The sequence below is a fragment of the Beijerinckiaceae bacterium genome, from assembly GCA_004564215.1.
Lineage (GTDB): Bacteria > Pseudomonadota > Alphaproteobacteria > Rhizobiales > Beijerinckiaceae > Methylocapsa.
In genome coordinates, this window is the sequence record CP024846.1 from 1604681 (window position 1) to 1718753 (window position 114073).

Here is a 114073-nt window from a genome sequence, read left to right on the forward strand (position 1 = left end):
GCCAACGCTGTACATCGCCAGAATATTGGAAAAGGGATTGCTCAGCCCCTCCGCCCGATATTCATCGTTGTGATAGATCGTATCATCGAGGCCTCCCCACCCAGCTCCAAAGATGACTCCCCGTTCGAACGGGTCGTAGAAATCATCGATGGCCGTATTGCCGAAGGCCATGCGGACAGCCTCGTCGGCTGCGGAAATACCGAGCTTGGTGAAGCGCGGGAGAGCCTTGAGCAAGCTCTTGGGGAAGCGCTTCATGTCGAGCTCATACGGAATAAACCCGAAGAATTTGGCAACGACAGCAGGATCTGGATGATCTTCCTTCGCATAGCCTCGTCGATGCTCGAGGATTCCTTCCCAGATCTCAGTCGAGTCGCGACCAAGGGCGCATATCGCACCGTAACCGGTGACGGCTACGCGCCGTTCACGCTGTGACGAGATCATTCCCATTATCTCCTTTTGTTTGCGACGGAGCCCCCCGCCCCTAAGCACCTCCGGAGCAAAAGCTGCTCGCGCGACCATGGTCGGGAAGCGTGCCGGTCGAAGATCGACCAGCCGAATGTCGCAATTTCGGTTAAGCGAAAATTTCTATTGCCGAAGGGTCGAAATATAGTTGGCGAAATCATTGATCGTAACGAGGTTCTGCTTCTCCAATTCGCCCAGATCGATCTGAATCCCGTATTTCCGCTTTACGGCAACTTGAATCGAGACGTAATCCAGACTGACAAGATTCATGTCCACCAGCTTGGAGTCCGGCGCGATCTCGCTAGGATCCACATCGCTGATCTCGACAATCGTTGATTTCAACAATTCAAACGTTTCCATTGTTCAATCCTTTGCAATAAATTCAGCGGAGGCCTCAAGCATTCTGCATGTATTAAGAGTCATTGTTGATGTGTAGTTACATTTATGTAAGGCAACAATATTGTATATAAATTGACTTATTATGACTTTGCTATTTAATACTTCGAACAAACTTAATGGCGCGTATCCTCAAATGAACTTTGCGGTTAGGCAGTCAGCCCTCCGTCGACCACAAAGGTCTGCCCGGTCACATAGTGCCCCCCTGGCCCCAGCAGAAACTCAACCATCCGCGCGACGTCCTCGACGTTGCCAAAGCGGCCTAACGCGATCTGACCAATGAGCCTCTTCGTTTGCGCGGGCGGTATTTGGCTCGTCATATCCGTGTCGATCAATCCCGGCGCGACGGCATTCACGCGGATATTGAAGCGCCCGACTTCGACGGCCAGTGATTTGGTCATGCCGATCATGGCCGCCTTGCTGGCCGCATAACTGCTTTGTCCGACGTTCCCCTTCAGTCCCGTCACCGAGCTGATGTGAATGATGCATCCATTGCCGCTTTGATACATTTCGGGCAGAAAGGCCCGATTGACGGCATAGGCTGATGTAAGATTGTTCTGCAGCACCGCGTTCCAGTCCTCGGGGCTGATATTCGAAAAAAGACCGTCCTTGGCAATGCCGGCATTGTTGATCAACGCATAGGGCGGACCATGTTCCTCGACGAGTTGCTTGGCCAGGCGGAAGACCGTCTCGGTGCAAGCGGAATCGCACGCATGTGCCTCACATATCCCGCCTGCCGCGCCGACCTTGGTAACAACCTGCTGAGCTTCGGCGACCGAATTCTTATAAGTGAAAACGACCGGATAGCCGCGTGCGGAAAGCGCGTGGACCAGGCCTCGGCCGATGCCGCGTGTACCTCCGGTCACAAAAACCCATTTCCCCGGATAGTCCATCAAGACGCACTCCTGGCAACCATATGGTTTTCAATCTCCCGTGCGTGTTGGTGCTCAAATGACGAGCGGTTGGACGTTGAGTGTGAGCCCAGGCTTCGGGGCCCCATGGATCGCCAATGCTCCGTATAAACGATGCGGGAGAGCCAAATCGACGAGGCTGAATTCGCGAAGCTTTCCGGCCTCCGCGATCAGAATAGATTTCCAGCACTTGTAGTCCGTGGCATGGCCCCCCACTGTCACGGCCTGAGGCGCGAAGGAAAGACCAAGCCCAAGAGCCTTGAGGACAGCCTCCTTGCGCACCCACAAGCGAAGACGATCACCGGCATCCGCTGTATCTCGATGTTCTGCGGCTGATGTGACGGCGTCGTAGACCTCACGGGACATCTTCCTCTCACGCAATTCGACGTCCACGCCAATGGCTTGTTGTGCGCTGACCGCGATCAAGGCCTGCGGACCGGCATGGGAGAGATTGAACGCCGGACCTTCCGGCATCTCAGGGCGTCCCCATGCGTTTCTGCGAAAAATGATTTCCGCCGGATGGCGTCCCAATACACGTCCCAGGACCAGGCGGAGCGCGGCATGAGCGGCGACAAAGCGGCGGCGCAAGATTTCACGTCCATAGGCCGCGCAACGAGTCCTTTCCTCTGAATCAAGCCAATCTCTCAGAGCGTCATGCGGCAAACGCGCGCTATCCAAATGACCGAGGTACACATTCACTTCCGACATTTCGTAATTCCAGCAAATCGGGCCGCTCGAAGCTTCAGAGAAGCAAGGCAGCAATGGCGGGTCGAAGCACATCAACCCGGATTCAAGACATCTAAGCAGCGATTCGATCGCGAAGAATCGGTTCCCATTCCCGGTCCCATTTCGCGACAAAATAGTCCTTGCGTTCTTTGCAGGCGCCGCGGCCCGGATGAAACCCGGGAGCGATCATCTCCGCCTGTATTTCTCTTTGCCGCTTCGCGAACGCATTGTTCTGCAACTCCGAAAGGCTCAATTCCTGGCCGGCGTGTTTGGCAACAAAAAAGGCGGCACTATTGATTTCATGATCGATCGATTGGGCCGGATTTCCGAACACCTGCGCAATGGATTGCTGAGACCACATCGGCTCATGAAAAATGCTGTCGTACACATCAAAAGCGGTGGTGCAATGTTCCAATTCTTCGGCCAGATGATATCCGAATAGATAAAGCACGGCGGGCGTTCGCGTGGCCGACAAGGTTTCGGTCAAGCGTCCCTCGTCGAACAGAAAATCGAAGTAGGTTAGTCCCGTGATGCAAGTCACGGTTTCAAAGGCAGCCCTGCGGAACATGGTCTCGTTGACCGCACCCATGAGCTCGCGCTCGTCCTGCGGTTCGAATAGCCGTTGCATCAAGGGTTCGCGAAAGGTTTTGTAATTGCTGTAGAAGAAATCATAGACGCGCGGATTATACTTTTCGGAGGTGGGCGGCGTCGGCGCCACCATCTCGTTCAAGATGCGATGATATTTCGCATGATTGGCTTCCTGGTGATTGAAGGTCGATTCCTGCTTTCGTAAACTGCCGTCGTTGATAAAATTTGGCAGGACCGTATCGGCAAGATTGATGAAGCGCTCCGAATATTCGAGCGCGAATGAATAGCCGATTGCCAGATAGGCTATTCCCTTGTCATCGAACCAATAGGGACCGAAGCGACCATTTCCGCGCAAGGCCGCATCGAGATCGAACGGGATCGTTCTGACGACCAAGCTTGAGCCAGGACTCGCAATTTGCTGGTTCATGAGCGCGCACTCTTTCAAAAACAGATTGGGGCGTCGAAATGCTTGGTTCACGATCCGCGGCATGCCATCGAGACAGGGCATCGCACGGTGGCGAGACGATCCGTCCGCTTTCCGCAAAGGATTGCGGCGGTCCCGCCTGCATGTCGTGGCTGAAAGGAGCGGCCTAGGGAGCTGCCAACAAGCTCCAGGGCCTACTCGCTGCAGTCGTTGCCAGGAAGCCTCAAACGGCTTCCTTTAGAAAATTGATGTTTCCTTCGGCGTCGGCAATGGCGCGAGTTTCGCCCATCGAGGACGCCAGGAATTCCAAATGGATCTTCTTGATCTCTTCCATGCTCATTGGGTTCTTGTCGCCGAAGAGTTCGCCCAGCAACCCATGTTTGATCTTGACGATGCGATCGATGGCGCCGGCCTTGCCGCCCTCTGCCGAGGAGAACAGCCGGAGCATTTTATTCTGACCTTCAAAATAGGTCTCATGCACCATCGCGTTGTGGAAGATCAGACCGCGGCTGAGAGACTTCAAAGCACGAGCCTCATGGCGGGGATCGGATTGAATGAGATTCCGGATCAGGTTCGCCCAAGCACGGGTATGGCGCGCCTCGTCGGTCATGACGTTGGTAATGATCTGCTTGAGTTCAGGATGGTGAACCTTGGCGCGGATGTCGCGATAAAGCTCAGTGTTCACGACCTCCCCAAACAAATGCGCTAAAATATAGCTGTAAATATCCCAGTAACGCCGCTCGTCATAGCACCAGACATACTTGCGTCCAAAATCGCGTACCGACATCTGCTTTATAAAGTCGGTCTTGCCGGTATTAATAAAGTAATTGGCGGTCCCTAGCGACAAACCATGCCGCATTTCTTCGTAAACGATGATATTTGCATAGGAATAAATTTCAGCCCAGTCGCACTGAAGCTCCTTGGGATAGCCGTTTTCAACCTCTCGGATCATCAGTTCGTAGAGCTGAGCCGAAGAGGCTTGCCCCGAAAATTCTCCGTCTGCCAAGCAGTCGAGAAGTTTAACGATCTGACGATCATGTTGATCCAATTCGGGTAACCAGGTGAAATCGTAACGATTGGCGTTCCAGCGCTGCTCGTCCGAAAGACAGCCAAATTCAACTATGCTCTCGAGTCCACTCATCGCTTGTTACCCCCAAAATAAACAAAAAAATACTGAGAGCGACTAAGAATGAAATAAATCGCTCTGGGTTTAACGCTGCATCACTTTCGGTGCAGCCGAGTTCGCATCTGCACAATTACCAAAGATTTTACTAACTTTCAATCTGCTAGTTAATGTCTGTTAAAAATTTTTAGCTTATGCGGCACTTTAGCGCAGGTCCCGAATTTTGCGTGCTTATCTACCGTGCTTCCGAGTTGGCTCCGCTCCACCCATCGCAGAAGTCGGGTCAGCGGTTGGGCTCGATCCGACGCAAAGCTGCGTTGGCTTGCGGCATTTCATTCGCCCGCATGGAGCCCACCGGTCGATCGACCTCGTCAGGAAGGACATCTGTCTTATGAGCGGCTCTTGAAGACGCTGGCTTGAGAAAGGCTTGTCCCTGCCCTTGGCCTTCGCTTCCGCAAAGGATCGCGAACAACAAATCCTGTGATGGAATCATTAAATAAGACAGCGAAGGGTCCGCAGTGATGTTTTCCCAAACGAACGGACAATGTCGGAATCGAATAGCTCGATTTCGTCAGTAACAGGCCAGCGCTGCGGCGCCAGACAAGGCTGTCGTGACACTTATGGGTGACACGCTTCCAGATTTTCGCCGCTGCGCTTGCATCACCCATCGGCTGCAACTAATAAGTTTGCTTTCAAGGCTGGACCCTAGTTCGCCGTAGGTTATCCCAGAACATCGACGATCCGCTCGGTAACGCGCGATCAAACGCGCGCGAGACGGAGAGACGACCATGCTGGCCGATTTTCAAACCACATCTTCTGAGTCGGATGCTCGGAGCTGGACGCGCAAGCTCAGTGCCTACCATCGGCCGAGTCTTCGGCGCGGCATCTATGAACTTGCGGTCACCGCCATTCCTTTCGCGCTGACCTGGATGTTGATGCTGATCGCGTTGCGCTTCGAACAAATCTGGCTTTATCTTCTTTTGATCCTTCCCGCATCCGGACTTCTGATCCGGCTGTTCATGATTCAGCATGATTGTGGGCACGGGTCGTTTTTTCGAAACGGACGAGGTAACGACTGGACGGGCCGGCTGATCGCCATAGTGACCCTGACCCCTTATGATTATTGGCGCCGCTGTCACGCCATCCATCACGCGACGTCCGGCAATTTGGATCGCCGCGGCGTCGGCGACATCGAAACCCTCACTGTCCGTGAATATGCCGCATGTTCCCCTTGGGGCCGGCTGCGCTATCGCTTATATCGCAATCCGATCGTGATGTTCGGGATCGGTCCCGCCTTCTATTTTATCTTCAAGAACCGTCTGCCTTTCGGCTTCATGCGCAAAGGCCGGACGCCCTGGATCAGCACCATGGCGACCAATTTGGCCATCGCCGTCGTCATCGCCTTCATGATGTGGCTGGTCGGCATCGGTTTGTTCCTAATTATTCAGCTTCCGATCGTGCTTTTGGGGACGGCGGGCGGCGTCTGGCTGTTTTATGTGCAGCACCAGTTCGAAGACACTCACTGGGCCGAGGACAAAGACTGGAACATGCATAAAGCTGCCCTGAACGGCAGTTCGCATTACGATCTTCACCCAATCTTGAGGTGGTTTACCGCCAACATCGGCGTTCACCACGTGCATCATCTATCGAGCAGGATACCTTATTATCGCTTGCAGGACGTGCTGCGCGACTACCCAGAGCTTCGCGACTCCGGTCGGCTGACTCTGCGGCAAAGCCTTGGGTGTGTGCGTCTCGTGCTTTGGGACGAAGAGCGGCGGCGCTTGATTTCCTTCAAAGAGATGCACCGCCTGCGCTATGCCGGCTGAAGGAAGCGATCCGGGGACGCGTCGATATTTTCGTTTTCAATTGAGGCGGCCCGCTTTAATCTGGGGCCAACGCCCATCGATAAAACGAATGCCGATGGTGGCATAAACTGGGCAGGAGGACGGAGGCGCATTCATGCCTCTTATCTACGAGCCGAGCCTGGTCCTGCTTTCCCTCCTCATCGCTATTCAGGGAAGTTATGTCGGTCTGCGCATAGCATTGCAGATCAAGGGATCGCATGGGTCCACGCGAAGGCTCCTGTTGGCGGGAGCCGCCTGTTCCCTCGCCGTTGGCATTTGGGGCATGCATTTTATCGGCATGCTCGCCGCGCGCCTGCCCGTGTCAGTCAACTATCTCGTGCTGCCCACGCTTCTCTCCTTCCTCGTTTGCGTGCTGGTCGTCGGCGTGGCCCTGGAGGCGGTCAGCCTGTGGCCACGCACCTATTTCACCCTGGCCGCAGCGCCGATCGTCATGGGCGGCGGCATCGTGACCATGCATTACACTGGCATGTGGGCGCTGCATGCGAGCGCGCATATGGTCCACGACTTCCGCCTGGTCGGAGCCAGCATCGTGATCAGCATCGCCGCCTCTGCGGCGGCGCTCTGGCTTACCTTCAACGAAAGACGACGGCCTTCCCTGTTCGTCTGCGCCCTGCTCCTCGGTCTAGCGATTTCCGGGATGCACTACACGGCGATGGCCGGCGCGGCCTTCTATCCACTGACGAATATGATACCGCCGAGCTCACCCGCGGTCTCCCCCGATCTACTCGCCATCGTCGTGGCTTTCGTCGCGTTCGCGCTGTCCGGAGTTTTTCTTTTGACCTTTGTACCGGAGCAATCGAGTCAAACGCCGGGACGGGCCGAAGCATTGCAGCCCCTGGAAGCAGTGAGCTTTGCGACTGAATGGGTTCAAGCCGGACAAGCAGGAGAGGCACCGAGAGCTGAACCGCCCGCCGTTTTCGCTGAGCCTCCGTCCACGCAAGTTCCGAAGATGCTTCCCATCGAACGCGAGGGAATCAAGCTTTCCATCAGCCCCGAGCATATTTTTGCGGTTCAAGCGGACGCGCACTACACCTCCGTGTTTGATGGCCTACAGAGTTTTTTCTGTCCGCTCGCCATCGGAGAAGTTGAAGAGCAATTGGCGGGCGGCCCTTTCCTGCGTGTCCATCGCAGTCATCTCATCAACCTGGATCGGGTCAAATGCGTTCGCCGGGCTGGGGACAACACCATCGCCGAATTAACTGGGCTTTTGCCTCGAACCGTTCCCGTCAGCCGGGCAAAGTTCAACGAGCTTCGAACCGTTTTGCAGAATCGAACGATGACCGGCGATTGAAAGCCTGCCGTGCTCGCGCCGGTTGTCGCTAGCTGCGACAGAGACTCAGCTGACCGCACGCGCTCCTCTTGTTTTGAATGGCGGCAATCACCGCATTTCGTGCAAACACGAAATGCGGGAGGTCCTTCCGCGGCCGAAGTGTGAAATCTTGAGAGAGTGACGCCTCTCGAAGGGAACTCCGTAACCCGGAATTCGTTAGAATTCTTTACGTTTCGTGCATCGCCAGTTGCCGCCTTCCCATGAAACCATGATCCTTTAGCGAGCACGGCGAAACAGTCGTGAGGGGAAGGCAAAGGGAGGGGCGCATGATCCCCGCAAGTTTCGAATATTATAAGCCGGCAACCCTGCAGGAAGCCGTCGCTCTTCTGGCCCAGCTGGGCGAGGAGGCACGTCCGCTCGCCGGCGGCCACAGCCTAATTCCCGTCATGAAAACCCGCTTGTCGGCCCCGGAACATCTGATCGACCTTGCCGGCATCAGCGGTCTCAAAGGCATCAGGCAAGAGAATGACGTCATCGTAATCGGCGCCATGACAACGCAGGCCGAAATGATCCGCTCGCAGCTTCTGGCGACAACGCTGCCGATCATCGGCGAAACGTCACTGCTGATCGCCGATCCGCAGATACGCTATTTTGGGACGCTGGGCGGCAATGTCGCCAATGGCGACCCAGGCAATGACATGCCCGCGCTCATGATGGGACTTGATGCCGAGTACCAGCTCGCAGGCCCGGACGGCACGCGCCGCGTGCGAGCACGAGACTTCTACCTCGGCGCTTATGACACCGCACGCCGAGACGATGAGATTCTGACCGAGGTCCGCATCCCCATCCCGCCCATGGGCCACGGCTATGCCTATGAGAAGCTGAAACGCAAGGTCGGAGATTATGCCGTCGCCGCGGCCGCCGTGATCCTCACCATGGCAAATGGCAAATGCGTGACGGCCTCCATTGGTTTGACCAATCTTGCCGACAGGCCCCTCCTGGCCGAGGCGGCGGCGCGGGCGCTGGTCGGGACCGGGCTCGACCGAGCCGCGATCGCAAATGCCGCGGCTGCGGCGGAAGCCATCACCAGTCCGGCCACGGACGGTCGAGGCCCGGCTGAATATCGCACGAAAATGGCCGGAGTGATGGTTCGCCGCGCAATCGAACGCGCGAAAGCACGCGCCCAAGGATGACAAACGTCAGTCGAGCGGAGCAACACATGTCGAAGGTCCAGGTCAAAATGACCATCAATGGGCGTGTCACGGAGGCTTTGGTCGAGCCTAGAACATTGCTCATTCATTTTCTGCGGGAACAAGTCGGCCTCACCGGCGCGCATATCGGCTGCGACACCGGTCATTGCGGCGCCTGCACGGTCGACCTCAATGAGATGTCGGTCAAATCCTGCACCTTGTTCGCGGTCCAGGCGAATGGGGCCAACATCGTGACCATCGAAGGCATGGCGGCGCCGGATGGCACGCTGCACGCGCTGCAAGAAGGCTTTCGCCAGATGCACGGGCTGCAATGCGGCTATTGCACGCCGGGCATGATCATGCGCGCGCACCGCCTCCTGCAGGAAAACCCGCACCCGACCGAAGATCAGATCCGCTCGGGTATCTCCGGCAATTTATGCCGCTGTACCGGCTATCAGAACATTATCAAGTCCATTCAATATGCCGCCGCAAAAATCAATGGCGTGCCTTACCAGGAGGCCGCGGAATGAACGACCTTACCCCCACCCAGGACCAGCGCGTCGAAAAGCTTCAGGGCATGGGCTGCAAGCGCAAGCGGGTCGAAGATATCCGCTTCACGCAGGGACGGGGCCAATATGTCGATGACGTCAAGCTTCCAGGCATGCTGTTTGGTGACTTCGTTCGGTCCTCCCACGCCCATGCGCGCATCAAGAGCATCGACACATCGAAAGCCTTGGCACTTCCCGGCGTGAAGGCGGTCTTGACCGCAGCCGATCTCAAGCCGCTCAATCTCCATTATATGCCGACCCTTGCCGGCGATGTCGCGGCCGTTCTGGCGGATGAAAAAGTTCTTTTTCAAAATCAGGAAATCGCCTTCGTCGTGGCGGAAGACCGCTACATCGCGTCCGACGCAACCGAGCTCGTGGAAGTGGAATATGAGGCGCTTCCGGTCCTGGTCGATCCCTTTTTGGCGATGGAACCGAATGCTCCGCTGCTGCGCGAGGATATCAAGGACAAGCTCGACGGCGTCCACGGCAAGCGCAAACACTACAACCATATTTTCAATTGGCAGATTGGCGATAAGCCCGCGACCGACGCGGTCTTCGAGACCGCCGAAGTCACGACCAAGGATCTATTCGTCTATCATCGCATCCATCCCTCGCCGCTCGAAACCTGTCAGTGCGTCGCCTCGATGGACAAGATCAAGGGCGAGTTGACGGTCTGGGGTACGTTCCAGGCCCCGCATGTGGTGCGCACGGTTGTATCGATCCTGTCGGGAATCGCCGAGCATAAAATTCACGTTATCGCTCCGGACATCGGCGGCGGCTTCGGCAACAAGGTCGGCGTTTATCCAGGCTATGTCTGCGCCATCGTGGCTTCGATCGTACTCGGCGTGCCGATCAAATGGGTCGAAGATCGGATGGAGAATCTTTCGACCACCTCATTCGCCCGCGACTATCACATGACCACCGAGCTCGCGGCGACAAAAGAAGGCAAGCTGCTGGCCATGCGCATTCATGTGTTGGCAGATCATGGCGCCTTCGACGCATGTGCGGATCCAACCAAATGGCCGGCCGGATTCATGAACATCTGCACCGGCTCCTATGACATTCCGGTGGCCCACCTCGACGTCGACGGCGTCTACACCAACAAGGCCTCCGGCGGTGTCGCCTACCGCTGCTCGTTCCGGGTGACGGAAGCCGTCTATGCCATTGAGCGGGCCATCGAAGTTCTGGCCCACAAACTCGGTATGGATTCCGCCACGTTGCGGATGAAGAATTTCATCATGCCCGAGCAATTCCCTTATCATTCCGCACTGGGTTGGGAGTATGACAGCGGCAACTATCCTGTGGCCATGCAAAAGGCGATGGATGCCGTGGGCTACCCTGCCCTGCGCGCAGAGCAGAAAGCCAAACGAGAGGCATTCCGCCGGGGCGAGACCCGCGAATTGATGGGAATCGGCGTTTCCTTCTTCACCGAAATCGTCGGTGCCGGTCCCTCCCGCAATTGCGACATTCTCGGCGTAGGAATGTTCGATTCGGCCGAAATACGCATTCATCCCACGGGTTCCATCGTCGCCCGCATGGGGACGAAGAGCCAGGGACAGGGCCATGAGACGACCTATGGTCAAATCATCGCCACCGAACTCGGCATCCCGGCCGAAGACATCACAGTCGAGGAAGGAAACACCGACACCGCGCCTTACGGTCTTGGCACCTATGGATCGCGTTCGACTCCGGTCGCCGGGGCCGCAACGGCCATGGCCGCGCGCAAGATCAGGGCCAAAGCCCAGATGATCGCGGCGCACCTGCTCGAAGTCTCCGAGTATGATGTTGAATGGGACATTGACCGCTTCCGGGTGAAGGGTTTGCCGGAAAAGTTCAAAACCATGAAGGAGATTGCCTGGGCGGCTTATAACAACCTGCCCCCTGGCCTGGAACCGGGTCTGGAGGCGGTCGATTATTACGATCCGCCGAACATGACCTATCCTTTCGGCGCCTATTTCTGCGTCATGGATATCGATGTGGATACCGGCGTCGCCAAAACGCGGCGCTTCTATGCGCTCGACGATTGCGGCACACGCATCAACCCGATGATCATAGAAGGGCAGGTTCATGGCGGCCTCACCGAAGCCTTCGCCGTCGCGATGGGCCAGGAGATCCGTTATGACGAACAGGGAAACGTCCTCGGTGCGTCCTTTATGGATTTCTTTCTCCCGACCGCGGTCGAAACCCCGAAGTGGGAAACAGATTTCACCGTAACGCCGTCACCGCACCATCCGATCGGCGCGAAAGGTGTCGGTGAAAGCCCGCATGTGGGCGGCGTTCCCTGTTTCTCCAATGCGGTCAACGACGCTTTCGCGTTCCTTGAAGCTGGACATATTCAAATGCCTCACGACGCATGGCGGCTCTGGACCGTGGCCGAACGGCTAGGGCTCCATGCATGATGTCCGATCGGGGTTTCGGTCCGGAAGGCGCTGATGCCAAGCATGTTCGAACGGGATCGGAAATCCGTCGGTGAATGGACATGACTGACGCCACACCCCGCGACTGGATCGCAAAGCGGCTTGCCGAGAGCGGCTACATCGCCGATCGCGATCTGACGACCGCGCTTTGGCTCATGGATATGCTGCATCGCCCGCTTTTATTGGAAGGGGAGGCAGGTGTCGGCAAGACCGAAGTTGCGCGGGCGCTGGCCAGCGTGCACGAGACCAGACTGATACGGCTTCAATGCTATGAGGGGCTCGATCAGAATGCCGCGCTTTTCGAATGGAACTACCAGCGTCAGCTGCTCGCCATCAAGGCACGCGAAGGAGACGATCCCGACCATATAGAAGAACACATTTTTTCCGAACGCTATTTGCTTGAACGCCCGCTCCTGGCGGCGATCCGGCAGCAGCGGCCTCCGGTGTTGCTGATCGATGAAATCGATCGTGCGGACGAAGAATTTGAAGCGTTTCTTTTTGAGCTTTTGTCGGACTTCCAGATTTCCATCCCTGAACTTGGAACGATGACCGCCGTTTCCATTCCACGTGTGGTGTTGACCTCGAACGGCACCCGGGAATTGTCGGATGCTTTGCGTCGCCGCTGTCTCTATCATTACGTCGATTTTCCCGACGTGGAGAGGGAAGCGCGCATCCTTTTGGCCCGGCTCCCGAATATTGACGCGGCGCTCGCGTTGCAGATCGCGACGATGGTCGAGTCGGTCCGCAAGGAAGATTTGCGTAAAACCCCCGGCGTCGCCGAAACGCTCGATTGGGCCGCTGCGCTCGTCGGCTTGGGCGTGCGCCGGCTGCAGGAGGACCCGGAAGCAATTTTCGAGACCCTCATGTGTTTGATCAAAACGGCCGAGGATAAAGCCCGGATGACGCGCGAGGTCAGCGACCGGCTTTTAGGCAAGGTGGCTTAAGCCATGGCTGCATTGGTGTCGCGGATGTCTGACGAAAGAGAGGCCGGCGAAGCCATGCGCAGGCGGCTCGTCGCATTCGTCCAGGTTCTGCGCAACAATGGATTTGCAACCGGGTTCGCCGAGACACGGGACGCGCTTGCGCTGCTTGCCGATCCAATCGCCCAGCGCAGCGGGCGGCTGCGCCCCGCATTCCGGGCGCTGTTCTGCAGTCGACGGTCCGACTGGGAAAAGTTCGACGAAATCTTTGCTGCCTTTTGGCTTGCCCGCGGTATCAAGTCGGCGTTGCGGACCAGTGGCGCATCGCCGCATCAACCGGCCGCGCGGAGCCAAACCCTCGCACCCGGCGATTCCCTTTCTGCCGGCGAGGCCGACCGCGTGGAGCGCGTGCGGAGCGGAGCAGCGGCCGACATTACCGAAGGGCAGAGCCGGCGCGAAGGCGCATCCAGCGCCGAGAGCCTTGCCAAGACCGACTTTCGTCACATGACCGATCCGGCCGAGGTCGAGGCGGCCTATGCCTTGGCGGGCCGGTTGGCGCGCTCGATGCGTGTCCGCTTGACCCGGCGGCACCGCGCCCATCGCACCCATGGGCGCCTCGATTTTCGCCGCACCATCCACCACAGCATTCCGCATGGTGGGACCCCGATTGAACTCTACCGCCGTCGCCGGAAGCACAAGCCGCTAAGGCTTGTGATCTTGCTCGACGCCTCAGGCTCCATGAGCCTCTACGCGCCGGTATTTTTGCGCTTCATGCACGGGGTTCTGGATACGTTTTTGGAAGCCGAGGCCTTTGTTTTTCATACCCGGCTCACGCATATCTCGCCGGCGTTGCGCGAAAAAAACGCGGCGCGCGCGGTGGAGCGCCTCTCGCTCATCGCGACTGGCATGGGTGGCGGGACGCGAATCGGGGACAGTCTTGCCACATTCAATCGTTGGCACGCGCGCCGGATGATTCATTCGCGCACCGCAGTTCTTATCGTCTCCGATGGCTACGACACCGGCGAACCGGCGCGGCTCGGCGCAGAAATGCGTCTCCTGCGCCGCCGCTGCCGCCGCATCGCCTGGCTGAACCCCATGCTCGGCTGGCAAGATTATGCGCCGGAGGCGCGCGGCATGAAGGCGGCCTTGCCCTACATCGATCTGTTCGCGCCCGCGCATAACCTCGAAAGTCTTGTCGCGCTCGAACCCTATCTTGCGAGGCTCTGACCATGGCGACGATGGACGTTCTGGAGCTTATCAAGGAAATGAAGGCGAAGGGCGAGCCTTTCGCGCTGGCCACCGTGGTGAGAACCATCTCCGTGACCGCGGCAAAAGCCGGCGCCAAGGCGATCATCCGTCCCGATGGCACGATCTCTGCCGGCTGGATTGGCGGGGGATGCGCAAGGGGCGCGGTCCTGCGCGCCGCCCACGACGCGATCGAGGATGGCGAGCCACGCCTCGTCAGCGTGCAGCCGAAGGATCTGCTGGACCAGCTTGGGATCAAGGCGGGTGAGGCCCGCGAGGGAATAGAATTCGCCAAAAACATGTGTCCGAGCCGCGGCACAATGGATATTTTCATCGAGCCGGTTTTGCCGAGGCCGCAATTTGTCATCTGCGGCAGCTCGCCCGTCGGCGTCGCCCTGGCCGATCTCGCCCGGCAATTCGGCTTTTACGTGATCGTCTGCACGGCGGCGAGCGATCATTCCGCTTTTGGCGAGGTCGACCTTCTCGTCGAAGGGTTCGAGCCGCCGGACCGGTATGGCGGCAACGGATTCATTGTCGTGGCAACGCAGGGCAAAGGGGACAGCGCAGCGTTGAAGGCGGCGCTCGCGGTGCCTTCCGCCTACATAGCTTTCGTCGGCTCGCGCAAAAAGGCAGAGGCCTTGCGCAAGGACTTGGCGGACGAAGGCGTCGACCCAGCAACGCTCAGTCGGTTCAAGGCTCCCGCCGGACTCGATATCGGCGCCATCACGCCGGATGAGATTGCGCTTTCTATTTTAGCGGAAGTCATCGCGGCAAGGCGGCAAGGACATCGATCTGAACCGCGACAGATCGTCGTCCAGAAATAGGAGCAGCCTCATGGATATGACAGGAACTCAGAAGATCGCCGCCTCGCGCGAAAAGGTCTATGCCGCGCTGAACGACATCGATGTGCTGAAGCAATGCATCCCGGGGTGCGAGACGATCGAAAAGCTTTCCGATACGCAGATGCGCGCGACGGTCACGTTGAAGATCGGACCGGTGAAGGCTTCCTTCAAAGGCATGATCACGCTTTCCGACATAGATGCGCCGAACGGCTACACAATTACCGGTGAAGGCTCCGGCGGCGGCGCCGGCTTCGCTAAGGGGGGCGCCCACGTCAGCCTCATTCCGGATGGCGATGCTACGCTTTTGCAATACACGGCAAAGGCCGACGTCGGCGGCAAGCTCGCCCAGCTGGGCGGGCGCTTGATCGACGGCACCGCACATAAGCTCGCGGGAGATTTTTTCGTGAAATTCGGCTCGGTCGTGGACGAACCTCAGGCCATTACCGAGGCGCGTCCAACCGAAGGCGCGGCGACAACAGCGGGCGGCCTCAGCAAACTCCTTGCCTCCCTCAATGCACTCTTTAAGAGCTGGTTCGGCAAAATCTTCGGATCGAGCGTGGCATCCTTGCTCGCGATCTGCCTCTCTGGGCAAATGAGCTGCCTCGGCGGTTTCCCGCACACGGCGAGCGCAATGGTGCGACCTTTTACGTGCGCGCAGTTCTTTTCGGCCGAGCACCCTATTTCCAACCGTGAGGCTTCATGCGAGAGCGTACTCATCCGCCTTTGATCGGATCCGGAATCGGAGGTCCCGCCATGCTGGAAACCGAAGGCGATATTCTTCGCAAGGCGCAAGAATGGATGGAGGCCGGCCGAGCTGTCGCGCTGGCGACCGTGGTCGAAACCTGGGGGTCGGCGCCGCGCCCTGTCGGCAGCCATCTGGTCATCGACTCACAAGAGAATTTTCTTGGGTCGGTCTCCGGCGGCTGCGTCGAAGGCGATGTCATCACCGAGGCGCTGGACGTGATCGCGCGGGGCGGACTCCGCATGCTTGAATTCGGTGTCGCGGATGAGACGGCCTGGCGGGTGGGGCTTTCCTGCGGGGGCCGGATCAAGGTCCTTGTTCAAAGCATTGAGGCGAACCGCGCCGATCTCCTTGCAGCTTTCAACGCCGAGCGGGCCCTGCGGCGCGCGTGCGTGCTCGCCACCGATATTGCTTCAGGCGACCAGCGCCTCATCCGCGGGGCGGATGCCGTCTCCGATCCCCTGGCCGCCATTCTGGAAGAACGGCTGCGGCGCGGCAAGAGCGGGATGGTGCAATGGGAGGGCAGAGAGCTGTTCGTGAGCGTCGAAGTGCCCCCGGTGCGATTGATCGTGATCGGAGCCGTCCATGTTTCGCAAATGCTTGCGCCGATCGCCTGCCTCGCCGGTTTCGACGTGATCATCGTCGATCCGCGCAATGCCTTTGCGACTCCGGAACGCTTCCCTTCGGTGCAGCTCATCGCCGAATGGCCTGACGTCGCGCTCCCGCCCTTGTATCTTGATCGCTATACCGCTGTCGTGCTGCTCACTCACGACCCGCGTATCGACGATCAGGGCTTGGCCGAAGCGTTGCGCGCGGATTGCTTCTATATCGGCGCGCTCGGGTCGCGTAAGACACATGCCAAGCGGCTGGAGCGCATGCGCGGCAAAGGCTTCAGCGACGCGGCACTCGAGCGCATCCATGCTCCGATCGGACTCGACATCGGGGCGGTCAGCCCGGCCGAAATCGCCGTCTCCATCCTGGGTGAAATCATTGCCGAATTGCGCCGCAAGCACTTGCGCGCCGAGACGGAGAAGGCCGCGTGAAATTTGGATCGCTCCCGGTTGCCGAAAGCAATGGCGTTCTGCTCGCTCATGCCATCAGAAGGCCTGGCTTGACCTTAAAGAAGGGCGAATGGATTGGCGCGGGCCAGATCGCGGCCCTCCAGGCGGCCGGCATTTCCGAAATCGTCGTCGCGCGCGCGGAGCTTGGCGAGGTGGGGGAGAACGAGGCCGCTGGTCGCCTCGCCGAAAGCCTTGCGGGCGCCCATGTGCATCGAGACAAGGCCTACACAGGCCGTTGCAACCTCATGGCCGGATGCAACGGCGTCCTCCTAGCCGATGCTCCCGTCATAGACCGTGTCAATCTGGTCGATGAATCCATCACGCTTGCGACTTTGTTGCCGTTTCGCCGCGTCGTCGAAGGCGAGATGATTGCCACAGCCAAAATTATTCCATTCGCAGTGGCTCGTGACACGCTCGACCGCGCCGTGGCGATCGCCAGCGAAGCTCCCTTGCGCATTGCGCCCTTTCGCCCCTTCCGCGTCGGGGTTGTCTCGACGCTTCTGCCAGGGTTGAAGCCATCGACCGTCACCAAGACGCTGCATGTGTTCGACGAGAGGCTCGCCCGTGCCGGAAGCCGGATTGCGGTCGAGGAGCGTGTGCCGCATGAGACCGCCCCGCTCGTTTCGGCGCTCCACCGAATCGAAAGCGAAAGCGACCTGATCGTCATTTTTGGCGCTTCTGCAATCACCGACCGGCGCGATATAGTGCCGTCAGCCATCGAGAAGGCAGGCGGCAGGATCGAGCATTTTGGCATGCCGGTCGATCCCGGAAATCTTTTGCTGCTGGGCTCCCTCCCTGGTGACGCTGCCGAAAAACCTGTCATCGGCGCACCGGGCTGCGCCCGCTCTCCCAAGGAGAATGGCTTCGATTTCGTTTTAAACCGGATTTTGGCAGGCATCCCGGTCCGCAGCGCCGATATTCGCCGTATGGGCGTCGGCGGTCTCCTCTTGGAAATCGTCACGCGCCCGGAGCCGAGCGCGATGCCCGATGGCTGAGGTCGCGGCGATCATCCTGGCCGCCGGCCAGTCGTCGCGATTTGAGCCTGGCCGGGAAGAAACAAAGCTCATCGCGCTTTTGCATGGGAAGCCGTTGGTCCGACATGTGGCGGAGGCGGCGATGGCGTCCCGCGCGCGCCCCATCATCGTTGTCACCGGCCATGCCGCCGGGAAAGTTGAAGCGGCGCTGGCGCCGCTTGACCTCACCTTCGTCTTCAATCCGGCTTACGCGACCGGCCTTGCAAGCTCGTTGCAAGCAGGGATCGCCGCTTTGCCTGAAACGGCGGCCGGAGCGGTCATCCTGCTCGCCGATATGCCAAGCATTTCGGCGGGCCTCATCGATCGCTTGATCCAAGCTTTTGGGGAATCGGCGCAGCCGCCGTCCGCGGTTGTCCCCGTGCGCGGGAAGCTGCGGGGCAATCCGGCGCTGATCGGCAGAAAATTGTTCGACGCCCTAAAGCGCTTCGATGGCGATCGAGGCGCCCGGGCGGTGATCGATGCCGCGGGCAAAGATGTGGTGGAATGCTTGGTGGATGATCCAGCGATCGAAATCGATATAGATACTCCGGAGGCGCTACGCCGGTTGAGCATGGTTCGGCAGCCTGGGCGATAGGCTCCAGGAAATGCCCGCGGCGTGGATAGAATTCGGATTTGAATGCACCGCTCACGGTTAGTCTTAGCTTCGGGCTGGCCTCAGCGTCATTGCGCCATAGATGTTTCATATCTGCAAGCCATTGTGAATATGGCAATGCAATGAGTCGGATGCGCCGCGCGGCGACCAAAAGACGGAGACGATTATGACCGTTAGAAAGCTCGAAAAAGCAGAGTGGCATCCATTTCTCGATCGCCTTTCCAAAATGCTCGACGGCTGCCAGGCGGAAATCGAAGTGGCGTCGCTTCGTCTCGGTGACCAAATACAAGCCACATGGTTGCCCCTGATTGGCCTAGTGTATGACCCGAAGGACGATTTAGTCGAAGTCGCGCTCCAGGGACTCGACCATATGATTCCCAAGCCTCGCGAGATCTATGTCGAGGATGGAACCGGCCTCCTGGCCAGCGTCGAAATCGTCGATGCGGACGGGGTGCATCAGATTGTGCGACTCAAAGAACCTTTGATGTTAGCGCCCCCGCATGCGTGAGTTCGCAGGCCAATCGCCTCCGCAGGAAAGCCCAACTGTTTTATCGGCTCCATGCCGGGCAGATTGGCTTGTCCCTTGCGGCCGCAATGAGGTAAATGTCGATCTTCCGCGCGAAACCAGCGACCAGCGGGATACCGGCAATGACGATGAAATTTGAACTTTTGCTTGTCGAAGAGCAGGTGGAGCACATCTATCCGGAGACGGTGGCCCACCGCTACAGCGTGACCCCGGCTTCCGTGGCTGACGTGGAAAAAAATGAAACGTTCCTGAAGGAAATCAAGAAAGAAGCGGAACTCAATAATTTATCAATCAAGAACAATGCCCAACGAGGCGAGTCCGAAACGTCCAAACAAGCCAATGAGGATTTTCGGAAAAGAATGCACAACCCCCGTGGTTATTCGGGTCCGCATTATTTCGGAGGCATGCCGGGACACGACTATATCAGCATGCAGACGATAACTTACGCCGCAGGGTCAATTGCCGCGTTCGCCATTTTCGCGCGAAATGTCATCGGCACTGCCAAAGATTGGCGCGATCTCCGCGCGAAACGGAAAATAAAAGTTCGCTTGGGCGATAAAGAAATCGAGGTTCAAGACGGAGACGACTTGCTGGCTTTGCTAAAGGAGCAAGCCACCGAAGCTGCTCTCCAGCCGCCTCAGCTACCGCGCGCGACGGAATGAGATCTGCTGAATCAGGATCACGCCGCCGAGGTGCGGCCAATGTTCCCGAATGTCCGGCCAAGGTCAACCTGACCTTCCGGCCTGTCGGAAGAGACGGTAAAGTGTGCCCCTCTTGACCAGCGCGGGTTGGCAGTCGCTGCCCGGCAGTTTACGGTATCGAACTAACCGGCGTTCGCCGCGCCTTTACAGCGACTTTCGGGACTCACATGGCGACTCTGCTCGCAAAGAACGCCGACGTGCTCGTGACGATGGATGGACAGCGGCGTGAACTGAGGGATGCCGGGCTCTTTGCACGAGACGGGGTGATCGAGCAGGTTGGCTCGAGCGCCGAATTGCCGGAGACGGCCGATGTCGTTCTCGACCTTCGCGGCCATATCCTGCTTCCCGGCCTGATCAACTGCCACCATCACCTCGACCAGATTCTCACGCGCAATCTGCCTACGGGGCAGAATACCAACCTCTTTCCCTGGCTCAAGGCGCATTACCGGATCTGGGGAAGCCGGACACCGGAAGATACGCGCACCGCGGTGCTGGTCGGCTGCGGAGAGCTAGCCCTCTCAGGCTGCACGACGGTGTTCGACCACGCCTATGTTTTTCAGAACGGCTGCAGGGTGGACGATCAGATCGCGGCGGCCGCTGAGCTTGGCATCCGGTTCGTCGTCTCGCGGGGAAGCATGTCGCTCGGCCAATCGAAAGGCGGCTTGCCGCCGGACGATTGTGTGGAATCCGAAGACGCTATCCTCAAGGACTGCATCCGGGTTATCGAGCGCTATCACGACCCTTCGCCCGGCTCGATGCTGCAGCTCGTGCTTGCGCCCTGCTCGCCCTTTTCCGTCACCGCCGAGCTGATGCGCGAGTCGGCCAAAATGGCGCGCCACTATGGCGTGCATCTCCACACCCATCTCTGCGAGACTTTGGACGAGGAGCGCTATACCCTCGAGCATAAGGGACTGCGGCCGGTCGCCTATATGGAATCCCTCGATTGGGTAGGAAACGATGTCTGGTACGCACACGCGGTCCATGTCAACGATGACGAGATCCGCCTGTTTGCGGCCAAGGGCGCCGGGGTCTGTCACTGCCCGTCGTCGAATATGCGGCTCGCTTCGGGCATTGCGCCGGTGAAGAAATATCGCGATGCAGGCGTCAAAACGGGGCTCGGGGTCGACGGCGCGGCAAGCAATGACGGCTCAAACCTCCTGATCGAGGTGCGCGAGACCATGCTGCTCGCGCGGCTAAAGATTGGCCTGCTGCCTCCCGAAGGACCGCAAACCGTGCTTTCCACCTCCGATCCACTGCGTGCCAACGAGTGGATGACGGCGCGCGATGCCCTCGAGATCGCCACGATCGGAGGAGCTTCCGTGCTCGGGCGAAACGACATCGGTTCGCTTGAGCCAGGAAAATACGCCGATTTCTTCACGCTCGACCTCAACGCAATCGCCTACGCCGGTGGTCTCAGCGATCCGGTCGCGGCCGTGGTCTTTTGCGCGCCGACCCGAGCCCGCCATACGGTGGTTGGCGGACGCTTGATCGTCGACAAGGGCGAGATCGTCACGCTCGACATGGATCCTGTCATCCGGGAGCACAATCGCAACGCCGCCCGCCTGGCCGCACTCCATGTTTAGGCCTCGGCCGGCAGCCCTGCCGTTCAAACCACCTCTCAGCTTCGCCAAGCTTCCAGCCTAATATCCAAGAGCGGGCTGGCCAGCGGGCCACAAACACCGCAAAGAACCCCAAATGTCCGATCGTCCCGAAAATCAAGACAACGGCCGAATGACCCAGCCAAACGTGCGATCGCCCGCGGCGCACGGCAAAGGTCACTCGCGACGGCGTTTTCTTATGACCTGTGCAGGCGGCGGGGCCGTTCTGGCGGCCCCCGGTTTCTTGAAAGACACCTTCGAGACCGCCCATGCCGGGGTGCCCGATGGTCGCATGGACATGAATATGTCCGAGCATGAGGCCGCAGATACGATCGGGGTGCGACCGGCACCGTTTACGGAGGGCTTGCCGCTGGTGGAGCCGGAACTACGCCGCTCGGTCGGCGGAGAACTTAAGACGACACTGCGTGTCAACTACGCCTACAAGGACTGCGGCGGCTACCGGCTCTATCTGAGGACCTATGAAGGCACCATCCCCGGGCCGACGCTACGCGTGCGCCGTGGAGATGTCCTGCGCATTCGGCTCATCAACGATCTTCCGCCGAACCGCGATCCGATGCCGGCGAATATCGACCAGCCGCATCATCTCAACACCACGAACTTTCATCTGCACGGCGCACATGTCAGCCCGAGCGGCATCGCCGACAATGTGATGCGGTCCATGGAGCCCGGACAGAGCTACGAGATCGAGATCGCGCTGCCCGCCGATCACACGGCGGGCACATATTGGTATCACCCACACCATCATGGCGGCGCCGATGTTCAAATGGCGAGCGGCATGGCCGGCGCCGTCATCGTCGAAGGGGACTTCGATGACGTTCCGGAAATCGCGGCCGCTCGGGAACGGCTTTTGGTCTTGGGCGAAGTCGTATTCGATGCGTTTGGGATGGTGGAGAATTTCGAGACGCTGTTTCCCGAGACGGCGACCCGTTTCCTCACCGTCAACGGCCAGCGAGCGCCAACGATTGCCATGCAGCCGGGCGAGGTACAGCGCTGGCGCCTGCTGCACGCCGGTTATCAGGACGATCTTTTTCTGGCCCTTCAGGGCCATAGGCTGCACCCCATCGCGCGCGATGGAATACCGCTCGCCCGAATCGACCAACCCGAGATCCGCACCGCGGACCATGCGAACGACGATCCAACGGCGATCCTGATTGCCCCCGGCCAACGGATCGATCTTTTGGTGAAGGCTGGCGTGCCAGGCACCTATGAGCTGCGGGCGCTGCCTTACGACCAGGGCTATCCGTCCCCCGCCGGGCTGATTGCGCGCGTCGTGATCGCCGGGGCGCCGCTTTCCATGAAGCTGCCAAGGAAGCTCCCACCCTCGCCGCTCGCGACCATCCGCGACGAGGAGATTACCGGCCGTCGGCAGCTCACCTTCTCGTCGAAGGCGCCGGAGGTTGAGGCGACCGAGCACTGGCGGGAGTTCAAGTTCTGGATCGACGGGCGCAGCTTCGACATGAACCGCATCGATCAGCGGGTTCGACTCGGGGCCGTGGAGGAATGGAAGATCGTCAATCTGCATAAACACGATCACATCTTCCACATCCACACCAATCCGTTTCAACTCATCAAGGTAAACGACGAGCCGCTGGCAGAGCCGGTGTGGCTCGACACAGTGGTGCTCCCGCGAAACGGTAGCCTGACCTTCCGCTCCCGTTTTCTCGATTTTACCGGTCGTTTCATGCTCCATTGCCACATGATGAATCATGAGGAGCTGGGCATGATGCAGGTGGTGAAAGTGTACAGCTAATCCTGAGGAACTTCGCCGAAGGCGAACACCTGCCGCAGCGCGGGATGAGGCGTTAATGCGCCAGGCGCTCCAACAGATCGCGCACATGGACCTGATCGGATTTATAATTGCCGGTGAGGGTATACATCACGAGATTGACCCCGCCCCGCAACGCCATTTCATGCTGTCTACGCCCCCCCGGCACAAGGGGAAAAAGGCTTTCGCCGTCCGGGTCGCTCGCCCAGCCGGCCGCGAGATCGTTCGATGTGATGATGATCGGCGAAACGCTGTCGCCCGCACGGGCCGGCCGCACGCCACCGTCGGCAGGGGCCGGAGGCAAGGCTTCGATCCATGTCGCTCCGGTCGAATAGCGGCCAACAAATCCATCGAGAAGATAAAATGTTTTCGTCACCACATGATCTGCAGGGATGGGCTCGAGTTCGGGCACATCGACCCCCTCAAGCAGTTGCCGCAGCCATTTGGCCTCCGGCGTGGGCGGGCCTCCCGGACGCGCCGTCAGCGCATCGCGGGTGTCGAAAATGATCGTGCCGCCTTGTTTCATATAGGCGGCAGCCTTGGCGATCGCCGACCGCGGGGGCTGCGGGTTCGTGGCAACGATCGGCCAATAGAGCAACGGGTAGAAGCTTAATTCGTCACGCGCGGGATCAAGTCCCACCGGATCGCCGGGAGTCAGGGATGTGCGCCTTGCGAGTACATGCGAAAGGCTCACGAGCCCCTGTCGGCTCACATCATCGACCCTCGCGTCACCGCTTGCCACATAGGCGAGCCTTGTCGTGAGCGCGGCTCCAAGATCGCGCGGCGAAACAGCGGACGGCGCGGGCGGCGCCGGCTCGGCGGCGGCAGGCCGGACCGGGGCTGCCAGGGCGGCGAAGATAACGAGCGAAAGACCCGCAACGGCCCGGCGCGAAGGCCGACGCAGACGCCCCGAGAGCCACAAAGAGGCCAAACAATCCGCCACAAACAAAATGAGCGCGGCGGCGATCAGCCAGGGCTTGAGATCGACAGGCTGCGACTCGCGCAATGATTCTTGGGTATAAGCCAAGCCCGAAAAGTCCGCCGGCACGACGGTTTCCCGCGGACCCAATGTATTGACCGCGACCAGCGCGTCGGTTGGTCCATAGAAGCCGGGGGGATGCTCGGGCCCGGCAACGTCGTCGAACCCAGCGGGAATGGGGGTGGCGGAAGGTGGCGGGGCGCCGAGGACGCCGAAACCATCGAGGGTCCGATTCGGGGCGATGCTGGCGGTTTGTTGCGCTTTCGCCTCGGCGCCCAAAGCCGCATCGACGCCCTTTACGCCCTCCCCCGACAGGTCGACGATCTTGCGAAGCATATCGACGAACAAGCCCGAGAGCGGCAGATTCGACCAGGTCGTGTCGGCGGTCACATGGAACAAAATGCTCAGACCCTTGCCGCGTCGCGCCGCAGTCACGAGGGGCGTCCCGTCCGAAAGCATCGCCCAGGTTTTGGAGGAGAGACCAGGATCCGGTTCGGCCAGAACCTGCCGCGCAACGGTCACCTCATCTGGAACCGGCAAGCCGTAGAATGGGCTTTGCCTGTCGAAAGGCGCCAGTTTTTTCGGCGTATCCCAAGACATCGAGCCGCCGAGCACGCGGCCGCCCCGGCGCAGTCGGACAGGAACCAAATCATCGGAAGCGGCTGCAAGGCGGGTTCCCGCAAAACGAACCAATATGCCGCCGTCTTCGGTGAAGCGGGTGAGATCGTCATGCGCCTGGCCCGGTACCATGCCAACATCGGCGAGGATTAGGATCGCTACCCGATCCTGCAGGACCGACCGAATGGGATCGAGCGTTCCCGGCTTTGCTTCACGCATGTCGGCAAAGGGACCAAGCGCCTTGACGAGATAATAATTTGGCGCGAGCAAAGGTTGTGCGAGATCCGCGGTTTCACCGCTGACAAGGCCGACACGGCGGCGGCGCCAGCGTTCGTCGAGAAGCGAAACGGCGGCGGCCGAATGCTCCCCGAGGATTTCGAGCCGGGCGATCTCATTGCGCAATTCGACCGGCATCTCAAAACGCGCCAGCGTCTCGTTCGCGACGCCAAAATCGAAGGGCGCCTCGCCGACGGAAAGCCCCTTCAGATCCAGCGCGCGCACAATGCCTCGCCCGTCCCCGCCCGGCGCCCCTCGTAGCACGCGTACTTCGAGGCTACCGGTCCTATTTTGCGGTCCGGCAAGTCCTCGCACGGTCTCGCGATCTGTCAAAATAGTAAGCTCGCCCAGATTTCCGGCAATTTTTTCGGCAAATTCCCGCGCATGGCCGCGTTCGACCGCGTCGGCAATCCAAACGATCGACGGCTTGCGATGTGTGCCTGCATATCTTTCAATTGCGGCAAGAACGGGCAGCCGGTCTGGAACAAACGGCACAGGCTTGAGTGCGCGCAGGCGATCAAGCGCTTGTCCGGCATCCAGGGGGGTGATTTCGCGACCGCCTTCCGAGGTCGCAACGATGATTGCGAGTTGCGATTTTCGCGCCGCCGCTTCGATTCGCCGTGCCGCGGCGGCAATTCTGCGATCCCAGCTCGGAGCCGCCGGCCAGCCGTCATCGAGGACGATCAGCAAAGGCCCGTCGCCAGCTTCGGCTCCCGGAAGCGGGTTCAAGACCGGGCCCGCCATCGCGAAAACGAGGCAAGCCGCAATCGCGAGGCGCAGCAGCAGGATCCACCAAGGCGTGCGAGCCGCCGTCTCGTCCTTGGGGCTGAGACCGAGAATGAGCCGCAGCGGTGGGAACGGGACAACCGCCGGGCGCGGCGGCGTAATGCGTAGCAAAAAATACAACAGCGGCAAGACCGCCAGCGCGCCCAGGACCAAAGGAAAGCTGAAAGCGAGCGGAAAGCCGAACATTACCGGGCGCTCCAGCGATCGAGGCCGCGATCAAGGTCAGCATCAAGCTCCATCCGCAAGGCGAGCAACGCCTCGGTCGCCGGACGGTCGGTCCGGTGAAGCAAAAACGTCCAACCGCGCCCGCGCGCCGCAGTGCCAATTGCGTCCCGGTGGACGCCAAGCCGGCGGACATATTCGGCGCGAAAGCTTTCCGCTTGGCCAACCCGCAGTCTCGCCGGCGAATCGACATCGACAAATTCAGTGTGGCCGGAAAAGGGAAAGGCATCTTCGACGGGATCGGCGATCATGACGAGATGTCCCCTCGCACCCCGCGCGCTGATGGACTCGATCGCGGCCGAAATCGAAATGGGATCGGAAAGAAAATCGCCGATCAGTATGGCTTTCGCGCCGCGTGGCAAATTTATTTGCGGCGGCAATTCCTCCGGCTTGTAACCGGGCGTGAGTTCATGCGCGAGCAGGACCTCGGCGAAACGTTCGACGATATTCCGGACCGCCAAGGGAGGCGTCAGGTCTGCGAGCGCCACACGTTCACCGCCGCGCACCAGAAGATCGGCGACGGCGAGTCCGAGGACGAGCGCCCGATCGATTTTGGGCTGCAATGCAAGCTCGGAGGTAAACCACATCGACGCGGACCGATCGATCCAGACGAAAATCGTGTGCGCGGCTTCCCATTCGCGCTCGCGTACATAGAGGCGTTCATCCCTGGCCGAGCGGCGCCAATCGATCCGGCTGGACGCTTCGCCCGCGACAAACGGGCGGAATTGCCAAAAGGTCTCGCCGACGCCGGCGCGCCGCCGTCCATGCACGCCATGCATGACGGTGGCTGCGGACTCCCGCGCGGCGGCGCAAAGGCCTGGAAAACGCTGCGCCAATACGAGCGCATGGTTTTGGTGGCGCCCCTCAATTCGGCTCTCATTTCTATCGAGGAGTCGAACCTGAGGCATCGGTCAGCCAAGCCGTCCGACCAGGCGGGTAACCAGCTCGCTCACCACGAGGCCCTCGGCCCGCGCGGCAAAAGTGAGCGCCATGCGATGCTTCAAGACGGGAACGGCAAGCGCCACCACATCGTCGAGGGACGGCGATACCCGGCCGCCCAGCAGGGCGCGAGCCCGTGTTGCCAGCATCAAGGCTTGCGCGGCGCGAGGCCCCGGACCCCAGGCAATATGCTGCGTGATATCCGAGCTCCCCTCGCCGGGGCGGGCTTGGCGGACAACGTCGAGAATAGCTTCGATAACGCTTTCACCCACCGGCAGCCGGCGCACCAGCCGCTGGATGGCCATCAGATCCTCCGCGCTCATTGCGGATTTTGCTTCCGGGTTGGTATCGCCGGTCGTTTCGATGAGGATCCGCCGTTCGGCCGCACGATCGGGATACGCCACATCGATCTGCATCAGAAAGCGATCGAGCTGCGCCTCGGGAAGCGGATAGGTGCCTTCCTGTTCCAACGGATTCTGGGTCGCCAGGACGTGAAACGGACGCGGCAGATCGTGCCGTTCGCCGGCAACGGAGACATGATATTCCTGCATCGCCTGCAGCAGCGCCGATTGGGTTCGCGGACTGGCCCGGTTGATCTCATCGGCCATCAGCAACTGGGTAAAGATCGGACCTTGCACGAAGCGGAAGCTCCGGCGCCGATCCGCCGACTCCTCCAGAACTTCGGAGCCGAGAATGTCGGCCGGCATCAAATCGGGCGTGAACTGAACGCGCCGCGTATTCAGGCCCAGAACCACGCCCAGGGTTTCGACGAGTTTCGTCTTGGCGAGACCCGGTACGCCGACCAGAAGGCCGTGTCCCCCCGCGAGGATCGTGACCAGGGCCTGCTCGACAACGACAGTCTGCCCGAAGATAATGGTTTCGATCGCATTGCGTGCGGCGGCAATCCGCTCCAGCGCAGTCTCGGCGCTACGCGCAACGGCGGCTTCGAGTGAAGCCGTAATCACTTCCGGCATGAATGATTTGCCTTTCAGCTTGCGGCATTCACGGTTAACGCTGCCATTCGCGCCGCTATGGCTTCCAATTCAGATATTTCTAATTAGATCGTCGTTTATAACCGACTGCATGGACGATCAAAACCGCATTGTCGATGGAATAGTTGCTTTTATCGACCTGCACGGTTTTTTGATAGTCTCACGCCAATAGGGCGGAGAATATGGCCGACGATTCCTTCTCAAACACCGGCGCGAAGCCCAAGTCTCGGCCGACGCTCGACACTTTGGTGTCCTTCGCCAGCGTCGCAAATCGCTCCGAAGTGGCGGGTCAAAAAGGCGCGGAGGCGGGCGAGACTACAGCTCTGCCGCCGGTCGAGCGGTGGAACCCGCCGTTTTGCGGCGAGATCGACATGCGGATCGCCCGCGATGGAACCTGGTTTTATGGCGGCACGCCCATTGGCCGCCCCGCTCTCGTCCGGCTGTTTTCGACGATTTTGCGCAAAGATCCCGAACGCTACGTTCTGGTGACGCCGGTCGAGCGCGTCGGAATCAGGGTTGAAGATGCGCCCTTTGTCGCGGTGGAGATGGCCGTTGCGCAGGAGGAGTCGGAACAGAGCCTATGTTTTCGTACAAATGTCGGGGATTGGGTCACAGTCGATTCCGGCCATCCGCTTCGATTCGAGAAGTCCGCGGCCGGCGGCCTGAAACCCTATGTTCGTATTCGCGGCGATCTATGGGCCCTTGTCACCCGTGCCTTGTTTCTGGATCTCGTCAAGCTTGGAGAAATCAGGGAACAGGAAGGCGAGCGGCTTTTCGGTATAGCTTCCGGGGGCACCTTCTTTGCGATCGCCGATGCCCGGGAGGTCGAAGTATTCGATGAAAAACAGGCCGATGCCACATAGAAAGCCCAGCGACGACGCGGCCCTTTCAGATGCGCGCTTTGCGCCCGCCAAAGTTTTTGCCCATTTGCGCGCCCGGCTGACGCTGGCCGAGGATGGAGGCGGTTCACAAATCATCGTGGCGGGTTCAAATCCCAACGGTGCGGTCGCGGCGTGCCCGGCCGCAGTCCTCATTGGTCTCACCGATTACCAAGATGAAGTCAGGGTTATTCTAACGCAACGGACCAAGTCCTTGCGCGTCCATTCGGGCCAGATCGCCTTTCCGGGCGGCAAGATAGATGCCCAGGATGAAAGCCCCGCCGCCGCCGCCTTGCGCGAAGCGCAGGAGGAAATCGGCCTCGAGGCTCGCCACGTCGAGCCGATCGGCTATCTCGATCCCTTTTCGACAGGCACCGGCTTTTGTATCATTCCTGTGGTCGCTAGGATTACCCCTCCCCTCCTTCTTAAGATCAATCCGGACGAAGTCGACGAAGCCTTCGAGGTGCCGTTCGCGTTTCTTATGGACGCAGCCAATCACACGGAACACCTCCGCGAATTCGAAGGCAAGCTGCGCCGTTTTCATGCAATGCCCTATGGCGCGCGCAACATTTGGGGCGCGACGGCAGGCATTTTGCGCAATCTTTACGAAAGGCTTTATTCCTGATGTGGCGCGCGCTCCTTGAACCTCTGCTCTTTTTCGGCTCGCCCTTCGCAGTCTATGTCATCTATCTGGTCATACGCCGAAATTACCCTTTTGCACTTGAACATTGGAACAGAAGCGCCGTCTCGACGCTGACCTTGGCAGGACTTGCGGTCGCCGTCGCCGGCATGCTCGTCTTCGGCTTTTTCGCGCCACGCCATGGCGGCGCTTATTTACCGGCCCATATCGAAGACGGAAAGCTCGTACCCGGACGGCTTCAATGAAGGAGGCCGGCGCACAAAGCGAGGGCTCGAAGGCGCCGGACGCTCTTGCTGTGCTCTTCAATGATGAAAATCTGCTTCGCGTCCTTGCCGCGCTCCACCGCAAAGGCGAGGAGACCAGAATTGTCGGCGGCGCGCTGCGCAACGCACTCTTTGGCAGGCCAGTTCACGAAATCGATCTCGCAACCACCCTTGGTCCCGAAGCCATCATCGCGCAGACCAAAGCCGCCGGTCTGCGCGCTATTCCGACCGGTCTCGCGCATGGCACGGTGACGCTGCTCGCCGGGGACACAACATATGAGGTGACGAGTCTCCGCGAAGATATAGCGACCGATGGCCGCCACGCGACCGTCCGCTTTGGCCGCGATTTCAAGGCGGATGCGATGCGCCGCGATTTTACTGTGAATGCGCTTTCGATGACTCGTGACGGACGGCTGTTCGACTACACGCAGGGCCTCGCCGACATCGCGGCAAAGAAGATCCGCTTTATTGGCGATCCGGCGCAACGGATTGCCGAGGACTATCTGCGCATCCTGCGCTTCTACCGCTTTTCGGCTGATTTCGGCGAAGGCTCCCTCGACTTTGCGGGACGTCAGGCGGCGCTCCGTCTCAGGGAAGGCCTCGATCGCCTCTCCCGCGAAAGAGTACGCGCGGAGCTTTTAAAACTCTTCTGCGCCCAACGGGCACCCGAAATCGTCACGGAAATGTGCGCTGATGGGCTGCTTGGTCCCTTGCTGGCTTCGGCGCCCAATCCCGCACGTTTTCACCGCGTCGTGGCGATCGCCGCCGGTGCGCCACAAGACCCGCTCCTTCGAGTCGCCGCTCTTTGCCTGCATCTTTCGGAAGATGCCGAGCGCCTGCGCGAACGCCTGCGTCTTTCGAACGCCGAGCACGTGCGTCTCGAACGCGCCGCCACGGTCCTCATGGGATTGCACGGGATCGAGGCGCCGCCAGGGCCGGATAAATTACGGGTCTTGCTGTTCCTGCACGGCCGCCAAGCCGCGCTTGACGCGATCACGCTCAGCCAAGCCGATGCCGGTCCCGGCCATGAGGGCGAATGGCAGTCGGCGCGACAATTTCTGCAAACTACGCCGGTACCAGAGTTGCCGTTTTCGGGCGCCGACTTGCTCGCCCGGGGTGTCCCCGAGGGCCGCGCCATTGGCGAGGCCTTGAAAGATCTGCGAGCCCGCTGGATAGCGGAGGGCTTTCCGGAAGAACCGGCTCGTCTCGCCAAACTGCTGGACGAAACGCTGCGTGCAACGACATAAGCAAGGGACGGCGGGCGGACTTAGCCCTAGGCGTGCAACCAAAGTCGCGGGCCGCCTGCGGTCAAGATTTGGGACGTTCGATTATTCCCACTACGATAGGCGGGAGGCGCAGGAACCGGTCGATGAGCGCGGAATACAAAAAACCATCCGACGTCGCGCGCCGGCTTGGAAAGCGGGTACGCGCCCGCGCGGATAATTCGGCCCAAAAGGGTACGTGGCGGCGGGAGACCTATACCCTGCCCCGTACCGAGGCGCGCGATAAAGCGCGTGACTATTTTCTCAAGTTTCCGAAGGCCGCCTATATGACCGAAATCGAGTCCTGGCGCGAGCTTTCCGGCGACCGCATCGAGTTCACCATCCGGCGTCTGCCCAGCGCGGATTAACTGCCAGCGGTGCAATTCTCCTCCCTCGGATCTCTTTGAGGCAACATGGACTACCTAATTATTTGCATCGTCGCCTTGCTGGTATCCGGCGTGACTCTGTTTTCTGGATTCGGCCTCGGCACGGTCTTGATGCCAGCCTTTGCGCTTTTCTTTCCTTTGCCCGTCGCAATCGCGGCGACCGCGATTGTCCACCTCGCCAATAATCTGTTCAAAGTTGCGCTTGTTGGGCGGAAGGCCGACTGGGGTGTCGTGCTGCGTTTCAGCCTCCCAGCCGCAATCGCGGCACTCATAGGAGCGTCTCTGCTGAATGGTCTCGTTGGTCTGCCGGTGATCGGGACCTATGATTTTGCCGGACGCACGCATGAAGTTTTGCCCATCAATGTGGTGATCGGGCTCCTCATTATCGCATTCGCCTTGCTCGAATTTAGTCCCCGATTTGCCGATCTGAAATTTCCGCCTCGCTATATTGTTTTTGGCGGTTTGCTCTCGGGGTTTTTTGGCGGCCTTTCCGGCAATCAGGGCGCGCTGCGCGCGGCATTCCTGATCAAGGCCGGATTGGATCGCGACGCCTTCATTGGGACCAGCGTGGTGTCGACCGTTATCGTCGACACCGTCCGCCTAGCCATCTACGGTTTTTCCTTCTATCGCGACAAACTGGGAACTCTCCAGCCGGATGTCATTGGCGTCGTCACTGCTGCAACTGTTGCGGCTTTTCTTGGAGCCTATATAGGCGCGCGCCTCGTCACGAAAGTGACGTTGCGAAGCGTCCAGCGTATTGTCGCGATCAGCATGGTGATGGTTGGGTTTTTGCTGGCTACCGGCTTGGTTTGATTACTCCAACCTCATCAACAAATCCCTCGCATCGATCTGCTGACCGGGTCCCACCAGAATTTCCACGATCTTGCCATCACGCTGCGCATGGAGCGCGGTTTCCATCTTCATCGCCTCCAAAGTCGCAACGATGTCGCCGGCCTTCACGTCCTGGCCGACGCGCACCGCGATGGTCGAAACCGAGCCCGGCATCGGCGCGGCGATATGGGACTCATTGCCGTCTTCGGCCTTACGGCGCGCGACGACTTTTACCGCCGCCGCGCGGTTCTGAACCTTGATGACCCGCGGCTGACCGTTGAGTTCGAAGAAAACCTTGACCTGTCCCTCGTCGTCCGTCTCGCTGACAGTCAACAGAAGCAAGACCAAGGTCTTGCCGGGCTCGATCTCGATCGCAATCTCATCGCCGAGTTGCATGCCGTAAAAGAACACTGGCGTTGGCAGGGTGGAGACCGGCCCGTAGCGTCGTATCGTTGCTGCAAATTCGACGAAAACCTTCGGATACATGAGATAAGAGGCAAGGTCGTCATCGCTGATTTGCCGGCCGCAGGCTTTTTCCGCCTCGGCGCGAGCGGCGCTCAGATCGGCTGTAGGAAGAAGCGAACCGGGTCGCACCGTTATCGGCTTTTCGCCATTGAGTGCCTTTGCCTGCAAGGCCGGAGGCCAACCGCCCGGTGGTTGACCGAGATCCCCCTTAAGCATCTCGACGACCGAGGCCGGAAAGGCGATGTCACGCTGCGGATCGAGCACGTCCTCGGGAGTCAGATCCTGGCTCACCATCATCAAGGCCATATCACCGACGACCTTGGAGGACGGCGTGACTTTGATGATATCGCCGAAAAGATCATTGGCGGCGCGATAGGCCTTGGCGACGTCATGCCAACGGCGATCGAGGCCGAGGGCGCGCGCCTGCTCCTTCAGATTGGTAAACTGGCCGCCCGGCATTTCATGAAGGTAAACCTCGCAGGTGCCGGATCTGAGATCGCTCTCGAAGGCCGTATATTGGACCCGTACCGCCTCCCAGTAGAAACCGATCTGGCGGATCGCCGCGGGATCCAGTCCGGTTTCGCGGCTCGTGTGGCGCAGGGCTTCGGCAATTGAACCGAGACAAGGTTGCGATGTCGTACCCGACATGGAATCGATCGCCGCGTCGATGGCATCGACACCGGCATCGACAGCCGCAAGCACGGTCGCCGCCGAGATCCCCGAAGTATCGTGAGTGTGAAGATGCAGCGGCAGGCCGCAGGCCTCTCGCAACGCCTTCACAAGAACCCGCGCGCCGGCGGGCCTCAGCAATCCGGCCATATCCTTGATCGCGAGAATATGGCACCCTGCCCGTTCAAGCTCCTTCGCCACGCCAACATAATAGTTAAGCGAATATTTGGCCCGATCCGGGTCCAAAATATCGCCGGTATAGCAGATCGCACCTTCGGCAAGCTTGCCGGTCCCGCAAACCGCATCGATCGCGAAACGCATGTTGTCGACCCAGTTCAGGCAATCGAAAATGCGAAAGAGATCGATGCCGGCGGCGGCACGCTGCACGAAGTATTTCACCACATTGTCCGGATAATTGGTGTAGCCGACCCCATTGGCACCGCGCAAAAGCATTTGGGTCAAAAGGTTTGGCGCGCGGTCGCGGACAAGAGCCAGACGCTCCCATGGATCTTCGGCCAGAAACCGCATGGAAACGTCGAAGGTGGCGCCGCCCCAACATTCAAGAGAGAGCAGCTGCGGCAGACCTTTCGCATAGGCCTCGGCCACCGCGGCGATGTCTTTGGTGCGCATGCGGGTGGCAAGCAAAGACTGATGCGCGTCCCGCATTGTCGTGTCCGTCACCAGGACACGTTGTTCGCCGCGCATCCACTCGGCAAATTTTTTCGCGCCGAGCTTCTGAAACAATTGCCGCGTGCCGTCTTGATTCGTTCCGGCCGGGAAGTGAGGCACCACAGGCGGGCGCGCCGTGGCCGGAGGTTTTGCCCGGCCGCGGGTCTCCGGATGGCCGTTGACCGTAACGTCGCCGATCCAGGTCAAAAGCTTCGTCGCGCGATCCTTTCGCTTCTTGAAATCGAACAGCGAAGGGGTCTCGTCGATGAATCTTGTCGTATAATCATTGGCGAGAAACCGTGGATGGGTGATGATGTTGTGAAGGAAGGCGAGGTTGGTCGCGACCCCGCGAATACGATATTCGAGCAGAGCGCGATCCATCCTGCGGATCGCTTCCTCGGGCGTGGCCGCCCAGGCGGTAATTTTTTCAAGCAGCGGATCGTAGAAGCGGGTGACCACGGCGCCGGAATAGGCCGTGCCGCCGTCGATCCGGATGCCGAAACCCATCGCGCCGCGATAGGCGGTGATGCGGCCATAATCGGGAATGAAGTTGTTTTCAGGATTCTCGGTGGTAATGCGGCATTGCAAGGCATGCCCCAACAGCTTGATGTCTTTTTGCTGCGGTATGCCGGTTTCTTCGAACTTGCCGATGTGCTTGCCTTCGGCGATGCGGATTTGCGCCTTTACAATGTCGAGCCCGGTGACCACTTCGGTCACCGTATGCTCGACTTGAATGCGCGGATTGACCTCGATGAAATAGAATCCGCCGGTATCGGCATCCATCAAAAACTCGACGGTACCGGCGCCGGTGTAATGGGTCGCTCGCCCAAGTTTTAGCGCCGCTTCGCAAAGTTCGCGGCGAGTCGCCTCGTCGAGATAGGGGGCCGGCGCCCGCTCTACCACCTTTTGGTTGCGGCGCTGGATCGAGCAATCGCGCTCGAAGAGGTGCACGAGATTGCCGTGATTGTCGCCAAGGATTTGTACTTCGACGTGGCGCGCGCTACGCACCAATTTTTCAAAGTAGACTTCGTCCTTGCCGAAGGCGTTCTTCGCTTCCCGCTTCGCACTCAACACGGCGTCAAGAAGCTTGTCCTCGCTCTCGATCGGCCGCATGCCGCGCCCGCCGCCGCCCCAGGAGGCTTTGAGCATGATGGGGTAGCCGATTTCGCGGGCCAGACGCTTCACTTCGGCCGGATCGTCCGGCAGGGCCGGCGAAGCCGGCATCACCGGCACCCCGCACGAAACAGCGAGGGTGCGCGCCGCCACTTTGTTACCGAGCTCGCGCATCGTCTGCGGCCGCGGGCCGATAAAGATAATGCCTTCGGCGGCGCAAGCTTCCGCGAATTCCGGGCTTTCGGAAAGAAAGCCATAGCCCGGATGGATGGCGTCGACTTTGGCCTCCCGGGCGACCCGGATCACGTCCTCGATCGACAGATAGGCTTCGAGAGGCCCTTTTCCGATGCCGACCTGATAGGCCTCGTCCGCCTTGAAACGATGCAGCGAAAGCTTATCCTCTTCGGCATAGATGGCAATCGTGCGAATGCCGAGTTCTGTAGCGGCGCGAAAGACCCGGATCGTAATTTCGGAGCGGTTGGCGACCAGTAGGCGACGAATTCGGGTCATTTGGACTCGCTGGGGTCGAATGGACGCATATTGGACCCCTGCAAATCACGCACCACCGGGGACCGTCAACCCTGATAGGGGCGGAGGGGCATGTCAACTTTTCGCATTTCGTTTGCCGACCGCGCTTAAGCGTCAAAAGACTAGGCGAAGCGGGCCGCCAGCCACTCCAGTGTTTTGTCGCAGATTGCGAGCTCGGCGAGGTGCCGATACGTATTTTTCACATATTCGGGGTTGGTTCCCGAAATGCCGGTCCCCTGTGCCACGAGCCGGACGAGTTCGGCCTGGGCCAGCCTCCCCGCATATTGCGGGTGATTTCGGTCGACGACATAGCAAACGGCGGTCACCTTACGCCCGTCGGAAAGGCTGGCGCGCAGAAACACCTCGTGGTAGACGCTCGTCACCTGTTCGCGTGCGCGCAAATAGGCGAGCGTGGCAGCAGCGGCATCGGCCTCGACATGAAACGCAACGCCCTTGCAGGAGCCGCCCCGATCGAGGCCGAGCACCAGTCCCGGCCGCTCCTTGGTGCCGCGATGGACGTGGGAATAGACGCAAAGGGCGCGGTGATAGCCCCGCACATGAGCTTCATGACGCCCGGCGAAGTCGAAGCCCGGCCGCCACATCAAGGAACCGTAACCGAACACCCAAAGGTCCCGAGCCAAGGCCATCGAAGAATTTTGCTCCTTTTTCGGGCGCGGTATAAGCAAAGACGCGCCCTGCGAAAACTAAACACTCTCTCGGCCGCCGCCCGCCTTTGCTGGCTGGACCGAGTGGCATAAGAACATATCATACGCATTTTGGGAGGATACATATGCAGTCCAAAGGCCCCGTGGCGAAACCGCGTTTCGACTGGAAAAATTCTTCGGTCTTTATGGTTAGCGCCATTGTCTTGGCAGTGGTGATTGGATGGTCGATTCTCTGGTTGATCATGTCAAGGCAGAGCGTTTCAATCCTGACCTCATGGATGGCAGATGAAACGCAACGCGGCCGCATGTGGACCTGTCCCAATCAAAAAACCGGGGGCTATCCATTCACCGTGACCGTTTCCTGCACCGACTTGTTGTTCCAGGGCGAGGTCTTGGGCAAAAAGGTCACCGGGACCGTACATGGATTTCGCGCTAGCGCGCCTCTCCTGCGCACCGATGGCCTGTTCGCGGAAATGGATCCGCCCTTCGCCGCCAAAAGCAGCGACGGTACAATGGATCTCACGGCGCAATGGACCTACCTCGCTCTCGATCTCGAAGGCCAGCCCGAGACATTCGAGCGTATTGCTCTCATCGGCGATGGGATCGTGCTGCAAGGAAGGGTCGGCGGTACGGATGTGATCCAGGGAAAGGTCGCGGATTTTCACAGCTACGTGGTGTTGGCATCCAACCGGCATGATTACGCTTATGATTTCATGTTCGGATTCAACGACGGGTCTTTTCCCGCTCTGAACAGTTTTCTAGACACACAACTTCCGGTTTCTGCGTCAATCGGCGGCGTGATTTCGCAAGCCGATACAACCAACGTCCACACCGTCACCGAATTTTTGGAGAAATGGCGTGCCGCCAACGGCCGCGTCGACATTACGACCGCGCGGCTAAGAAGCGGCACGATCGCATTCGATGCCACCGGCCAACTCGATCTCGACACCGAGCATCGTGTCGAGGGCAAACTCGAAACGGAATTCGGCGGTTTCGACAAGGCCTTGCATCATCTGAACGTGGACCCCGCATTGCTCACCGCCGGCCAGGTTCTGTCGGGAATTCTCGGCGGCAGCCAAGGTGCCACGGCCGGCCGGGTGAAGTTCCCGTTGACCATCTCCGACGGCCGGGTGTCCATCGGCCCCGTCCACACCTCCATAGAGATTCCGCCGCTCTATTGAGCCGACGAAGAAGCCGAGGTTTGCGTCCGGGATAGAGACAGATCGCTAAAGCGATCGCGTTCATATCCCGGACGTAGAGCGCTTCCCGATCAGATGGAATCATCTGATCGAAAAGGAATCGCTCAAGTTCAACGAGTTGGAGCATGTTCTGATCGAAAAAGTCGGTCAACTTTTTCGGAACAGGCTCTAAGTTCGGTTTGAGACGCGCCCCAGCCGGGGCTAAAGCCGCCTAATTGAACTGATCGGCTGAGACGATTTCTCAAAAACTCTATCGCGCACCCCGCGCAAGGATTCACTTGCGACCAGCATGTGATGCGCGTTGGCGTGAAGCAGCGTGTTTTCATCCCGCATGATCCCAACATGACCGCGCCAGAAAACGAGATCGCCACGCTGCAAGCCCGCAAGCTCCGCGTCAAAGGCGAGCGGCGAGCCAAGCGCCTTTTCCTGCAAATCCGTATCGCGGGGCGCTGCAATCCCCGCGGCGGCGAGCGAAACCTGTACCAGCCCGGAGCAATCGATCCCGAGGCTCGTCTTGCCGCCCCAAAGATAGGGCACATGCAAGAGCCGTTCGGCCACGGCGACGAAGTCCCGCTCTTTCTCGTCACCTGCGCAAAGATGATCCGCGAAGACGAAACCCGCCTCATCGATCTGCGCGAATCCTCCCTGAACCGACCGCACGCTGACAAATGCGCCAAGTGGCAAGGCCTCGCGCGCGGGGAGTTTCATGTTCGGGCCGGGATAGACAAAGCTGCGATTGACTTGCACCCGATGGGTGGGATTTGTAGCTGCCTCAGTTAGCGCATTCATGGCGATATAGCCGACGTAGCTGTCGCCTGCGAGCTGCACCCAGCCCCAGCCTTCGTGATCCTCATAGAGCGTCACCGCTTCGCCAAACAGCGCCTGGGTCACGAGCGGCGCGTCGGAAGCCGGCGCATGATGCAGATCGGCGATGCCCGCACCAACATGCATTACGCGTCCCTGCACATAGGCGGCGGCCTCGACCTGGCCACACAAATGCGCGGCCGCGAGATCGGGGCGGGCGGGTGTCAAGCGTCGGTCGAATGAATTCATGTAAGACAAAGATCCGGGTGGTGGTTCGATCTTACGCGCGTCCGGAGAAGATCGCCGCGCAGCCCCTGATTTCGACCGCGACCGATCCAAACCGCTGGCCAAGCGCGCGCTTCAAACCATCTGCGTCATCCTGCACGTTCGAGAATATTCCCTTTCGGTTGTAGAAGTCCATCAGGCGCTTGGCAGGCCAGCTCCGCGCGACGCCGCCCTGGAGCAAGGTCGAACCGAACAAGACAGCACCCGGTTTCATCAAGCTCTTCAGGTGATCGAAGGCCACCGACTTCGAGTCGATTGAGCCGGGAATGCAATGCAGCAGATAGTTGATGCCGACCGAATCGAATTTCGGCGCATCCATCAAAATCGGTTCCAGAACATTTCGGACATAGGCTTCCGGCCTGTAACGGGCAATTCGCCGAGAAGCATAATCGAGCGCGTTCCGATTGAGGTCCATCAGAGCGACACGTGGCGTCGGCGACGGAAATCGGCAGCGGTCGAGAAAATACCCCGTCCCTACCCCGACATCCAAATGATTTGCCGAGACGCGCTCGTTGTAATGCTCCAGGAGGCGTTGGGTCGGGCACTTCCAAATCAGACTATTGGAGAGTCCGAGCACGAGAAAATCATAGGCATTGAGCATGCGCTTTGTGTAGACAGCCTGCCCTGCTTCGACTTGTTCCGCGCTCACGCCCATGGCTCTTACCTTTGCTGTGCCGACCGTGGATCCGGTCTACCACAATTATTCTGCGGCTTCGATTTTGACCGCGTGGAGACGGATTGCAGCTAAGCGGGGGTGTTTCAAATGGAACCGGGGAGGGTCGCTCGCCGTTGCGACGCTGACGCGATCTTTGCGAAGCCCCGTATCATGTGCCGGTGAACGCCGATGTGCATGACATAGACGTGATCTTCGTCGATGAGCCGGACGATCTCATCAATCCGCTGGGCATCAAGGGCGTTGGCGAGATCGGCATCGTCGGCGTGGTGGCGGCGATCGCCAACGCGGTCTATCATGCGACCGGAAAGCGGGTGCGCGATTTGCCGATCACCCTCGATAAATTGCAGCGCTGAGACTTGCTTTTCGCGGGGCGCGCAAACCGCCCCCTGCCCCAGCCTTCGTGATCCTCGCGCGTCCCCGACCTTGAACCGGACATGAACGCAAGCTTCATCCGGGCTTCAGTCGAAAAGGATTTTACTCCTCTTCGGCAGGCAGGGAAGCTTGCCATGAGGAGAAACAATCATGACCAAACGCATTGTCTCTTTCGGCGCGATCCTTGCCCTTCTCGCGCTGCCGCTCGCGGCGCAAGCGCAGCCAACAAGCGCCCCTGTTGGCGCGGGCGTGGCAACAAGCAAGGCAACGCGGGTCGCTGGAACGTCAGAGAGCACCGGCGGAAGCTTGCTTTCAACCGACCAGACCGCGAAGGTCCATGAATATGTCGCGAAAGAGAAAAGACCGTCCGTCAGCATAACGGAGAAATTGGCCGTCGGCACGGTCTTGCCCGGCAGCATCGAGCTCTATCCGCTTCCGGCAAGCCTGGGCATCAAGAGTGAGTACCGCTACAGCGTCGTGAACGAGCATACGGTCCTCGTCGAGGCAAACACGCACAAGGTTACCCAGATCCTCAACTGACGAGAGGGCGATGGAGGGCGGCCCTTTCGTGGCCGCTCTTCAGCCCGGCGTTGCATCATCTTCCAACTTCGCGCGCGCTCGGCAACCCTCTTAAAAGAGCCTTAACTCAAGGCATCGTTTTCGAAGCGCGGATGAGGTTCCGTTCGACTCGCGACCCTTCCTCGACCTTCAAGACGAGCAGAATTTGATAGGCATAAAATTGATCGCGAAAATTTCGGAATCGCGGCGAATAGGCTCTCGTCTCAGGATCGGGGCCCGTCCCGCGACATAGCTTGCGTGGCTTGGTACTCAAATTTGTCTAAACTGGGCGGATGAACAGGAGAGGCAACGAGCCACATGCCAGATTTTACTATCTGCGCTCTATGTTTAAACAAGGCTCCCTTGAAGGAAAGCCACATAATTCCAGCGTTCGTGTTCCGATGGCTGCGGGATACTTCTGCAACGGGCCATATCAGATCTGCCGAGACCCCGAACAAGCGGGTTCAAGATGGACTGAAGGTTCCGTTACTCTGCGAAGAATGCGAGCAACGCTTAAATGTCTGGGAGAAGCCGTTCTCCGAGCGAGTGTTCCATCCTTGGTACGAGCAGTCGGGCCAGTCGATCAAATATGGCGACTGGCTTTTAAAGTTCTGCGTTTCGCTTTCCTGGCGTGTGCTTCGACACATAAGGGATTTCAACGGCCTCGCCCATTTGAGCGATCCGCAAAAGATGTTGAGCGAGACCGCGCTGAAACGTTGGACGGACTTCATGCTCGGCAGAGTGCCGCACCCAGGCCCCTTCGAGCAGCACTTGATCCCTCTGGGTGCGATAGACTCCCACACATTTGGGGAAATGCCGCAGAATATCAACCGCTATATGTTGCGCGCTGTTGAGCTCGACCTGGCGCACAGTAGCAGCGTCGTATTTACTTACTCAAAGATCGGTCCATTCGGCTTGTTCGGAATAATCCAACCTACGACAATGAAGTGGGAGGGGTCAAAGGTCCATGTAAAATATGGGGTTCTTGGTCCCGGAAAATATCTGCTTCCTACAGAACTCTTCGAATACATTAAGGATCGAGCGCGAAATTATGGAAACATTCAGGCCGGCATGTCGGAACGGCAATTCGATAAAATCGACGCGACCTCTATGGGCGATATCGATCGATTCCGTGCGTCAGGCACGTTTGCGGCTATGCACCACGATGTGCGTCTGTTCGGTGATGCTTCGGTTCTCAGGCAATCGAAGCGGAAGCACACAGATTAAAACGTCTATATTCCGTACGGAGGGGCGAAAGCGAGGATACCGCGACCCCAGCTGGTGCAAACTTTTCTACACAGACACCTCTCAACCCGCCCCCCCCTACGGCGACTTATCCTCCAGCCCCGCCCCTTCGTCGTCGGCGAGATCGTCGCTGGTGATTTTGATATGGTGCGCAACTCGCGGACTTTTCTTTCCCCCGACCCCGGCGCCGTAGCGCGCCTCGATCAGATCATAGAGCAGCCGTGCCGTCTGCACTTCGGCGCCCAGCGGCCGGCCAGGCTTTGCGGCCGGCGTCCAGGCATAGATATCGAAATGCGCCCAGGCGCTCGTGCGTTCGACGAAGCGGCGCAGGAACAGCGCCGCGATGATCGAGCCCGCGAAGGGTCCGCCGGAAATATTGTTGAGATCGGCGATCTTGCCCTCAAGCAGCTTGTCGTAAGGATCCCATAGGGGGAGCCGCCAAACCGGATCTTGCGCGGCGGCGCCGCAGGCGGCGATCTCGGCGGCGAGCTCGTCGTCCATCGTATAGAAAGGCGGAAGCTCGGGGCCAAGGGCAACGCGGGCGGCGCCGGTGAGCGTCGCAAAATCGAGCAGAAGATTTGGCGCGCCCTCATCGGCCAGAGCCAGCGCATCGGCGAGAATGAGCCGGCCTTCGGCATCGGTGTTGCCGATCTCGACGGTCAAACCCTTGCGGCTCTTGTAGACGTCGCCCGGGTGAAACGCATTGCCGGAAATTGCATTCTCGACGATCGGCAGCAACACCCGCAAACGCACCGGAAGCCCCGCCTCCATGATCATCGAGGCCAGCGCAAGCGCCGTCGCCGCGCCGCCCATATCCTTCTTCATCAGCAGCATCGCGGCATCGGGCTTGATATCGAGGCCGCCCGAATCGAAGCACACCCCCTTGCCGACCAAAGTGACCTTGGGATGGCTTGCCTTGCCCCAACTGAAATCGACAAGGCGCGGCGGTTTTTCGGCCGCCCTGCCGACCGCGTGAATGAGCTGAAGATTTTCCTGCAGCAACGCCGCGCCGCGGATCACCACGGCCTTCGCCCCGTATTGGGCCGCAAGGCTAAGGGCCGCGGCTTCGAGCGCATCGGGATCCATGTCGTTGGTCGGCGTGTTGATCAGATCGCGCCCCAAGGCGACGGCTTTTGCAATCCGCTCGACACGCGCGGCATCGACGCCCTCGGGACTGCAGAGCTGCGGCCCCTCTTTCTCATTGGCCTTGTAGCGGCGGAAGCGATAGGCCGAGGCAAGCCATGAGAAGGCCGCAAGCGTTGCATCATGCGGGGCGTTGGCAAAACGATAGAGCCCGGCCGGCAGCTGGGTCGCGAGCTGTCCCGGCAACAGCAGATCGCGGCTGCGCGCCTCCGCCGATTCGATCCCAAAGAGCACCGCCGCGATCTTGCCCTTGGCGTCCGGCAGGATCTGGCATTTGCCGGGCGTTGGCTCAAACGCGCAGGCGGCGGCAAAAGCCTGCGCTTGCGGCGGCAGGCTCGACCGCACCTCCGGCCACGTCTCCTTGGTGACAAACCAGATCGGTGTTGCTCCCCGTGTCGGTGCAACGCGAAGCAACATAATACTCTCCTCAAAAATTGCTTTTTAGCGCCGGGGCCGGGATTTGATGGAAAATCGGCGCCCATTGCAACCGGGAAATGGCTCTTTGCGCGCGGGGACCCAGTGGCAATCTCAAGCGTGACCTTGATCCAGCCGAGCTTTCCTAGCCGATCTCGATCAGCAGCGGTTCCAAACCGGCGATGGTCGCCTCGATCTTGTCGCCCTTGACGACCGGGCCGACCCCGGCGGGCGTGCCGGTGAAGATGAGGTCGCCCGGCAGGACTTCGACGAGTTGCGAGAGATAATGCACGATCTGGGGAACGCCCCAGATCATCTCGCCGAGATCGGCATCCTGACGCAGTTCGTCATTCACCTTGCACTGGATTTTGCCCTTGGCGACGACGCCCGTGTACATTTCCGGGGTGATCGAGGAGCAGGGCGCGGAACAGTCGAAGGCTTTGGCCATCTCCCAGGGCTGGCCTTTTTTCTTCGCCTCGTTCTGTACATCGCGCTTGGTCATATCGAGACCGACGGCATAGCCGAAGATCATGTCGTTGACCTTTTCGGGCGGGATGTTCTTGCCGCCCATGGCCATCGCCACCACCAGTTCGACCTCATGATGCAGATTGCTGGTGCCCGGCGGATAGGGCATGGTTTCGCCGTTCTGCAAGATGGCGCCTGGGGGCTTCATGAAGAAGAACGGCGGATCGACGTCGGGATTTCCGCCCATTTCCTTGGCGTGGGCCTTGTAATTTTGGCCGACGCAATAGATGCGCCGCACCGGGAATGGCTTGGTCGACATCGACATGAGCGAGATGATCGGCGGCTCGGCGAAGGCATAATCGCCCATGGGGTCAAACCTCGGTTGGATTTTGTTTCGATGGGGAGGCGATGCAATCGGCTTGCCGGACTGACGGAAGGTCAGTCCACGTCGAGCGGTTCGGTTCCGCTGGGGCGGCCATCGGCAGCCAATGTAATTTTCTCAATTCTCTGCTCGGCGCTTTTGAGCAGAGTGTTGCAATGGGTCTTCAGCGCTTCCCCCCGCGCGTAGATCAGGATCGATTGCTCCAGTCCGACACTGCCTTTTTCGAGCTGGTCGACGATCTGTTCGAGTTCGGCGAGCGCCGCCTCGAAAGACATGGCCGCGATATCTTCGTTTGTGGCAGGCAAGGTCGCGTTATCCTATTAGAGGTAAACCTGCGTTTTAGAGGGGGTTTGCGCGCGGAGCAATTCCAGAGTGAAGGGCGTGCCTTCAAAGCAATTAGACCCGCGCCCGATTTTTTCGACGGCCCCGACCATTCGCCCGTTGCGTTCGAGCATGACGTCGGCAATCGCCACCAGCCGCGCATTGGGTGTCGCGGTCGGCGATTTGGCTCGGATCGTTTGTGCGATCTCGGCCTCGCTGCGATCCGGGTTCAGGGCACAGGCGGCAATGAAGGCCGCCGCCGTCGAGCGGCTCACCCCGGCCCAGCAATGGATCAACAGGGGGGACGACTGGTCCCAGCCCCGCACAAAGGCAAGCAGCTTTTCGACATGGATTTCGCTGGGCAGAATATGGCGATCGAGGCTCACGACAATGTCGGAGATGACGACGACAAGATGTTTTTCGGGAGAAATTTCACGCGGGCGGCGGACCGGAGTTCCCTTGTCGATCAAAGTGACCAAGCTTCGCGCCCCGGTTGCGCTGACCGTTTCGGGCACTTTCGAAAGCGGGCAAACGTGAATTCGCGGCAAAGATGAGCTCTCCCTGCGAGGGGCCAGGCAGAGGCACCTCCCGGCAAGCGCCTTATAAGGGGTGCAACTCCCGAAAGGAACAGTTTGCAGACGGCTGCGCTGGTGAACCGCACCAAAATTACGGCAAGGAACTGTTAAGCTAAAGCCTAATCCCGCGTGCCGCCCCTGAACTTAGCGAGCCCGGCGGCACAGGCGTTGGAGCTCCTCTAAAAAACGCCCGGCGGCAACCGACGGCGCCCAAGGCTCCCAGGCAACGCCGCCGTAAATTTCGACCAGCGGATCGGTCGCCAGCGCTTTGTAGGGAATCCGCAAAGTCGTGCGGACTTCCTCTTGCGTCCAACCGACCACATGGACGGCCTCCGAGGCGGCGGCGACGCGATCCTCCCTCTTATGGATCTTGCGCTCCGCCGCGGTCCATGGCGGCAGGCCGTAGCGGAGGGCGACGGCATTCTCCAATCGCGTGGTCAATGTGCGAAAGGCCTCGCCTAGAAAGGGCTTCACCACCGAAATACAATCGAACCCCAGCAGCCCTTCGTCGGCGTCGTGCAGCAATTCGCGAAGCTCCGCGCGCACGTTTTGAGCATCCTTGGAGCGACGCTTGTACAAGGCCAAAACAAACAGCGAATGCTGCGCCACGGAGAGCGGCAACGGCCAGGCGGAATGGCCGCCCCAGCGGTAGGTCCGCGCAAGGCCCAAGGCCAGATCCTTGTCTTCCCAATCGAACGGCGTTGGGTTCAAAAGATCGAGGCGCTTGCCGGACGGCAAGCGGACCCACGCCCTTGCATCAGCCATTGCGTGAAGCATCAGTGCGCATGGTCGGCGCAGGCGTCGTGCCGCCAGCAGGTGACCAGATGATCATTCACCATGCCCGTGGCCTGACAAAAGGCATAAACGACGGTCGGTCCGCAAAACTTGAATCCCCGGCTCTTCAAATCCTTGGCGATCTTCATCGAGAGCGGGGTTTGCGCGGGGATTTCGGTCGCGTCGCGATAGGCATTTTGGATGCTGCGGCCATCGAAGAAACCCCAAAGATAGTTTGAAAAGCCTTCGCCTTCCTGAATCTCCAGCCAAGCACGGGCGGAGCTGATCGTACCTTCGATCTTCGCACGGTTGCGGACGATCCCGGCATTGTTCATCAAAGCGTTGATTTTCCGGCCATTGTAACGAGCGATCATCTGCGGGTCAAAATTATCGAAGGCGGTACGAAACGCCTCGCGTTTACGTAGAATCGTGATCCAGGATAAGCCGGCCTGAAAACCGTCGAGCATGAGTTTTTCATAGAGAGCCCGGTCGTCTCGTTCGGGCACGCCCCATTCCTCGTCATGATAAGCAAGATAGAGGGGATCGTTGCCGGGCCAAGAGCAACGCGGCCGCTCATCGGACTTAGCTTCGAGCAATGCCATGACAACTTTGACCAAAGCAGAGACTAAGAACCGCTTTTCCTGTCACGCGGCTGCCTGCCTCGGCCGCAAGACAAAACACACGTCGTTGGAAAGAAGCTCGTACTCGTCATATTGAGGCAATTCGCGCCGCACGGCGTCTGTCAAATATTCCTTGCCCAAATCGGGCCAAAGGGGCCGATCCTGCAAGACCTCGAAATAGGTCGAAAACAGGGACGCATATTGGCGCCTCGTCAATTTGTTCAGATAGGTGTCGGGCTGAAACCGGTTGCGCCGAAGATGCTCCCAGGGCTCCGACCGTTTATCCTTTTCGGCCAAGCGATGCGCATACCATTCGGTTAAGTGGGCGCCGATCAGCCCTGTGTAAACCGTCACGATGATGTACAATAGCGCATCTGCTCGAATGCGTTGCCGCAAGAACTCCAGCAACCGCACAAGGGAGTCTGGATCAATGTGTTCAAACACGGAAAATGAATAAATGAGGTCTGGCTCGACGGTCATTCGTTTCCAAACGTCGGGCGCTCCGGCATCGCCAATGACTAATCTCTTTGAGTTAAACTCAAACCGAGGATCGATGCTCCGCCGGATCTGATCGAAGAACCTGCGGCGAGCATTGCGTTCGAAGAGCGTGAATCTGGCAAATGATTTGACTGCGCGGAGCGGCCCATTCCTACGTGCGATCTTGAGGAATTCTTGCGGGGAGCCCTCCAAGACCGGTTGGTCCATGTCAATCCCGAAGGCATCGACCCCACGCGCGTTGAAATACATAATTCGGTAGGGTTTAGCCCCAAATCCAATCTCGACCGCACGCAAATGGGCGAATCCCCGTCCGAGAGTAGACTTTGTTAAACTGTCAATTCGATCGAAGTCTGCGCGAAGACGCGCCATGTCGGCATCGGCGGCTCCCGCCATATACATTCGAAAGAGATCTCGGTAGTAGAGGAAGCGTTCGCTGAGCGGAATGCGGCTGGAAGAGTTGCTGTTGGATTGCATGCTTTTGAGCCCTCGACCCGCGAGACGTTTAGTTTAGCGCATCAATTTGGACCGCCCTGGAACTGGATTTATCTTCAACGCAAATTATGACATGGCGTGGGCTAGACAGGGAACTACATCCAAAAAGTTTTGCGGGCCGCCGAAACTCAGTTGGAAAGATAGGACGGCAGGACGATCTCCAAAGGAACGCCTTCGGCCATGGTTACCGCGCCGGCCGTTCGCGCGTCCTCCAGTCGGTCAAGCCGCACCATTGCGAGCCCCTCGTCCCCCGCCGTCGAGCCGACCTGGCCGATCGGCGTTTCGCCGGCCGTAATCGGCGTGCCCGTCGCCTGAGCCGCCCCATTGAAATGGATCTTCACGATCCGTTTGCGGGCCGACTTGCGGAAATGAACACGGGCCACAACCTCCTGCCCAACATAGCAGCCTTTCTTGAAATCGACACCGTTCAGCAAATCCAGATTGGCGTCATGCACAAAGGTATCCCCATAGGCGAAGTCGACGCCGCCCTTGGGCACGCCTTGCGCGACGCGATGCGCCTCATAGCGCGTTGCATCGGCACCCATGAGTTTCAACAAGGTCTCGCGTGGCGCGATCATGCGCAGACCCATGCCCGGCGCGCGCATGTCCCGATAGACAATCCCACCAACGCCACCCGGTGCTTCGCCCTCAAAAATCGCCGCGACTCCCAGCGTCTCCGATTGATCTTCGATTTCGATCTTAGCCCGCATTTTGTGCAAATTGAGTCGTTTGACCAGATCGGCCGCGTATTCGCGCGGGCAATCCAGCAAAAAACCCGCCTCCGGTCCTTCCGGCAGCGGAACGACAAAGAAATCGATGATCAACTTGCCCTGCGCCGTCAAAAGGCCGGAATAGCGGCTTTCGCCCTCGGGAATGCTCAAAACGCTGTTGGTAATGACCCGGTGCAGAAATTTGCTGGTCTCGCCGCCTGACATCCGAATGATGCCACGGTCATTGAGAAGACACTGCCCCTCTTCCATCCTAAGCCTCGACTTTCCCTGTGCACATTTGTAGATAATCCGCCACTGACAAGGCGCAAGCTGCTTTTCTTTGCAATGGACAAGCCAATGCCGCAGGGCTTCGACGCGATTCTAAAGGGCGGCACCGTCGTCGATCATACCGGAGAGAGCCCCCGCGATATTGGCATTCGCGGCGGGAAAATCGCCGAAATCGGCAATCTTTCCGGCTCCGCCGCGGGTGAAACCATTAATGCCACGGGCCTGCATATTCTGCCCGGATTTATCGACACGCAGGTGCATTTTCGCGAACCCGGCCTTACCCACAAGGAAGATTTGGAAACCGGCTCCCGCGCGGCGGTTCTTGGCGGGGTGACGTCGGTCTTCGAAATGCCGAACACCAACCCGGCAACCACAAGCGCGGCAGCACTGGCCGACAAGGTCGCGCGGGCAACGAACCGCATGCATTGCGATTTCGCGTTCTGGGTCGGCGGCACCCATGAGAATCCCCGCGACATTCCCGAGATCGAGCATTTGCCGGGCGCGGCCGGGATCAAGGTGTTTATGGGATCCTCCACGGGTTCGCTCCTTGTCGAGGAGGATGCCGGCGTGGCCGCCATCCTTGCGCAAACGCGCCGGCGCGCCGCTTTCCACAGCGAAGACGAGTTTCGCCTCAACGAACGCAAGGACTTACGTGTAGCAGGCGATCCCTCCTCACATCCGATTTGGCGCGACGAGACCGTGGCGCTCCGTTCTACCGAGCGTCTGGTGCGGATAGCGCGGGAAAATCGCGCCTTGATCCACGTGCTCCACGTCTCCTGCGGCGAGGAAATAGAGTTCTTGGCGGCGCATAAGGACATCGCAAGCGTCGAAGTGACGCCGCATCATTTGACCCTGAGCGCCGCGGATTATGCCCGGCTTGGCACAAAATTGCAGATGAATCCGCCGGTCCGCGATGCAAGCCATCGCGAACGCCTTTGGGCGGGTGTGGCGCAGGGCATCGCCGATATCCTCGGTTCCGATCATGCGCCCCACACCTTGGAAGAGAAGGCCAAGCCTTATCCGCAAAGCCCTTCCGGCATGACCGGGGTGCAGACCCTTGTCCCGATCATGCTCGATCATGTGAACAAAGGCAGGCTGGGGCTGCTCCGCTTGATCGACATGACGAGCGCCGGGCCGGCGCGGCTCTTCGGGATCGCCGGCAAGGGTCGGATCGCGGTCGGCTATGACGCCGATTTCACTGTCGTCGACATGAAACGTCGCGCAACGATCCAAGACCGCTGGATTGCATCCCGCTGCGGCTGGACACCCTATGATGGATTCGAGGTTACCGGCTGGCCCGTCGGCACGATTATCCGTGGCCATCGCGTCATGTGGGAAGGCGAGCTGAGCGAGCCTTCGCGGGGCCAAGCAGTCCGGTTCCAGCAGGCTTTGTAATGAACGCGGCGCTCTGCTGAGCGGCTAAAGCGTCTTCAAGAATCCCGCAAAACGCATCAAACCCTCGGGCCAAGGGCCATGACCGCTCTCGCTATTGATGTGACCCGAGAGGCCCGCATCGACCAATTCCGCGCCGAGCGCGCGGGCCAGGGCCTCGCTCTCGGCAAAGGATGAAAAAGGATCGTCGCGGCTTGCGATCACAAGCGAAGGAAACCGAAGCGGTTCATCCGGAACAGCAAAGAAAGCCGGATCGACCGTATCAAGTTGCGTGAGGGCCGTACCGGACGGTGGGGCCACCAGAAAGGCACCCTTCACCTTGTCGGCGTTCGCGAGAGCCTGCGCGGCATGAACCGCGGCGAGCACGCCGAGACTATGCGCGACTAAAACGACCGGACGCTCGGCACGCTCGACCTCCTCGATCACCCGGCTGCGCCACGACTCGAAATCGGGCTTCTCCCAGTCCGCTTGAACGACACGCCGCGCCGTTGGAAGCTTGGCGTCCCAACGGCTCTGCCAGTGATCCGGCCCGGAACCGCCAAGGCCCGGTATGACAAGAATGTCCGCCTCTGATGTCCGCATCAAAAACTCGCCGGCACGATCATGATTGGAATTGCGGCCTTACACAGATAGGAGGATTTCGTCGGGTTAGGCCTATTGGGCAAGCTTTGCCGCGTTCGATCCACCTTGTGCGAGTTCGCGGCTGAGAATGCCGATAAAGTTTTGGTAGAGTGTTTCTTCCACCGACTCGAATTGCTTTGAGCGAATCGAAAACTCAGGGTCGGCTGCCCGAAGCGAGGCCTCGACATCGGCAAGATGCTTTGTTTCTTCCGCCAGAAGTCCGCCGAGCTTCTTGGCGATTTCGGACTCCCCCAGCGCATTTTTGTACATTCCGTAAACGCTCAGTGCGCGACGTTCGACCAGCCAGGTCACATAGCAATAGGCAAGCTTGACGCGCTCTTCATCGCCGCGATCCGCAAAGGCTTCATCGCAAAACCGGTCGAGATCCTGAAAATAGGTCTCGGCCTCTTCGCCGCAAAGCAGGACTTCGGGAGCATAGGAGTCAAAATTGGCGCCTCCCAGTTTCACCGCAAGCTTTTTGAGACCCAAGGCATGGCGGCCTTCCTCGCAAGCATGGCCAAGGACCTGGGCAGTCAAAGTCTCGGCCTTCTGGCTCTTCACGATCTTGCGAAAACCAACATATTCCAGATACGAGAAAGTGTTCAGCCAGCGCGCATGCAAGGCGGGATCCGCGACGATCCTGTCAACGAGGGTTTCCAACCGGTCCTTTGCGTTCATCTTCAATTCCGTCTCTTTTCCTTCGCGCTGTCTTCTGCTCGGCAGGTCTTCAGCTCTCGCCGAAGACGCGCTTGAAGACCACATCGACATTCTTCAAATGATAGCCGAGATCGAACAGCTCTTCGAGCTCGCCCTCGTTCAGCAGTTTGCGAACCTCTTTGTCGCTTTTTAGAAGCGTCAAAAACTCGCCCTCGCCACGCCAAACCGGCATGGCATTGCGCTGAACCAAAGCATAGGCATCCTCGCGGCTCGCGCCTTTCTGGGTTAGCGCGAGCAAAACCCGCTGGGAATGGACAAGCCCTCCCAGGCGGTCCAAATTCTTCTGCATATTGGCGGGGTAGACGATCAGCTTGTCAATCACCTGCGTCAGTCGCGCCAGCGCGAAATCAAGCGTGATCGTTGCATCGGGAGCGATCATCCTCTCGACCGAAGAATGCGAGATGTCCCGCTCGTGCCAAAGCGCGACATTTTCCATGGCCGGCAGGGCCATGCCGCGGACCAGACGGGCGAGCCCCGTCACGTTCTCGGTCAGAACGGGATTGCGCTTATGGGGCATCGCGGATGACCCCTTCTGCCCTTCCGAAAAAAATTCCTCTACTTCCAAAACTTCCGTGCGTTGCAAATGGCGGATCTCAGTCGCCAGTCGCTCCATCGAAGATGCGATGACGCCGAGCGTTGCAAAGAACATCGCATGACGATCCCGCGGAATAATTTGGGTCGAGGCGGGCTCGACGGAAAGGCCAAGTTTCTCGGCCACATGGGCTTCGACGCGCGGATCGATATTCGCATAGGTGCCGACCGCACCCGAAATTGCGCAGGTCGCGATTTCTTTCCGCGCATGTTCGAGACGTTCGCGGGCGCGTAAAAATTCGGCATAGGCTTGGGCGAGTTTGAGTCCGAATGTGACCGGCTCGGCATGGATGCCGTGCGAGCGGCCGATGGTCGGCGTCAGCTTGTGCTCGAAGGCGCGGCGCTTCAACGCGGCAAGCAAAGCATCGATGTCGGCGAGCAGAATGTCGGAAGCACGCGCAAGCTGAACGGCCAAACACGTATCGAGCACGTCGGAAGAAGTCATGCCCTGATGCACAAAGCGCGCCTCGGGGCCGATGAATTCGGCAAGATGAGTCAAAAAGGCGATGACGTCATGCTTGGTAATTTTTTCGATTTCGTCGATCCGCGCGACATCGAAGGTGACGTGACCGGCCTTGGCCCAGATCGCCTCCGCCGCCTGTTTCGGAATGACGCCGATTTCGGCCAAGGCATCGCAGGCATAGGCTTCGATCTCAAACCAGATGCGAAACCGTGTTTGAGCCTCCCATATGGCGGTCATTTCGGGACGGGCGTAGCGCGGGATCATAAGGGGGCTCGTGAGCTTGTGATGAGGCAGGCGGAAAGCGTAGCCCGCCCGCGGGACCCTGTGCGGGCAAAGGGAATCGCTCTAACCGAAGTTTCACGCGATTTGTCGGCAAGAAAATCAGCTGTCTTTTCTGCCGAGGATTTGCTCTAACACGCCACCGCGGCCGCCGCAAAACGCGCTATGTCATTGCCTCTTCCCGGGGGCCTTGTCCTTCAGACCCTTCAGACGTGCGATTTCTGCCCGGATCGGTCCATAGGGGCCGTATTTATGCTGCTCCTCGCTGAAGTTGTCGGCGTAAGGCCCGTAGGGGGCATCGATGGGCTTATCCAGCAAATCCTCGGCGAAGTCTTTGTCTAGCCCCGATTTATGCGGGCGCGCCTGCGATTCGACATAGGCCGCGACATCCCAAGCCTCCGCAGGCGACAGCACAGGATTTAAATAATCGGCGCCATGCGGCATGTTGAAGTGGATGAAATTGGCGAGCGTTATGAGCCTTGCCATCCCCGCCCCATTGTTGAAGCTGTCTTCGCCCCAGACCGGCGGCATGGCATAGCCCAAAGCCAAATCCTCGGGAGAAAGCGCGATGCCGGTGCCGTTGCTATTGTGGCAGCCGAGGCAGGCGCGGACATAGACTTGATTGCCATGCTTTGGATCGGCGGCGCGATCGAGGTCCGGCATCTTGCCGGCCCCAAGCCCCGGGAGTTGCTCGCCGCGCGAGACGCCGGAAGACAGGAATTTGACATAGGAAACGAGGGCTTGCATTTCCGGCGCGTCATGGGGGAGCGGGCGACCGTTCATGCTGCGGGTCATGCAGGCATTGATCCGGTCTTCAATGGATATGTCTTTTCCCAATCGAGCGCTGTAATGCGGAAAATATTCGTAGAGCCCGAAGATCGCTAAGCCGAATTTCTTGGTGCCCGCACTGAGGTGACAATTGCCGCAGGCAAGATTGTTTCCGGCATAGCGTTTGGCGGGATCGGCCACATAAGGTCCGATATGCGCATAGGTCGCGGTGATAAGTTCGCGCCCAAATCGCACTTGGCGGCCGTATTCATCGTCCGGCAGACTCGTCAAATCGGGGACGCTCCAGATCGGAGAGCTTTCTTTGGCCTCCTCGGCCGCAACCGGTACGAAAGCAAGGCCGCCATAAAGTATCATGGCAGCTAGGCATGTGCGGACCAGAGTCCTGACCATCTCTATTCTCCCGGTCGTCCAGATCCAGCCCAAGAAACCCTGTTTCGGCGTTGATCGCAAGGACGTGTGACCGATCACCGGTCGCCTCGTCGACGCCCGCACGGGCCCAATCAGCATGTGCGGACCCCTCCGTTCGGAGTGTCCGCACATTACACGATTGCGACAGATTCTCTTGGAGAAACGCGGGAATGCAATGACGCGGGTTCACAGCCCGGTCGGCGCAGCCGACCGCAAGCTGATTACTTCCATTGCAGTGGGAATTTTAGATTGCCGCTACCATCATAAACACCCCAATGTGTCTCAAACGGCCCCGGCGCTGTACTTTTCAAATCCTCATCATACGCCTCGAATACAAAACACCGTATCCCTCTGGCTGGAAGTCGCGGTGTTCCCGCGCCGCTTTTGCAGTGAGTGATCAAATTTTGCAGGAACGTCTGGGCGTTTGCGTTGTTGGCGTCCACGTCGCCGGCCGTGGGCCAGCCGCACTCGCCAATGACGATTTCGAGGTCCCCATACCCGATCTTGTCGAGCGCCACATGCAGAGCATCGATCATCGCGTCGAAGATGTTCTTGTAGGTATAAGCTCCATCTTTAACCCAGTGGTCAGACCCTGCCGTGAACAGGCAATAATCCAATGGTACGTCGTTGCGATTCTGCGCGCGAGTTATGAAGGGATAGATGTTGACCATGAAAGGGGCGCCGCTAGCCTGCATTATCGCGCACGTGCCCTTGATGATCTCCACCAGCTCCGGCTTGATGGCGCCTGCGGATGGCGGATAGGAAGCCCCCATGAATTCGAAATTTTGGGGAACAGTCACGCCGATCCCTAACAATCCTGCTTTATTCAATGCTGCATTGAGGTTCTTGACCGCGGGGGCCAAGACCTTATCGAATTGATGATTTTGCCATGAACCCAGAGGCTCATTTCCAACACAGATCCAGGAGAGTTTCGCCGTAGCAAATTTCTGGATCTCGGTAATGAAGTCCTGGGTTTGGCCGTTTGCGAAGGACACGAGGTCGTCATTCGACGTCCCGACTGCATATGTGAGCACCGGGTTCTTGCCCCCTGCGGCCGTGACGAAGTCCTTATCCGGGAGAGAAAATGTCTTCACCATGTTCACAAGCGGTGCAATCTGGTTCCCCGCCGCGCTGGGATCAATAGGTTTCGATTGAAAAGCGGTGCTAAAATTCATTCCCATGACAAAATTGGACGGGACGGGAGCCATATCGTTTTCCTCGTTTGTTGGCGTTCCTCCGTTAGGGCGGCTTACGAGAGACCTTCCGCAGACCCGGCAATGCCCCACGCTGCCTGCGCGGTTCCGGGATCATGAAACTAGGGTCTTGGTGCCCCCTAATCGGTGTACAGTTTTTCTATATTCACTTTTTATAAAAAAAATAAAACTATTGTCAGTCATATAACCGAGACCGTGCCCGCATCGAGAAACCCCTTCGGGTCCGACTCAAGAAATCCCGCTTTGGCGATAACGGCTCTTCCAACTCGGCAGGGCGCCTGGAAAAGGCAAGGGCTCTGCCTCGTAGATTGCGCGCGCAATTGCACGCGAAAGACAATCAGCGGCCAACATGCCGATCTCGGTCTGGTCGCGGAGCGTCGGCAGTTTCCGCGCTGCGCCTGTCGCGGCGGCAAAAATCGTATCGCCATCCATGGCCGCATGCGTGGGACGCAATGCCCGCGCCATGCCGTCATGCGCCATAATCGCAAGGCGTTTGGCTTCCGGTTTCGTCAGGGTCGTATCGGTGGCAACGATCGCGATCGTCGTATTTTCCGCAGCCTCGCCCTTGATGCGCAAATTGAGCGCGCCGGATGGCCAGGGAGTTGGCCAGCCCAGCCCGCCGAACTCGCCATCTCGTTCATAGGGAGCGGCCCAGAAATGCGGGCCATCGCCAATCGTCGCTCGGCCGACGGCATTGACCGCAACGAGAGCGCCGACCCGAAAGCCGCCTGACGTCGTGTCGCTCGCCGAGCCGAGGCCGCCTTTCAGGTCAACCGTCGTCGCGCCATATCCCGCGCCGACGCTGCCTAGCAAAAAATCATCCGCCGCCGCAGCCGCGGCCCGATAGCCCAAATGCCAATAGATCGGCTCGCGCCCAAAATTTTTATCGCCGCCATTCAGAAGGTCGAAAAGAATCGCGCCCGGCGCGATCGGCACCTTGATGTCACGGACGGCAAAACCCCGGCCGCTCTCGCGGAGAAAAGCCAGAACCCCGCCCATTGAATCAAGGCCATAGACGGAGCCGCCCGAAAGGACCAGGGCGTCGATCCGGTCGACACTCATCTCGGGTTCGAGCAAGGCCGAATCGCGCAGCCCCGGCGCCCCGCCATGCACCGCAACCGAGGCGACGACGGGAGCGTCAAAAATCAGCGCGGTGACCCCCGAGCCGAGCTTTTGGTCGTGCGCATGCCCGACCCGAAGGCCGGAAAGATCGGTGATGAGATTTTTCAAACTTGCCGCAAGGCAACAGAGCGAAGGGAGTTTCAACTATCTGGAATTTGCCTCGCGCGGTCAACTCAGCCTTGAATCTTTGACGTGTTTGCCCGTGGCTTTCGCAAGGATTTATGTGTGCACCGCACAATCGTTCTCCAGATTTCATCCCCCATTCAAACGCTTCAGAAAGCCGCGGGCCGGTGGCTTGACCGCGACTTTCGCGCATGACTATTCTCGCCGCGCTTTGATCCCCGCTGAACAGCAGCGGGGCTCGATCGGCAAATCAACAACAGAAAGTTCGGCGGACCAAATGGTACGAGAATTTCAATATCGCGGGGAAACGTTCAGAGTTAATGCGCATGGCATCGCGGGCCATGAGGAAGTCTTCATCATCTATCTCGTCGATGGCGAAGAAGTCGAAGAAACCTCCATCGATCGGATGACCGAGGAGAACGACACAAGCGCCCCCCTTGAAGATATTTGCGTCATGCTGTGCGATCGCCTGATCGCCGAGCACAACATCGCGTGTGGGGCTCCCGATTCCGGTTTCACCTGGGTCGAAGGAAAAGTCCTCGCGCAAGTTCATGACGGCATTCAAGATCGTCATTGATTTGATTGCGGCAGCTCTTGCATCGCCCCAAGCGTGATCCGGGATGCCGACACGCTTGGGGAAGTCATGTGACAAGCGGACCTCAAGCAAACGTCAGGTCTGGAACGATCTTGTGCTTGTCACGCGCCAGCAATCCCTAAGTCGCGCCATACCGATTGACCACATCATGCGCGAGCTTGCCTCCTTCCGCCAGGAAGCGGCTGATGATCGCCTGCGCGTTGGGGGTACAAAAATGGTAGATCCGTTCGTAATCACGAAAACCGCGATTGTAGACGCCGGCTAGCCGTTCCTTGCGGGCACCGGTCTGCGCTTCAGCTTCGAGAAGCTCCCGCATTTTGGCGCGCCAATCGACCCCGGGAGCCGATCCGCACAGCTCGTTGAGATAGGTCAGCGCGCCGAGAATTTCCGCAAGCCGAAATAGATCCGGATCGTAGGGCGGCGGCGGCGTCTCGGACTCGGGCGCCGGATTTACCGGACCATTTGGCGTTGGCTTGGCCGGCGTGCCCTTGGGGGAGGTGGGTTTTTTCGCCACTTTCGGCTTGGCCTTGGGATGCACGGGCGCCGGTGGCCTGATCTGCGCCGGCGGCGGTCCCGCGGGCGGGCGGCCAAAGAAGAAATCGAATTGGGCGTAAGCCGGAACCGAGATCAAGACGCACATTATCGCCACAACACTGGTCCGGCGCGTCATCTTCAGAATGTTTTTGACGCCAGCAATCACCAAAGCTCCTTTCATGGGCAAGCTTTCGCGATGGCCCTGCCCTCGCTCCGCAGGGCAAGGAGAGATTGCGCGGCCTCGACCACCGCAACGACATGCGGCGTGCAGTCGAGATCGGCAAGACGCGCGGGTTCGGCCCAAACAATTTCGGCGGCTTCCGGTCCGGGCGTGCCCTCTCCCGCGATCCATTCCCCGACGAATGACGCGATGACATAATGGTGCCGGATCTTGTCGGCGCCGTCGCGCTCGATCGATTCCACGTGCCGATTGAACGCGATGATCCGCGCATCGACTTGCACCTCTTCCCACAGCTCGCGCAAGGCCGCCGCCTCCAAGGTCTCGCCCACCTCAACGAGTCCGCCCGGCAATGAGAAGGCGCCGGCAAACGGCGGATTGCCACGTTTGGCGAGAAGAACCCGCCCGAAGCGAAATACTGCGAGGCTGACCGCGAGACATGGACGATTCGGGTAGTCCCGCGCCGACCGTGCGGTCGTCTCTATGGACGCGTCGAGTAATTCACCCTGTCTCATGGGTAAAGGCGCTCCTTGCGCCAAGCCTCCTGCGGCGTTTCCCGACGGAAGGCGATACGGTCGTGAAGACGAAAGATGCCTTCAGACCAAAACTCCAAATAGAGCGGCGAAATCTTGTAGCCCTTCCAATACGGCGGCCGGGGGATTTCGCCAAAGCCAAATTTCGCTGCATATTTAGCCGCGGCCGCCTCGAGCGCCAGCCGGCTTTCGAGCGCGCGCGATTGCTGGCTTGCCCAAGCGCCGATCTTGCTTTGCAATGGACGGCTTGCGAAATAGATGTCAGCATCGGCATCGCTGACGAAACTTACCGGGCCCCGCAAACGGACCTGCCGCCGCAACGACTTCCAGTGCAACACCGCCGCTGCCTGCATATTGGCGCGGAGCTCTTGACCCTTCGCACTCTCGGAGTTTGTATAGAAGATGAACCCTGACGCATCCGCCGCCTTGAGCAGGACCATCCGCACGTTGGGGAGGCCATTGGCATCGACGGTTGCAAGCGCCATCGCATTCGGATCGTTCGGTTCGCTTTTTTGCGCCGCATCGAACCAAGACGAGAACAAAGCGGACGGCTCATTTGTCTCGGTGAAGTCACGACTCGTTAACTCGTTCAACGCTAAATCTCCTGAAGACGCAAATCCAACCAGCGGCAACGTCGTGACAGGCAAGGTCTTCAGCCGCAATCGTCGATATGAACCAAACGCGACGCCTTGTAGCACGGCTGGCCAACCGCGAGCCATTTTTCGTTTGGCGCGGCTTGATTCTCATGGACAAAACACCCTCGCGCGGGCTTGCCTTGCCGGCATCCTCGGCAGCTTCGGCGCGCTGCTCGCCGGTTGCTCCATGTCGTTTCCGATCTCCCCCTTGATGTCGCCGCCTTCAAGCGAGGACACGACAGGCGCGATCCCAAAATCGCCGCTCGCCACGCTCCTCGATGCCGAGGACTGGCGCCGCGCCAAGGCGGCGCTTTCCACCGCCCTCGATCCTCAGGGAAATGGCGCCCTCGTGACCTGGGAAAACCCGGATTCGGGGCACAAGGGCTCCTTTAGGCCGGTGGGCAAGGCCTACCCCTCGGAGTCCGGCATTTGCCGGGTTTTTCTCGCGGAGATTGACCGGAAGAGCGATCCGAAGTCGATTCAAGGCACCGCCTGCGCGGATAAGCAGGGTCAGTGGACCATCGCCGAGTCGAAGCCCTGGAAAAAGATTTAGATTATAGCTAAGTCTCGCTGCAATCAGAGGCTTGGCACCCGCCAGCCTTGCGTCCGGCGTGCTCAAGCACCAATTTTGCAGGAGAAGTGCGCTCGGGCCAAAGCTGAGCGAGCGCTGGAACGGGACGATCGATGCGTGATCCTTATGTGGTTTTGGGCGTAGAAAAATCGGCGGATGCGGCAGAGATCAAGAAGGTCTTTCGCAAGCTGGCAAAAAAATTTCATCCAGACCAAAGCAAGGACCCCAAGGCGAAGGAAAAATTCTCCGAGGTCAGTCTGGCCTACGAGATTTTAGGCGACGAGAAGAAGCGGGCCGCGTTCGACCGCGGCGAAATCGACGCCGAGGGCAAGCCCCGTTTCCATGGTTTTGAAGGGTTTGGCGCCGGAGGGCCGGGTTTTGGCCAGAGAGCTGGTGCGGGCGGCCCGGGTTTCGAGCATTTCGAGTTTAATTTCGGCGGCCGGCCTGGGGCCCAAGGTTTTAACGCCAGCGACATGTTTGCCGATCTCTTCAACGCGGGCGTGGCCGGCGCCCGCAAAGGCCGTGGCGCGCATGCGCCGCCCCAGCGTGGCGAGGATCTAGCCGAAAGCGTGACAATCGGCCTCGCCGAGGCCGTGAAGGGCACGACGGCCCGGGTGACTTTGCAGACCGGCCGCACGCTGGAGGTCAAGGTTCCGCCGGGCATTGAAGACGGCAAGCAAATTCGCCTCAAGCGGCAAGGGCAACCCAGTCATTTCGGCGGCGAGCCCGGCGACGCGATCGTAACCGTGCGTATTTCCAAACATCCGTTTTTTCGGGTGGAAGGACGCGACTTGCGGCTGGACCTGCCAATCACCCTTTACGAAGCGGTGCTGGGAGGAAAGGTCAATGCGCCAACCCTCGATGGCACGGTGGAACTTGCGGTGCCTCCCGGCTCGAACGGCGGCCGTACACTGCGGCTGCGCGGCAAGGGCCTTCCCACCTCGCAGGGATCCGCCGGCGACCTTTTGGTGACACTGAAAATCGTTCTGCCGGACGAGCCAGACCCGGATCTCACCAGTCTTCTGCGCAAATGGGAGGCCCAAAAGCCCTACAATCCGCGCCGTGAGATGAAGTAACCCGGCGGCGAGGCGTCCAGCCGCCATGACGCAACGTTTAGTTGAATGCTTCCACTTCGGCACGGATTTCCTCCGCGAGTTTTTGGAGTTCAGCCTCGGTCAGAGACCCGGCGAGCGCATAATCCGCCCCGTTTTGCCGCCAATAGACCGCAGCCGAGGGGAACTTGCCGGACTTGCGCGTGACCGTGTCGCTGGAATCATCGGAGCGTTCGACGCAAAGGGCGGCGTCGACGGCCTCCGACTTTGCGTAAAACATGCAGAGCATTTCGCCGAGTTCGCTCGGCATGACCCGTACACCCGCCAGCTTCAGCCCGCGCGATGATAGGTTTGGCAAAATCAACGCCGTCGCTTCCCCTCGCCGCGCGGCGGCGCCCTTTGGTGCCAGGCGAGCCACCGCGTCCTTTGCGTTAGGGGGCGGCGCGAAGGCCAGCAAGGCGGAGATCGTCCGGGTCACCAAAGCCTCGTCCGATCTGCCCGTCGCCCCGCTATCTGTGGCCGACGTCTCTTCCGACCGGCTCAGCCGATCGAGGGCATATCTCCCGCCGGTCGCCAGGAGTGCCCCGGCCAAGAAAGCCAGCGCAATAAAGCTCGCCGCCCATCGGCGCCAGGATTGAAGGGAAGCTACGGCCTGATCGAGTTTGCTGGCCTCGCTCCCCCCAGTTCCGCTCTCGGTCGGAGGAACAGCCGGCCAGGACAGATGGATCGGCTCGTTTTCAACCGAAGCGAAAGCGGCACGGATGGTTTCGTTCTGTCGCCGCCACGCTTGAACCCGGGCCGCGTCGGCCGGTGAATTGGCGAGAAAATTTCGGACCGCCTCCCGGCGTCCGGGCTCCAGATCGCCATCGACGAAGCCATGCAACTCCGCTTCAGTCACCGGGGGCCGGGAGCCGCTGTCAGGCATCAGTTTCTATTTGACCACTCGCAGATAGGCAGGGCGAGGCTTCGGCGGGTGCACCAAAATTTCGGCCGGAGAATTCTGCCGCAGGGCCACTCGCGCCCGTGACACACGGGCAATCAGCACCGCGCGAGAGATTTTCAGAATCCGCGCGGCGTTCGCATAGCTGAAACCTTCGAGAACAACCAGCAGCAAGGCCTCGCGCTCCTCGAGCTTCAAGGCGGCAAGCGAACCTGCAAGCTTGTCCTGAGGCGAGGCAACAAGCGGAATTTTTTCAGCGGCATGCGGTCCGCCGCTCAATTGCTGAGTCTTGGCACCCTGCCGACCGGCGGCAAGGGCCTCACGATGCCATTCCGTGAGAAGCGAATAAAGATGGAGGTAAAGCTCGATTTTTCGGAAGCTGGCCCCGGTTTCATAGGTGCGCAGGACCACGGCATTCACCAAATCGTCGGCCATTTCGTTAGGCCCCGGTTGGCCGCTGACGAGCGCCCGCGCATAGCGGCGTAACCGCGGCGCACACCGATCCAGATGCTCTCGCAAGCTCACCTTCGCGCTCCGTCGCCGGCGCCCACGCCGGCCTTGTGCGGCTTCGCCCTGATCACAAATATAAAGGCCTTCGCAGGCTCTTGCCTAGAGCGGTCGCCGAAAAAGGCGACCGGCTTCCCGAAAAAAGACCCGCCCCAACTTGTTGATTTTGAGCGCTTCCTCTTCGATCTTATGTGCAAATGGTCGAATTTCGCCAGCGCCGAAGTAAAACTGGCTGGGGTCTTTCCATTTCTACCTATCTTGCGCTAAACCCACGCAGCCCTTAAACGCGGCTGACACCGCGGCCGTTCCAATTGGCCGTTTCCTTAGTTTTTCTGATCCGGATCGAGAATGACGCAACCGGGAATTTTTACGCCTGGACGACAAACTGCGGGAATCCTCGCGGGAAAACGGGGCTTGGTCCTCGGGCTCGCCAATAATCGGTCGATCGCTTGGGGAATCGCCAAGGCTGCCCATGAGGCGGGTGCCGAACTCGCCTTCACCTTCCAGGGCGAATCGCTCGAAAAAAGGGTCCGGCCCTTGGCCAAGGAACTCGGCGCCCATGTGGTGGGAGATTGCGATGTCACCGACCCCGCGACCCTGGACGCCGCCTTCAAGCAAATTGAAAGTATTTGGGGGAATTTAGACTTCGTTGTGCACTGCGTGGCCTTTTCAGACAAGGATCAGTTGACCGGCCGATATATCGACACGACAGCGGACAACTTCAGCAATTCTTTGCTGGTCTCCTGTTATTCTTTTACCGCCGTGGCGCAGCGCGCCGAAAAATTAATGCCCAACGGCGGCGCGATGTTGACCCTCACGTATTATGGCGCGGAAAAATGGATGCCCCATTATAATGTGATGGGGCTTGCCAAGGCTGCGCTTGAATCGAGCGTCCGCTATTTGGCCGCGGATCTGGGCGAGCGCAACATTCGGGTCAACGCCATATCGGCCGGACCCATTAAGACTCTGGCGGCCTCCGGCATCGGCGACTTCCGCTATATTCTGAAATGGAACGAGTATAATGCTCCGCTTCGGCGTACGGTGACGATCGAAGAAGTCGGCGAGAGCGCCGCCTTTCTTTTGTCCTCAATGGCCCGCGGCATTACCGGCGAAATCCTTCATGTCGACGCGGGCTACCATGTCGTTGGCATGAAAAACCCCGCCGCCCCCGATATTTCCGTTCTTGGCAAGGATTGAGGCGTTCACTGGCCATTCAGTTGCGAACGCCCATTGTCTCGCGTTGGAACCTGGGATCGAGCTGAAGCACGGCAATTCGAGCACGACAAAGTTCGGGCACAAAAGAAATGTTTAGTGCAATTTCGGTATTCTAAATTCCAACATCGACATTCATCCAGATCATGATCGACGTGCGTCAGCGCACCGAGACTTAATTAAATCGTCTTCAAGGGTCGATAGAGCACAGTCATGGAATTGTTTCCGATCGATGCTTCGGTCCTGCCAAGGGCGCGGGCGACGGTTCGGGGTCATCCCGCAAAGCCTTAACATTCAGGGCGAATTTGCCAATCGGCAAATGCATTTCAGCATGATCGCACGTGCGGTCCAAGCTGGGGTGTTCGGGAGCAAAGGCAAACGGAAATAGCTATGTTGCACACGCTGGCAATCGCCTCTGCTTCCTCCGAAATTGACGAGGGCAAGACCCTTCCCTTCAAAGCCGGCGCGATTTTGCATGGTCCCCTCCGGCCGGATTTGATTCGCGACGAACTGCTTTGTGAAATTTTTGCGGCGACCGTTGCGAGAGACCCCTCCGCCACCGCGATGATCACGCAGGAGGGCAAGCTTTCCTATGCTGAAGTCGACGCACGCGCGGAGGCACTCGCAAAAGGGCTGTTGCGCAAGGGAATCCGGCCGGGCCGCATCGTCGGCCTCTGGATGCCGCGCGGCCATGAACTCCTGATCGCACAGATCGCGATCGCCAAGACCGGCGCCGCCTGGCTTCCCTTCGACGCCGACGCGCCGGTGGAGCGCATTGCCGTCTGTCTGTCCGACGCCGAAGCCCGTGGCGTTCTGACCTCCGCGGACCTTGTTGCCGAAATTGCCGCCCTGGCAGCTTGCCCGGCCTGGACGTATGCCGAAGTCCTGACCGATTCTTTGGACGTTGCGGACACCGAGCTCGACGCTCGCTCCCTTGGCGCACGTCCCGACGATCCCGCCTATCTCATCTACACCTCGGGGTCCACCGGGACCCCAAAAGGAATCGTCATCTCGGGCCGCAACATCTGCCATTATTTGCGTGCCGCCAACGAAACATACGGGGTCCGCGAGACCGACGTCGTGTTTCAAGGTGCTTCGGTCGCCTTTGATCTTTCGATGGAGGAAATCTGGCTTCCCTATCTGGCTGGCGCGGCCCTTTTCGTGGCCAGCGCCGAGATGATGGGGGAAGCCGACAAGCTTCCCGGTCTTATGGAAGAAAATCGCGTCACGGTCCTCGATACCGTGCCAACTCTGCTTGGTCTCCTACCCCGCGACGTCTCGACCTTGCGTTTGATCATCCTCGGCGGCGAAGCCTGCCCGCCGGCGATTGCCACGCGCTGGTGCGCGCCGGGGCGGACGATCTTCAATTCCTATGGGCCGACGGAGACGACGGTGGTCGCAACCGTCGCGGAAGTGCTGCCCGGCCGGCCTGTCACGATCGGCCGTCCCATCGCCAACTACACCTGCTATGTGGCGGATGATCGTCTCGATCTTCTCCCGCCCGGCGTTGAAGGCGAGCTCCTCATCGGCGGCCCCGGAGTGGCGAAAGGCTATTTGCGCCGCGACAGCCTGACACGCGAGAAGTTCATCGCCAATCCTTATGCTTCCCTTGGCGCCGATCCGGTCCTGTACCGGTCGGGCGATGCGGTCGAGATCGATGGCAATGGCGAGATCGCGTTTCGCGGGCGGATCGACGATCAAGTGAAAGTCCGCGGTTTTCGCGTCGAACTCGGCGAGATCGAGGCCAAGCTCGCCGATCTTCCCGGTGTTGGGCAAGCCGCCGTTGTCCTTCGCAACGATTTCGAAATCGAGCTGCTGGTCGCATTTATCGTTCCCGCCTTGGATGTCGAAATCGACACGCGGCAGCTTCGCAGCGAACTGCGGGCGGTCCTGCCGGCCTATATGGTGCCGGCACGGTTCGAACTGCAAAACCTCCTGCCTCGGCTCTCGTCCGGCAAGATCGACCGCAAGAGCCTGAAGCAAATATCGCTCTCCGCCAGCGACGGGAATGAGGCGCAGGAAGACCCCCGCAATGAGACGGAGGCGATCCTCCTCGCCGCTGCCAAGCGCGTGCTGCCGCCGCAGACGATCCCGTTCGACGCCGACTTCTTCACGGACCTCGGCGGTCATTCGCTTCTCGCGGCGCGTTTCATCTCGGTTGTGCGTGAGACGCCGGCGCTGTCGCGCATTACTTTGCAGGACGTCTATACGGCTCGTTCTCTACGCGCGATCGGCGAACTTCTCGATCAGAAATGGGCGCGGACCGCCAAGCCCGAGGATCTCTCTTTCACCCCACCGCCGCTGCTGCGCCGATTCCTATGCGGCGCAGCCCAGGCGCTTGCGCTGCCGGTTATTCTCGCGCTGGTGACCGCCCAATGGCTGGGCGTGTTTGTCAGCTACATGTTGCTGACCGGGGCCGACGCAAGTTTCTTTGAGGAAGTGATCTCGCTCATCGGCGTCTATATGTGCATCAATATCGCAACGGTTGCCATCGTCATCGCCGCGAAATGGTTGATCATCGGCAAGACCAAACCCGGCCGCTATCCGCTGTGGGGAGTCTATTTCTTCCGCTGGTGGCTGGTGAAACGTTTTCTCGGTCTCGTCCATCTCAAATGGTTCCAAGGTTCTCCCATCATGCGGCTGTATCTGGCCGCGCTGGGCGCGAAGATCGGCAAGGACGCGATCATCGGCGAAGTCGAACCGGGCGCCGTCGATCTCATCTCGATTGGCGCCGGCGCCAGTCTTGGCTCGATCACCAATTTCGCCAATGCGCGGGTCGAGGGAAATGAGCTGATCATCGGCACGGTCGAAATCGGCGCCGGCGCCTATATCGGCTCGTCCTGCGTCATCGAAGAAGATGTCGTGATCGCGGAAGGCGCCGAAATCGCAGATCTGACTGCGATCGGCGCGGGTGGGCGCATCGGAGCCTATGAGGTTTGGGACGGCTCGCCGGCTCGTAGGGTCGGCATGGTCGATCGCGCCGCCCTCGACGCACCCTCGACGGCCTCGGGCGCACAGCGGCGTGCCATGGGCGTGATGTATCTCGTCCTGCTGCTCGCCATTCCTCCCCTCGGCCTGTTGCCGATCTTTCCGGCCTTTTGGGTCTTCGACCGGATCGACGATCTGATCGGGATCGCCGATTTCGATCGCACGCTTTACATGCTTTCGATCCCGATCATGGCCTGGCCGACCGCCTTCGTGATGGTTCTCGTCACGGTCGGGTTCATCGCGGCCTGCCGTTGGATCATCCTGCCGCGCGTCCGCGAAGGGACCTATTCGGTCCATTCCTGGTTCTATTTCCGAAAATGGGCGGTGGCGCTTGCAACCGAGGTCACGCTCGAGACTTTATCGTCCTTGTTCGCGACCGTTTACATGCGCGTCTGGTATCGCCTCATGGGCGCCAAGATCGGCAAGGACGCTGAGATTTCGACCAATCTGTCCGGCCGTTACGATCTTGTCGAGATTGGGGAGAAATGTTTCATTGCCGATGAGGTTATCCTCGGCGACGAAGAAATCCGCAACGGTTGGATGTATTTGAAACGGGTCAAGACCGGCCCGCGCGTCTTTGTCGGCAATAGCGCCGTCGTACCGGCCGGAACCGAAATTCCGGCCGATGCGCTGATCGGCATCAAGTCGAAGCCGCCCGCAAATCATTTGATGCACAAGGGCGATACCTGGTTCGGATCGCCACCGATCAAACTGCCGGTCCGCCAGACGTTCGATGCCGGTACCAATTGGACCTATGAAGCGCCGCGCTGGAAGAAATTCGCGCGCGCCTGCTTCGAGGCGGTCACGATTTCTCTTCCGACCATGCTGTTCATCACTTTCGGAACCTGGGCCGTTGAATGGTTCAGCGCCAGCGTGCTCGCTGGAGCCTATTTCCAAATGATGTGGCAGTTTACGGTCGCCTCGGTGGCCATTTGCTCGGCTCTGACGGCATCGGTGATCATCTTGAAATGGATCACGATGGGGCGCTACGAGCCGATGGTGAAACCGATGTGGTCCTGGTGGGCGATGCGGACCGAGGCGGTTGCGGTCATCTATTGGGGCATGGCCGGCAAGGTTCTGCTCGATCATTTGCGGGGAACCCCTTTCCTCCCCTGGGTCATGCGCCTGTTCGGCACGAAATTCGGGCGTGGGGTCTATATGGATATGACCGACATCACCGAATTCGACTGCGTGCATGTCGGCAATTACGCGGCGTTGAATGCGTTGAGCGCCTTGCAAACGCATCTTTACGAGGATCGCGTGATGAAGGTCGGCAAGGTTTTTGTCGGCAACAGCGTGACCGTCGGCGCCGGATCCACCGTGCTTTACGATACGCTGGTTTCCGACCATGCCCGCTTGGGACCGCTGACCCTGGTGATGAAGGGCGAGCAAATTCCCGCCAATTCCGAATGGGCGGGCGCGCCCGCGGAGCCCAGGGCGGTGCCGCACTCCACGATCATCCATAAGGCTGCCGCCTGAGATTGAAGGTGGACTCGATTGGTCCTTTCTCAGGAATTCAAAGAAGGGCGATCGCCGCCACCTGCCGTCCATAGTCCGGCTCATTGCGATGGATCGAGCGGCGATAGGAATAAAACCGCTCGGCATCCGCATAGGTATCCTGTCCGAGGTCTTCACAGGATCCGATGCCCGCGAGCCGCAATCGCTCCGCGATAAAGCCCGGCAGATCGAACATGAAATGCCCGGCGCGTTCCGAGGTCGAAAAGAAGCGCGCATGGTCTTGCGAGGCCGCAAGGAATCGGTCTAAAAATTCACCGCCGACTTCATAGGTATCGCGCGAGATCATCGGGCCCAGCACGGCGACCGTCGAAGAGCGGTTGGCGCCAATCGACTCCATCGTCGCGAGCGTCGCTTCAAGCACACCGGTGAGCGCGCCCTTCCAGCCGGCATGCGCGGCCCCGATCACGCACGCCTTCATGTCGGCGAACAGAATCATGCCGCAGTCGGCGCCCGTGACCCCGAGGCCGACGCCTGGCGTCGAAGTGACCAAGGCATCGCATCGGGGGCGTTCGGTGAATGGCCGGGTCACCACCAATGCATCGGGCGAATGGGTTTGAAACGGCACCAGAAGATGCGCCGGCTCAATCCGAAGATAAGCCGCCATCCGGCGGCGGTTTTCGGCAACGGCTTGTGGATCGTCCCTTGAACCAACCCCGCCATTCAGCGTCGCATAAATTCCGGTCGAGACCCCGCCTTGCCGGGTGAAGAATCCATGGGTCAAGCCCGGCGCCTCGAGAACGGTTGCAGAGAGGGGATTTGCCATTTGTTGGGTCATGTCGCCGCCACCTCGAAACCAGGCGGGGTCCCAAGTCCCGGCGCGGTCACCGCCAGAGCCTTGAACAGCTTCGCCATATGAGTTTGACCCGCGCGCCCGGGCGCGCTGCCCGCGAGGCGGTCGAGCGCCGCATCGATCGCGGCTGCCTGCCGCGCATCGGCATGTGCCCGCAATTTCGCCGCGCGTTCGTAGAGGCCGAGGCGGGTCAAAAATTCGCCTTGCGGCACCGGCCCGTGAACTTCGGCGCCAGCGGCGCGCGCCGCCCGCCCAAGACCGCAAAAATCGACATGGGCCGTCAGATCGGCTTCTCCCGGATCGCTCAAGGGATCCGCGAACCGATGGCGCTTGAGGGCCTGCAAGGTATCGCCGCGCGCCGGCGTATCATAGCCGTAGTCGATGGCGAGCAGCGCCCCGCCTTCAGCCACCAGCCGCGCAGCGAGCCGCGCCATGACGCGCGCGGCCGCGTCGGACGCCTCGAATATTTGCCCTTCCTCGCCCGTCAGAGTGACACCGGGATCGGGATAGGGCGCAAGCCCAAAGCGCAAACGGCCTTGCTCGTCCAGGCCGACCAATCTTTCAAGCCAGCCATCGGCGCGGCGAACGAAGTGGCGCACCGGGAGGCAATCGAAAAACTCATTGGCGATGATAAGGGCCGGTCCGGCAGGCAAAGCCTCGACACGATCGTGCCATCGCGCAACACACCCGGACTCCTGCAGCACCGCCTGCTGACATTGCCGCAAAACTTCGCTTGTCTCGACAAAGTTCAGATCCAGGGCCGCAAGAAAATCGGGCGCGACGCGCGCCGCGCGTAAAGCGTCTGCCATCAAGGTGCCGCGGCCGGGCCCCAATTCGACGAGAAGAAATGGACTTGGCGCACCCATGCCGCGCCAAACCGCGACACACCAAAGTCCAATCAATTCACCGAACATCTGGCTGATTTCCGGCGCGGTGGTGAAATCGCCTTTCTCGCCGAGCGGCATTCTGGAGCGGTAATAGCCATGCGCGGGATGCGACAGCGCCAGCGTCATATAAGTCTCAAGGCTGATCGGGCCGGCTTCGGCGATCATTTCACGGATGATGGTTTCAAGCGCAGTCATGCGGGTCTGTTCAGACCGGGGCTCGGCTCCTGCCGCAAGGCCCAAAAGATGAACAACAGCCCCAGCGCAATCATGGGCAAAGACAACAGCATGCCCATGGTTGCACCGCCAAACAGAAAACCGAGCTGCGGGTCTGGCTCCCGGAAAAATTCACAAGCAATCCGCGCTACTCCGTAACCCACGGCAAAAATCCCGGTGACGAGACCCGGCCGCCGCAGCGCACCCAACTGGACGGCAATATACAGGACCAGGAAGAGCACCAAGCCTTCGAGACCCGCCTCATAAAGCTGGCTCGGGTGGCGCGGCAGCGGCCCGGCGCCGGGAAATACCATGGCCCAAGCCACGTCGGTCGGCCTCCCCCATAATTCCGGCTTGATGAAATTGGCGATCCGGCCGAGAAAAATCCCAATCGGAACCGCGGCGGTACAAACATCGGCCAGACTCAAAACCGAAATCTTCTTGCGTTTGCCGAGAATATAAATCGCCAGGGCAGTGCCGACGACCCCGCCATGAAAAGACATGCCGCCTTTCCACACACTCAGAATTTCATCTGGGTGCGCCAGATAGAAATTCGCATTGTAAAAAAGCACATAGCCGAGCCGCCCCCCCACGATAACACCGAGCGCCGCATAGACGAGCAGATCGTCGATCTGGACCGGATCGATCGGCGACACCCCGCCCCACAGGCTTTTTTGCCTGACCAGGGTTCGGGCGTAGGCCCAGCCGAGCACCAGCCCCACGATATAAGCCAATGCGTACCAGCGGATAGGCAGCGGCCCGACAGTCAGCAGGACCGGATCGATGCTCGGGTAGGCAAGGGAGATCAAGATGGCGCTCCGCGGGTCATGGAAAGCAAGCAATGTCTTTGCCGGGGTGGCGTTCGCAGCGCCCGGATCAAGGCAAATTGCTTGGCCTTGAGTCAAGCTGGGATCCCGCCTCCCCGGGCTGAAACCGCAGTGGCGCAACAATCGGTTACAAAGTCATGTCGGCTTCATGACCGGCCTCATAAATCAGTGGTCGCTCGCAACAATCCTGTGTTACAAGCGCCTACGCTATGGGAGTGATTCATGTCACAGAATCGGGTTTTTGACGATTTCGCGCGTCTCGTGACCGATGCCGGCGAGATGGCGCAAGGCGTTCGCCGCGAAGCGGAAACCGCCGTGAAAAGTCAACTCGAACGATTGCTCGCGACAATGGACGTCGTGACGCGCGAGGAATTTGAAGCCGTCAAGCAGATGGCCGCGATGGCGCGCGACGAGAACGAAAAATTGAGTCAAAGGATAGCTGCGCTCGAGGCCGAGATTCGCGCCACGAGTAAAAGCCCCGGCGCCTGATGCAATTCGGCCAGCTTCAGGGTCGGCCGGACGGCAAGGTTGGAAACCACTTCGGGCAACGGTGCGTTCGAACTGGGATTGAGCGTTTCCATTTCTACTGAACCCGACGGAGCCCTCCGCTTCCTCCCTTAAGCCCAAGATTATTCACATCGATCGGGCGGCCTTCCAGAACAGGCCCGTCATTGCCTCGGAGCTTGCATCATGTTCGATCATGAATCAGACGTGCCCGTATCGCATGTGTCACGCTTTAGCGTGGTCGGCTTCCTGCTTCGGGAATGGCCCTATGTCGCCATGCTCTCGCTCGCCCTGTTTGGAGTCGCCTACACCAGCATGTCTCGGCAGCAAATGACGACCTATTGGATCGCTCTTGCCCCGTTCTTTGGCCTGATCTGCGTCATTGCCCGATGGGGGGACATTCATGGCACCAAGGCGCATTGGCAACTCATCCAGTCCCAGGCTCTTCACTGGTTTGCCGTGGTCCTGGCGATGTATCTGGTGTTTGTCTCCGATGTGAAGCAGATCATGAATTCGGACGCCAGCGCTTTGGTCGTGCTGACCATTCTGGCGCTGGGGACGTTCACGGCCGGAGTTCACGTCGCCGCTTGGCGGATCTGCCTGGTCGGAGTCGTGCTGGGGTGCGGAGTTCCCGCCATCGCATGGCTTGAGGAATCGACGCTGCTGCTGGTGCTGTTGGCGATGGTGTTCATTGCGATCGCGGTTCTGTTCTATTTGCATGATCCGCGGGGTTCCAAAAAGGACTCGGAAGCGGCTCCTTATTAGGTGCCCTCGCCCCAGAACCGCCAGAAGCCGGACTTCTTCGGCAAAGGTTCCTGGGGAACGCTGGTCAGTGGAATCGAGGGGGCCGCCGGCTCAAGCTGCGTGGTGAGATATTCCCGGGTCGCAAAACGGACCAGAACGCCAATCGCGGCGGCGAGCGGCACCGCGATCAGCAGCCCGACGAAGCCGAATAAATAGCCGAACGCGGCAATCGCAAACATCACCCAGACAGGATTGAGGTTGATGCGCGAGGCGATGAGGTAAGGCGCAAGCGCGTAGTCGGCGATGGACTGGCCGCCGACGAAAATGCCCAGCACGACCAGAAACATTGTCCAGTCCGGCCAGAACTGGAGCGCCGCGACACAAAGCGATAGCACCAGCCCGATCAGCGACCCGAGATAGGGAATGAAACTGATCAGGCCGGCTGCAAGGCCGATCAGCAGTCCGTGGTTGAGTCCGATCAACCGGAGAGCCGCCGCATAATACACGGCGAGGATGAGACAGATCGTCCCCTGGCCGCGCAGGAAGCCAGCCAGCGTGTCATCAATTTCGCGCGCAACCGTCCATACCGTTTCACGCTGTGCCGCGGGAATCGAACGGTCGATGGTTGCGATCAGCCCGTCCCAATCGTTGAGCAAATAGAAAGTGACGATGGGGGTCACCACAAGAAGCGAGAACAGCGACAGCAATGCCTGGCTATCCGACCACAGCGAGCGGAGGACGCTTGGAATCCAATCGGCGCCGAGGGTGGCGATCTCGCCCAGCGACTGCTGGGCTTCGTTCACGCCTTCGCCGACAAGCTTGCGCAGCCAGGGACGGCTCGGATCGTTTGCGAGCGCTTGCAGCTGACCGATATAGGTCGGAACCTTGTCGATAAAGATTGCAACTTCTTCGCCGATGACGGGGACTGCCCCCACCAACAGAAGGCCGACGCCGATAATGAACACGCTGAGAATGCCAAGCGCCGCGACAGCCCGGTTCAGCCCCCATTTCTCAAGACGATTGACAACCGGGTTGAGCAAATAGGCTAGGGCGATCCCGGCCACGAACGGCAGGAGGATTTGGCGGAGCAGCACAACCATCGTGGCGATGACCGCCAGCGTGCCGATCCAGAACACGGTAGGGCGCGCTGCTTTCATGAACTGACACTCCGACGGCAGCGACGGTTACCGGATTGCGCAAATTGCGCCTCGGCAAATCTTGGCTGTCTGACAGAAATGTCAACATGGAATTCAATTCTCCCAAGAAAAAGTCGTCCAAATGTTTCTAAATGGAGACCAGGGCCGTCGAATCTCGGACAGGCTCTGCGCTTTTAGGCAGGACCCTGCGGCGCCAACGATCCTTTCGGTTCCTAAAACTTGCTCGATTGGGGACAACGTCCGTCGGGATAGTTGCGCAACCGCGCCCGGTTGTGATTCCTTCGAATCGTGGATCGAACAACGTTTTGAGTCGCAAGCCAGTGTCCCATGCACCTGGCCTTTCGAATCGTAGAGCCGCGTTTCGCATGTCGTCCTTCGAGGCAGCGCCCCGAAGGGCAATCACCCGAGGCCTTGGAATGTCGCTTTTGCAAGCAGAATTCGACCGCACCGAACATCCGGTCGATATCATCGAAAGAATCGCCTCGCACAATCACTGGTCGTTCGACCGCGACGAAGAAGACGAGATTTCGATTTTGGTGGCCGGCAGCTGGTCCGATTACAACATCGCTTTCACCTGGCTGCCGCAGGTGGAAGCCCTGCATGTCGCTTGCGCCTTCGATCTCAAAGTGCCGCCGCCGCGCCGGCTGGAACTTTCCTCCCTTGTCTCGCTGATCAATGAGCAATTGTGGATCGGCCATTTCGACATCTGGCCGGCCGACGGCGTGATCATGTTCAGGCATGCGCTTTTGCTGGTCGGCGGCGCCGAGCTGAACGGCCAGCAATGCAAAACCGTTCTTGCCACTGCCGTGCGCGCCTGCGAACGCTATTATCAAGCGTTTCAATTTGTCGTGTGGGCCGGCAAGACCGGGCACGAGGCGCTGGACACGATCATGCTCGAAACCGAAGGCTGCGCCTGACATGGCGGCGGCGGGCCTCGATCGCCTCGACTCCTCGCTTGTTCTCGCGGGAGCCGGCAGGATGGGCGAGGCTTTGCTGCGGGCCTGGCTCGATCAGGGCTACGATCCGCAAAAAATAAGCGTGATCGAACCGCAACCCTCGCCAAGCATCGCCGAACTCGCGGCCAGCAGAGGGTTCAGGCTGGGTGCTCCGTCAAGACCGCCGGACGTTCTTGTCCTCGCCATGAAGCCGCAAAGCCTCGATGAAGCCGCGGCCGCAGTCGGAACCCTTGCCGCCGTCAACACTCTGGTCATCTCCATCCTGGCCGGAAAAACCATGGCCGATCTCGCGGCGAGGCTGCCGAATGCGCGGGCCATCGCGCGCGCGATGCCGAATCTTCCGGCTGCCGTCGGCCGTGGAATAACCGCGGTGGTCGCCAACCCGTCCGTGACACCCCTCCAGCACCAGATAGCCGAAGCTTTGCTGGCCGCGACCGGGCAGATCGAATGGCTCGCGGAGGAGGGGCTGATCAACGCCGTGACCGCCGTTGTCGGCTCGGGTCCAGCCTATGTCTTCTACTTCACCGAATGTTTGGCGGAGGCCGGGCTCGCCCTTGGTTTGCCGCAAGACGTCGCCGAACGCCTCGCCCGCGCCACGGTCGAGGGCGCCGGCGAATTATTGTTCAGATCCCCCGAGACCCCAGCGGAATTGCGGGAGAACGTGACATCAAGGGGCGGCACCACTGCCGCCGCGCTCGAAATCCTGATGGCGCCGGACGGTCTCGCGCCGCTGATGCGCCGCGCGGCCGAGGCCGCAAAGCGGCGCGCCGAGGCTCTTTCGGGATAGCAAATGCGAATGTTGCGACGGATAGGCTGTCTAGCCTTCACCTTGGGCCAAGGAATAGTAACGCCAGCCTTTGCTGCAGGAACGGATGACCCGTTTATCGCGCTTCAAACGAATGTCACGGGCATTTTTACTTATGTCCGCAGCGCGGAAATAGAAGCTTTTGCTGACGTTAGCCCTTCCCATTGCCTTTTATTGTTTGCAGGCGGCAAAAATGTCCGTGCCTATCAAAAATGCACAGCAATTATGGGAGAAAGCCATAGGAAAAGTTTTGCCGTGTTTTCGAGCGACTTTGGCAAAGTATTCATTTATCCCCCTGTTATTTACGAACTGCTCTGGACCGGCAATTCCGGCTGTCGCGTAACCTTGAAGAGCGGCAAATTTGTCTATGCAAAACAATCCTGTAATGAGGTGCACGAGCGATTGCTGCGAGACTAGAGCGCTTCCCGATCAGATGGAATCATCTGATCGAAAAGGAAACGCTCAAGTTCAACGAGTGGGAGCATGTTCTGATCGAAAAAGTCGGTCAACTTTTTCGGAACAGGCTCTAGGTTTTCGCGCGGACCGCCGAAAGCTTCCGATTACTTTGAGCCATAGGCGGGTTCGCCCTTGGAACCGGTTTCGGCGAGGACTAGATATGTGGGTTGATCCGGTCCGGGAGATGAAAAATGGTTAAGCAAAGCGGCGGAACCGATTCGGTGCGGGACGAAGCCGCGCCCGAAACCAAGACCCTTGCGACGGCGCCCAAAGATCCGCGCGATGCGATCATCGAGGCGCTCATGGACCTCGCCAGCGAGCGCAGCTGGGACGACATCATGATTTCGGATGTGGCTGCTCGCGCCAATGTCTCGCTCGCGACGTTTCGCGACTTTTTCCCCTCGAAGGGCGCCATTCTGGCCGCCTTCTCGCGGAAGATCGACAACGTCGTCCTCAAGACCACCGGCGATGAATTGTCGGGCGAGCCCGCGAAGGAGCGCTTGTTTGACGTTCTGATGCGTCGCCTGGATGCGCTGACGCCTTACAAGCTCGGCCTCGAAGCCATCTCCGATTGGGCCCGGCATGATCCGATGGCCGCCGCCGCCATCAATCGTGTCGTCGTCAACTCCATGCGGTTCATGCTCGAAGCGGCGGGAATCGATTCGGAAGGTCCGGTCGGCGCTCTCAAGCTGCAAGGCCTCGCCATCGCCTGGGCGCGGATTCTGCGGGTCTGGTTCCGCGATGAGGATCCAGGTCTCGCCTCGACCATGGCCGAGCTCGACCGCGAATTGACACGAGGCGGCCATTTCGTGGCCCGAGTCGAGGACGTGAACAGACTCGCCTCGCCCTTGTTCTCGCTGGCGCTGTCCCTCTTCGAGCGCCGATCGTTTCGGCCCCGTCGTGGCGACGGCTACGAGCGCAGACACGACAGGCACGAGCGGGACGACGAGCGCGCTGCATCCTGAAGCTTAGTTAGGGCAAGGGCGGATTAATTAACCGGCTCGGACCCGGCGCCGGGGACCCTGGCGTCGCCGCGCGACCATTCCTGCGGCGCAAGCTCGATCATCTTCGGGGCGGCGGGGCGCCCATTCGGCGGCCGTCCGGGCATGCCGGGTCGCATCCGCCCGGTCACCCAAAGGCGGATCGAGGGGGCGGCCAAGGCCAGCCCCAGCAGATCCGATACAAAACCGGGAAGGATCAGCAGCACCGCCCCCAACCCGGAAAGCGTCCCATCCAGCACGGCTTCGCGGGACAATCCGCCCTGGTCCTGGGCGCGCTTCGTCAGCGCCTGACGTAATCGCACTGCTGCCGAAGTCCCCAATCGCCGCAGCATGGCAAGACCGGCAAGACTTGTGAGAAAGCAGGCGAGGATCGCGCCGGCGAAGCCGATCGAGCGCACGACGAACCCAAAGGCGACGACCTCGGCCGCCAGCCAAAGCGTGGCATAGATAATTAAAAGGACCGGCAAACGCACGGCAGATTGTCGCATGAAGATGCCGTTGAATCGAGGTTGAAGCATTAAGGCCACCATCGAGACTGGACTTCGGCTTTGTCTCCGCCCACATAGCACTATATGATAAGAGCACCGTTAACGCGCGGCAAGTCCCCGCTTAAACCCAGATAACAAGCACTGCGATGCAAGATTCAGTGGATATGACAACAATCATTTTTGCCCTACTCGCCGCTTTCGTCGTGTGGAAGCTTCGCTCTGTCCTCGGGACTCGCAGCGGAACTGAAAAGCCGCCGACAAATCCGTTTCAGCCCCGCGTACGCGGCGCCTTGCAGGCTCAGCCCGGTGAGGCTGACAATCGCGTGATCACGCTTCCGGGTGCCGCTGAGCCCATCGCGGCTCCGGTCGCGGACAAGGTCGACAGATGGAAGCCCTATGCCGAGCCTGGGTCCAAAGCCTGGGACGGCCTTGACGCCATCGCCGCCGCCGATCGCTCGTTCACCATCAAAGCTTTTATCGAGGGCGCGAAATCCGCCTATGAGATGATCGTCACTGCGTTTGCCGCCGGCAATCGCGAGGTGTTGCGCAATCTTCTCAGTCCCGAGGTTTTCGAAAGTTTTGCCGCCGTCATTGCGGAACATGAAAAGCGTGGAGAGAAAGTCACAACGACCTTCGTCTCGATCGACAAGGTCTTGATCGAGGACGCGTCGCTGCGTGGAAATACCGCCGAGATCAAGATGCGTTTTACCTCCCAGATTATCACCGCGACCCGCGATCAGGCCGGCACTGTGATCGACGGAAGCCCGGACAAAGTCGTTCAGGTCAACGACGTTTGGACATTTGCCCGCGACACCGGATCGCGGGATCCAAATTGGAAACTCGCGGCGACCGAAGCCGGAAGCTAAAGTGTGAAAATCGGCCTCGGTCACCGCGTGGCCAAGCGCGCGTGGCGGAGACTATTTGAATGACCGCCTCGACCCCTGCTTCGCCCGGCGCCGCGGTCTCTCAATCCTTCGCCGGGCTCCCGCCTTCCCTGACGCCTCTCGCCCTTGCCGATCTGGACGGATTCGGACAGGACGATCTTGCCGAGGCGTTCCAGGTTTTTGCGGTTTCCGCCCGTGCAATCGCGCAGCGTAAGACGCCCCTGCGACAGGGAATTGCCCTCTCCCCCGCGCTTAAGGCCATCGGCCACGCGGCGTTGACCGAGGAGATCAAAACCTCCCAACAGGCGCGCCGCTTTTTCGAAACCCATTTCCGGCCCTACCGTGTCGCGGGCGACAGCCCCGATGCAAACGCGGGCTTTTTCACTGGCTATTACGAACCTTTTGTCGAAGGGTCGCTGAACCCTTCCCCCGTTTTCACCGCGCCGATTCTGGGCCGCCCGGAAAACCTGCCGGTGCCTGCGCCCGAGCGCGCCGCAATCGAGGCCGGAGCGCTTGCACCCCATGCCAAGCCGATCGTCTGGCTGCGCGACCCTGTCGAGGTCTTTCTCATCCAAGTGCAGGGGTCGGCGCGGGTCCGGCTTGAGGATGGCCGAGTGCTCCGCCTCGTCTATGCCGGGCGCAATGGCCATCCCTACATATCGATCGGACGCATTCTCATCGAAACAGGCGAAATCGCCGCAAGCGACATGTCGCTTGCGAATCTTAAGCAGTGGATTCGCGCGCATGGCCAAACCCCGAAGGAGCTGGGCGGCGCTTTGATGCAGCGCAACAAATCCTATGTCTTCTTTGCATTGGGCGCGGATCTCGATCCGGCCGCCGGACCGATCGGCGGCGAGGGCTTGCCCTTGACGCCTTTGCGGTCGATCGCCGTCGACCGCGCAATCTGGTCCTATGGGATGCCGGTCTGGATCGCGGCCGAGCTTCCCTGGCAAAGCTCTTGCCCCTCGCCGTTTCGACGCCTGATGATCGCGCAAGACACAGGCTCGGCGATCGTCGGCCCTGGGCGGGCGGATATTTTCTTCGGCGCGGGGGATGACGCCGGTGCCCGGGCAGGCGATATTCGGCACAGAGGTGATTTCATTGTTTTATTGCCCAGCCAAGAGGAATTCGGCCGGTGAACGAAAACGTTCCGTCTTCCGGCAAGACCCGGCTCCGGCGGCTGAGCGCGGAAGAAATCGAGCTTTGGCTTGACGTCACGCGAGGGGTTGCCCGGCGTCCCGGCCATCATGTGCCCCCGATTGCCCCGCCAAAACCCGAGGCAGCACAGACTGCCGGCAAGCCCAAACCGAAGTCGGAAGCTATCGTGCGCCCCTTGCCGCCTCCGGCTCAGGCGGAGCGCAAAACTCCGCCTCCCTTGGCGCCGATCGAACGGCGGCTGCGCCAAAAACTCGCGCGCGGCCGGGCCGCCCCAGAGGCCGCGATCGATCTCCATGGCATGCGGCGCCAGGAAGCATTTGTGGCCCTGCACCAGTTTCTGACCCGCGCCCAACGCGAGGGCGCCCGGCTCGTCCTGGTGGTGACGGGCAAGGGCGAGCGCGGAATGTCCGACGAGCCCGGAGTGCTGCGCAAGAGCGTGCCAACATGGCTGCGCGGCGCGCAATATCATTCGATCATTGTGGGATTTGAGGAAGCTTCGCGCCCGCATGGCGGCGCCGGGGCCCTTTATGTGCGGCTCAAAAGGCGCGATCGAATTCTGCGCGGGCATGATCCGCAATGAGCGCGGCGCAGATCGATTGGAGCGGGGTCGGGGCGCCGTCGATTGCCGATCTGGAGACGATGGCGCAAGCGGCCTTTGCGGCGTTGCCGGAAGAATTCCGCCGCCTCTGCGAGGGCGTCGTGATCCGGGTCGAGGATTTTCCGGACGAACAAACCCTCAATGACATGAATTGCGAGAGCGAATTCGAGATTTTGGGCCTGTTTCGCGGCCGCGGCCGCGCGCAATCGGAAGCAACACCGATGACCGGGCAATTTCCCAACATGATCTGGCTCTACCGGCGCCCCATCCTCGAATATTGGGCCGACCATGAGGACACGCTCGGCGCCATCGTCACCCATGTGTTGGTGCATGAGATCGGCCATCATTTTGGCCTCTCGGACGAAGACATGCACGAAATCGAGCGGGCGGAGTGAGCTGGCCGCCGTCCAGCTTAGTAGGTCTTATACGGCAGGAACTTGCCCGACATGAGGACCTTGACCCGATCCCCTTTGGACCGAACTCCTCATGGATCAATTCCTTGATTGTGCTCCGGTAGACGGCAACGATTGTACCAACGGTAAATCAGCGGATCGGTCGGGATGGCGGTCGGCAGCGATCCTTGGTAAGGGACGATTTGAAGCCAGATGACCGCCTCGTCGGAAAGGCCAAAAAGGGCGCCCCCGCGGCCGATCGTCGAACAGTTTGACTCAAAACCGCAACCCGGCGAAAAGCTTTCCCTCCCCCGGCTGCCAAAAAGATTTGGACCCGCAAAAAAAATGGAAAAATTCATCTCGCTGACTGGTGTCGCCGCGCCGCTCGACATCACCAATGTCGACACCGACATGATCATCCCGAAGCAATATCTGAAGACGATCAAGCGCACCGGCCTCGGCAGCGGGCTCTTTGCCGAAATGCGCTACAAGGAAGACGGCACCGAAAATCCCGACTTCGTCCTGAACAAGCCGGCCTATCGCGCCGCCAAGATCCTGGTCGCCGAAGATAATTTCGGCTGCGGCTCCTCGCGCGAGCATGCGCCCTGGGCCCTCCTCGATTTTGGCATTCGCTGCGTTATCTCGACGAGCTTCGCGGATATTTTTTATAATAATTGCTTCAAGAACGGCATTTTGCCGATCGTCGTTTCGCCGGAAAATCTCGCCAAGCTCATGGATGATGCCAAGCGTGGCGCCAATGCCACTTTGTCGGTCGACCTCGAGACCCAGGAAATCCGGGGACCCGACGGCGGGGTGGTCAAATTCGAGGTGGACCCGTTCCGGAAGCATTGTCTGATGAACGGGCTCGACGACATCGGCCTGACTTTGGAAAAATCCACCCTCATCGAAGCATTTGAGAAAAGATCTGCGGCCGAATGCAGCTGGCTTTGATCACCTTTTCGCCGGATTTTGCTTGAAAAAAGCATAGCGCGAGGTCATGTCCGATGCTAAATAACCGGCAGGACAGCTTCGAAAACTGTTCAGGGTAAGGAAACGAAAGCGCCTGGCTAACCGCAACGCTTGGATCAAAGGCAGAGGCTCACATGACTTGGACGACCCCCGTAATCACCGAAATCTGCATCGGCATGGAAGTTACCAGCTATCTTTCCGCCGAAATCTGACGGCGGAAGCTCAGCGCTTCCCCCATTTTTGAGCGCGCTTTGCGCATTCTTGTCTTAGGTTCGGCAGCCGGGGGAGGCTTTCCGCAATGGAATTGCCTTTGTCCGGTCTGCCAACTTGCTTGGAATGGCGATAAGCGCGTCAAAGCGCGAAGCCAATCGAGCCTTGCGGTCAGCGCGGATGGCGAGCGCTGGCTCCTTCTGAACGCTTCGCCAGACCTGCGCCAACAAATTATTGCGTCGCCGAGCCTTCATCCGCGTGGGGGCGCCCGGCAATCGCCTATTCGCGCGGTTTTTGTCACCAATGCCGATGTGGATCATCTAGCCGGCCTTTTGACGTTGCGTGAGCAGCAGAGCTTTACGCTGTTTGGAAGCCGGGCGACCTTGGCGGAAGCCGATCATGGAATTTTCGGCGTTTTGAACAAGGAACTCGTCGACACCCGCAGGGTCACGCTGGAGCGTCCGGTCGATACCGGCCTCGGGCTGACCGTCACCGCTTTCGCGGTCCCGGGAAAGGTTGCTCTTTATCTCGAAGGCGACAGCCTCGATATCGGCGCTGAAACCGAGACGACCGTCGGACTTAAGATCAGCGACGGCAAGAAAAGTTTCTTTTATGTGCCGGGCTGCGCCAAGATCAATGAAGGCATTTTGAAAAGGCTTGCCGGGGCTGAGCTCTTGTTCTTCGACGGCACCACTTTTACGGATGACGAGATGGTGGCCCTGGGTCTGTCTCAGAAAACCGCCTGGCGCATGGGCCATGTGGCGATGAGTGGAGAAGAAGGCTCGCTTAAAATGCTCGCGTCTAGCGGCATCGGGCGCAAGATTTATGTCCACATCAATAATACGAACCCGGTTCTGATCGAAGATTCGGCGCCACGCTCAACGGTGGAAAGGGCTGGTTGGGATGTCGCCTATGATGGCATGGAGGTTTGCCTGTGAGCATTGTCGCGCCGCTTCTCACCAAAGATGAACTCGAAGCCCGTCTGCGCCAGATCGGCGCCGAGCGCTATCATAGTTTGCATCGCTTTCATCGCCGCCTGCACAGCGGCCAATGCACCTATGAGGAAGTGCAGGCCTGGGCACTCAATCGATATTATTATCAGGCGATGATCCCGATCAAGGACGCAACGATCCTGACCCGGATGCCGAATGTCGAGGACCGGCGGGAATGGCGCAAACGCATCGAGGATCATGACGGCCGGCAGGAAGACGACGGCGGGATCGAGCGCTGGCTGAAGCTGACCGACAGCCTGGGATTTTCCCGCGACTTTGTGATTTCGACGGAGGGCATTTTGCCCGCGACGCGGTTTGCGGTCGAAGCCTATACCGAGTTCTGCCGAACCAAGACTCTTCTCGAGGCCGTCGCATCATCGCTGACGGAGTTGTTTTCGCCGACCATTATCTCCGAGCGGATGGCGGGCATGCTCGCCCATTATGATTTCGTCACCAAGGATACCTTGGCCTATTTCTCGAAGCGCCCGACGCAAGCCAAGCGCGACAGCGACTTTGCTCTCGACTTCGTCAAGACACATGCGGCGACTCGGGCCGAGCAGGACACGGTCCTCGCCGCCCTTGAATTCAAATGCTCGGTCCTGTGGGCGCAACTCGATGCGCTCTGGAGCGCTTATGTGGATGGCGCGATCCCGCCGGGAAGCTGGAAGCCCGTTCCCAAAGCGGCCCGTGGTCGGGCGGCATGACGGCCCAGGCGCCGATCGGTTCCGATTCAAAACCGCGTTTACCGCGCGGCGTCAGGTTGAAGTATGATGAAACGCGGGGCGAATGGCTGCTGCTGGCGCCCGAGCGTGTGATCAAGCTAGATTCCATCGCGGTGGAGATTCTCAAGCGCTGCGATGGAAATGCCGGTTTTGATGCAATCGTAGACGATCTGGTCGCGCAGTTTTCTGCCGAACGCGGGCGGGTCGAAACCGATGTGCGGGCCCTGCTGGGCGAACTCGCGGCCAAGAGAATGGTGGACCTATGACCGCCGTATCCGACAAACTTGCTCCTCCCGCCGGGCTTCTCGCCGAGTTGACGCATCGCTGTCCGCTGGGCTGTCCTTATTGCTCCAATCCGCTTGCCCTTGAGCCGCGCGCGGACGAGCTGGACACCGCACAATGGAAGCAGGTCTTTTCGCAAGCTGCGGCCTTGGGCGTTCTCCATGCCCATCTTTCCGGCGGCGAACCCGCTGCACGGCGCGATCTGGTCGAGATCGTCGCCCATTGCGCAAAGGTCGGCCTCTACACCAATCTGATCACCTCGGGAATCGGCCTTACGCAAGAGCGCATCGACGAACTCGCGGCGGCGGGCCTCGACCATGTACAGCTTTCGATCCAGGATTCCGAACCTCAATCCGCCGACAGAATCGCCGGCTACCAGGGTGGCTTCGCGCGCAAGCAAGCCGTTGCCGGCTGGGTCACGCGGATCGGCCTGCCCCTGACCGTGAACGCCGTCATTCACCGCGCCAATGTCGCGCGCGCCGGCAAAATGGTCGAGCTTGCCGTTGAGCTCGGCGCGCGGCGGGTCGAAATCGCCCATACGCAATATTACGGCTGGGGAATGCTCAATCGTGCCGCTCTGATGCCTTCGCGGGCCCAGGCCGAAGCCGCGATTGCCGAGGTCGAGGCCCTGCGCAAAACCTATGCGGGCGTCATCGTGATCGACCACGTCGTCCCGGATTATCACGCCCGCGTCCCCAAGGCCTGCATGGGGGGCTGGGCCAAAAAGGGGCTGAACATCACGCCGTCGGGCAAGGCCCTCCCCTGCCATGCGGCGGAAACCATTCCAAATCTGGTTTTCTGGAACGTCCGCGACCATTCGATCGAAGATATCTGGACCCATTCGCCGGCATTCACGGCCTTCCGGGGCACCGAGTGGATGCGCGAGCCGTGCCGCTCGTGCGACCGCAAGACAGTCGATTATGGCGGTTGCCGCTGTCAGGCGCTGGCGCTCACTGGCGACGCCCGGGAAGCCGACCCTGTCTGTTATCTCTCACCGCATCATGATAAGGTGGCTGAAATTGCAGCGCTTGCGGCTGAAAACGAAGACTTGAGCAGCGAGCCGACCTATAATTACCGCGGGATGAGACTGCACGAACCGGCGGAATAGTTCATTTGTTCGTGTAATTGAGCCGAAGGCGGCTGAACTCCGGTGGAAAAGCCGGTCGCATATTGGAAAACGAGGCTTTCCCGCTTATATCCTGAGAGGCGGCGGTGGTCTGCATAGCCGGGCTCAAGCGCTTGGCAGGAGACGAAAAGCGATGGCGGGCGCGCTCAAAGGTCCGATCGACCTCCCCCAGGACCTCGAATCCACCTCTCTCGACGATAAATATGATCTGACCAAGCGGCGGATCTTTGTCTCGGGTCCGCAGGCGATCATCCGGCTCCTCCTTATGCAAAGGGAGCTGGACCGGCGCGCCGGGCTTTCGACCGCAGGCTTCATTTCCGGCTACCGCGGCTCCCCCCTTGGCGGACTCGATATCAATTTCCAGCGCGCCAAGCACGCGCTGGAAGCCAGTAACATTTTGTTTCAGCCAGGCCTCAACGAAGACTTAGCCGCGACCGCCATTTGGGGAACCCAGCAGGCGGAAATGCGCGGCGAAGGTAAGTTCGACGGCATTTTCTCGCTCTGGTACGGCAAGGGCCCTGGGGTCGACCGCAGCGGCGATGTCTTGCGCCACGCCAATCTGGCGGGGACCTCGAAATACGGCGGCGTGCTTGCCCTGATGGGCGACGATCATACCGCCGAATCCTCGACCACCGCGCATCAGTCCGAGTTCACCTTTGTCGATGTGATGATGCCGATCCTCTCCCCCGCTGGGGTGCAGGAGATTGTCGATTACGGTCTTTACGGGCTGGCAATGAGCCGTTTCACCGGCACCTGGGTCGGCCTCAAATGCCTGAAGGATACGGTCGAATCGACCGGCTCGATCGACGTCTCCCTCGATCGGGTGACCCCGGTCGTTCCAACGGGTTTCGGCATGCCGCCCGGCGGCCTCAACATCCGCGCGCGCGATAATGTCCTCGAACAGGAAAAGCGCCTGCAAAATTATAAGCGGGACGCGATCCTGGCCTGGCTGCGCGCCAATCGCTTGAACAAGATCATTACTTCTGGTGGCCCCAACGCCAAGATTGGCGTCATCACCGCTGGTAAATCCTATCTCGATGTGCGTCAGGCGATGGACGATCTCGGCATCGACGAGATCGCCGCCAACAGGCTCGGCCTGCGGCTCATGAAAATCGCCTGCACTTGGCCGATCGAACCGTCCGGACTTCGCGAATTTGCACGCGGTCTCGAACTGATCATCGTCGTCGAGGAAAAGCGCTCTCTGATTGAAGTCCAGCTGCGCGAAGAGCTTTACGGTTCGCCCAACCAACCGATTTGCATCGGCAAGAAGGACGAGCAAGGCGCTTGGCTGTTCCCCGTCACGGGCGCGCTCGATGCCAATGATATCGCGATTGCGATTGGCCGGCGTATCCTGCGCTTTGCGCGCAGCGACGATCTTGTGCAGCGGGTCGAGAAGCTCGAACGGGCGCAGGCGGCCCTCGCCGCCGCCGAGGATTTGGGCATTCGCACCCCCTATTTCTGCTCGGGCTGCCCGCATAACACATCGACGCAAGTGCCCGAGGGAATGCGCGCCTACGCCGGAATCGGTTGCCATTACATGGTGCAATGGATGGACCGTTCCACCGAGGGCTTTACCCAGATGGGCGGCGAAGGCGCCAACTGGGTCGGGGAGGCGCCCTTCTCGAAACGTCTGCATGTCTTTCAAAACCTCGGCGATGGAACCTACGACCATTCCGGCATCCTCGCCTTGCGCTTCGCGGTCGCGGCCGGCGTTAACATTACCTACAAAATCCTCTTCAACGACGCCGTGGCGATGACGGGCGGCCAACCGCTCGAAGGCGGTCTCACGGTGGACATGATCGCGCGGCAGGTCGCCGCTGAGAATGTGACGCGGATCGCGGTCGTCACCGACCAGCCGAAGAAATATTCATCCGCGACGCAGTGGCCGCAGGGGCTCACCATCCACGAACGTCACGACCTCGATCGTGTTCAGCGTGAGCTTGCGGCGGTCCCAGGCGTGAGCGTCTTGATTTACGATCAGACCTGCGCGGCCGAAAAACGCCGCCGCCGGAAAAAGGGCGAACTGGAAGATCCCGACCGCCGGGTGATCATCAACGAACTCGTCTGCGAAGGCTGCGGCGATTGCAGCGTCAAATCCAATTGCGTGTCGGTGCAGCCGCTTGAGACCGAGTTCGGCCGAAAGCGGATGATCGACCAGTCGAGCTGCAACAAGGATTTTTCCTGCCTCGACGGTTTTTGCCCGGCGCTCGTGACGGTTCGCGGCGCCAAGCCAAGAAAGGCGCGTCTGAAGGAAGTCGGCGATTTTCCCGATTTGCCCCGACCCCAGATCCGCGAGATCGGCGCCAAGCCCTATGGGATATTGGTCACCGGCGTCGGCGGCACCGGCGTTGTGACGATCGGCGCCATTCTCGGCATGGCCGCGCATCTCGAGGGCAAAGGCTGCGGCTCGATCGATATGGCCGGGCTGGCGCAGAAGGGCGGCGCCGTCTACAGCCATGTGAAGATCGCGGCAAAGCCTGAAGATGTTCATGCAATCCGGGTCGCGGCCGGCGAAGCCGACCTCGTCCTCGGCTGCGATCTTGTCGTCTCGGGCACCAAGAAGGTGCTCGCCGCCATGCGCAAGGATGAAACCGGGGTTGTCGTGAACACGGCGGAAATTTTCCCCGGAGACTTCACTCACAATCCCGATTTTTCCATTCCCTCGGAGCGCATCAAACGGGCGATCCGCCAGGTCGCGGGGGAAGGCGTCAACTTTATCGATGCTACCGGAGTCGCCGCGGCACTGCTCGGAAATTCGATCGCGGCCAACATGTTCATGCTCGGCTTTGCCTGGCAGAAAGGCCTCGTGCCGCTGGAGGAAGAGTCGATCCTGCATGCGATCGCACTCAATGGCCAATCCGTCGAAATGAACCAAGCGGCATTTTTATGGGGCCGTCGGGAAGCCGCCAATTCCGCCGCCGTGGAAGCCATTGCCGCGCCTCTGCGCCGGAGCACAGCGGTGCAACGGCAATCGCAAACGCTTGATGAGCTGATCGAACGGCGCGTCGGCTTCCTGACCGCCTATCAGAATAAGGCCTATGCCGAACGTTATCTCGCTTTGGTGAAGACGGTGCGGGGTGCCGAGCGTGTTAAAACACCCGGACGGGAGACCCTCACCGAGGCGGTCGCGCGCTATTATTTCAAACTGCTGGCGATCAAGGATGAATATGAAGTCGCGCGGCTTTACAGCGACGGATCGTTTGCAAAACAGATCGCGGCGTCATTCGAAGGCGAGCCGCATTTCGAATTTCATCTCGCGCCCCCCATTCTTGGCCGCAAAAACGCCAAGGGCGAGCCGATCAAATCCACGTTAGGCCCCTGGATCATGCCGGTGTTCCGCGGCCTCGCCGCCTTGAAACCGCTGCGGGCAACGATGTTCGACGTGTTCGGCTATTCGCAGGAACGCCGGACCGAGCGCAAGCTCATCGCCGATTATGAAACGATGATCGAAGAGATTTTGAAAAATCTCGCGCCGGACAATTGCGAGGTCGCCGTTGCGCTGGCGTCCATCCCCGAAAAAATCCGCGGCTTCGGCCATGTCAAGATGCACCATTTGAAGGCGGCCAAGGCCGAGGAGCAGAAGCTTTTGGAGCTCTTTCGTACCGGCCCGGCGCCGATGAAACTCGCAGCGGAATAGGGAAAGCGTTCCCGATTACTCGTTAATGAGGCCCTCGAAAGGTCCCCAGCCAATGCGCTTTGGCGGACCTTCGTCGGGATCAAATTGGGCCGGAGGAGCCTCGCTCTCCTCGGCGGAATAAAAATCAAACGCCTTGACCGAGAATTCCCCGCCGCTCTCGAATAATTCGACCCTGACCGGCATCGTAAATGACACATGTTGCGCTTGACCCACGCGGATGTCGGCGGGGGCACTGAGAAGCAATTCGGCCCGCCCAAGCCAAATGCCGTCGGTTTCGCTTTTTTCGAAAGAGCGTGGATCGAGGTCGGTCGCAAAATAGGACACGCCCGGCACTCTTTGCGAAAGGGCAAGCCATTGCGCGTCATTCTCGACCGCAAAGCCGGTGACAGCCCCAACCAATCGATCCGACATGACAGCCTCCTTGTGGTCTACACTCACGGGTGTCCTCATCTTTGCCGGTAGCGCCACGCCAGCGTCTTAGTCAGGCCATCCACGTCCACATAGATCCTTTGCGTATCATACCCGAAGACATGCAGCAGGCGGCGAAAATCGGCTTTTTCCGAACCCGGCACCGAGAAACTTGCAAGCGCGTGGGATTGCGCCGAGGGAACCCACGGCAATTGCGGATCCGCGTGCAAGGAGAAGCAGCCTTGCTGCGCGGTGATCCGCGCGACGCGGGGCGGTACTTCGACGATCACCGGCGAGCCTGTTGGCGCACCGAAGACCTGCGCGCTTCTCAAGCGCCGCACGAAAGGCACGCGAATGGCAAGGATTTCCGCATCGGCCGAAGTTGCGTCATCCTCCGTCGCAAACCATGCGGCGACGAGCGGATTGGTCGACCAATCGAGCAAGCGCGTCGGAAGCCCATGATGCTGCGCGATCGCAAGCCATTCAAGGTCGGTGAAATCTGCGGCATCGAAGTAGCGCTTCGCCTCAAGAACGAAATCTTCAAAAAGGATTTTTTCGTCAGTGAGGCGATAGGCGGACGCAGAAGCCTCTCGCCCGATTGCCGGAACAAGCGGCCAGCTGGCATCGCCATGCCCCCGAAACAGCCAGGTGCCGTCAGCCTTCGTCGAGGCAAAGTCGAGGAAGTCTTGCCAGGATTGCGAGACCATGGGAGAAGTCGGCCAGAATGCGAACGGCATTGTTTGGTCCCTTCCTCACCGCACGATCACATTCTTGAACTGCCAGGGATCTTCGGTGTCGATATCCTCGGGAAACAGAACAGCGCGGCCTTCGAGCGGAGTCCAATCCGTGTAGACGCCCGTCACGGGACCAAGATAGGGAAGCTGCACTTCGAGGCAGCGGCGAAAATCGAGCTCATCCGCTTCAACAATCCCCGCCTCCGGATTCTCCAAGGCCCAAACCATCCCCGCGAGCACGGCTGAGGTCACCTGAAGTCCGGTTGCGTTCTGATAGGGTGCGATCCGCCGCGTTTCCTCGACGGAAAGCTGCGAACCGTACCAATAGGCATTTTTGGCATGGCCATAGAGCAATACGCCGAGTTCGTCGATCCCATCGACAATCTCGTTCTCATCCAAGATATGCGACTCTTTCTGCACCTGCCATTGGGCTCCGGCCATCTCATCGAGCGAGAGTACGGCATCATCGGCCGGACGGTAGGCATAGTGGCAGGTCGGCCGATAGACGACCTTTTCTCCCTCGCGCAGGGTCAGGAAATCGGCGATCGAAATCGCCTCATTATGGGTGATGAGCCAGCCGTGCTGCGCCTTGGCCGTCGGCGTCCATGAACGCACCCGCGTGCCGGCGCCCGGACGCATCAAATAGATCGCGCAATCGGGTCCGAAGGCATGGCGCTTGCCTTCGGGCGGCATATGTTTTTCATGGGTGCCCCAGCCGAGCTCGGCCGGCTGCAAGCCTTCCGAAATAAAGCCCTCGACGGACCAGGTGTTGACGAAGACGCCGCGCGGCTTCGGCGTCGTCGCCCGCTGGGTGTCGCGTTCGGCGATGTGAATGCCCTTGATGCCAACTTTCTGCGCAAGACGCGCCCAGTCCTCGCGGGTCGAAGGATCGCCGACGTCGATGCCGCAGTCGGCCGCGACATTGAGCAAGGCTTGTTTGACGAACCAGGAGACCATCCCCGGATTGGCGCCGCAACAGGAGATCGCGGTCGGTCCTTTGCCCAAAGCCCGCCGCAGATCGAGAATGCCCTCGCGCAAGGCATAGTTCGATCTCTCCGACACGGTCAGACGCGTGTCGGTGTAAAATCCAAGCCAGGGCTCGGCGACCGTGTCGACATAAAGCGCGCCAACCTCATGACAGAGCCGCATAATCGCGGCAGACGAAACATCGACCGACAGATTGACGACAAAGGCTTGCCCGCTTCCTTGAGTGAGAAGCGGCTTGAGGAGCGCGACGAAATCATCCCGCGTGACCGCCTTTTTGATGAACGCAATCCCGCGCTCGTCCAACAGATGGCGATCCTTATCTTCGGGGTCGATGACCGTGAACCGCGATTTGTCGAATTTGAAGTGACGTTCAATCAGCGGCAGCACGCCACGCCCGATCGAGCCAAAGCCGATCATGACAATCGGACCTGTAATCGTGCCATGCACGGGCCATTGCGACATTAATATTACTCCGGGATTGTCGAGGAAATGAGAGCTGTGCCCCAGCGGTACAAGAAGCATTCGCAGGCTTCAAGCCGGGGGCACATCAATAGTCACGAACGCAGGGCAGGCTGCTGCCTGGAACGGCATCTAAAGCATTGTCGGGTGACAATAGATTACGCGGCCCGGCGATAGAGGCGCCCTCCGCGATGCGCCGAAAGATCGAGCGCGCCGGAGGCGGTGACGCGCCCTTTCGCCTCGGTCAAAGCGCCATTTCGCAGTTCGAGGCCGAGAAACCGCGCTTTATCGACTGGACCTGGGAGAATGAGGCCCCGCGTATGTCGGCCGGCAAACCCAAAGGGTTCGTAATAAGGCGCATCGCCCACCAAGAGTACGGCACTATGGCCAGCCGAAAACGCCCGGAACAAAGCCTCCGCCATGAGCTTGCGGCCGATCCCGCGTGAACGTTCGGCCTTGGCAACGGCAAGCGGACCGAGCAGAAGCGCCGGAACCTTGCCAGCGTGAATGTTCCACATGCGCAAAGTCCCGACGAGTTCGCCGGAATCCTTCGCAACAAGCGCCAGCCCCGGCGCCGGCAAGCGCCCGCGCCGCAGCCGTTCCACCGTCTTGTCGAAACGCGCGGCGCCAAAAGCTTCGTCGAGCAAATTTTCCCGGGCCTCGATATCGGCTGACGATTCGCCGACAATGAGAAGATCCGGTTCGGTAACGCCTCCGACAAAAGCCGGCCGCTGCACTTCAAAATGATTCACGATCAAGGTCATCCGAGCCTCCGCCGGCCGTTGCCGGGATGCACGACGACCCTCGCACCACGCCAGGGCTCGACAATCGAGCCCTGGCCGGCCGTTCGGGACAATGAAAGGGTGGTCGCGGAGGAACTTTGTTCCGCCGCGCGAGGATCAGGCGAGGCCGCTCAAATCACATAGGATTTAAGGGGCGGAAAGCCGTTGAATCCGATCGAGGAATAGGTCGTCGTATAGGCGCCCGTTCCTTCGATAAGCACTTTCGAACCGATTTCGAGGCCCACGGGAAGAAAATAAGGGTCCTTCTCGTAGAGCACGTCGACGGAATCGCAGGTGGGCCCCGCCACGACGCAAGCCTCCGTCGCCTCGCCGTCGAAGGCGGTCCGGATCGGATAGCGGATCATCTCGTCCATCGTCTCGGCGAGGCCGTTGAATTTACCGATGTCGAGATAGACCCACTTCACCTTGTCGTCATCCGACTTGCGCGAGATCAGAATGACTTCCGCCTCGATGACTCCGGCATTGCCGACCATGCCACGGCCCGGCTCGATAATCGTTTCCGGGATATGGTTGCCGAAATGGCGTCGCAACGATTGGAAGATCGCTTGCGCGTAGGTCTTCACAGCCGGCACATTCTTCAGATATTTGGTCGGAAACCCGCCGCCGAGATTGACCATCTGCAAGGCGATGCCGCGTTCCGCCAAATCGCGGAAGATCGCCGCGGCGGCCTTCAAGGCGCCATCCCACATGCGCGGATTGCGTTGCTGCGAGCCGACGTGAAACGACAGGCCAAAGGCGACCAGCCCAAGCCGATGTGCATGTTCGAGAACTTTCGGCGCCATTTCCGCCGCGCAGCCAAACTTGCGCGACAGCGGCCATTCGGCACCGCTGCCGTCGCAGAGAATGCGGCAAAACACTTTGGCTCCCGGCGCGGCACGCGCGACCTTTTCGACTTCGGCCTCGCAATCCACCGCGAACAGGCGCACGCCAAGCTCATAGGCGCGCAAAATATCGCGCTCCTTCTTGATCGTATTGCCGAAGCTGATCCGTTCCGCGGTTGCGCCGGCGGCCAGGACCTGCTCGATCTCGACAACCGAAGCGGTATCGAAACAGGAGCCGAGGCGCGCCAAGAGCTCAAGGACGCGCGGATCTGGATTGGCCTTCACCGCGTAGAACACGCGGGTGTCGGGCAAAGCCTTGGCGAAGGAAAGATAATTGTCGCGCACGACATCGAGGTCGAGCACCATGCACGGCCCGTCCTCGCGGCGATTGCGGAGAAACTCCAGAATACGATCGGTCATCGCGGCATCCCTTCGAAGGGTGCGGTCTTCGCACCGGAACGAACAAGCTTCGGGTGAATGGCGATGCATCGACGCCGGCGCTTTGGAGACGCCACCGCCAATGTTGACCCGCCATCCGCGACCGCTGGCGGGTTGCCGAGGCAAATGCCTCGCCGACCACGCGCGGTCTGATGCTGCGCCGTTGGACATGCTCACCTTGGACAAGGCGGAGTACGCCGTCCAAAGTGTGAATGGCCATCGCTTGGATTGGGATGAATCCCTCTCCGCACGCCCGGCAAGAAAGACTAGCCTCTTCGGTAAGCCAGCTTTGGAGGCTGGCAGAGACGAAAAAGCCCGGTCCGTCGTTGCTTTAAGTCGCGTCCCCCGTTTGGCGGGGTTCGCCGGTTCGCCTCCGGCTGCCGGTCCTTTTGCGGCGGTTAACCGGCCTCTTGTCCGGATCCCCGCCAACCGACACACGACCACAGGCACGTGCGAAATTGGGCAACACGGAAAATATGTGATTCCGCCCGCATTACAAGAGCTTTTTTGAAGAAATGCGCGGCCGCCCGCCTCACGTTTGTCAAATCGCACATAAAAACCGGCTGCGGACCCAGGGTGTTCAGGAGGGAAGCGTTACCGCTGCGCCACACGCCACAAGAAATCCATCGGCCATAAAATGGCTGTGTGGCTTTGCCTTAGTTCGGGCATGGAAATCGCGGCATGTCGCCTGCGCCTATCGACTTGAAGCCCGGCAAGAACCCTGCTTGCCGCTCACCGAAAAGATGGGTAACCCCTCACGGAAGCCTTCCCGCCCGACCCAACCCGCGCACGACCCTCTTTTTTGAATTGCTCATGACCGAATTCAACCGCCGCGTGCTAGTCAAGTGCCTCGTCGTTTCGAGCGCTCTGCCATCGACCATCGGACCCGTATTCGCCCAAGCCGGAAAGACGCAGCCGGCGCCGACGGCGGCTCCGGTGCAGCAAAAATTCAGCTTCGACGATGTCGTGCGCCGCGCGCGCGATCTCGCGACGGCAACCTTCGATACGGCTTCTCCGGTCCTTCCCGATGCATTGAACAAATTGGATTTCGATGCCTGGCGAGACATCAGGTTTCGTCCCGACAAAGCCTTTCTCGGCGCCAATGGAAGCCAGTTCCGGCTGCAATTATTCCATGTCGGTCATCTTTACCGCCACCCCGTGACGATCAATACCATCCGCGACGGCATTCCGACGCCGATTCCCTACTCCGCCGGTCTGTTCGATTACGGCCGCACCAAGATCGACAAACCGCTGCCGGTCAATCTCGGCTTTGCCGGCTTTCGGCTGCATTATCCCTTGAACACGCCCAAGGTCTTCGACGAGGTGATCGCCTTTTTGGGCGCGAGCTATTTTCGTTTCCTCGGCCGCGATCAACGCTATGGAATGTCGGCCCGCGCGCTTGCGGTGGAGGCCGGCACCGTCGCGGAGGAGTTTCCGTTCTTTCGTGAATTCTGGATCGAGACGCCGGAGCCCAACGCCGACCAGGCCACGATCTATGCGCTGCTCGACAGCCCTTCGACGACCGGCGCCTATCGCTTCGAAGTTTTCCCTGGCGTTGAAACCGCGATCAAAATATCCGCCACGCTGTTCCCCCGCAAAGAGAAGGTCAAATTCGGCCTCGCCCCTTTGACCTCGATGTTCTTCCTCGGCGAAGACGATCACCGGTTCAACGAGGACTTTCGACCCGAGCTGCATGATTCGGATGGGCTGTTGATCCATTCGGGAACCGGCGAATGGATTTGGCGTCCTTTGCGCAACCCGGTAAAATCGGAGGTCTCCGCCTTTCTCGACCGCGACCTTCATGGTTTTGGCCTGCTTCAGCGGGATCGCGACTTCGACCATTACCAGGATCTCGATCTTGCTTATGAGATGCGGCCGAGTCTCTGGGTCGAGCCAAACGAGAGCTGGGGAGAAGGCGCCGTCGAACTTGTCGAACTTCCGACCGAGCATGAGACCAACGACAATATCGTCTCCTCCTTCGTCCCGAAGGAGTCGCCCGAGCCCGGCAAGCCTTTCAACTTCGGCTACCGAATTATCGCCAGTCTCAATCTGGCCCGGCTGTCGCCGAACGGCCGCGCGCTGAACACCTATCAAACGACCGCCGCCGCGCTCGGTTCAGCCGAACCCCCGGCGCCCGGCTCGCGCCGCTTCATCATCGATTTCACCGGCGGCGACCTTTCCTATTTCGCCAACGATCCGCAATTGGTCGAGGTGGTTCCCTCGGTGAGCCAAGGCAAGATCACGCGGTTCTTCATCGTTCCCAACATCCATACCAAAGGATTTCGCGCCGTCATCGATGTCCAGCTCGACCCCGGCCAATCCACCGATATTCGCGCCTTCCTGCGGACCGGGTCGCGGGCCCTGACCGAGACCTGGACCTTTCCTTGGCGCGCCGATTAGGCAGCTCTCTTTAAGGCCATCGTACCAAAATGTTTCACGTGAAACCTTTTGGTACGATGGGTCCCGAAAACCTTACAAAGCCTAAGACCGCGGACCGCCCTTCAACCGTGTCAGATCGAAGCCGTCGATGTCCTGCAGCAATTCGATGAAGGCCGTGGCGCCATAATCGGCGCAGGTCTCGCCCTTGTGCGCCGAAGCCGCGCCGGCATCGCCCATCGCGCCGGATTCGGACAAATCCTGGCTCATCCAGCCAAAGCCGGTCGGACGGCCCGAGCGCAGCCAGTTGAATTCCCGCTCCATCCCAATGCTCTCCGACTTGAACTCGCCGGCCTCATCCATGCGCACGAGTTCAGGCCGAAAATTCAGCATCAGCGAGGTCTCGATCTCGCCGGCGTGGATTCCATGGGCGGTTTCCTGCGTGGAAAAAAGTCCGTCCGGCGCGCCGAAGCGCTGCCAGGAGGCCATCACGACCAGCATGCCGAGGCGGGCGCGAAGATCATGCGCGATAATGTCGAGGATCGCGCTATTGCCGCCGTGCGAATTCAGGAGCACCAGCTTGCGGCAGCCGGCCCGATGGACGCATTCGCCGATTTCCGTCCAGGCAGCGAGGACCGTCGACGCTGAGAGGCTGAGCGTGCCAGGAAAATCATTGTGCTCGATCGAACAGCCGCAATTTTGCACGGGCAAAAACAAAACCTGAAGCTCGCTCGGCAGCCGCTCGATAACCTGGGCGATATAGCCTTCCATGATGAAGCTATCGACGCCCAGCGGCAGATGCGGGCCATGCTGCTCGGTCGCCGCCAGCGGCAGAACCGCGATGGTGCTCGCCATATCGGCGGGCTGAAAATCGGTCCAGGTCATCTCGGCCCAAAATTTTGTGGGCAGCATGAACATATTCCTTATGGCGCGGCCACGACTGAGCGCCAGCAAAAAAGCTTACACGGATCCCGAAAACCCTCACCCTGAGGAAGCCCGAAGGGCTGTCTCGAAGGGCGAGGGCGCTTCGTAGGCCACGCAAGGCATCCTTCGAGACGCCCACTGCTTGGGCTCCTCAGGATGAGGGTGAGGCTTTTGAAACAGGCTCTGAGGGAAAAGCTCGCACATTTGCCGCGCGGGCGCAAAAGCGGTGCTTACTGCGCAGCCGCAAGGAGCCCCCGAGACTTACTTCAAGCTCACGACACGGGTTAGTGCCATTATGAAACTCGAATGTCATGCATCTCGGATCAGTGCAGAAGAACCCCTGACAATGACGCTGCGGATGACGTCATTGCAGCCGCCAAAATAATCCAAAAAGTATCGAGTTCTGTCATCAGCATCAAAACCAAACTGACGGCGGCGATTCCTATCGTGACTGGATCGGTTAATGCGTCTTGTGCAAGCGGGATTGCGGCGGCAAATAGAAGACCGGAGCTTGCAATGACGACCGCTTGCAAGATCGCCTTGACTCTCGGATGATCGATTTTTCTCTTCGCGTAATGCACCAGGGGGATGACCAGCAACGCGGGTGTAATCATCGCCAACCACCCGGCAACCGCCCCAGACAGGCCTGCTGCGAAATAGCCGACACTGACAATGTAAAGCCCTACAGGCCCTGGCGAGCTGCGGGTGATGACGACGGCTTCGTTGAGTTGGTCGTTCGTCAGAACATGGTATTGGTTGACGAGGGTGTCCTGCACGACCGGCAAGGATGCAAGACCGGCAAAACTTGTAATGGTGGCCTTGAGCAAGAGGATATAAAGCAAAAAAATATTCATGCTCAGGTTTCCGGCAACAGAAAACCCGCGGCGGCGGCCAGCAGCAACACCTGGATAGCTGGCAGGCCGAGCCAAACGTGAAGTGTAAAGGCCGCGACCGCGATGAGCGCGACGCGGACGCGCGCGCCAGCTTTGAAATGCGGTTTGGCAATCGTCCAACAGGTCTTAACGGTGATGCTTACAGCGGCGGCAACAGCCCCGTGAATAGCTGCTTGCACCAAGGAATTCTCCTGCCACCGGCTGAACAGGACCGTGATCGCCACGACCAGCAGCGTGCACGGGATGGAAGCCGCCAACAAAGCCACCACAGCTCCCGGCAGACGCCGCAACACCCAGCCAACCGCCGTACAGAAGGCTAAAAGATTCGTTCCCGGCGTCAGGCGCGCAAGCGCAAAACACAATGTGAACCTGTCACTATCCACCCAGTGCCGTTTCTCGACGATTTCGCGATAAAGTACCGCTGTCGTGGCGCTGCCACCTCCGAGCGTCAGATTTGCGTTTCGGGCGAACACGCCCGCGATTTGCCGCAGAGTTGGCATGATGGCTCCTGGATTCCCCTGCGTCACATGCGCTTAGGGGTTTGTAATCGCGCCGGAAGGTTGTTGTGCCCGCCCAATATGTGTCTGTTTCTGGCATAACGCGGACGGAAATTAAACTTGCCGGCTACCTTTCCGCGATTGTTGCTATTATGCGTGAGGGCCTCCCCCTCATCCTGAGGAACCCATGAGATGGGCGTCTCGAAGTACGGGCACGCGGGCTCCCTCGCCCTTCGAGACAGCCCCTAGGGCTTCCTCAGGGTGAGGATTTGAGAGGATTCACCTTGAAACAATTTATCGCCCTCTTCTTCGCGGCGCTCTGTCTTGCCGCCGTCCCAGCCATCGCCCTCGACAAAGTCACCTTTGCGACCAACTGGCGCGCCGAAGCCGAGCATGGCGGCTTCTATCAGGCCAAGGCCGACGGCACTTACGCCAAATACGGCCTCGACGTCACGATCCTGCAAGGCGGTCCGCTCGCCAACAACCGGCTTTTGCTCGCGGCGGGAAAAATCGAATTCCACCTCGGCGCCAATCTCATTCAGTCCTTTGACGCGGTCGCCCAGAATATTCCGATCGTGGCGGTGGCCGCGATGTTCCAAAAAGACCCTTTCATTCTGATGTCGCACCCAGGCGTCGGCCTCGACCGCATGGAAGATCTGCCAAAGGCGACCGCTTTCATCGGCAAGGATGCCTTCGTCTCGGTCTATCAATGGCTGAAGCTCGCCTATGGTTTTAGAGATGAAAACGTCAAACCCTATACGTTCAATTCGGCGCCTTTCATCGCCGACGGCCATTCGATCGAAGAAGGCTATGCGACCTCCGAACCTTTTGCGATCGAGCGGCAGGGCAAGTTCAAACCAAATGTCTTCTTGGCCGCCGATTACGGCTATGATTCCTATTCGACGACGATTGAAACAAGGCGCGATCTCATCGAGAACAATCCCGATCTCGTCCAGCGTTTCGTCGACGCCTCGATCATCGGCTGGTATCATTACATCTACGGCGACCCCCAAGCTGCGAATGCCCTCATCAAGCGTGACAATCCCGATATCAGCGACGATCAGCTTGCCTATTCGCTCGCCCAGTTGAAAGAACGCGGCATTGTCGATTCCGGGGACTCTTTGAAACTTGGGATCGGCGCTATGGCGGACTCGCGAATCAAAAGCTTTTTCGACAAAATGGTGCAGGCTGGGCTGTTTAAGCCAACGCTCGATTACACTCGCGCCTATACTCTCCGCTTCATCGACAAGGGCGTCGGCCTGGATTTGCGGCCGAGGCCATGAAGCGGTAACGCGGGAGCCAACTGAGGCATTCTTGAAATGACGATGGCCTCCCCGCTGGTCTCCTTGCGAGACATCGCCAAGCTCTATGAGAACGGAACGCTGGCGCTCGATGGCCTCAACCTCGACGTGCGCGCCGGCGAATTTCTGACCCTGCTCGGCCCCTCCGGCTGCGGCAAATCCACAATCTTGCGTCTCATTGCCGGCCTCGACAAAGCCTCGTCAGGCACGCTCGAACGGGGCTTCCCGCTCGACCGCGCCAGCATCGGCTTCGTATTTCAGGACGCGACCTTGATGCCCTGGGCCAATGTCTTCGACAATGTGTTTCTGCCGTTGCGTTTGGAGGGTGTATCGCGCCACGCGGCGGCACCCAGGGTCACCGAGGCATTGGCAATGGTGGGACTTGCGTCCACCGAAAAAATGTTCCCCCGCGAACTTTCGGGCGGCATGCGCATGCGCGTTTCGATTGCGCGCGCGCTCGTCCTGCGCCCTCTCTTGCTGTTGCTCGATGAACCCTTCGCGGCGCTTGACGAGATCACGCGCTTCAAGCTCAACGACGATCTCCTGCATTTGCGGAGCGAACTCGGCACCACCATCGTCTTCGTGACTCATTCGGTTTATGAGAGCGTCTATCTCTCGACAAGGATCGCGGTGATGGCCGCGCGGCCGGGCCGCATCGTCGAGGAAATCAGAATCGACACCGCCACGCCGCGTGGCAAAAATTTCCGGACAAGTCCGACCTATGCGCAGATGTGCGCGAAGGCTTCGCTCGCATTGCAAAGCGCGATGCAAGAGGATCAACAGACGTGAAAACGCTTGCCGTGAACAATGTCGATGAGGCTGGCCGATGACGGCGCGGCAATGGATTATACGCTACGGTCCCCCGGCCTTGGTTTTCGCGGCGGTCCTCACGGCTTGGGAGGCCTATGTTCGCGCCCTCCACGTGCCACCCTATATTTTGCCCTCCCCCTGGCTTGTGCTCGAAACGCTCGTGAGCGACAGGGCGATCCTCGTTCCGGCCCTGTTCGTGACCTTGGGGACGACCTTCAGCGCATTGGCCTTAGCCGTCATCGGCGGGGCGGGCCTTGCGGTTTTTTTCGCGCAATGGAAATGGGTGGAGCGTTCCTTCCTGCCCTTTGCAATCGTTTTGCAAGTCACGCCCATCATTGCCATCGCTCCCTTGCTGCTGATTTATCTCGAAGCGCCGAAAGCGGTGCTTGTCTGTGCCTTTCTCGTCGCCTTTTTTCCGATTCTGTCGAACACCGCTTTGGGCCTCGCTTCGACCGACCGCAATCTCGTCGATCTTTTCGCGCTTTACCGGGCGTCGCGATGGCAGACGCTGCGCTATTTGCGCCTGCCCGCGGCGCTCCCCTATTTTCTCGGGGGCGTTCGGATCGGTGGCGGCCTGGCGCTGATCGGAGCGATCGTCGCGGAACTCGCGGCGGGCAATGCCGGCCAGGGCGCGGGCCTCGCCTTCCGCATTGCCGAAGCCGGCTACCGGCTCAACATCCCGCGGATGTTTGCGGCGCTGACTTTGATCTCGCTGACGGGAATCGCAATTTTCGTGGCGTTGGCGGCCCTCTCGGCTGTCTTGCTTGGCCGCTGGCACGAAAGCGCGACCGGTGCCGAGCGGTAAACTGCCTTGCCCTATCCGATTGGCCGCTCTATGTTGGGGGTTCGCCCTGGGGTGCTGCCGGTAACGGCGGCTGAGATTACACCCGTAGAACCTGATCTGGGTAATGCCAGCGCAGGGATAAGGCAAAGCGAAGACGAGCCCATTGGGCCATTTCGCGCCAGCCCCTCCTGCTTGTTGGTCACGACCCGAGCGGAGCATCGCGATGAATATTCAAAACAAGCCGCAAAATCTCGTTCCGCAAAGCGTCACGGTCGGCCCGCTGCCGGGCTCGAAGAAGATTTATCATCACCCGCAAGGCAGGCCCGACATTGCCGTGCCGTTCCGGGAAATCACCCTCGATCCAGCCGCGCATGAGCCGCCCGTCAGAGTCTACGACCCCTCCGGGCCTTATACGCAGGATGCGATCACAGTCGATCTCTCCAAAGGGCTCCCGGCCATTCGCGAGCCCTGGCTTGCCCGCCGTGAAGGGCTCGATGCTTATTCCGGGCGCGCCGTGCGGCCCGAAGATAATGGCAGTGTTGGCCTGGACCGTCTGGTCCCGCCCTGCCCCGCCAATAGATTGCCGCGCAAAGCCCGTGATGGCGCGCTCGTCACGCAATATGAATTTGCAAAAGCCGGGATCATCACCGAGGAAATGATTTTTGCCGCGGCGCGGGAAAATCTCGGCCGCGAACAGATGCAGGAAGATGCAGCAGTGCGTCTTGCCGACGGCGAGAGTTTTGGCGCTTCGATCCCTTCCTTCGTTACGCCCGAATTCGTCCGCGACGAAATCGCAAGGGGCCGGGCGATCATTCCCGCAAACATCAATCATCCGGAACTCGAGCCGATGATCATCGGCCGCAATTTTCTGGTGAAGGTCAACGCCAATATCGGCAATTCAGCGGTAACTTCGTCGGTTGCGGAGGAAGTCGAAAAAATGGTCTGGGCGATCCGCTGGGGCGCCGATACCGTCATGGATCTCTCGACCGGGCGCAACATCCACAATATCCGCGACTGGATCATGCGGAACTCGCCGGTTCCGATCGGAACGGTGCCGATTTATCAGGCGCTCGAAAAGGTCGACGGCGATCCGGTCAAGCTCACCTGGGAGGTTTTCCGCGATACTTTGATCGAACAGGCCGAGCAGGGTGTCGATTATTTCACGATCCACGCCGGCGTGCGCCTTGCCTATGTGCCGCTGACGGCGCGGCGCACCACCGGGATTGTCTCGCGCGGCGGCTCGATCATGGCACGCTGGTGCCTGTCGCATCACAAGGAAAGCTTTCTCTACGAGCGCTTCGATGAGATTTGCGACATCATGCGCGCCTATGATGTGTCGTTCTCGCTCGGCGATGGTCTGCGCCCAGGCTCGATTGCCGATGCCAACGACCGGGCGCAATTCGCCGAGCTCGAGACGCTGGGCGAATTGACCCAGATCGCCTGGGCAAAAGGCTGCCAGGTCATGATTGAGGGGCCCGGCCATGTGCCGATGCACAAGATCAAGATCAATATGGAAAAGCAGCTTGAGGAATGCGGCGAAGCCCCCTTCTACACGCTCGGGCCGCTCACCACCGATATTGCGCCGGGCTATGATCATATCACATCGGGCATTGGCGCGGCGATGATCGGATGGTTTGGCTGCGCCATGCTCTGCTATGTGACGCCCAAAGAACATTTGGGCCTGCCGGACCGCGACGATGTGAAGGTTGGGGTCATCACCTATCGGATCGCGGCACATGCCGGCGATCTCGCCAAAGGCCATCCCGCGGCGCAGATCCGCGACGATGCCGTGTCCCGCGCGCGCTTCGATTTCCGCTGGCAGGATCAGTTCAATCTGAGTCTCGACCCCGATACGGCGCGGTTGTTCCACGACGAAACGCTGCCCAAGGACGCGCATAAAACCGCGCATTTCTGTTCGATGTGCGGCCCGCAGTTCTGCTCGATGAAGATCACCCAGGACTTGCGAGACGAGGTCGCGGCGATGGCCGAAGTCGAGAAAGGCATGGCGGAAAAGAGCGCCGAGTTTTTGGAAAAAGGCGGCAAGCTTTACGTGTGAGGGGCAAAGCCAAAAGGCTTAGGCACATAATTTGCTTGCCTAAATAATAGACGTTCCAAATCGAAGCTCTTCGGAGGGGTTTCGATGGAACGGCGTCACCAAGGAAGGACCCCGATCCTAGCCGTCGATCTCGCCAAATTGCGCGCTCGATACTCAAGGAGTGCGCGGATTGACCCAATTGTTGGCGAGTTTACGACATTGAGGATCATTTATGACAGCTATTACCGACACGCCTTTCGCCAAATTGGAGGCTGAAGGCCGGCTCCTTAAGCCGGCCCTGAAGGCGGACACCCATGTCGCAGGCCGGTTCGGCTTTCGCGGCGACATTTCCTACGATGACCCGGAAACCGTCCTGAAGGATGTTTTCACGGTCTCCGAAAGCGGCAAGCCGGCGATCGGCTTTATGGCCGGATCCATCAAGGAATATGCGACCTTGCCCAAGCTCGTCGAGACCTTCGGCGATGCGCTCGATGGCGAAGGCAAATATCTCATCTATGTCGCGGACATTCCGCTCGGCTGCCGTTGGTATATACCGATCGGCGCGGCTAAGATTTTCATCGTCTCTATCGACGACGAGACCGTCTACAATTGCCTGATCGACATTTTTTACGTCGACAAGGTGAAGCTCAAGAAATTCGACACCTCGGCCAAGCTCGACGCCCTTGCCGACGTTGGGTTGAAATACGCCTCGCTTTCGGACTACGAGGCAATTTCCTACGAAGAGGGTTTGAAGCGCAAGAGCGCCGCCTGAACCAAGATCAGGCAACCACGCGCTCGAGCTTTGTTCGATCCCAATGCGCGAGGTTTGCGGTGGCTTCATAGGTGCTCTGCAGGAAGGAGAGGAGAACTTCTTCTGGAGAGTCAGCCTGCCGGACGTCGTCGTAGGGGAGAATAAATTCCCCCATGTCGCGGCTGAAGAAGGCCGCGTCGGGGCGAACCGGCGCCGTCGCAAATCCAGCGGGGGTCGGATAGGCGTAGGAATAAAAAATCGGTCTTTCCATGCCCGCACCGCCTGGCCAGAAACCGCAGCTGCTGACCTCGTCGCAATAGGCTTCCCGCGTGACCTTGTCGGCCATGTTGGGCGCGCCCGGATGGACCGGCGCACCCCGTCCGCTGAAGCGTGTCACCGCCAAATCGAAACTCCCCCAAAAGAAATGAACCGGGCTCGCCTTGCCAACGAAGCGGCCTCGGAAAGCCGTAAAAATCCGATCGGCCTGCAGAAGGATCCGCCAAAACCGATTTGCATAGCCGGGATCGTAAGCGCAATGCGCGACGTCCTGCTCGAATGGAATGGGGTCAGGGATCTCGACCGGAGTAGTCCAGATCCGTATGTCGAGTCCAAGCGCGGAGAGGCTGCGCATGACCGCGCGATAGAAATCGGCGACGCTTTGCGGTTGCAGCGCAAACGACTCCCTCGCCCCGTCGCTGGTCTGGATCAGCAGGCGATGATCGATAAAATCAAAATCAATCTGGAAACTGCGTAGCCCATAGGGCATGGGCGAGGTTGTGAGTCCGCGGGCGGTCACATAGAGGGGCACATGCCACCAGTGGTTGATCGACGTGGCTTGGGCAAGCCGGATCTTGCCGATCACTTGCGTCCACAGATGAAGCGTCGCGCAGGTCGCGTGCCATTCATCAAACTTCAGGCTTGGAAAAGCCTCGATCGCAGCGGGCAGGCTCGACTCTTTGGACTCGGTCATCTCACCGCGCCTCCCAACAAAAGCGGGGGACAGGACGTCCCGAGCGATTCCCTAAAACATGGGTGGCAATTGCTTGGTTTCACGCCGAACCGCGGAGGATCCCGCGGCCCGCTCTGTTTGGGAACGCCGGGCGATCACGCCATATACTGGCCGCCGTTGACGCTGAGCGTCGAACCGGTGATGAAGCCCGACTCTTCGGCAACGAGGAACAGAACGCAGCGGGCCACCTCTTCGGGTTCACCCAGACGCCGCACCGGAATTTGCGGCAGCACGGATTTTTCCAACACTTCCGCCGGCACGGCCTTCACCATGTCGGTTGCGATGTAACCGGGGCAAATCGTGTTGACCGTGATGCCCTTGTTGGCATTTTCCTGGGCGAGCGATTTGGTGAAGCCGATGTCGCCGGATTTCGAGGCGGTGTAATTGGTCTGTCCGACTTGGCCCTTCTGGCCGTTGATGGAGGAGATGTTGACGATCCGCCCGAAACCGCGTTCGCGCATGCCTTCGATGACCGGCCGGGTCATGTTGAACAGCGAATTCAGATTGGTGTTGATGACCTCATACCATTGCTCCGGCGTCATCTTATGAAACATGATGTCGCGCGTGATCCCCGCGTTGTTCACGAGGATCTCGATCGGCCCGAGATCCTCGCACACTTTCTTGAGGCCTTCGGCGCAGGCCTTGTAGTTTGAGACGTCCCATTTATAGACGGCGATTCCGGTCTCGGCCTTGAACTTCGCGGCAGCTTCATCGTTGCCGGCATAGGTTGCGGCGACTTTGTGTCCAGCCGCTTGCAACGCCTTGCTGATGGCGGCCCCGATCCCGCGCGAGCCGCCGCTGACTACCGCTATCCTGGACATGTGTACCATCCCTCTAATTTTTTGATTTCAGAAATTTTCTTATTACTGATCGGTTTTCAAACGCGCCGCTCGCCGGAAGCATGGATGATCCGGACAGCGGCGCGATTGACGAAGATCAACGCTCGACGGTCAGCGCAATGCCCATGCCGCCACCGATGCAGAGCGTTGCGAGGCCCTTCTTTGCACCGCGCCGCTGCATCTCATGCAACAGCGTGACAAGGACGCGCGCGCCGGAAGCGCCGATCGGATGTCCGATCGCAATGGCGCCGCCGTTGACGTTAACGATGGAGGGATCCCAGCCCATGTCCTTATTGACGGCCAAGGCCTGCGCCGCGAATGCTTCATTGGCCTCGACAAGTTCGAGATCCTTGACTTTCCAGCCGGCTTTCTCGAGCGCCTTGCGGGACGCTGGAATCGGCCCCGTCCCCATCACCGCGGGATCGACACCGGCGGTGGCCCAGGAGGCGATGCGTGCCAGCGGAACAAGCCCGCGCGCGCTCGCGTCTTTCGCGCTCATCAGGAGCAGCACCGCCGCGCCGTCGTTAATGCCTGACGCATTGCCGGCGGTGACCGTGCCTTCCTTGGCAAAGGCCGGTTTCAGCTTGGCGAGCGCATCGAGTGTCGCACCCGCGCGAATATATTCGTCCGCCGCGACGACGACGTCGCCCTTTTTGCCGCTGATGGTGAACGGTACGATCTCTTCGTTGAACCGTCCCTCTTTTTGCGCAGCCTCAGCTTTGTTTTGAGAGGCGACGGCGAATTGGTCCTGCTCTTCACGGCTGAGCTGCCATTTTGCCGCGACATTTTCAGCCGTCTGGCCCATGTGATAACCGTTGAAGACGTCGGTCAGTCCATCGCGGATCATCGTGTCGACGAATTTGAGGTCGCCCATCTTGGTGCCGTTGCGCAAATTGGCGCCGTGCTGCGACAGCGACATGCTCTCTTGACCGCCGGCGACAATGATTTTCGCGTCGCCATTGGCGATCTGCTGCATGCCGAGCGCCACCGCGCGCAAGCCCGAGCCGCACACTTGATTAAGGCCCCAGGCGGTTTTCTCTTTGGGAATACCGGCCTTTATCGCGGCCTGACGCGCCGGATTTTGTCCCTGATTGGCGGTCAGAACCTGGCCGAGAATCACTTCGTCCACCTCGGCGGCATCGACCTTGGCGCGGGTGAGCGCCGCCTTGATCACGGCGGCGCCGAGTTCATGGGCCGGCGTCGCGCCAAAGGCGCCGTTGAAAGAACCGACGGCGGTACGCGCCGCACTCACAATAACAATATCACCCGACATTTGGGTATCCCTCCTGGACCTAAAGCCGCAGCGTGCGCGTTTCCGGCTTTATCGGTTATAGTAACACTTGAGGCTGAAGCTTGCGAGCCAAGGTTCGGCCTTCGGCTCCGCAATGCAGGCAATTTTTTGCGAGGAATTGCAAGGCTTTTTGCTTTGGCGTTATGCTTATATCCTTATGCTTGTATTTATTAGATTGTCACAATGCATTTACGCGGTGCCCCGCATCAAGCAACCTCTCAAGAGGGGTTGGCGCTTGCTTCCGAAGCCCTGGTTCGAACTGCCTTCCAAGGCGGCAGCAACCGCGAGCCTCCCCGTTCGGATCGAAACTATGGTCAGATCAAGAGAAACCTGCTTAGGTTAGACACCACGCAAGAGGCGGTAGCGGCCATGGGTAAAGAAAACAGTCCCATTATCATAAAAAAATACGCGAACCGGCGGCTCTACAACACCGCGACGAGCGCGTATATCACGCTTGAGGATCTCGCCTGCATAGTCAAGAAAGGTGACGATTTCCTCGTCTTCGATGCCAAGACTGGCGAAGACATCACACGTTCGGTTTTGACCCAGATCATTTTCGAACAAGAGGGGAAGAACGGGCAAAGTCTTCTGCCGATCACCTTCCTGCGCCAGCTTATTCGTTTTTATGGCGACAGCATGCAAATGCTGGTGCCAAGCTATCTTGAGTTCACCATCGGCAAGCTCACGAGCGAACAAGCCAAGTTCCGCGACAAGGTCGCCAGTAATTTTGGTGCGCCGGTCGCCGCGCCGCTGTTCGGATCGATCGAGGAACAGACCCGCAAGAACATGGCGCTGTTCAATCAAGCGCTCACGATGTTCAATCCGTTTGGCAACCCGCTCCAGACATCGTCGGAAAATTCAGAAAGCAAGCCAGACGAAAAACCAGCCTCCGAGCCTTCGGACGCGAGCGCCGAACATAAATCCCAAACCGATATTGAGGAAATGAAGCGGCAGCTCGATGCCCTGCAAAAACGGATCGAAACGCTCGTCTTGAAAGAATAAGCCTTACGACCTTTGCGGATCACGCCAAGCCTATTCGGGCAAACCCGGCTGCCACTCCGGCCGCGCAAGTTGAAAGCCCGAGAATTCAAACCCCGGCGCGACGCTGCATCCGACAAGGGTCCAAGCCCCGCGCGTCGCCGCGCTCTGCCAGCAATGCACCGGCACGACATATTGCGGGCGCTGCCCGGCAAACAGATCGCACCCTAAATGATGAATCTGCAGGTCGTGACCGGTTTGCGAAATCTTCAGCTCCAACGGCGCTCCCGCATAGAAATGCCAGACCTCGGTGGCATCCACTCTATGCCAATGCGAATTTTGCCCGGCGGCGAGCAGAAAATAGATCAAGGTCGAAGCGGCGCGACCGTTCGAATCTTGTCTCGAATCGCGAAAGGTCTCCCGGAAAAATCCGCCTTCGGGATGTGCGGACAAGTCGAGCATGCGGATGATTTCATCCGCGCTCCGGCCAGCCAAAGGATCGGTCATTATTTTGCCCGCTGAATATCTGGGTGCCGGCCTCTGCTTCGGTCGGCGATGGGCCTATGCGCGGTTCTTGCGTTCGCGCAATTCGGCGAAGACCGCGTCAGGGTCTGCGCCGATCATGCCAAGCTCCGTTTGGATAGCGGGGTTGCCGGCGCGAAGAAAGGGGTTCGTTGCCAGTTCTTTTGTAATCGTGGTCGGCAGGGTGAAGTTTCCGTCCTTGCGCTGGCGGGCGACTTCTTCCGCGCGCGCCTTCAAGACCCTGTTGCCGGGATCGACGCTCAAGGCGAAACGCGCATTCGCCAATGTGTATTCATGGCCGCAATAGATGTTCGTGCCGCCGGGAAGCGCGGCCAGTTTCATCAGCGAATGAAACAGCACCGCGGGGCGTTCCTCGAACGCACGGCCGCAGCCCATCGCAAACAATGTATCGCCGGCAAAAACAATATTCTCTTCCTCGAACCAATAGGCGATATGGCCGGAGGTATGACCAGGAACTTCAATGACCTTCGCTTCGAGCGTGCCAATGGTCACAAGATCGCCCTCCCCGACCGCGCGGTCGAGACTGCCGATTTGGGCGCTTTCCTTGGCCGGGCCGGTGACGCGGACATGCGGAAAATTGGCCCTGAGACCGGCAATTCCCTGCACATGATCGAAATGGTGATGGGTGACCAGAATATCCGTAAGCACCCACTCCTTGGCCGCGAGCGCGGCCAGAATGGGCACCGCGTCGGGCGCATCGATCGCCGCCGTCGCCTGGGTGCTCGGATCATGGACGAGGACCCCGAAATTGTCGGCAAGGCAAAGAAACTGGTAAATTTGGGCAGCCATGGCGGCGATGCTCCTGAATGGCGTTCCCAGGAAAGTGGCGAACTGCGAGGATCAATCAAGGCTTTATTTTTTGACGCGAAGGGGAGATCATCGTTTCCCCTCGTACATCTGCTCCGTCCGCGCTAACCTAGCCGAACCCATGTCGATCGATGTTGTTGACCTTCGCTCTTTCTATAGCTCGTCGTTGGGCGAGGTCGCGCGGCGTGTCATTCAAAAGATCGTGCGCGAGCGCTTCTCCAATTGCAGCGGCTATTCGATCCTGGGCGTCGGCTATGCGACCCCCTATCTCGAAGTGTTCCGCGAGGAGGCGGTACGGGTACTGGCCTTCATGCCGGCCGAGCAAGGGGTCCTGAACTGGCCGATTTCGGGCTTGTCTTCATCGGCGCTGGTGGAGACGACGGCAATGCCCTTGCCGAACTCCTGCATAGACCGGGCCCTCGTCGTCCATGCCCTCGAGATCACCGAGCATCCGCGCGACCTTCTCTCCGAGGTCTGGCGGATTTTGACGCCCGGCGGCCGGGTGATAGTGGTCGTGCCGTGCCGCTCCGGTCTCTGGGCGCGTCTCGACCGGACCCCATTCGGCCATGGGCAGCCTTATTCGCGCGCGCAACTCGGTGAACTCATGCGGGAGACGCTGTTTTCGCCAACCCATTGGTCGGAAGCGCTTTACGTCCCCCCTTTTCAACGCCGGACCCTGTTGCATTCGGCTGCCTTCGTCGAGGAGATCGGCACCAGCCTCTCCTTGCCATGGAGCGGCGTTCTGATCGTCGAGGCGACCAAATTGCTGTACCGGCCAGTCGGCGTGCGGCGGGCCGCGACTTATGCGGTCCCGAGCCTGCAACCGGTTCTGGCTCCGGACTCGGGCGGCATCGCGCCCGGAATCTGCGGCTGACGCGGAAACCGACCTATCGACGCAGTTTGACGGCGGGAGCTTGTTTGAGGCCAAAACATGTGGCGAGGAACAATCCGCCGTGAATGAGGCCTGGCCCATCGATCCCATGCCCGAGATTGGCGGACAGATGCCATTGGGAAGCAATCCCCGCGTCGGCCAAAGCCTCGGCCGAAAGAAACAGCGCCTCAGGCGAAATGACTTCGTCCTGGCCGCCATGGACCAGCAGTATCGGGGGTGATTTGGCGGCCGGTCGCAATTTGCCGACCTGATCCAAATACTCGGGCCCAACCAACTCGCCGGAATAGCCGATGATTGCGGCCGGTGCCCGCTCTCGCCGCAGCCCGGCGTGAAGGGCAAGCATCGCCCCTTGGCTGAAACCGACCAGGGCGAGTTTGGTATCGTCCAGACCGCAACGGTCAAGTTCGCTGTCCAGGAAGGCATTGAGGATTGGAGCAGCTCGATTAACCCCGTTCCAGCGTTCGGTCGGGTCCCGCATCGTCAAGCGGAACCATTGCCGGCCCGCGGGCGCTTCAGGACATGGTTCCGGCGCGTTGGGCGAGGCAAAAGCTGCATCCGGCAGCAGACCTTGCCATTGCTGGGCAAGCCCAATCAGGTCATTGCCGTTGGCGCCGTAGCCATGCAGGAAGACAATCAGCTGCTTTGCCGCGCGCGATTTCGCCGCGACACGCGGGCCCTCGATTGTAACCGCCATTTAAGTTCCGCTGCCCCTCATTCTCGTCACGCCGAAGAAGGCTGTTTTTTTGCAAAGGTCAAGCAGATGGCGAGGACGCATTCGCTGAGGCTTTTGCTGCAGGATTTTTACGGGCTGTGGTTAAGGGCTAATTTGGATTGCCTGTATAAAAATTCGGGCGCAATCCTGCGCAGCGCGAGTCGAATGCTGCGTCTTGCGTTGCCGCAGCCGCGCTATCAGATTCGGAACTCGGGTTTGGAGCCTGAGATATGACACGGACTTTTAACCGCGTTTTCCGTTTCGCGCCATCCTCCAATGGCTACCTCCATCTTGGCCACGCCTATTCAGCCCTGTTGAATTTCGAAATGGCGCGCGCGTCGGGCGGACGTTTACTTTTGCGAATCGAGGATATCGACCTCGAACGCTGCCGACTTGAATTCGAAAAGGGGATTTACGAAGATCTCCACTGGCTTGGCCTCTCATGGGAGATGCCGGTCCGTCGCCAATCCGAGCATTTTCCCGAATATGCGAAGGCCCTCGAAACCCTAACCGCGCAGGGCCTGACCTACCCATGCTTTTGTTCGCGCGGCGAAATCATGAATGCCGTGGCCGGGTCCCCGAATTGGTCCCGGGATCCGGATGGTTCTCCGCTTTATCCGGGAACCTGCAAACATCTTTCGGAGGAAGAACAGCGACGGCGCATTTCCGCCGGACGCCACAGCGCTCTTCGAATCGACATGGACGCGGCCCTCGCGAAAATCACGGCCCCGATCAATTGGCGCGAATATGGGCCCGATTCACGCGGACGTGATGTCTGCGCCGAACCATTTCTTTGGGGCGACGCGGTCCTTGCCCGCAAGGATACGCCTGCGAGCTATCACATTGCCGCCGTGGTCGATGATGCGATCCAGGGTGTGACCGATGTTGTAAGAGGCGAAGATCTGTTTATGGCCACGAGCCTGCATCGTCTGTTGCAGGTCCTGCTCGATCTTCCGGCGCCGTCCTATCACCATCATGGGCTCTTGCGCGATGCTTCCGGACAAAAATTGTCGAAAAGCACCCGCGCCCAACCGCTGAGGGCCTTGCGCCAAAACGGGCTTTCTCCGGTTGCTGTGCGCGAACGTCTGGCCCCCGCCTTGAGCTTCGCCGTCCTGCAATAATTTCAATTCATTGCGAGAACGGGCGCCGGCTTTGTTTTGTGGTTGATCTGACTCCAAGGATAGGCTTGGGTGCATGCGCCTGAATCAACGAGGTTTTAAGCACGCCTTCCACTTCCCTTCATATTCCCGCACACCTAAGATCATAACGTGATCGATTCCAAAAGCTTAGAGCGGGATGCGGGCGGAAAACCGGGTTCCACTTTTCCTCATCCCGCTCTTGAACGCCATTAACCCAAAAATCGGCCTTCCCGGCTTGAGCCTATTCAATTCGACTTGAGCATCCGGCTTGGTCCTGGCAATTTGTCCTAGAACCGACGTTTTTATCCTTTAAGGCCGGGACATCCCCAAAAACGGTGGTGATTATGCGAATTATTCCTTTTTTCCTGCCCCTGCTCGCCTTGACCATTTCGCCCGCCGGCGCAGACAACCCTCCTGCCGCGACCAAGATCCACAAGGTCTTTGATATTGTCCGCGAAGGCACGAAAATCGGCACCGACCTGGTCGATATCGAACAACAAAACGATACGACCACCGTGAAAATCAAGACCGACCTCTCGGTCAAGGTGATGTTTATCGAAGCCTATCGTTACGAATACTCCTGCAACGAGACCTGGAAGAACGGCCAGCTTATCACCTTTAAGTCGCGGACCAACGACAACGGGACCAAACATGCCGTCGACGTCACTTTGGCGCCCGACAAATTGAACATGGATGTTGACGGCAAGCATCGAGACCTGCCCAAGACGGCCGGCCCCGCAAGCGTATGGGGCAAGGATCTGATCAATCGGGTCGAGGCGTTCGAACCCGACACCGGCAAGCCCTTGACCATCAAGGTTACCGACATCGGCGATGAAACCATCACGATCAACGGCGTGGCGCATAAAGCCCATCACTACAAGATCGCTGATACGCTGAACGGCGAATTCGCGCGCGAGGTTTGGTTCGACGGAGATACCCTCCTGCGCACCAAGATCATCGGCTCGGACAAATCGGTCATCATTTCCGACCTCCGCTAACCCAGAGCATGTTCCGAAAAAGTTGACCGACTTTTTCGATCAGAACATGCTCCAACTCGTTGAACTTGAGCGTTTCCTTTTCGATCAGATGATTCCATCTGATCGGGAAGCGCTCTAGGCGTTGCAAATGCGAGAGCAGCTTTCGGGGGGAAGCTGCTTAAGCCGTCCGCTCATTCACGCCTGCGCCACAAGCAGGCGCCCGGTCTCAATGCCAGCCGCGATTACCGATCCGCCTGACGCGTGGCGACCCGCTGGGCGTTTGGCGCCTTGGCGAGCAACGCGTCGATGCGGTCTCGTTCGCGTTTGAAATTGGCGAGCATGCGACCATCGAATTCGCGGGTGCGGGCCAGCTTGACCCGCATCGGATCCACGAAATGCCCGTTCACTAATATTTCATAATGAAGATGCGGGCCTGTCGCGAGGCCAGTCTGGCCCAGATAGCCAATCACCTGACCCTGGCGTACATGCGCGCCACGGGTGGCGCCGCGGGCGAACCCGGACAAGTGATTGTAGGTTGTGATGTAGCCATTGGCGTGCTGGACCTCGACCCGTCGGCCATAGCCTGAATCCCAGCCCGCCTGGGTGATCGTGCCGCTGCCGGCGGCAAATATGGGCGTCCCGATCGGCGCGGCCCAATCGACCCCCGTATGGGGACGCGAATAGCCGAGAATGGGATGGTATCTGATGCCGAAGCCGGAGGTGAACCGGCCGCCGACGATCGGCATGCGCACCAAGAATTTGCGGGTCGAGCGCCCGTCCTGGTCAAAGAAATCGACGAGGCCGTCATCGGGAGTCTGGAACCGGTAGTAGCGGTAGATTTCATTGTGCGCGGTAATGGACGCGTAGAGAAGCTGATTGTGCCCTTCGCCTTCCTCGGTTTCGTCGTAAAAGGCTTCGAATGTATCTCCTCCCGTGACCGCTCTTTGAAAGTCGACATCATTGGCAAAGATGCGGACCAAATCGTCGATGATCGGGCGCGGAATTTCTTGTTTCAGGGCAGTTTCATAGAGCGAATCGTAAAGCCGCATGCCGCTCGTCGTGTCGTCATCGTCGCTGTCGTCGTGAGCCTGTTTCTTGGCTGTGCGACGCGGCGTCGTCATCTGGACGTAGCCGCCATGATCGTTGATCGCGATATTCGTTTCCAAGGTCTCGTCGGAATACACCGATAGGCGGGCCAGGGTCATATTGGCTCCGGAGCCGTCGAGATCGGCGAACAACAGCTTCAGGCGCCGCCCTTCCGCCACGGCCGCTTCCCCGCGCTGGACATTGAAGGCGGCCACGACACTGGCAATCTGGTCCTTGGTGAGCCCGACGGAGCGGAGCACGTCCTCGATCGTTTCGCCGTGCCGGACCACGACGAGGCGTTCCTCCATTTGCGTCGGCTGCAAGATCTGCGACGAACGCGGAACGTTCGACACGTTTTCCGGAACCATGCGGACTTCGATCGTGGAAAATGGGGCCGTCGTGATCGGTTCGGAGGAATTGGCGTAGCCCAGAACGCCGGGGAGATTGGCACGGGACGTTCGCATCAGAAGAAGTTGCGGCGGCAAGGCGAGCGGTTTGGAACCGGCTTCGAGCGTGTTCTTCACCTGCTCGGCGACCTGAGCCTGCACCTCTTCCAGCGACAGAGTGCTCTGACTTGAAAAAATCTGGCCGGCCAGATCGCGGGTCGACCAGGAAATCTCGGCGTCGTCCTGAACGGGTTCTTGCGCGGCGTCCATCTGATTGCGCGCGTTGGCAAGAACTTTCAGAGGGTTAAAGGGCGGGACCTCCTCGGAAAGTCCGACGCTCGCCATGGCCAAGGTCGTTTGAACATGGGTGAAGGTCTGAACTTTAACGACTTCCTTTTCGCCCAGGCGCATCGCGGTCGGCGCCTGAAAACTCTGCTTCGCGGCCACCAGATCGACGGCCTTGACCAGACGGTCTCCCTTATGGGGATTGACCCCGAAGTCGAGGGTGATCTCCTTACGCTGTGAGAGCGCGGGCGAGGGCGGCTCGGCGAAATAGGTCCGCTGCCCAAGCGCCGCGTAGATCGCCGCGCCAATCAGCAAGGCTCCGGAAACGCCGGTGAGAAGCGTGCCGGAAAACCACCGAAGCGAGACCCGCCGTCTATCGAATGAAGTGTGATGCCCGCCATCGACTTCAATGGCCGGGTCGAGCCCGAATTCAGCGTCTGCGCGCCGCATCGCAGGCTCAAACCCAATGCTAAGACCTGGACTTCGGACCTGTGCGTCCATCATCATCGCGTTGGTTCAACCCCGCGTGCAACGCCACCGACTTTCATGCGCATGACCCCGAGCGGCAGGAGATTGGAGAAGGCCCCAGAACATTGGAGGCCTCGGCAGGCTCTTCGAGCCCCGAAAATCCTGCGCCCCAATTGAAACCATCCGCAAAAGCGGTTGAAATGAGAGACAAATGCGCGAGATCGGAAAGAAACGGACACTGCTTCGTTCAAAAAAAGCTCTTGCGAAGCTAACCTTTTGAAGATGGCTCAAATACGGCGCAGCTTGCCAGGGGCTCACGGCGAAGACGCGCAGTGAGTCTGCCCGCGCCCCGATCCAAAACCGCAGGGATTTCGCAGGCGGCGAGGCGGCCGAAATAACGCTCGGTTGGTTGACAAGCGACGCCAAGCTTTGTAGAGGAAGCCACGGTCAACGCGACATTAACGTCGCGGTTTTTGTGTTTGCAAGCACCCTCGCCTATGACATTTGGGGATGCGTGTAAGCGCTCTAAAGGATTAAGGACTCCAGAGGGTTAGGCTTTAGTCATCCTTTCCGCTGGACATCGTTTCGTGATTTATTCGGGCGCTTAAAAGACGATCCGAATTCGCGGGCTTCCAAACTTTTGGACCTTAATCGGAGTTCGATGCGGGGGACATTCTCCTCGGTATGCCGCTCTATCTTCGTGGCGGCGCACCATGTTGCATGGCACGACTTCGCGAAAGGAAAGCGGTCCGCGACAAATAACATGCGGCCGCGAGAGCTTTGGTTTAGGATCCGATCCAGGTTGCACGGATCGCTTTAATTCGGTCGCCGAAAACTTTGCCAGCGGCGGAGCCGCATCGGATACAAGGGAAGTCAAGTGTTCGCAGTCAT

The 114073-nt window shown here is 59.5% G+C and carries 115 protein-coding genes, 3 pseudogenes and 1 riboswitch (2 of these 119 cut by a window edge); of the genes and pseudogenes, 63 read left to right on the forward strand and 55 right to left on the reverse strand.

From position 1 onward, the window contains the following. The 7 genes from CU048_07555 to CU048_07585 form a co-directional block, all read right to left on the reverse strand. Positions 1–441, reverse strand: partial view of a beta-ketoacyl-[acyl-carrier-protein] synthase family protein gene (locus tag CU048_07555; GenBank protein ID QBR72747.1) — the beginning only. The gene continues 816 nt to the left of window position 1, outside the view; 441 of the gene's 1257 nt are visible here — the first part of the coding sequence; its start codon is at positions 439–441; its stop codon lies beyond the left edge, outside the window. A 144-nt stretch (positions 442–585) separates the two neighbouring features. Then, positions 586–822, reverse strand: coding sequence for a hypothetical protein (locus tag CU048_07560; protein ID QBR71162.1), 237 nt, complete (start codon positions 820–822; stop codon positions 586–588). Positions 823–1007: 185 nt separating this feature from the next. Next, positions 1008–1751, reverse strand: a complete 744-nt coding sequence (locus CU048_07565) for a 3-oxoacyl-ACP reductase (GenBank protein ID QBR71163.1) — start codon at positions 1749–1751, stop codon at positions 1008–1010. A 54-nt stretch (positions 1752–1805) separates the two neighbouring features. Continuing rightward, positions 1806–2549, reverse strand: a complete 744-nt coding sequence (locus CU048_07570) for a hypothetical protein (GenBank protein QBR71164.1) — start codon at positions 2547–2549, stop codon at positions 1806–1808. Positions 2550–2568: 19 nt separating this feature from the next. Beyond that, positions 2569–3591, reverse strand: a complete 1023-nt coding sequence (locus tag CU048_07575; protein QBR71165.1) for a hypothetical protein — start codon at positions 3589–3591, stop codon at positions 2569–2571. Between the two features lie 139 nt (positions 3592–3730). Further along, positions 3731–4648 (reverse strand): hypothetical protein, encoded by a 918-nt coding sequence (locus tag CU048_07580; protein ID QBR71166.1) that lies wholly within the window; start codon positions 4646–4648, stop codon positions 3731–3733. A gap of 265 nt (positions 4649–4913) precedes the next feature. Continuing rightward, positions 4914–5123: a hypothetical protein gene (locus CU048_07585; protein ID QBR71167.1), complete on the reverse strand. Its 210-nt coding sequence runs from the start codon at positions 5121–5123 to the stop codon at positions 4914–4916. Positions 5124–5418: 295 nt separating this feature from the next. Here CU048_07585 and CU048_07590 point away from each other — a divergent pair, with 295 nt between their 5' ends. The 15 genes and pseudogenes from CU048_07590 (at position 5419) to CU048_07660 (ending at position 22952) form a co-directional block, all read left to right on the forward strand. Then, complete coding sequence (locus CU048_07590; GenBank protein QBR71168.1) at positions 5419–6456, forward strand: fatty acid desaturase; 1038 nt, start codon at positions 5419–5421, stop codon at positions 6454–6456. Between the two features lie 133 nt (positions 6457–6589). Then, a complete protein-coding gene (locus tag CU048_07595) occupies positions 6590–7786 on the forward strand; it encodes a LytTR family transcriptional regulator (GenBank protein QBR71169.1) in 1197 nt (398 codons plus the stop codon). Between the two features lie 305 nt (positions 7787–8091). Next, on the forward strand, positions 8092–8958 hold the full coding sequence (locus CU048_07600) for a carbon monoxide dehydrogenase (protein QBR71170.1): 867 nt from the start codon (positions 8092–8094) through the stop codon (positions 8956–8958). Positions 8959–8984: 26 nt separating this feature from the next. Beyond that, positions 8985–9485 (forward strand): carbon monoxide dehydrogenase, encoded by a 501-nt coding sequence (locus CU048_07605; GenBank protein ID QBR72748.1) that lies wholly within the window; start codon positions 8985–8987, stop codon positions 9483–9485. Next, on the forward strand, positions 9482–11902 hold the full coding sequence (locus tag CU048_07610; protein ID QBR71171.1) for a carbon-monoxide dehydrogenase large subunit: 2421 nt from the start codon (positions 9482–9484) through the stop codon (positions 11900–11902). The genes CU048_07605 and CU048_07610 overlap by 4 nt, the downstream gene beginning before the upstream one ends. Positions 11903–11982: 80 nt before the next feature. Then, a complete protein-coding gene (locus CU048_07615; protein ID QBR72749.1) occupies positions 11983–12864 on the forward strand; it encodes an ATPase in 882 nt (293 codons plus the stop codon). 3 nt (positions 12865–12867) lie between these two features. Then, a complete protein-coding gene (locus CU048_07620) occupies positions 12868–14067 on the forward strand; it encodes a carbon monoxide dehydrogenase (GenBank protein QBR71172.1) in 1200 nt (399 codons plus the stop codon). Between the two features lie 2 nt (positions 14068–14069). Further along, a complete protein-coding gene (locus CU048_07625) occupies positions 14070–14909 on the forward strand; it encodes an XdhC /CoxI family-like protein (protein ID QBR71173.1) in 840 nt (279 codons plus the stop codon). Between the two features lie 10 nt (positions 14910–14919). After that, positions 14920–15654, forward strand: coding sequence for a carbon monoxide dehydrogenase (locus CU048_07630; GenBank protein QBR71174.1), 735 nt, complete (start codon positions 14920–14922; stop codon positions 15652–15654). Positions 15655–15680: 26 nt separating this feature from the next. Further along, the gene (locus CU048_07635) at positions 15681–16712 is read left to right on the forward strand and encodes an XdhC/CoxI family protein (GenBank protein ID QBR71175.1); all 1032 of its coding nucleotides are present in this window, start codon (positions 15681–15683) and stop codon (positions 16710–16712) included. Then, positions 16709–18338 (forward strand): annotated as a pseudogene (locus tag CU048_07640) (4-diphosphocytidyl-2C-methyl-D-erythritol kinase). Before CU048_07635 ends, CU048_07640 begins: the two are co-directional and overlap by 4 nt. Positions 18339–18522: 184 nt before the next feature. Next, entirely contained in the window at positions 18523–18864 is a 342-nt protein-coding gene (locus CU048_07645) for a hypothetical protein (protein ID QBR71176.1), read from the forward strand. 95 nt (positions 18865–18959) lie between these two features. Further along, a complete protein-coding gene (locus tag CU048_07650; protein ID QBR71177.1) occupies positions 18960–19544 on the forward strand; it encodes a hypothetical protein in 585 nt (194 codons plus the stop codon). A 206-nt stretch (positions 19545–19750) separates the two neighbouring features. Further along, entirely contained in the window at positions 19751–21166 is a 1416-nt protein-coding gene (locus CU048_07655) for an 8-oxoguanine deaminase (GenBank protein QBR71178.1), read from the forward strand. A gap of 214 nt (positions 21167–21380) precedes the next feature. Continuing rightward, a complete protein-coding gene (locus tag CU048_07660; protein ID QBR71179.1) occupies positions 21381–22952 on the forward strand; it encodes a copper oxidase in 1572 nt (523 codons plus the stop codon). Between the two features lie 52 nt (positions 22953–23004). On the opposite strand, the gene CU048_07665 is transcribed toward CU048_07660, so the two are convergent. The 3 genes from CU048_07665 to CU048_07675 are packed head-to-tail and all read right to left on the reverse strand — an operon-like array spanning position 23005 to position 27761. Continuing rightward, positions 23005–25812, reverse strand: coding sequence for a LytTR family transcriptional regulator (locus CU048_07665; protein ID QBR71180.1), 2808 nt, complete (start codon positions 25810–25812; stop codon positions 23005–23007). Continuing rightward, a complete protein-coding gene (locus CU048_07670) occupies positions 25812–26756 on the reverse strand; it encodes a DUF58 domain-containing protein (GenBank protein ID QBR71181.1) in 945 nt (314 codons plus the stop codon). The genes CU048_07665 and CU048_07670 overlap by 1 nt, the downstream gene beginning before the upstream one ends. Before the next feature lie 3 nt (positions 26757–26759). After that, positions 26760–27761, reverse strand: a complete 1002-nt coding sequence (locus tag CU048_07675) for an AAA family ATPase (GenBank protein ID QBR71182.1) — start codon at positions 27759–27761, stop codon at positions 26760–26762. Positions 27762–27961: 200 nt separating this feature from the next. Here CU048_07675 and CU048_07680 point away from each other — a divergent pair, with 200 nt between their 5' ends. From CU048_07680 to CU048_07705, 6 genes are all read left to right on the forward strand, one after another. Continuing rightward, the gene (locus tag CU048_07680; GenBank protein QBR71183.1) at positions 27962–28642 is read left to right on the forward strand and encodes a DUF1285 domain-containing protein; all 681 of its coding nucleotides are present in this window, start codon (positions 27962–27964) and stop codon (positions 28640–28642) included. Further along, positions 28632–29282 carry a CoA pyrophosphatase gene (locus CU048_07685; protein QBR71184.1) on the forward strand — a complete coding sequence of 217 codons (651 nt, stop codon included), beginning with the start codon at positions 28632–28634 and terminating at the stop codon, positions 29280–29282. The genes CU048_07680 and CU048_07685 overlap by 11 nt, the downstream gene beginning before the upstream one ends. Continuing rightward, positions 29282–29542, forward strand: coding sequence for a hypothetical protein (locus tag CU048_07690; protein ID QBR71185.1), 261 nt, complete (start codon positions 29282–29284; stop codon positions 29540–29542). Before CU048_07685 ends, CU048_07690 begins: the two co-directional genes overlap by 1 nt. Further along, positions 29539–30807: a polynucleotide adenylyltransferase gene (locus CU048_07695; GenBank protein ID QBR71186.1), complete on the forward strand. Its 1269-nt coding sequence runs from the start codon at positions 29539–29541 to the stop codon at positions 30805–30807. The genes CU048_07690 and CU048_07695 overlap by 4 nt, the downstream gene beginning before the upstream one ends. A gap of 122 nt (positions 30808–30929) precedes the next feature. Beyond that, complete coding sequence (locus CU048_07700) at positions 30930–31190, forward strand: hypothetical protein (GenBank protein ID QBR71187.1); 261 nt, start codon at positions 30930–30932, stop codon at positions 31188–31190. 45 nt (positions 31191–31235) lie between these two features. Beyond that, positions 31236–32021, forward strand: a complete 786-nt coding sequence (locus CU048_07705) for a hypothetical protein (protein QBR71188.1) — start codon at positions 31236–31238, stop codon at positions 32019–32021. On the opposite strand, the gene pyc is transcribed toward CU048_07705, so the two are convergent. Both pyc and CU048_07715 read right to left on the reverse strand, forming a co-directional pair. Then, positions 32022–35465 (reverse strand): pyruvate carboxylase, encoded by a 3444-nt coding sequence (gene pyc / locus CU048_07710; GenBank protein ID QBR71189.1) that lies wholly within the window; start codon positions 35463–35465, stop codon positions 32022–32024. It lies immediately after the preceding gene. A 140-nt stretch (positions 35466–35605) separates the two neighbouring features. Continuing rightward, the gene (locus CU048_07715) at positions 35606–36130 is read right to left on the reverse strand and encodes a gamma-glutamylcyclotransferase (protein ID QBR71190.1); all 525 of its coding nucleotides are present in this window, start codon (positions 36128–36130) and stop codon (positions 35606–35608) included. Positions 36131–36273: 143 nt separating this feature from the next. On the opposite strand from CU048_07715, the gene CU048_07720 reads away from it, so the two are divergent. Then, positions 36274–37329, forward strand: a complete 1056-nt coding sequence (locus CU048_07720; GenBank protein QBR71191.1) for a hypothetical protein — start codon at positions 36274–36276, stop codon at positions 37327–37329. A 219-nt stretch (positions 37330–37548) separates the two neighbouring features. Here the strand turns inward: CU048_07720 and CU048_07725 are convergent, their stop codons facing one another. Further along, a complete protein-coding gene (locus CU048_07725; GenBank protein ID QBR71192.1) occupies positions 37549–38400 on the reverse strand; it encodes a peptidase P60 in 852 nt (283 codons plus the stop codon). A 31-nt stretch (positions 38401–38431) separates the two neighbouring features. Further along, the gene (locus CU048_07730) at positions 38432–39091 is read right to left on the reverse strand and encodes a methyltransferase type 12 (protein QBR71193.1); all 660 of its coding nucleotides are present in this window, start codon (positions 39089–39091) and stop codon (positions 38432–38434) included. Positions 39092–39258: 167 nt separating this feature from the next. Here CU048_07730 and CU048_07735 point away from each other — a divergent pair. The 3 genes and pseudogenes from CU048_07735 (at position 39259) to CU048_07745 (ending at position 41269) form a co-directional block, all read left to right on the forward strand. After that, positions 39259–39465: pseudogene (locus CU048_07735) on the forward strand (hypothetical protein). A 169-nt stretch (positions 39466–39634) separates the two neighbouring features. Beyond that, positions 39635–40024 carry a hypothetical protein gene (locus CU048_07740; protein QBR71194.1) on the forward strand — a complete coding sequence of 130 codons (390 nt, stop codon included), beginning with the start codon at positions 39635–39637 and terminating at the stop codon, positions 40022–40024. 381 nt (positions 40025–40405) lie between these two features. Beyond that, on the forward strand, positions 40406–41269 hold the full coding sequence (locus tag CU048_07745; GenBank protein QBR71195.1) for a hypothetical protein: 864 nt from the start codon (positions 40406–40408) through the stop codon (positions 41267–41269). 96 nt (positions 41270–41365) lie between these two features. Here the strand turns inward: CU048_07745 and CU048_07750 are convergent, their stop codons facing one another. The 8 genes from CU048_07750 to CU048_07785 all read right to left on the reverse strand — a co-directional run bounded on the left by CU048_07750 (position 41366) and on the right by CU048_07785 (position 47951). Beyond that, positions 41366–42847 (reverse strand): leucyl aminopeptidase, encoded by a 1482-nt coding sequence (locus tag CU048_07750; protein ID QBR71196.1) that lies wholly within the window; start codon positions 42845–42847, stop codon positions 41366–41368. A 142-nt stretch (positions 42848–42989) separates the two neighbouring features. After that, the gene (locus CU048_07755; protein QBR71197.1) at positions 42990–43676 is read right to left on the reverse strand and encodes a fumarylacetoacetate hydrolase; all 687 of its coding nucleotides are present in this window, start codon (positions 43674–43676) and stop codon (positions 42990–42992) included. 71 nt (positions 43677–43747) lie between these two features. Next, positions 43748–43966: an exodeoxyribonuclease VII small subunit gene (locus tag CU048_07760; GenBank protein QBR72750.1), complete on the reverse strand. Its 219-nt coding sequence runs from the start codon at positions 43964–43966 to the stop codon at positions 43748–43750. A 45-nt stretch (positions 43967–44011) separates the two neighbouring features. Further along, the gene (locus CU048_07765; protein QBR71198.1) at positions 44012–44560 is read right to left on the reverse strand and encodes a protein tyrosine phosphatase; all 549 of its coding nucleotides are present in this window, start codon (positions 44558–44560) and stop codon (positions 44012–44014) included. 171 nt (positions 44561–44731) lie between these two features. Beyond that, positions 44732–45352: a phosphohydrolase gene (locus CU048_07770; protein ID QBR71199.1), complete on the reverse strand. Its 621-nt coding sequence runs from the start codon at positions 45350–45352 to the stop codon at positions 44732–44734. An 11-nt stretch (positions 45353–45363) separates the two neighbouring features. Further along, positions 45364–45963, reverse strand: coding sequence for a DNA-3-methyladenine glycosylase I (locus tag CU048_07775; protein QBR71200.1), 600 nt, complete (start codon positions 45961–45963; stop codon positions 45364–45366). Between the two features lie 42 nt (positions 45964–46005). Then, the gene (locus CU048_07780) at positions 46006–46878 is read right to left on the reverse strand and encodes a class I SAM-dependent methyltransferase (protein QBR71201.1); all 873 of its coding nucleotides are present in this window, start codon (positions 46876–46878) and stop codon (positions 46006–46008) included. A gap of 221 nt (positions 46879–47099) precedes the next feature. Next, positions 47100–47951, reverse strand: a complete 852-nt coding sequence (locus CU048_07785) for a folate-binding protein (protein QBR71202.1) — start codon at positions 47949–47951, stop codon at positions 47100–47102. A gap of 87 nt (positions 47952–48038) precedes the next feature. Between CU048_07785 and CU048_07790 the strand changes: the two genes are divergently transcribed. Then, complete coding sequence (locus CU048_07790) at positions 48039–49364, forward strand: dihydroorotase (protein ID QBR72751.1); 1326 nt, start codon at positions 48039–48041, stop codon at positions 49362–49364. A gap of 24 nt (positions 49365–49388) precedes the next feature. Here the strand turns inward: CU048_07790 and CU048_07795 are convergent, their stop codons facing one another. The 6 genes from CU048_07795 to CU048_07820 all read right to left on the reverse strand — a co-directional run bounded on the left by CU048_07795 (position 49389) and on the right by CU048_07820 (position 55673). Then, the gene (locus CU048_07795; GenBank protein QBR71203.1) at positions 49389–49943 is read right to left on the reverse strand and encodes an alpha/beta hydrolase; all 555 of its coding nucleotides are present in this window, start codon (positions 49941–49943) and stop codon (positions 49389–49391) included. A gap of 72 nt (positions 49944–50015) precedes the next feature. Continuing rightward, a complete protein-coding gene (locus CU048_07800; protein ID QBR72752.1) occupies positions 50016–50660 on the reverse strand; it encodes a hypothetical protein in 645 nt (214 codons plus the stop codon). A gap of 49 nt (positions 50661–50709) precedes the next feature. Further along, positions 50710–52017: an adenylosuccinate lyase gene (locus tag CU048_07805; GenBank protein ID QBR71204.1), complete on the reverse strand. Its 1308-nt coding sequence runs from the start codon at positions 52015–52017 to the stop codon at positions 50710–50712. Between the two features lie 183 nt (positions 52018–52200). Then, the gene (locus CU048_07810) at positions 52201–53175 is read right to left on the reverse strand and encodes a cystathionine gamma-synthase (protein QBR71205.1); all 975 of its coding nucleotides are present in this window, start codon (positions 53173–53175) and stop codon (positions 52201–52203) included. A 275-nt stretch (positions 53176–53450) separates the two neighbouring features. Then, a complete protein-coding gene (locus CU048_07815; protein ID QBR71206.1) occupies positions 53451–54437 on the reverse strand; it encodes a hypothetical protein in 987 nt (328 codons plus the stop codon). 234 nt (positions 54438–54671) lie between these two features. Then, positions 54672–55673 (reverse strand): peptidase T4, encoded by a 1002-nt coding sequence (locus CU048_07820; GenBank protein ID QBR71207.1) that lies wholly within the window; start codon positions 55671–55673, stop codon positions 54672–54674. Positions 55674–55965: 292 nt separating this feature from the next. Between CU048_07820 and CU048_07825 the strand changes: the two genes are divergently transcribed. Further along, a complete protein-coding gene (locus tag CU048_07825) occupies positions 55966–56265 on the forward strand; it encodes a hypothetical protein (protein QBR72753.1) in 300 nt (99 codons plus the stop codon). A gap of 136 nt (positions 56266–56401) precedes the next feature. Here CU048_07825 and CU048_07830 read toward each other — a convergent pair whose 3' ends face one another. The 3 genes from CU048_07830 to pdxH form a co-directional block, all read right to left on the reverse strand. Further along, positions 56402–56923, reverse strand: a complete 522-nt coding sequence (locus tag CU048_07830) for a TIGR02301 family protein (GenBank protein ID QBR72754.1) — start codon at positions 56921–56923, stop codon at positions 56402–56404. 71 nt (positions 56924–56994) lie between these two features. Next, on the reverse strand, positions 56995–57510 hold the full coding sequence (locus tag CU048_07835) for an NUDIX hydrolase (GenBank protein QBR71208.1): 516 nt from the start codon (positions 57508–57510) through the stop codon (positions 56995–56997). Continuing rightward, entirely contained in the window at positions 57507–58247 is a 741-nt protein-coding gene (gene pdxH / locus CU048_07840) for a pyridoxamine 5'-phosphate oxidase (protein ID QBR71209.1), read from the reverse strand. Before pdxH ends, CU048_07835 begins: the two co-directional genes overlap by 4 nt. A 103-nt stretch (positions 58248–58350) precedes the next feature. Between pdxH and CU048_07845 the strand changes: the two genes are divergently transcribed. Both CU048_07845 and CU048_07850 read left to right on the forward strand, forming a co-directional pair. Next, on the forward strand, positions 58351–58716 hold the full coding sequence (locus tag CU048_07845; protein QBR72755.1) for a hypothetical protein: 366 nt from the start codon (positions 58351–58353) through the stop codon (positions 58714–58716). 131 nt (positions 58717–58847) lie between these two features. Next, positions 58848–59810, forward strand: a complete 963-nt coding sequence (locus CU048_07850; GenBank protein QBR71210.1) for a molecular chaperone DnaJ — start codon at positions 58848–58850, stop codon at positions 59808–59810. A 37-nt stretch (positions 59811–59847) separates the two neighbouring features. On the opposite strand, the gene CU048_07855 is transcribed toward CU048_07850, so the two are convergent. Then, complete coding sequence (locus CU048_07855) at positions 59848–60711, reverse strand: hypothetical protein (protein ID QBR71211.1); 864 nt, start codon at positions 60709–60711, stop codon at positions 59848–59850. 6 nt (positions 60712–60717) lie between these two features. After that, a complete protein-coding gene (locus CU048_07860) occupies positions 60718–61161 on the reverse strand; it encodes a hypothetical protein (protein QBR71212.1) in 444 nt (147 codons plus the stop codon). A 72-nt stretch (positions 61162–61233) separates the two neighbouring features. On the opposite strand from CU048_07860, the gene CU048_07865 reads away from it, so the two are divergent. The 3 genes from CU048_07865 to CU048_07875 all read left to right on the forward strand — a co-directional run bounded on the left by CU048_07865 (position 61234) and on the right by CU048_07875 (position 66912). Next, a complete protein-coding gene (locus tag CU048_07865; GenBank protein ID QBR71213.1) occupies positions 61234–61500 on the forward strand; it encodes a hypothetical protein in 267 nt (88 codons plus the stop codon). A gap of 81 nt (positions 61501–61581) precedes the next feature. Further along, positions 61582–62430, forward strand: coding sequence for an enoyl-[acyl-carrier-protein] reductase FabI (locus tag CU048_07870; GenBank protein ID QBR71214.1), 849 nt, complete (start codon positions 61582–61584; stop codon positions 62428–62430). Positions 62431–62835: 405 nt separating this feature from the next. Further along, on the forward strand, positions 62836–66912 hold the full coding sequence (locus CU048_07875) for a peptide synthetase (protein QBR71215.1): 4077 nt from the start codon (positions 62836–62838) through the stop codon (positions 66910–66912). A 37-nt stretch (positions 66913–66949) separates the two neighbouring features. Here CU048_07875 and CU048_07880 read toward each other — a convergent pair whose 3' ends face one another. The 3 genes from CU048_07880 to CU048_07890 are packed head-to-tail and all read right to left on the reverse strand — an operon-like array spanning position 66950 to position 69653. Then, the gene (locus CU048_07880) at positions 66950–67726 is read right to left on the reverse strand and encodes a peptidoglycan editing factor PgeF (GenBank protein QBR71216.1); all 777 of its coding nucleotides are present in this window, start codon (positions 67724–67726) and stop codon (positions 66950–66952) included. Next, on the reverse strand, positions 67723–68823 hold the full coding sequence (locus tag CU048_07885; GenBank protein ID QBR71217.1) for a methyltransferase: 1101 nt from the start codon (positions 68821–68823) through the stop codon (positions 67723–67725). The genes CU048_07880 and CU048_07885 overlap by 4 nt, the downstream gene beginning before the upstream one ends. Further along, on the reverse strand, positions 68820–69653 hold the full coding sequence (locus tag CU048_07890; protein ID QBR72756.1) for a prolipoprotein diacylglyceryl transferase: 834 nt from the start codon (positions 69651–69653) through the stop codon (positions 68820–68822). Before CU048_07890 ends, CU048_07885 begins: the two co-directional genes overlap by 4 nt. Before the next feature lie 237 nt (positions 69654–69890). Here CU048_07890 and CU048_07895 point away from each other — a divergent pair, with 237 nt between their 5' ends. Beyond that, positions 69891–70157 (forward strand): pyrroline-5-carboxylate reductase, encoded by a 267-nt coding sequence (locus CU048_07895; protein ID QBR71218.1) that lies wholly within the window; start codon positions 69891–69893, stop codon positions 70155–70157. Between the two features lie 201 nt (positions 70158–70358). Then, positions 70359–70937, forward strand: a complete 579-nt coding sequence (locus CU048_07900) for a hypothetical protein (GenBank protein QBR71219.1) — start codon at positions 70359–70361, stop codon at positions 70935–70937. On the opposite strand, the gene CU048_07905 is transcribed toward CU048_07900, so the two are convergent. Then, positions 70934–72073, reverse strand: a complete 1140-nt coding sequence (locus CU048_07905) for an AI-2E family transporter (protein QBR71220.1) — start codon at positions 72071–72073, stop codon at positions 70934–70936. The genes CU048_07900 and CU048_07905 overlap by 4 nt on opposite strands. Positions 72074–72489: 416 nt before the next feature. Between CU048_07905 and CU048_07910 the strand changes: the two genes are divergently transcribed. The 4 genes from CU048_07910 (at position 72490) to CU048_07925 (ending at position 75255) form a co-directional block, all read left to right on the forward strand. Continuing rightward, positions 72490–72990 carry a hypothetical protein gene (locus CU048_07910; protein ID QBR71221.1) on the forward strand — a complete coding sequence of 167 codons (501 nt, stop codon included), beginning with the start codon at positions 72490–72492 and terminating at the stop codon, positions 72988–72990. Between the two features lies 1 nt (position 72991). Beyond that, positions 72992–73816 (forward strand): pyrroline-5-carboxylate reductase, encoded by an 825-nt coding sequence (locus CU048_07915; GenBank protein ID QBR71222.1) that lies wholly within the window; start codon positions 72992–72994, stop codon positions 73814–73816. Between the two features lie 9 nt (positions 73817–73825). Further along, on the forward strand, positions 73826–74251 hold the full coding sequence (locus CU048_07920; GenBank protein ID QBR71223.1) for a hypothetical protein: 426 nt from the start codon (positions 73826–73828) through the stop codon (positions 74249–74251). Between the two features lie 230 nt (positions 74252–74481). Then, positions 74482–75255, forward strand: coding sequence for a TetR family transcriptional regulator (locus CU048_07925; GenBank protein QBR71224.1), 774 nt, complete (start codon positions 74482–74484; stop codon positions 75253–75255). A gap of 23 nt (positions 75256–75278) precedes the next feature. Here CU048_07925 and CU048_07930 read toward each other — a convergent pair whose 3' ends face one another. After that, the gene (locus CU048_07930; protein QBR71225.1) at positions 75279–75821 is read right to left on the reverse strand and encodes an exclusion protein FxsA; all 543 of its coding nucleotides are present in this window, start codon (positions 75819–75821) and stop codon (positions 75279–75281) included. Between the two features lie 104 nt (positions 75822–75925). Between CU048_07930 and CU048_07935 the strand changes: the two genes are divergently transcribed. Genes CU048_07935 through CU048_07950 form a run of 4 tightly spaced genes read left to right on the forward strand, consistent with a single transcriptional unit; the run spans position 75926 to position 78814 of the window. Further along, positions 75926–76645, forward strand: a complete 720-nt coding sequence (locus tag CU048_07935) for a calcium-binding protein (protein ID QBR71226.1) — start codon at positions 75926–75928, stop codon at positions 76643–76645. Between the two features lie 59 nt (positions 76646–76704). Next, a complete protein-coding gene (locus tag CU048_07940; protein QBR71227.1) occupies positions 76705–77802 on the forward strand; it encodes a murein transglycosylase in 1098 nt (365 codons plus the stop codon). 41 nt (positions 77803–77843) lie between these two features. Then, the gene (locus tag CU048_07945; protein QBR72757.1) at positions 77844–78401 is read left to right on the forward strand and encodes a DNA mismatch repair protein MutS; all 558 of its coding nucleotides are present in this window, start codon (positions 77844–77846) and stop codon (positions 78399–78401) included. Continuing rightward, entirely contained in the window at positions 78398–78814 is a 417-nt protein-coding gene (locus CU048_07950; GenBank protein QBR71228.1) for a Zn-dependent protease, read from the forward strand. The genes CU048_07945 and CU048_07950 overlap by 4 nt, the downstream gene beginning before the upstream one ends. A gap of 17 nt (positions 78815–78831) precedes the next feature. Here the strand turns inward: CU048_07950 and CU048_07955 are convergent. After that, positions 78832–79059, reverse strand: a pseudogene (locus CU048_07955) (cyanate hydratase). A 97-nt stretch (positions 79060–79156) separates the two neighbouring features. Here CU048_07955 and leuD point away from each other — a divergent pair. The 7 genes from leuD to CU048_07990 all read left to right on the forward strand — a co-directional run bounded on the left by leuD (position 79157) and on the right by CU048_07990 (position 86749). Then, positions 79157–79762 carry a 3-isopropylmalate dehydratase small subunit gene (gene leuD / locus CU048_07960; protein ID QBR72758.1) on the forward strand — a complete coding sequence of 202 codons (606 nt, stop codon included), beginning with the start codon at positions 79157–79159 and terminating at the stop codon, positions 79760–79762. A gap of 152 nt (positions 79763–79914) precedes the next feature. Continuing rightward, the gene (pqqA, locus tag CU048_07965) at positions 79915–79992 is read left to right on the forward strand and encodes a pyrroloquinoline quinone precursor peptide PqqA (GenBank protein ID QBR72759.1); all 78 of its coding nucleotides are present in this window, start codon (positions 79915–79917) and stop codon (positions 79990–79992) included. A 39-nt stretch (positions 79993–80031) separates the two neighbouring features. After that, complete coding sequence (locus CU048_07970) at positions 80032–80928, forward strand: pyrroloquinoline quinone biosynthesis protein PqqB (protein QBR71229.1); 897 nt, start codon at positions 80032–80034, stop codon at positions 80926–80928. Positions 80929–80930: 2 nt separating this feature from the next. Continuing rightward, positions 80931–81686 carry a pyrroloquinoline quinone biosynthesis protein C gene (locus tag CU048_07975; protein QBR72760.1) on the forward strand — a complete coding sequence of 252 codons (756 nt, stop codon included), beginning with the start codon at positions 80931–80933 and terminating at the stop codon, positions 81684–81686. Then, on the forward strand, positions 81683–81970 hold the full coding sequence (gene pqqD / locus CU048_07980) for a pyrroloquinoline quinone biosynthesis peptide chaperone PqqD (GenBank protein QBR71230.1): 288 nt from the start codon (positions 81683–81685) through the stop codon (positions 81968–81970). Before CU048_07975 ends, pqqD begins: the two co-directional genes overlap by 4 nt. After that, on the forward strand, positions 81967–83094 hold the full coding sequence (locus tag CU048_07985; GenBank protein ID QBR71231.1) for a pyrroloquinoline quinone biosynthesis protein PqqE: 1128 nt from the start codon (positions 81967–81969) through the stop codon (positions 83092–83094). The genes pqqD and CU048_07985 overlap by 4 nt, the downstream gene beginning before the upstream one ends. Positions 83095–83245: 151 nt before the next feature. After that, positions 83246–86749 carry an indolepyruvate ferredoxin oxidoreductase gene (locus tag CU048_07990; GenBank protein QBR71232.1) on the forward strand — a complete coding sequence of 1168 codons (3504 nt, stop codon included), beginning with the start codon at positions 83246–83248 and terminating at the stop codon, positions 86747–86749. A gap of 15 nt (positions 86750–86764) precedes the next feature. Here CU048_07990 and CU048_07995 read toward each other — a convergent pair whose 3' ends face one another. From CU048_07995 to CU048_08015, 5 genes are all read right to left on the reverse strand, one after another. Then, the gene (locus tag CU048_07995; protein ID QBR71233.1) at positions 86765–87160 is read right to left on the reverse strand and encodes a hypothetical protein; all 396 of its coding nucleotides are present in this window, start codon (positions 87158–87160) and stop codon (positions 86765–86767) included. Between the two features lie 35 nt (positions 87161–87195). After that, positions 87196–87894 (reverse strand): hypothetical protein, encoded by a 699-nt coding sequence (locus CU048_08000; protein QBR71234.1) that lies wholly within the window; start codon positions 87892–87894, stop codon positions 87196–87198. A gap of 15 nt (positions 87895–87909) precedes the next feature. Continuing rightward, on the reverse strand, positions 87910–89340 hold the full coding sequence (locus tag CU048_08005) for a homospermidine synthase (GenBank protein ID QBR71235.1): 1431 nt from the start codon (positions 89338–89340) through the stop codon (positions 87910–87912). A gap of 155 nt (positions 89341–89495) precedes the next feature. Then, entirely contained in the window at positions 89496–90101 is a 606-nt protein-coding gene (locus CU048_08010; protein ID QBR71236.1) for a GNAT family N-acetyltransferase, read from the reverse strand. A gap of 149 nt (positions 90102–90250) precedes the next feature. Next, complete coding sequence (locus CU048_08015) at positions 90251–91381, reverse strand: ornithine decarboxylase (GenBank protein ID QBR72761.1); 1131 nt, start codon at positions 91379–91381, stop codon at positions 90251–90253. A 187-nt stretch (positions 91382–91568) separates the two neighbouring features. Here CU048_08015 and CU048_08020 point away from each other — a divergent pair, with 187 nt between their 5' ends. Further along, on the forward strand, positions 91569–91910 hold the full coding sequence (locus CU048_08020) for a hypothetical protein (GenBank protein QBR71237.1): 342 nt from the start codon (positions 91569–91571) through the stop codon (positions 91908–91910). A 302-nt stretch (positions 91911–92212) separates the two neighbouring features. Further along, positions 92213–93799 carry a glucan biosynthesis protein G gene (locus CU048_08025; protein QBR71238.1) on the forward strand — a complete coding sequence of 529 codons (1587 nt, stop codon included), beginning with the start codon at positions 92213–92215 and terminating at the stop codon, positions 93797–93799. An 81-nt stretch (positions 93800–93880) separates the two neighbouring features. Here CU048_08025 and CU048_08030 read toward each other — a convergent pair whose 3' ends face one another. The 3 genes from CU048_08030 to CU048_08040 all read right to left on the reverse strand — a co-directional run bounded on the left by CU048_08030 (position 93881) and on the right by CU048_08040 (position 96092). Continuing rightward, positions 93881–94687 carry a creatininase gene (locus tag CU048_08030; GenBank protein QBR72762.1) on the reverse strand — a complete coding sequence of 269 codons (807 nt, stop codon included), beginning with the start codon at positions 94685–94687 and terminating at the stop codon, positions 93881–93883. Positions 94688–95022: 335 nt separating this feature from the next. Next, positions 95023–95553 carry a chromate transporter gene (locus tag CU048_08035; GenBank protein QBR71239.1) on the reverse strand — a complete coding sequence of 177 codons (531 nt, stop codon included), beginning with the start codon at positions 95551–95553 and terminating at the stop codon, positions 95023–95025. Between the two features lie 2 nt (positions 95554–95555). After that, positions 95556–96092, reverse strand: a complete 537-nt coding sequence (locus CU048_08040) for a chromate transporter (protein ID QBR72763.1) — start codon at positions 96090–96092, stop codon at positions 95556–95558. A gap of 266 nt (positions 96093–96358) precedes the next feature. Between CU048_08040 and CU048_08045 the strand changes: the two genes are divergently transcribed. The 5 genes from CU048_08045 (at position 96359) to CU048_08065 (ending at position 101791) form a co-directional block, all read left to right on the forward strand. Continuing rightward, positions 96359–97372, forward strand: a complete 1014-nt coding sequence (locus tag CU048_08045; protein QBR71240.1) for a nitrate ABC transporter substrate-binding protein — start codon at positions 96359–96361, stop codon at positions 97370–97372. Positions 97373–97414: 42 nt separating this feature from the next. Beyond that, the gene (locus CU048_08050; protein QBR72764.1) at positions 97415–98179 is read left to right on the forward strand and encodes an ABC transporter ATP-binding protein; all 765 of its coding nucleotides are present in this window, start codon (positions 97415–97417) and stop codon (positions 98177–98179) included. Between the two features lie 37 nt (positions 98180–98216). Continuing rightward, positions 98217–99005, forward strand: a complete 789-nt coding sequence (locus CU048_08055; protein QBR71241.1) for an ABC transporter ATP-binding protein — start codon at positions 98217–98219, stop codon at positions 99003–99005. Between the two features lie 37 nt (positions 99006–99042). Next, a riboswitch (TPP riboswitch) is annotated at positions 99043–99142 on the forward strand. Between the two features lie 65 nt (positions 99143–99207). Next, complete coding sequence (locus CU048_08060; protein ID QBR71242.1) at positions 99208–101040, forward strand: phosphomethylpyrimidine synthase ThiC; 1833 nt, start codon at positions 99208–99210, stop codon at positions 101038–101040. 211 nt (positions 101041–101251) lie between these two features. Continuing rightward, a complete protein-coding gene (locus CU048_08065; protein QBR71243.1) occupies positions 101252–101791 on the forward strand; it encodes a hypothetical protein in 540 nt (179 codons plus the stop codon). Positions 101792–101798: 7 nt separating this feature from the next. On the opposite strand, the gene CU048_08070 is transcribed toward CU048_08065, so the two are convergent. The 3 genes from CU048_08070 to CU048_08080 all read right to left on the reverse strand — a co-directional run bounded on the left by CU048_08070 (position 101799) and on the right by CU048_08080 (position 104891). Next, positions 101799–102740 (reverse strand): hypothetical protein, encoded by a 942-nt coding sequence (locus CU048_08070; protein QBR71244.1) that lies wholly within the window; start codon positions 102738–102740, stop codon positions 101799–101801. A gap of 134 nt (positions 102741–102874) precedes the next feature. Then, complete coding sequence (locus CU048_08075; GenBank protein QBR71245.1) at positions 102875–103600, reverse strand: beta-ketoacyl-ACP reductase; 726 nt, start codon at positions 103598–103600, stop codon at positions 102875–102877. A 115-nt stretch (positions 103601–103715) separates the two neighbouring features. After that, a complete protein-coding gene (locus CU048_08080) occupies positions 103716–104891 on the reverse strand; it encodes an acetyl-CoA C-acyltransferase (GenBank protein QBR71246.1) in 1176 nt (391 codons plus the stop codon). Between the two features lie 67 nt (positions 104892–104958). Between CU048_08080 and CU048_08085 the strand changes: the two genes are divergently transcribed. Together CU048_08085 and phaR are read left to right on the forward strand one after the other, a co-directional pair. After that, on the forward strand, positions 104959–105252 hold the full coding sequence (locus CU048_08085) for a hypothetical protein (GenBank protein QBR71247.1): 294 nt from the start codon (positions 104959–104961) through the stop codon (positions 105250–105252). Between the two features lie 26 nt (positions 105253–105278). After that, entirely contained in the window at positions 105279–105911 is a 633-nt protein-coding gene (gene phaR / locus CU048_08090; GenBank protein ID QBR71248.1) for a polyhydroxyalkanoate synthesis repressor PhaR, read from the forward strand. A 30-nt stretch (positions 105912–105941) separates the two neighbouring features. On the opposite strand, the gene CU048_08095 is transcribed toward phaR, so the two are convergent. Continuing rightward, on the reverse strand, positions 105942–106394 hold the full coding sequence (locus CU048_08095; protein QBR71249.1) for a cupin: 453 nt from the start codon (positions 106392–106394) through the stop codon (positions 105942–105944). Between the two features lie 54 nt (positions 106395–106448). After that, positions 106449–107219, reverse strand: a complete 771-nt coding sequence (gloB, locus tag CU048_08100) for a hydroxyacylglutathione hydrolase (protein QBR71250.1) — start codon at positions 107217–107219, stop codon at positions 106449–106451. A gap of 139 nt (positions 107220–107358) precedes the next feature. Between gloB and CU048_08105 the strand changes: the two genes are divergently transcribed. Further along, the gene (locus CU048_08105) at positions 107359–108111 is read left to right on the forward strand and encodes a methyltransferase type 11 (GenBank protein ID QBR72765.1); all 753 of its coding nucleotides are present in this window, start codon (positions 107359–107361) and stop codon (positions 108109–108111) included. Positions 108112–108124: 13 nt separating this feature from the next. Here the strand turns inward: CU048_08105 and CU048_08110 are convergent, their stop codons facing one another. Beyond that, entirely contained in the window at positions 108125–108823 is a 699-nt protein-coding gene (locus CU048_08110; GenBank protein ID QBR71251.1) for a phospholipase, read from the reverse strand. 66 nt (positions 108824–108889) lie between these two features. On the opposite strand from CU048_08110, the gene CU048_08115 reads away from it, so the two are divergent. The 3 genes from CU048_08115 to CU048_08125 all read left to right on the forward strand — a co-directional run bounded on the left by CU048_08115 (position 108890) and on the right by CU048_08125 (position 110978). Further along, positions 108890–109075: a hypothetical protein gene (locus CU048_08115; protein QBR71252.1), complete on the forward strand. Its 186-nt coding sequence runs from the start codon at positions 108890–108892 to the stop codon at positions 109073–109075. Then, positions 109072–109962 carry a tRNA glutamyl-Q(34) synthetase GluQRS gene (locus tag CU048_08120; protein ID QBR71253.1) on the forward strand — a complete coding sequence of 297 codons (891 nt, stop codon included), beginning with the start codon at positions 109072–109074 and terminating at the stop codon, positions 109960–109962. The genes CU048_08115 and CU048_08120 overlap by 4 nt, the downstream gene beginning before the upstream one ends. A gap of 362 nt (positions 109963–110324) precedes the next feature. Beyond that, complete coding sequence (locus CU048_08125; protein ID QBR71254.1) at positions 110325–110978, forward strand: hypothetical protein; 654 nt, start codon at positions 110325–110327, stop codon at positions 110976–110978. A 221-nt stretch (positions 110979–111199) separates the two neighbouring features. Here CU048_08125 and CU048_08130 read toward each other — a convergent pair whose 3' ends face one another. Continuing rightward, positions 111200–113221 (reverse strand): peptidase M23, encoded by a 2022-nt coding sequence (locus tag CU048_08130; GenBank protein ID QBR71255.1) that lies wholly within the window; start codon positions 113219–113221, stop codon positions 111200–111202. Positions 113222–113230: 9 nt separating this feature from the next. Next, the gene (locus CU048_08135) at positions 113231–113608 is read right to left on the reverse strand and encodes a hypothetical protein (GenBank protein ID QBR71256.1); all 378 of its coding nucleotides are present in this window, start codon (positions 113606–113608) and stop codon (positions 113231–113233) included. Positions 113609–114059: 451 nt separating this feature from the next. On the opposite strand from CU048_08135, the gene rplU reads away from it, so the two are divergent. After that, positions 114060–114073, forward strand: partial view of a 50S ribosomal protein L21 gene (gene rplU / locus CU048_08140; GenBank protein ID QBR71257.1) — the beginning only. 343 nt of this gene lie beyond the right edge of the window; the window shows 14 of its 357 coding nt (coding positions 1–14); the start codon lies at positions 114060–114062; its stop codon lies off the right edge, out of view.

Coding starts and splice junctions, on each gene's coding strand:
- CU048_07560 (QBR71162.1), bottom strand. CDS start 822: ATGGAAACGTTTGAATTGTTGAAATCAACGATTGTCGAGATCAGCGAT.
- CU048_07565 (QBR71163.1), bottom strand. CDS start 1,751: ATGGACTATCCGGGGAAATGGGTTTTTGTGACCGGAGGTACACGCGGC.
- CU048_07570 (QBR71164.1), bottom strand. CDS start 2,549: ATGTGCTTCGACCCGCCATTGCTGCCTTGCTTCTCTGAAGCTTCGAGC.
- CU048_07575 (QBR71165.1), bottom strand. CDS start 3,591: ATGCCCTGTCTCGATGGCATGCCGCGGATCGTGAACCAAGCATTTCGA.
- CU048_07580 (QBR71166.1), bottom strand. CDS start 4,648: ATGAGTGGACTCGAGAGCATAGTTGAATTTGGCTGTCTTTCGGACGAG.
- CU048_07585 (QBR71167.1), bottom strand. CDS start 5,123: ATGATTCCATCACAGGATTTGTTGTTCGCGATCCTTTGCGGAAGCGAA.
- CU048_07590 (QBR71168.1), top strand. CDS start 5,419: ATGCTGGCCGATTTTCAAACCACATCTTCTGAGTCGGATGCTCGGAGC.
- CU048_07595 (QBR71169.1), top strand. CDS start 6,590: ATGCCTCTTATCTACGAGCCGAGCCTGGTCCTGCTTTCCCTCCTCATC.
- CU048_07600 (QBR71170.1), top strand. CDS start 8,092: ATGATCCCCGCAAGTTTCGAATATTATAAGCCGGCAACCCTGCAGGAA.
- CU048_07605 (QBR72748.1), top strand. CDS start 8,985: ATGTCGAAGGTCCAGGTCAAAATGACCATCAATGGGCGTGTCACGGAG.
- CU048_07610 (QBR71171.1), top strand. CDS start 9,482: ATGAACGACCTTACCCCCACCCAGGACCAGCGCGTCGAAAAGCTTCAG.
- CU048_07615 (QBR72749.1), top strand. CDS start 11,983: ATGACTGACGCCACACCCCGCGACTGGATCGCAAAGCGGCTTGCCGAG.
- CU048_07620 (QBR71172.1), top strand. CDS start 12,868: ATGGCTGCATTGGTGTCGCGGATGTCTGACGAAAGAGAGGCCGGCGAA.
- CU048_07625 (QBR71173.1), top strand. CDS start 14,070: ATGGCGACGATGGACGTTCTGGAGCTTATCAAGGAAATGAAGGCGAAG.
- CU048_07630 (QBR71174.1), top strand. CDS start 14,920: ATGGATATGACAGGAACTCAGAAGATCGCCGCCTCGCGCGAAAAGGTC.
- CU048_07635 (QBR71175.1), top strand. CDS start 15,681: ATGCTGGAAACCGAAGGCGATATTCTTCGCAAGGCGCAAGAATGGATG.
- CU048_07645 (QBR71176.1), top strand. CDS start 18,523: ATGACCGTTAGAAAGCTCGAAAAAGCAGAGTGGCATCCATTTCTCGAT.
- CU048_07650 (QBR71177.1), top strand. CDS start 18,960: ATGTCGATCTTCCGCGCGAAACCAGCGACCAGCGGGATACCGGCAATG.
- CU048_07655 (QBR71178.1), top strand. CDS start 19,751: ATGGCGACTCTGCTCGCAAAGAACGCCGACGTGCTCGTGACGATGGAT.
- CU048_07660 (QBR71179.1), top strand. CDS start 21,381: ATGACCTGTGCAGGCGGCGGGGCCGTTCTGGCGGCCCCCGGTTTCTTG.
- CU048_07665 (QBR71180.1), bottom strand. CDS start 25,812: ATGTTCGGCTTTCCGCTCGCTTTCAGCTTTCCTTTGGTCCTGGGCGCG.
- CU048_07670 (QBR71181.1), bottom strand. CDS start 26,756: ATGCCTCAGGTTCGACTCCTCGATAGAAATGAGAGCCGAATTGAGGGG.
- CU048_07675 (QBR71182.1), bottom strand. CDS start 27,761: ATGCCGGAAGTGATTACGGCTTCACTCGAAGCCGCCGTTGCGCGTAGC.
- CU048_07680 (QBR71183.1), top strand. CDS start 27,962: ATGGCCGACGATTCCTTCTCAAACACCGGCGCGAAGCCCAAGTCTCGG.
- CU048_07685 (QBR71184.1), top strand. CDS start 28,632: ATGCCACATAGAAAGCCCAGCGACGACGCGGCCCTTTCAGATGCGCGC.
- CU048_07690 (QBR71185.1), top strand. CDS start 29,282: ATGTGGCGCGCGCTCCTTGAACCTCTGCTCTTTTTCGGCTCGCCCTTC.
- CU048_07695 (QBR71186.1), top strand. CDS start 29,539: ATGAAGGAGGCCGGCGCACAAAGCGAGGGCTCGAAGGCGCCGGACGCT.
- CU048_07700 (QBR71187.1), top strand. CDS start 30,930: ATGAGCGCGGAATACAAAAAACCATCCGACGTCGCGCGCCGGCTTGGA.
- CU048_07705 (QBR71188.1), top strand. CDS start 31,236: ATGGACTACCTAATTATTTGCATCGTCGCCTTGCTGGTATCCGGCGTG.
- pyc (QBR71189.1), bottom strand. CDS start 35,465: ATGACCCGAATTCGTCGCCTACTGGTCGCCAACCGCTCCGAAATTACG.
- CU048_07715 (QBR71190.1), bottom strand. CDS start 36,130: ATGGCCTTGGCTCGGGACCTTTGGGTGTTCGGTTACGGTTCCTTGATG.
- CU048_07720 (QBR71191.1), top strand. CDS start 36,274: ATGCAGTCCAAAGGCCCCGTGGCGAAACCGCGTTTCGACTGGAAAAAT.
- CU048_07725 (QBR71192.1), bottom strand. CDS start 38,400: ATGAATTCATTCGACCGACGCTTGACACCCGCCCGCCCCGATCTCGCG.
- CU048_07730 (QBR71193.1), bottom strand. CDS start 39,091: ATGGGCGTGAGCGCGGAACAAGTCGAAGCAGGGCAGGCTGTCTACACA.
- CU048_07740 (QBR71194.1), top strand. CDS start 39,635: ATGACCAAACGCATTGTCTCTTTCGGCGCGATCCTTGCCCTTCTCGCG.
- CU048_07750 (QBR71196.1), bottom strand. CDS start 42,847: ATGTTGCTTCGCGTTGCACCGACACGGGGAGCAACACCGATCTGGTTT.
- CU048_07755 (QBR71197.1), bottom strand. CDS start 43,676: ATGGGCGATTATGCCTTCGCCGAGCCGCCGATCATCTCGCTCATGTCG.
- CU048_07760 (QBR72750.1), bottom strand. CDS start 43,966: ATGTCTTTCGAGGCGGCGCTCGCCGAACTCGAACAGATCGTCGACCAG.
- CU048_07770 (QBR71199.1), bottom strand. CDS start 45,352: ATGGCTGATGCAAGGGCGTGGGTCCGCTTGCCGTCCGGCAAGCGCCTC.
- CU048_07775 (QBR71200.1), bottom strand. CDS start 45,963: ATGGCATTGCTCGAAGCTAAGTCCGATGAGCGGCCGCGTTGCTCTTGG.
- CU048_07780 (QBR71201.1), bottom strand. CDS start 46,878: ATGTATATGGCGGGAGCCGCCGATGCCGACATGGCGCGTCTTCGCGCA.
- CU048_07785 (QBR71202.1), bottom strand. CDS start 47,951: ATGGAAGAGGGGCAGTGTCTTCTCAATGACCGTGGCATCATTCGGATG.
- CU048_07790 (QBR72751.1), top strand. CDS start 48,039: ATGCCGCAGGGCTTCGACGCGATTCTAAAGGGCGGCACCGTCGTCGAT.
- CU048_07795 (QBR71203.1), bottom strand. CDS start 49,943: ATGCGGACATCAGAGGCGGACATTCTTGTCATACCGGGCCTTGGCGGT.
- CU048_07800 (QBR72752.1), bottom strand. CDS start 50,660: ATGAACGCAAAGGACCGGTTGGAAACCCTCGTTGACAGGATCGTCGCG.
- CU048_07805 (QBR71204.1), bottom strand. CDS start 52,017: ATGATCCCGCGCTACGCCCGTCCCGAAATGACCGCCATATGGGAGGCT.
- CU048_07810 (QBR71205.1), bottom strand. CDS start 53,175: ATGATACTTTATGGCGGCCTTGCTTTCGTACCGGTTGCGGCCGAGGAG.
- CU048_07815 (QBR71206.1), bottom strand. CDS start 54,437: ATGGCTCCCGTCCCGTCCAATTTTGTCATGGGAATGAATTTTAGCACC.
- CU048_07825 (QBR72753.1), top strand. CDS start 55,966: ATGGTACGAGAATTTCAATATCGCGGGGAAACGTTCAGAGTTAATGCG.
- CU048_07830 (QBR72754.1), bottom strand. CDS start 56,923: ATGTGCGTCTTGATCTCGGTTCCGGCTTACGCCCAATTCGATTTCTTC.
- CU048_07835 (QBR71208.1), bottom strand. CDS start 57,510: ATGAGACAGGGTGAATTACTCGACGCGTCCATAGAGACGACCGCACGG.
- pdxH (QBR71209.1), bottom strand. CDS start 58,247: ATGGCTCGCGGTTGGCCAGCCGTGCTACAAGGCGTCGCGTTTGGTTCA.
- CU048_07845 (QBR72755.1), top strand. CDS start 58,351: ATGTCGTTTCCGATCTCCCCCTTGATGTCGCCGCCTTCAAGCGAGGAC.
- CU048_07850 (QBR71210.1), top strand. CDS start 58,848: ATGCGTGATCCTTATGTGGTTTTGGGCGTAGAAAAATCGGCGGATGCG.
- CU048_07855 (QBR71211.1), bottom strand. CDS start 60,711: ATGCCTGACAGCGGCTCCCGGCCCCCGGTGACTGAAGCGGAGTTGCAT.
- CU048_07860 (QBR71212.1), bottom strand. CDS start 61,161: ATGGCCGACGATTTGGTGAATGCCGTGGTCCTGCGCACCTATGAAACC.
- CU048_07865 (QBR71213.1), top strand. CDS start 61,234: ATGCTCTCGCAAGCTCACCTTCGCGCTCCGTCGCCGGCGCCCACGCCG.
- CU048_07870 (QBR71214.1), top strand. CDS start 61,582: ATGACGCAACCGGGAATTTTTACGCCTGGACGACAAACTGCGGGAATC.
- CU048_07875 (QBR71215.1), top strand. CDS start 62,836: ATGTTGCACACGCTGGCAATCGCCTCTGCTTCCTCCGAAATTGACGAG.
- CU048_07880 (QBR71216.1), bottom strand. CDS start 67,726: ATGACCCAACAAATGGCAAATCCCCTCTCTGCAACCGTTCTCGAGGCG.
- CU048_07885 (QBR71217.1), bottom strand. CDS start 68,823: ATGACTGCGCTTGAAACCATCATCCGTGAAATGATCGCCGAAGCCGGC.
- CU048_07895 (QBR71218.1), top strand. CDS start 69,891: ATGTCACAGAATCGGGTTTTTGACGATTTCGCGCGTCTCGTGACCGAT.
- CU048_07900 (QBR71219.1), top strand. CDS start 70,359: ATGTTCGATCATGAATCAGACGTGCCCGTATCGCATGTGTCACGCTTT.
- CU048_07905 (QBR71220.1), bottom strand. CDS start 72,073: ATGAAAGCAGCGCGCCCTACCGTGTTCTGGATCGGCACGCTGGCGGTC.
- CU048_07910 (QBR71221.1), top strand. CDS start 72,490: ATGTCGCTTTTGCAAGCAGAATTCGACCGCACCGAACATCCGGTCGAT.
- CU048_07915 (QBR71222.1), top strand. CDS start 72,992: ATGGCGGCGGCGGGCCTCGATCGCCTCGACTCCTCGCTTGTTCTCGCG.
- CU048_07920 (QBR71223.1), top strand. CDS start 73,826: ATGTTGCGACGGATAGGCTGTCTAGCCTTCACCTTGGGCCAAGGAATA.
- CU048_07925 (QBR71224.1), top strand. CDS start 74,482: ATGGTTAAGCAAAGCGGCGGAACCGATTCGGTGCGGGACGAAGCCGCG.
- CU048_07930 (QBR71225.1), bottom strand. CDS start 75,821: ATGGTGGCCTTAATGCTTCAACCTCGATTCAACGGCATCTTCATGCGA.
- CU048_07935 (QBR71226.1), top strand. CDS start 75,926: ATGCAAGATTCAGTGGATATGACAACAATCATTTTTGCCCTACTCGCC.
- CU048_07940 (QBR71227.1), top strand. CDS start 76,705: ATGACCGCCTCGACCCCTGCTTCGCCCGGCGCCGCGGTCTCTCAATCC.
- CU048_07950 (QBR71228.1), top strand. CDS start 78,398: ATGAGCGCGGCGCAGATCGATTGGAGCGGGGTCGGGGCGCCGTCGATT.
- leuD (QBR72758.1), top strand. CDS start 79,157: ATGGAAAAATTCATCTCGCTGACTGGTGTCGCCGCGCCGCTCGACATC.
- pqqA (QBR72759.1), top strand. CDS start 79,915: ATGACTTGGACGACCCCCGTAATCACCGAAATCTGCATCGGCATGGAA.
- pqqD (QBR71230.1), top strand. CDS start 81,683: ATGACGGCCCAGGCGCCGATCGGTTCCGATTCAAAACCGCGTTTACCG.
- CU048_07985 (QBR71231.1), top strand. CDS start 81,967: ATGACCGCCGTATCCGACAAACTTGCTCCTCCCGCCGGGCTTCTCGCC.
- CU048_07990 (QBR71232.1), top strand. CDS start 83,246: ATGGCGGGCGCGCTCAAAGGTCCGATCGACCTCCCCCAGGACCTCGAA.
- CU048_07995 (QBR71233.1), bottom strand. CDS start 87,160: ATGTCGGATCGATTGGTTGGGGCTGTCACCGGCTTTGCGGTCGAGAAT.
- CU048_08000 (QBR71234.1), bottom strand. CDS start 87,894: ATGCCGTTCGCATTCTGGCCGACTTCTCCCATGGTCTCGCAATCCTGG.
- CU048_08005 (QBR71235.1), bottom strand. CDS start 89,340: ATGTCGCAATGGCCCGTGCATGGCACGATTACAGGTCCGATTGTCATG.
- CU048_08010 (QBR71236.1), bottom strand. CDS start 90,101: ATGACCTTGATCGTGAATCATTTTGAAGTGCAGCGGCCGGCTTTTGTC.
- CU048_08015 (QBR72761.1), bottom strand. CDS start 91,381: ATGACCGATCGTATTCTGGAGTTTCTCCGCAATCGCCGCGAGGACGGG.
- CU048_08020 (QBR71237.1), top strand. CDS start 91,569: ATGCTCACCTTGGACAAGGCGGAGTACGCCGTCCAAAGTGTGAATGGC.
- CU048_08025 (QBR71238.1), top strand. CDS start 92,213: ATGACCGAATTCAACCGCCGCGTGCTAGTCAAGTGCCTCGTCGTTTCG.
- CU048_08030 (QBR72762.1), bottom strand. CDS start 94,687: ATGCTGCCCACAAAATTTTGGGCCGAGATGACCTGGACCGATTTTCAG.
- CU048_08035 (QBR71239.1), bottom strand. CDS start 95,553: ATGAATATTTTTTTGCTTTATATCCTCTTGCTCAAGGCCACCATTACA.
- CU048_08040 (QBR72763.1), bottom strand. CDS start 96,092: ATGCCAACTCTGCGGCAAATCGCGGGCGTGTTCGCCCGAAACGCAAAT.
- CU048_08050 (QBR72764.1), top strand. CDS start 97,415: ATGGCCTCCCCGCTGGTCTCCTTGCGAGACATCGCCAAGCTCTATGAG.
- CU048_08055 (QBR71241.1), top strand. CDS start 98,217: ATGACGGCGCGGCAATGGATTATACGCTACGGTCCCCCGGCCTTGGTT.
- CU048_08060 (QBR71242.1), top strand. CDS start 99,208: ATGAATATTCAAAACAAGCCGCAAAATCTCGTTCCGCAAAGCGTCACG.
- CU048_08065 (QBR71243.1), top strand. CDS start 101,252: ATGACAGCTATTACCGACACGCCTTTCGCCAAATTGGAGGCTGAAGGC.
- CU048_08070 (QBR71244.1), bottom strand. CDS start 102,740: ATGACCGAGTCCAAAGAGTCGAGCCTGCCCGCTGCGATCGAGGCTTTT.
- CU048_08075 (QBR71245.1), bottom strand. CDS start 103,600: ATGTCCAGGATAGCGGTAGTCAGCGGCGGCTCGCGCGGGATCGGGGCC.
- CU048_08080 (QBR71246.1), bottom strand. CDS start 104,891: ATGTCGGGTGATATTGTTATTGTGAGTGCGGCGCGTACCGCCGTCGGT.
- phaR (QBR71248.1), top strand. CDS start 105,279: ATGGGTAAAGAAAACAGTCCCATTATCATAAAAAAATACGCGAACCGG.
- CU048_08095 (QBR71249.1), bottom strand. CDS start 106,394: ATGACCGATCCTTTGGCTGGCCGGAGCGCGGATGAAATCATCCGCATG.
- gloB (QBR71250.1), bottom strand. CDS start 107,219: ATGGCTGCCCAAATTTACCAGTTTCTTTGCCTTGCCGACAATTTCGGG.
- CU048_08105 (QBR72765.1), top strand. CDS start 107,359: ATGTCGATCGATGTTGTTGACCTTCGCTCTTTCTATAGCTCGTCGTTG.
- CU048_08110 (QBR71251.1), bottom strand. CDS start 108,823: ATGGCGGTTACAATCGAGGGCCCGCGTGTCGCGGCGAAATCGCGCGCG.
- CU048_08115 (QBR71252.1), top strand. CDS start 108,890: ATGGCGAGGACGCATTCGCTGAGGCTTTTGCTGCAGGATTTTTACGGG.
- CU048_08120 (QBR71253.1), top strand. CDS start 109,072: ATGACACGGACTTTTAACCGCGTTTTCCGTTTCGCGCCATCCTCCAAT.
- CU048_08125 (QBR71254.1), top strand. CDS start 110,325: ATGCGAATTATTCCTTTTTTCCTGCCCCTGCTCGCCTTGACCATTTCG.
- CU048_08130 (QBR71255.1), bottom strand. CDS start 113,221: ATGATGATGGACGCACAGGTCCGAAGTCCAGGTCTTAGCATTGGGTTT.